Raw genomic sequence first — 115,343 nt, 5'->3', positions numbered from 1 at the left:
AGTCAGCAGGTCGTCTTTCGAATTGCACGTTAATAATAGCTAGTCTGCAGCCGCTGAATGAGCGGGAATATCAGACCCGGCGTGCTTGCTGAACAGCGTTGCCAATATAGTTGGCTGGCGTGAGCGCTTTGAGTTCCTGCTTGGCTTCTGCGGGAATTTCCAGGTCCTCGACAAATGCCTGCAGAGCCTGGGGCGTAATGCCTTTGCCGCGGGTCAGTTCTTTGAGCTTCTCGTACGCATCCGGCACAGCATAACGGCGCATGACAGTCTGAATAGGTTCGGCCAGCACTTCCCAGCAGTTATCCAGATCTTCAGAAATACGTTGAGCATTAAGCTCTAACTTGCTGATTCCTTTCAGGGTGGATTCATAAGCAATTACGCTATGCGCGAAACCAACACCCAGATTTCGCAAAACCGTGGAATCGGTCAGATCTCGCTGCCAGCGCGAGATCGGCAGCTTGCTCGACAGGTGTTGCATGATGGCATTGGCAATGCCCAGATTGCCTTCGGAGTTCTCGAAGTCGATCGGGTTGACCTTGTGCGGCATGGTCGACGATCCAATTTCGCCCGCTATGGTTTTCTGCTTGAAGTAGCCCAGCGAGATGTAGCCCCAGATATCCCGATCAAAATCGATCAGAATGGTGTTGAAGCGTGCGACCGCATCAAAGAGCTCAGCAATATAGTCATGTGGCTCAATCTGCGTGGTATAGGGATTGAAGCCCAGGCCAAGAATCTGCTCGATAAAGGTTTTGGCGTTGGCTTCCCAGTCGATCTCAGGATAGGCCGACAGGTGCGCGTTGTAATTACCCACTGCGCCGTTGATCTTGCCGAGCAAAGGCACAGCGCTGATCTGCGCGATCTGGCGCTCCAGGCGATACACCACGTTTGCCAGCTCTTTGCCCATGGTAGTCGGGGAGGCGGGCTGGCCATGGGTACGCGACAGTAACGGGACGTCGGCATGGGCTACGGCCAAAGCGCGCAGCTCGGCAACAACCCGATGCATCAACGGCAACATAACCTGGTCACGGCCCGCGCTGAGCATCAACGCATGCGAAAGGTTGTTGATGTCTTCGGAGGTACAGGCAAAGTGAATGAACTCATTGACCGACTGCAACTCCGGCAGTGCCGCGGCTTGCTCCTTGAGCAGGTACTCCACCGCCTTGACGTCATGATTGGTGGTGCGCTCGATTTCCTTTATGCGCTCGGCATGCTCGATCTGAAAGTCGTCGACCAGCTTGTCGAGCAGAGCATTGGCTTCGTCCGAGAAGGGGCCGATTTCCGGAATGTCCGGATGGGCGGCGAGACATTGTAGCCAGCGCACCTCTACCTGAACGCGGAAACGGATAAGTCCGTATTCGCTGAAAATACTGCGCAGGCTGGCGGTTTTGCTGCCGTAACGGCCATCAACGGGGGATACGGCGGTCAGGGAGGACAGTTGCATAAGCGGTCTCGTCGAAAGGTCGGGCGGAAAAGGGTGAAATCATACACCAGATTGGCGCGGTTTGGCCTGCGCGCCAGGCATGGCAATACTGATCAAGGTGGAAGCGAAAATCAGGCCGGCGCCCACAAAGGAGGAAATATCCGGCACTTCATCCCAGAGAAACCAGGCGAAAAGGCCGGAAAAAACAATGGCCAGATAGCTCAATGGCCCTATTTTACCCGGTGGCGCCAAGGTGTAAGCCTTGGACATGATCAATTGGCTGACGGTTGCTACCAGCCCAATGCTGATTAGCATGCCAAGCTGGGTGCCAGTGAGTGGCTGCGAGGCCCACAGCAGAGGGATCGACGAAAGCAGCGTAGAGAAAAAGGCGAAATAAAACACCATGCGGGTGGCCGGTTCGGTACTGCTCATCACGCGAATTGAAACAAAGGCACAGGCCGCCAACAGGCTAGCTGCTATGCCGACCAGGCCGATGGGGTCAAACAGTGCGCCACTGGGCTTGGCTACCAGGAGCACACCGGCAAAGCCGAGCAGCACCATAAACATCATTCGCGGTGTCAACGATTCGCGCAGCCACCACCAGGCCAACATTGGCGTGAATACAGGTGCGGCGTAGGTGAAAACCATGGCATCGGCCAACGGCAGGTGGGCGATGGCATAGAAGAAACAATACATCGCTCCCAAGCCATAGAACGTGCGCATGAAGTGCCGACCCAGACGCTGGGTACGGAACGGGGCGAAGCCCTTGACCAGTATCATCGGCAGGAAGAATACGACGCCGAGCAGATTGCGGAAGAACACCACGTTCTCGTTATTGACGCCCACTGATACTTCGCGAATCAGAATGCCCATCACCGCAAACAGCAACGCCGAGGTGGCCAGCAGCAGCGCGCCTTTGCGCGGCTGGTCCAGCCGGACCAGTTCAACCATTCAGGACCGACCGGGTCGCATCCAGCAATTTCTTCCTGGATACCAGCATTTGCCAGCGGTGCCCGCCCAGTTGCCGCCACAGGCGTGCCGAGCGGATCCCGGCTAACAGCAGCGCGCGAATCCGGTTGGCAGTGTCCGGCTGTTGCAGGTAGCGCATATCGCCGTGCACCTGGATGCGTAGGCGCAAGGTGCTCAGGGTGTCCTGGTAGATGCTGCCAAAGGAAGCGGTAACGTTGTCATGCAATATACCGAAATGCTCGACCTGTGAGCCGGCCAGCTCTAACCGTTGGCCCAGCACACTGAGCATGTCGTCACGCTTGGCCAGTTGCCGCTCCAGTACCAGGAGATTCATCGTGTAGCGCAGCGCGTCGCGCTGAAGGGCGGCGGTGTCCCGCTCCAGCATCGCCTGCAGCGCCTGCACGCCCTGGCGAATCTGGTAGGTGGAGCCGCCGTAGATTTGCAACACGTCATCCGGTGAGCGCTCAAGGATGCTGCCTAACAGGCAGGCAGCTGGTGCTTCGCTGATCTGGCCGCTGCGGGCCAGCTTGTCGACCAATATCGCCGCCTGGAAAACCGCGCCCAGCGCAATGACCTGTTCTTCTGCTTGAGTCACGCCGCATCCTCTTCAAAGGCTGGAGTGGCCGTTTCGATCACGCCACCACCGAGGCAGACGTCGCCTTGATAAAGCACTACCGACTGGCCCGGAGTGACCGCGCGCTGCGGCGTATCGAACCGAACCAGATAGCCGTTGGCACAAGGCTCAAGCGTGCAGGCCTGATCCGACTGCCGGTAACGCACCTTGGCTGTCAGCGGCAGCGGCTCTGTGACGGTGACAGGGTTGACCCAGTAAATTGACGAACAGGTGAGGGCGCTCGCGTACAACCACGGATGCTCATTGCCTTGGCCCACCACCAGCACATTGCGCGTGAGATCCTTGCGCAGCACGTACCAGGGGGTATCACTGGCATCTTTCATACCGCCGATTCCCAAGCCCTGACGCTGGCCGATGGTGTGGTACATCAGACCGTGATGGCGACCAATGACCTGGCCATCAGTCGTTTCCATATCACCTGGCTGGGCGGGCAGGTACTGCTTCAGAAAATCGCTGAAACGTCGTTCACCGATAAAACAGATCCCGGTGGAGTCTTTTTTCTTCGCTGTCGCCAATTGGTATTTCTCGGCAATTTGCCTTACTTCGGGTTTCTCCAGCTCTCCTACAGGAAACAGAGTGCGGGCAATCTGTTCAGCACCAACGGCGTGGAGGAAGTAGCTCTGATCTTTATTGGCATCTACACCACGCAGTAGCACGGTCTTGCCATCGCGCTCGGCTTTACGTACGTAGTGCCCAGTGGCGATCAAGTCAGCACCGAGCATAAAGGCATAGTCGAGGAAGGCTTTGAATTTGATTTCGCGATTGCAGAGGATATCCGGATTTGGCGTACGGCCAGCCTTGTACTCTTCGAGGAAGTGTTCGAAGACGTTATCCCAGTATTCGGCGGCGAAATTTGCGGTATGCAGCTTGATCCCCAGCCGGTCGCTGACCGCTTGAGCGTCCGCCAGATCGTCCATCGCTGTGCAGTATTCCGTGCCGTCGTCTTCATCCCAGTTTTTCATAAACAGGCCTTCGACCTGGTAACCCTGCTCCAGCAGCAGGGCGGCCGAAACGGACGAGTCGACTCCGCCAGACATGCCGACGATAACGCGAGTCTGCTCGGGAGCTTTGGTGTGCAAGGTTGTCATGTTAACGAATCAGATCCAGTGAATAATGTGGTTTGTTCAGGTAATCCTCGATGCAGTCGAGTACCAGGTAACTGCGCAGGTCGTCGCGGCGTAGGCGCAATTCATCGAGCGACAGCCACACTGCCCGCAGAATGCCTTCATCCAGTTTGCGCTCTGGATAGTGCTGCAGCACCTTTCCGGCAAAACAACTGCGTTGATAACTGACGCCATTATCGGCCTTGAACAGGTAGATGCCGACGACAGAGGTCAGTTCAACGCTATAGGCTGTTTCTTCCAATACCTCGCGCCGGGCGGCCTGGATAAGACTTTCGTCTTCTTCCACATGGCCGGCAGGCTGATTTAAAACTAGACGGCTGTCCCGGTATTCTTCGACCATCAGGAAGCGCCCCTCATGTTCGATAATGGTCGCGACTGTGACATGAGGCAGAAAACGCATGAATGGCTCCTGAGCAGGCTGCATAGGGTAGCCTAAACCGGATGCAGGGTGAACTCCATTGCGCTAATTGGCGCCAGCGGGACTGGATTTGGCGATAAAAACGGCTAGGATGCGATTAGGGAAATATGTAGTGTCCATGTAGTGATACTACAAAACTGGCCGTCCGCAGTTTTGTAACGCCGTTGATAAGCAGAATGGCTCGGAAGGACATAGGTATAAGAGCGGTGAATAGATGAAAACGCGTGACATTTTGTAGGAAAACTACAACAATAAGCGCACCAGCAACACCGTATTTCTGATGGCGAATTACCATTCGCCATCATTCATGACAACGACAACATAACGGAGTCAATAATGGGATACCAAAAGATTCAGGTGCCGGCTAGCGGCGACAAAATTACCGTAAATGCCGACCTGTCCCTCAATGTGCCAAACAACCCGATCATTCCCTATATCGAAGGTGATGGAATTGGCGTGGACATTTCGCCAGTTATGATCAAAGTGGTTGATGCAGCGGTTGAAAAAGCCTACAGCGGCGACCGCAAGATCTCCTGGATGGAAGTATTCGCCGGTGAAAAGGCGACTCAGGTTTACGATCAGGACACCTGGCTGCCGGAAGAAACCCTGCACGCGGTCAAAGAATACGTCGTGTCCATCAAGGGCCCGCTGACCACGCCAGTTGGGGGCGGCATTCGCTCCCTGAACGTGGCCCTGCGTCAGCAGTTGGACCTGTATGTCTGCCAGCGTCCGGTTCGCTGGTTCACTGGTGTGCCAAGCCCGGTCAAGAAGCCTGGCGATGTGGACATGGTGATTTTCCGTGAGAACTCGGAAGACATCTACGCCGGCGTTGAATTCAAGGCCGGCTCCGCTGAAGCGAAGAAGGTGATCAAGTTCCTGCAGGAAGAAATGGGCGTTACCAAGATCCGCTTTACCGATATGTGCGGTATTGGCGTGAAGCCGGTTTCCGAGGAAGGCACCAAGCGTCTGGTGCAGAAAGCGCTGCAGTATGCGGTGGATAACGATCGCGAGTCGGTCACCATCGTGCACAAAGGCAACATCATGAAGTTCACCGAAGGTGCCTTCAAAGAGTGGGGCTACGAAGTGGCCCGTGATGATTTCGCTGCCGAGCTGCTGGATGGCGGCCCTTGGATGCAATTCAAGAACCCCAAGACCGGCAAGAACATCGTCGTCAAGGACGTGATCGCTGACGCCATGTTGCAGCAGATCCTGTTGCGCCCAGCCGACTACGATGTCATCGCTACGCTGAACCTGAACGGCGACTACCTGTCAGACGCACTGGCTGCAGAAGTAGGCGGTATCGGTATCGCTCCTGGCGCCAACCTGTCCGACTCGATCGCCATGTTCGAAGCGACCCACGGCACTGCGCCCAAGTATGCTGGCCAGGACAAGGTGAACCCCGGTTCGCTGATTCTGTCAGCAGAAATGATGCTGCGTCACATGGGTTGGGTAGAAGCTGCGGATCTGATCATCAAGGGTACTGAAGGCGCTATCGCCAACAAGACCGTAACCTACGACTTTGAGCGCCTGATGGAAGGTGCAAGCCTGCGCAAGTGCTCCGAGTTTGGTGATGATCTGATTGCCAGCATGGGCTAAGCGTTTAGCCAGAACCAACAAGGCCGGCTAATGCCGGCCTTGTTGTTGGTGCCTTGGAAAGGTAGAAGCAAATTAGTGGTGGCTTTCCTCTATTTCGCCTACTTCAAGATTGGTTTTCGTAACGCCAGCTACTGCATCAACTGACTGGATATTTACCGCATGTAAGCCTTTAGGACCCTGAATGATGTCAAACTTGACCGGTTGGCCTGCTTTCAGCGTACGGTACCCATCCATCTGGATAGCCGAGTAATGTGCAAACAGGTCTTCATCGCGTCCTTCAGCTACAACGAAACCGTAGCCTTTGGCATTGTTAAACCATTTGACCTTGCCGTTTTGCATACTACATCCCTCTTAGTTTCCATTCCGGGGGTGTTCCGGTAGTTGTGAATGAGCTCGACACGCGCTGAAACAGATGACCGCAATGCAATGCTCGTTTACACTTTTTAACACTGATTCAACGTAAGTCAAGTTAGCCTCTGGCAAGCTGTGCTTCAGCGCACATTTTGTCAGCTCAATTCTCTGACACTCGACAGCAGCGATGTTTCCCATGTTTGCATTAAAGAATCTTCAACTAACCTTGAATCAACGACCTGACGAGCCGGAGCACGAAGATGATTCTGGCCTGGCCGTTGAGACCAGCAAGCCCGAGCTTAAGCCGCCGTCGCGCTACAAGGTGGTTATGATGAACGATGACTATACCCCGATGGATTTTGTGGTAGAGGTGCTGGAAAGCATTTTCTTTTTAAATCGGGAAGCTGCTACACAGATCATGTTAAAGGTCCATACTGAAGGAAGGGCGGTATGCGGTGTCTTTACCAGAGACATTGCGGAAACCAAGGCCGCACAAGCCAATGAATATGCCAGGGAATGCCAGCACCCGTTGATGTGTCAGATCGAACGGGAAGCGTAATCAAGCGACTCAAGTCGCACGACGAGGTGGCACCATGCTCAATAGAGATCTCGAGATCACCCTGAATCTGGCGTTCAAGGAAGCCCGCAACAAACGTCACGAATTCATGACCGTAGAACACCTGTTGCTGGCTCTGCTGGATAACCACGCAGCCATCGACGTATTGCGCGCCTGCGGCGCGGATATGGAGCGGTTGCGGCGTGAACTCACCGAATTCATCGATTCCACCACTCCCTTGATCCCAAAACAGGATCATGAGCGTGAAACACAACCGACCCTGGGCTTCCAGCGTGTATTGCAGCGTGCGGTATTCCACGTGCAGAGCTCGGGCAAGGGGGAGGTCAGTGGCGCCAACGTGCTAGTGGCGATCTTCAGCGAGCAGGAAAGCCAGGCGGTTTTCTTCCTCAAACAGCAGCAGATTGCCCGCATTGATATCGTTAATTTCATCTCCCATGGTATTTCCAAGGTCGGCGGAGATGCCGAGCAGGTGCAGCCTGATCAGGACGGAAGTGACGATGAGAGCGGTGAAACCGTTGGCAACGCCAATCCACTCGATGCCTACGCCAGCAATCTGAACGAACAGGCCCGCCTGGGTCGTATCGATCCGCTGGTTGGTCGTGCTCAGGAAGTTGAGCGCGTTGCGCAGATTCTGATGCGCCGACGCAAGAATAACCCGCTGCTGGTCGGTGAGGCTGGGGTGGGCAAGACCGCCATTGCCGAAGGGCTGGCCAAGCGAATCGTCGATGGCGAAGTGCCGGACATCCTTTCCGAGGCGGTGGTTTATTCACTGGATCTGGGCGCGCTGCTGGCGGGGACCAAATACCGCGGCGACTTCGAGAAGCGTTTCAAGGCGCTGCTCAAGGCCTTGCGCAAACGTCCGCATGCCATTCTGTTCATTGACGAGATTCATACCATTATCGGCGCCGGTGCGGCTTCCGGTGGGGTGATGGATGCCTCCAACCTGCTCAAGCCACTGCTGACTTCGGGTGAGATCCGCTGCATCGGCTCGACCACGTTTCAGGAGTTCCGCGGTATCTTCGAGAAAGACCGCGCGCTGGCCAGGCGCTTCCAGAAGGTCGATATTGTCGAACCCTCGGTGGAAGACACCATCCAGATCCTCAAGGGCCTGAAAAGCCGCTTCGAGGACCACCACGGCATCGGCTACACCGATGAAGCGCTCAAGGCCGCAGCCGAGCTCGCCTCGCGTTATATCAATGATCGGCATATGCCGGACAAGGCTATCGATGTGATCGATGAAGCCGGCGCCTACCAGCGGCTCAAGCCTATTGACGAGCGCGCGGCTATTATCGATGTGGCTGAGGTTGAAGCCATTGTCGCCAAGATCGCGCGCATTCCGCCCAAACACGTGTCCACCAGCGACAAGGAGCTGTTGAAGAACCTGGATCGTGATTTGCGTCTGGTGGTCTTTGGTCAGGATAACGCGATCAACGCGCTGTCCACGGCGATCAAGCTATCGCGGGCCGGGTTGAAGTCGGCAGACAAGCCGGTTGGCTCCTTCCTGTTTTCCGGACCTACCGGTGTAGGCAAGACCGAAGTCACCCGTCAGTTGGCGAAAAGCCTGGGTGTAGAGCTTCTGCGCTTTGACATGTCGGAGTACATGGAGCGGCACACCGTGTCGCGGCTTATCGGCGCACCTCCGGGTTATGTCGGTTTTGATCAGGGCGGTCTGCTGACCGAGGCTGTGACCAAGAACCCGCATTGTGTGCTGCTGCTCGACGAAATCGAGAAGGCGCACCCGGAAGTCTTCAACCTGCTGTTGCAGGTGATGGACCACGGCACCTTGACCGACAACAATGGCCGCAAGGCGGACTTCCGCAATGTCATCATCGTGCTCACCACTAACGCCGGTGCTGAATCCATGGCACGGTCCTCGATCGGCTTTACTCAGCAGGATCACAGCACAGATGCGATGGAAGTCATCAAGAAGACCTTTACGCCGGAGTTCCGCAATCGTCTGGACACCATCATCCAGTTTGGCCGTCTGAGTCACGAAAGCATCAAGTTCGTGGTCGACAAGTTCCTTACCGAACTGCAGGCTCAGCTTGAGGATAAGCACGTGCTGCTGGATGTGGATGAAGACGCGCGCGACTGGTTAGCCGCGCACGGTTACGATCCATTGATGGGCGCACGGCCTATGGCGCGCTTGATTCAGGAGAAACTCAAGCGTCCATTGGCTGAGCAAATCCTGTTTGGCGAGTTGGCCGAGCACGGCGGTACGGTGCATATCAGCCTGCGCGACGATGAGCTGGTACTTGACGTACTTGAGGAAGAAATGGCCTGAAGAGCGGTGGCTGCGTGGTGGGGCAGGGTTGCCCTGTCACGCAGCCAACCGCCGCTTCAGAGCTGGAACTGCGCCCAGATCGGCGCGTGGTCGGAAGGCTTCTCCATTCCCCGAATGTCATAGTCGATTCCGCTGTCTATGCAGTGATCAATAAGGCCCTTGCTGGCCATGACCAGGTCGATCCGCAAACCGCGCTTGGGGTTGTCTTCAAAGCCGCGGCTGCGATAATCGAACCAGCTGAAACGGTCGTCCACCTCGGGGTTCAGGTGCCGAAAGGTATCAATCAGCCCCCACCCCTTGAGCCTGCCCATCCACTCGCGTTCTTCCGGCAGAAAACTGCATTTGCCGGTGCGTAACCAGCGCTTGGCGTTATCCGCACCAATGCCGATATCCGCATCTTCCGGAGAGATGTTGACATCGCCCATCACCACCAGTCTCTGCTCTGGACGGTAATCGTCCTCAAGGTGGCGCTGAAGGTCGGCGTAGAAACGTGTTTTAGCCGGGAACTTGATCGGATGGTCGCGGCTCTCACCTTGAGGGAAGTAGCCATTGAAGACAATCAATGGCTCACCGTCTTTTACTGGAATAGCCGCACTTATCATGCGTTTCTGTGATTCGTCGTTGTCATTCGGCAAGCCCTTGCGCACCCACAGAGGCTCGGCGCGCGTCAGCAAGGCGACACCGTAGTGACCCTTCTGGCCGTGAAAATGTACGTGGTAGCCCAAGGCTTGCACATCGGCTAGCGGAAACATAGGATCGTCGACTTTGGTTTCCTGCAGGCCGATAACGTCTGGATCATGTTTTTCCACAATCTGTTGCAATTGATGAGGTCTTGCCCTCAAGCCGTTGATATTAAAAGAAACGATTTTCATATTTTGTCCTGTTGAGCGGTTGTATTCCGCAGGTGCGTCTGTAAGCAAATGTATTTTTTGCCGGACGGGCCGATGGGGCATGTTAGCATCCTCACTGCCAATTTAACCCTGGAAGGATCATATGGGCCGTTGTTTTACATTGATTTGCCTGCTTTTTTTCCCCGCGGCAGTCATGGCCCAACTACAAGTGATCGTGGAACCCAGTAACAACGGGGTTAGAGATAATATCCAGGCGTTCATCGGCCCGGTGGAGGCTGAGAACCGCCGTGAGATGTGGCGCCTCGCCCGTCACGCTACGGACCAGGCGACCAAGGCTGCACAGGCCCTGGGCTTCTATCACACACGTATTCGCCCCGATGTAACTGGGAGCCGTGATGCGCCAGTGCTGGTTTTGAACGTTAGCCTAGGCCAACCGGTTCTGCTCGACAAAGTGGATATCCGCGTTGAAGGGCAGGGGCGTGAAAGCTTTCAATTGCCGTCCAGTTCCATGCTCAGGCAGGGCGCGGTGCTCAACCACGGCCACTATGAAAGCTACAAGACGCTGATCAGCAATCAGGCTTTGCGCTATGGTTACTTTGGTGGCCGTTTCGAGCAGCAGGAATTGCTGGTTGATGTTGACAATTACCAAGCAAATATCACTCTGGTATATCAATCCGGCGACCGCTTCAGACTCGGTGAAGTAGTTTTTTCCGATACTCCCTTCAATGAAAACCTGCTGCAGCGCATGGTGCGTTTTCGCACCGGCGTGCCCTATGATGCCGACCTGCTGGCGGAGCTGAACCGGGACCTGCTGTCCAGCGGCTATTTTGAAACCGTTCAGGTCTCTGCCTCCGCCAATACAGCAGAGGATGGACTGATCCCGGTCAATGTTGAAATACGTGAGCGCGACCAGCACTCTCTGGGCTTTGGTGGTGGTTTCTCGACTGACGTCGGACCACGCGCCAAGGTTAACTGGACGCAGCACTGGATTAATCCGCAGGGTCATTCTCGCGGCGCCGATCTGGAGGTGTCTGCTCCCCGGCAGCAGATCAGCACCTGGTACCAGATCCCCCTGGACCCTCCGCAAAGCCATTCGCTGCGCTTCTTTACCGGCTTTCAGGACGAAGAGATCGATGATGTTGAAACGCGCAGCTTCACTGTGGGTGCGCAATTACTGCGAACGTTAGACAGCGGCTGGGAACGTGTGATTGGGCTGCGTCTGGAGCAGGAGCGCTTCTCGCTGGGCAATGAGTCGGGTCAAAGCACATTGCTGATTCCCAGCCTGTTGTTGCAGCGCACCGTCAGTGACAACAGCATCGACCCGTCCAAGGGCTATAGCCTGATGCTTGACCTGCAAGGCGCGAAAGAGGGCGTGCTCGCCGATTTTGATTTCGTCCGGGTCAACGCCAGCGCTAAAGGCCTGTATACGCTATTTGACAAGCATCGCCTGCTGTCGCGCGCCAATATTGGCGCCATTGGCAGTGAAAGCTTCGACAGCCTGCCGCCTTCGCTGCGCTTTTTTGCCGGCGGTGATCAGAGCGTTCGTGGTTACGACTTTCGCACGCTCGCACCCACTGATGAGTCCGGCGAGCGTATCGGCGGTCGGTATCTGGTAGCGACCAGCCTCGAATATCAATACGAGTTTATCGATAAATGGCGTGCCGCAGTCTTTGTCGATCACGGTAATGCCATGGATTCGCTAACGGATCCGCGGGAAACCAGTCTCGGTCTGGGCGTGCGCTGGGTGTCGCCGGTAGGCCCAATCCGCGTCGATGTGGCCCGATCCATCACCGAGCCTGACGAGGGCTTCCGGCTGCATTTCTCCATGGGGCCGGAGCTATGAGCGGGTCGACGACCAGATCGGTCCTCAAGTATCTGCTATTGGCGGTGTTGATACTGCTGATGTTGCCTGTGCTTCTCGGCCTGTTATTGGCCAGCGAATCAGTTAACCGCTGGCTCTTTCAGCAGGTGCAGGACCGCGAGCCGCGCCTGCAGCTGGATTTTATCCAGGGCCAGTTGTGGCGTGGCTGGCAATTTGAGCAGATTGTCTGGCGTGACACAGGTATTGAGGTCGTGATCGATCAGGTGCGATTCTCCTGGTCCCCCGAGTGCCTGTTGAAAACACGTTTGTGTCTGGATGATCTGGATGTGGAGAGTATCCGTGTCCAGACTGAGCCCAGCGAAGAGCCCACGCCCGAGCGCCAGGCGGTAACACTGCCAGATTTGAACCTGCCGTTCGATATCCAGCTTGATCGCGTGCGTATCGGCAGCCTGTGGCTGAATAGTGACGAGCCGCTACTGGCTGATATAAACCTGTCAGCCCGGAGTGCAGGCGACCAGCTGATTATTCGGCAGTTTAGCGGGCAGGGTCCTGATCTGGATTGGCAGCTTGATGGCGAGCTGCGCATGGCTGGCGACTGGCCGTTGCAGATCAATGCCGCAGTGAATTTGCCGCCCATGGATGAACGCGACTGGTCTGCAGATATCAGTCTGAATGGCAGCCTCGATGATCTGCAAGTGGAAGCGTTGAGCCAGGGCTACCTGGATGGAATACTTCAAGCCCAACTACGGCCTTTGCAACCGGCCTTGCCGCTCTCCCTGACCTGGGAAAGTGACGCTTTTCTGCCGTTGCAGACCCTACCCAAAACATTGACCCTGGAAGATCTGCGGCTGGCGGTTGATGGCGACCTGGACAGCGGTTTTGTGGTTCAGGGAGACGCCTATTTCCCCGGCTCTGAAGGACGTGTGGATCTCGTTCTGGACGCCCAGGCCGGGCTGACCGGCGTCAGCGATCTGGTGTTACAACTTAATGTTGCCGACGCTCCTGATCGACAGCTGCGTCTGGCTGCAGATGCCAGCTGGGAAGAGCAGTTGCTGGCTGACGCCACTCTGGATGTTCAACGATTTCCCTGGCAGTGGCTGTATCCACAGGACATAGGTGCTATCGAGCTCGAAGAACTGGCAATGACGGCCAGCCTTCGGGATATGAACGTCAGTAGTGATCTGACTGCGCGCCTCAGCGGTGTGGCAGAACAAACCGTCGAGCTGGCGATGACTGCCAGGGGTAACCAGGAATCGGTGCGGATTGCCCCCTTTGAGCTGCAGACCGAGGCGGGCAAGGCCACGGGTGAAGCGGTTATCGATATGGGCGCAGCGCTGGCATGGGATGTCAGCTTGCTGCTGGAGAAGTTGAACCCTGGCGTATTTGTTGCGCAGTTGCCTGGCGAGCTTAATGGTCCGATCAATAGCCAAGGCAGCATGGGTGAAAGTCTGCAGCTGTCTGCGGATTGGGCGCTGCAGGGCACTCTGCGATCCTATCCGCTGGCCATTTCGGGCAATGTGGACAAACAGGACGACGCCTGGCTGATAAGGGATCTGCTGCTACGCCAGGGCGAGAATCGTATTGCCGGGGGCGGTCAATGGGGCGAACAGATTGCGGCTGATCTGAATATTAATCTGCCGCGACTCAACACGCTCTGGCCGGGGCTGCAGGGAACAGTGCAAGGCAAGGTTGCCGCCACCGGTGCGGCTAGCGCACCGGACATTGCGCTCAACCTGAACGGCCGTGGCCTGGGCCTTGAGCAATTGACCCTCAGCGAGCTTGATCTGCAGGGCAGGGTGAGCGTAACCGATGCTATGCCGGGCGAATTGACGCTTAACACCAGGCGCATGCGCAGTGGAGAAACGCGTTTAGGCAATATGAACCTGACCCTGCGCGGCAACAAAGCCAACCACAACCTGAATCTGACCCTGGACCGCGGAATACTTGATGTACAAACGCAACTGACCGGTACCTTGAACGCAGAGCGCTGGCAGGGCCGGCTGACCGATGCCGAGCTGGCCTACGAAGAAATGATCTGGACGCTGGTGGATTCGGCTGTTTTCAATTATCGGCTTGCACCTGCCCAATTGCGCATGGCCGCGCATTGCTGGCGGCAGCAGGGCGCGCGTTTGTGTTTTGACGGTGAACAACACCTTTTGCCCGACCGACGCATCAATCTGGCATTGAATGATTTCGCACTGGACACGCTTCAGGGCGCCTTGCCCGAGGACTTCAGCTGGGACGGATTGCTCAACGCGCAAGTGGAGTTCAACCAGGCGGTAGGCGGCGAACCATTGGCCAGGGTCGACGTTTCCAGCGTCAACGGCGTGGTCAATGTGACCAACCCGGAGCAGACGCTGGCATTCCCCTATGAAAGCCTCCAGCTCAATACCTTACTGGAAGAAGGGCAGGCCAACACGCGCCTGCTGCTTGCCAGTGAGGGCCTGGGTACCCTCGACGCACAGGCGCGAATTGACGATCCTGCTGGTGAGCGCGCACTCACTGGGCAATATCGTATAGAAGGTTTGAAACTGGATTTCCTCAGGCCCTTCCTGACTCAGGTAGAAGAGCTGCACGGCGAGGTGAACGGCCGCGGTGATATCAGCGGTACGCTCGTGGAGCCATTGATTTCTGGCGAAATACGCCTGCGCGACGGACATGTCAGCGGGCCGGAATTGCCGGTGAGTTTTGAGCAACTGAATGTAGATGTTCTGGTCGCTGGGCAGCGCGCTGATATTGACGGCACCTGGCGCAGTGGTGAACAGGGGCAGGGCAGCCTGCAGGGTAACCTAACCTGGGCGCCGCAACTTGACCTGGATCTGACGTTGAAGGGCGACGCCTTGCCGGTGACAGTCGAGCCCTACGCGGATCTCAGCGTGAGCCCTGATCTGAATGTAACCCTGGCAGATAATCGACTGCAGGTACGTGGCCAGATAGCTGTGCCTGAAGGTGATATCACGGTGCGCGAATTGCCAGAGCAGGCGGTCAAGTTGTCACCTGATGTCGTTATCGTTGGCGAGGAAGTCGAAGAACAGGAAGCGCCGCTGGATATCCGAGCCCGCGTGCAACTGCTGATCGGCGATCAATTGCGTTTCTCCGGGTTCGGCCTCACCGGCCGGCTCAGTGGGCGTATCCAGGTCGAGGAGAATATGAATGCGACCGGTGATCTGAATATTCTCGATGGGCGTTTCCGCCGGTATGGCCAGCGTCTCAGCTTGCGACGCGCGCAGATCCTGTTCGCCGGACCCATTTCTCAACCCTTCCTTGACATAGAAGCGGTGCGCCGGGTGGACGATGTGGTCGCTGGCCTGCGCTTGACTGGGCGCGCGGAAGCACCGCAATCCGAGGTATTTTCCGAGCCCAGCATGGCGCAGGAACAGGCCCTGTCATACCTGATACTGGGCAGGCCGCTGGGTGGTGATGGTGGCGATGACAATATGCTCGGCCAGGCCGCACTGGCATTGGGAATGGCTGGCAGCGGTCCGGTTGCCGGCAATATTGCCAATAAACTGGGGATTGACGATTTTCAGCTTGAAACTGAAGGCAGTGGGGTAGGGACGCAGGTGGTCGCTGCCGGCTATATCACCGAAAAGCTGAGTTTGCGCTATGGTGTCGGGGTATTTGAGCCAGCCAACCAGTTGGGGCTGCGATATGATTTGACCCGGCGTTTATACCTGGAAGCCGTCAGCGGCTTTGCCAGTTCGCTGGATTTCTTCTACCGTATTGATTTCTGACCGCATCATGTTTTCCCGCGCACAGACTGCGCGTTACCTGCAATGATCTGAGGAGTTTCCATGTCCAGCGTTAATCTAGGCGGTAACCCGATTACAATCGGTGGCGAGTTTCCGCAGAAAGGCAACAAGGCGCCTGCTTTCAAGCTGGTAGCAAAGGATCTGTCCGACGCTACTCTGGCGACTTACAGCGGCAAGCGGAAGGTCCTGAATATCTTCCCCAGTATCGACACCCCCACCTGTGCGACGTCGGTACGCACGTTCAACAGCAAGGCCAGCGCTATGGATAACACCGTAGTTCTGTGCATCTCTGCTGATCTTCCTTTTGCCCAGGCGCGCTTCTGCGGCGCTGAAGGCCTGGACAACGTAATCAATCTGTCGACCATGCGCGGCAGCGAGTTCCTCAAGGATTACGGCGTAGCAATCGAAAGCGGCCCGCTGGCGGGCGTTACCGCACGTGCGGTAGTGGTGCTGGATGAAAATGACACTGTGCTGCACAGCGAATTGGTGGGCGAGATTCGTGATGAGCCCAACTATGATGCGGCTTTGGCGGTTCTGTCTTGACGGCTGTCGGTTGATTTGAAAAGGCGCCTGTTGGCGCCTTTTTTGGTTTCAATGTGTCAAGTGAACCGCGCGAAAGGGTTGTTGCACGGGATCCTATATCCGATAAAACTCAGCTGCGGTCTGGCTGTTTTGGGTTGACGCAAATAGTCGGTGGAGATCAGGAAGTCTGTCACTAATCTGCGTTCGAACTGGTCTATCTTGTCATTGGTATAAGCAATGCCCAGACCTGTGGTGTTGCGAATCCGGTGCAACCCGATCACGGCCATAAGCTTCTGCTCACCATAGTCGCGCGCCAAGGCATCAATGAAGGCCTGCTCCTGTTCCGCTGCCATGCTGTAGTCGCCGATCAGCTCGCGGAGGAGGGCGGGGATATAGGTGTAGCTGTCCTCAAAGATCATGGCTGCGCTGCCTGCCGCAGCAAGCGTGATTACACCTGCAGTCGCAGCGGTAAAACCAAGAAACTGGCGTCGATTCATTTGCCGCTCCTTAACCGTATAGGCGGTCGGCCGCACGTATGGATAGCGCCGCGGCGGTCAGGCTGGGGTTAGCCGGTGAGCAACTGGGATAGGTAGCTGTGCCCACGATGACCAGGTTGCGCATTCTGTGGTGGAGCATGTTTGCATCGATCACCGACCCGTCTTCGCCGTGACCCATTCTCAGGGTGCCTTGCACGTGGGACTCGGTCAGACGCCAGCCCCTGAACTGGATAGACTCGACGGGCAGGGGGCTTAGCAGCTTCTCCAACTGATCCAGGCCATGCTGTAGGCCGATCTTGCCGTACTCGGACTCGCCTTGATAATCGACAATGGCCTGGCCGTTTTCCGGGTCGATAGAGATACGGTTCTTTCGGTCAGGAAGATCTTCAGCGGTCAGCATCATCGGCAGAATCTGATTCCAGCGATCCTTGTCCATTCGCAAACCGTGCGGCCAGCGATTCTCAAAGTACACCAGACAGCCGGACCGCTCGCGGCGGAAATCACCGTCATACAGAGCGTAGTTCAACCCGGTAGTAATGGTGCTGCCGTCAAAGTTGCCCAGCCCGTCAAGGAACACCTCAACGTTAGCACCCAGCTGTTCGTGCAGGCCCATACCCGTGTCGCCGTCATTGATATCGGAGCGCAGCAATATGGCAGGGCTCTGAATGGCATTGGCGCCCAGCACAAATTGATCACCGCCGACGCGATACTCCTTGCCCTCTGACATCAGGGTCAGGCCAGTAATTGTCGAGCCCTGGTATTCAAACGTCTTGACCTCCGCATTCAGGCAAACATCTACTTTGGGGTGACTGAACAGTTCGGCGAATCCGTTCTGAGCGGTGAATTTGGCGTTGACTGGGCATAGATTGCAGGTGGCGTTTGCACAACATACGCTTCGTTGCCCGTTGGCGACCCTCGCACGGCCTGTAGGCATGATGAAATGCTGGTCAGGCATGGCCGCTTTCATCAGTACATCAATGGAAGAGCCTTTGTGCGGAGGTTGTGGAAACGGCTGACTGCGGGGAAGAACACGTGCCATGTCCGGATCGCCGGAGATGCACATAATGCTTTCGGCCTTGCAATAGTAGGGCTCCAGCTCTTCATAGCTGAGTGGCCAGTCGAAACCGACGCCGTATAAAGATTGAGTTTTGAAGTCGTTGGGGTGAAAACGTGGCGTCTGCGAGAACCAGCAATTAAGTCCGCCACCCATGGCAATGGTCGTGTTCCAGGGCTTTTTGCTGGCACCGAGGCTGGCGAAGGTAGTCTCAGGCGCAACCAGCGAGCTGGCCTTGTGTTCTATTTGCCAGGCCCAGGGATGAAAATCGCCCCATTCAATAATGAGCACGCGCCCGGAAACATGTTTAAGCGCTTCTTCGAGGAAAAAGCACGAACCAAATCCTGAGCCAATCACTATTAGCTCATATTGGCTGTCGCGCAGGCTCCCAGCCATTACACGATTAAACTTCATCAGATCCCTCTGGTGTAAATTTTTATAAATACTAGCCCCGTTCGCCATGCATTCATAGAGGCCAGAAACGAGAAAAGACGCCGGAGCGCCTTTTCGTATTCGGTTAAAACGAAGGGGTTAGCCTTTCGATTTAACCGCAACCTTTGCAACATGTTCGCCCTGAAAACGAGCAATAGCCAGCTCACGCTCATCAGGCTGACGCGAACCATCGCCACCGGCCAAAGTGGTTGCGCCATAGGGCGTGCCACCGCTGACCTGGGAGATGTCGAACAGCTCGGGCGTGCCGTAGCCGATAGGTACGATGGTCATGCCGTGGTGGGCCAGGGTTGTCCATGTGGAAGTGATAGTCATTTCCTGGCCGCCACCGGTGCCGGTTGATGCGAAAACACTGGCGACCTTGCCGAACAACGCGCCTTTCGCCCACAAGCCGCCAGTCTGATCGAGGAAATTGCGCATCTGGCCTGACATGTTGCCGAAGCGTGTAGGCACACCGAAGATAATGGCATCGTAATCAGTCAGTTCTGCGGGCGTAGCGACGGGTGCATCCTGATCAACCTTGCCGCCAGCGGCCTTGAACGCTTCTGCATTCATGGTTTCAGGTACGCGCTTGATGGAAACCTCGACACCGTCTACCTTCGCAGCGCCTTCGGCAACAGCCTTGGCCATGGTTTCGATGTGGCCATACATGGAGTGATAGAGGACAAGTACCTTAGCCATAGTTGGAGCTCCTTAACGTGAAGATGAAAAATCGGTTTAACCGAATTGGTAGTTCATAATGCATCAGATTTACCTAGCTAAAAAATCAAAATACCGCGCATATCAATCGTTTAATTCGATACGTGGGTGCTCCAGCTATTGGTAAGCCATATTGAAGGTTAGCAGCTCCCTGTTCGCTACCAATATTACTTCGTATAATCTATATTATGTTAAATTAAAGGTTATGTCATAGATATTCATAAGCTGCCTAAGCCACCGATTCGACGACCCCATTTCTGACCTCCACTCTCTCAAAGGGCGATATGCTTTATGTCCATGGCGAGTCATTGAATGAGGTGGCTGCCAATGATTTAATTGCTGCTGGCGACTGGTATCCGTCGCTGAGAGCTTCTGAAACTCTACCCCATGGATATCAATCAGGGTTCTCAGCATGCCTATGTCAGCATCAATGACCTAGAACATGACCCCCGACTTGCCAGTTAAGGAGGGTCATCGTGACCAAATCAGCCGATCAAGAACACGCGTCACCCTCCTCCTCGTTCCCTGCTTACGTATTCGTGGGTCCGGCTATGGCTTATGCGCTTGAAAAATATGCATCAAGAACTGCGAAAATGCGTTCAGCGATTACTGCAAGCGCCAACAACGACTATAATCAATAGTGCGTCAGAGCAAATCCAGCCTTTCGCTGCCAACCTGGCCTCAATCCAATACCGCGAAGGCACCGCGGACCTCCTCGTGCATCTTGATGCGGACGTGAACGTCTTGCAACCGAGGACAATTAGGCTCAGGGTGAGATCGAGGTGTATCGAGGCTTCGTCGCCATCTATAAATCACTTGGCGGTGGATGGAGTTATCCCCCCGGGCAAGTCGTATCCCGCTGAGCAGACCCCAACCGCCCATCTATCGGGGTTCATGCAATGCACACTTCAGAATTGGATGATGCAAAGGAAAAGAATGACGACCTAGTTCAGGGGCCGCTGTCAGCCGGCACTGTTGCGCCCGACTTCACTCTGTACGCAACCCCTGATCAACAGCTGTCGCTGCGCGAGTTAAAGGGAAATCCCGCGATACTTGCGTTTTATCCCGCTGACTGGACCTCGGTTTGTGGAGACCAACTGACCTTGTACAACCAGTTGCTACCCACATTCAGAGAGTACGGTGCGACGCTACTGGGTATCTCAGTTGACAGCGCCTGGTGTCATCAGGCATTTGCCAAAGATCGGAATTTTCACTTCAGCCTGCTGGCCGATTTCGAGCCCAAAGGGGCTGTGGCACGACAATATGGAGCGTACGAGCCCCACCTGGGAGTTTGTAAGCGGGCGCTGTTCGTGATTGACAAGGAGGGAGTGATCGCCTGGAGCTACATTTCGCCAATGGCAATCAACCCTGGGGCGGACGGCATTCTGGATGCGCTGGATGCTCTGGCGAATTCATCACAAAGCACGCCAACCTAAAATTAACAGGTGATCCCATGGCCACTCTCAAAGTCCCGGTAAGTGCCAGCGACCATCGCCAGGGAAGTGCGCATGCCAAGGTCACACTGGTGGAATTTGGCGACTATGAATGTCCCTATTGCGGCTTAGCGTATTGGGTCGTCAAAAAGCTACAACAGCATTTTCGCGATGATCTGCTATTCGTATTCCGTAACTTTCCACTGACCACTGCTCACCCACATGCGATGGCTGCAGCGGTCACCGCTGAGTATGCCGGGAGTCGAGGATTCTTCTGGGAGGCTCACGACGAATTGTATGAAAACCAGGATCGATTGGGTCCGCCGCTGTTTCGGGCCATCGCTTTAAAACACGGCCTCTCCGACGAAGAACTCTATCTTGCCATGCAAGACGGTACCTACGTACCCAAAATAAAATCCGATTTTAATGGCGGCGTACGCAGCGGCGTGAATGGCACCCCAGCGTTTTACATAGACGGGCTTCGCTATGACGGGGCTCCAGAGTTCACCGAGATGAGCCAGATGATTGAGCTTTCGTTAGTGCGTGGGTGAAATCGCTAGGCAGCGACACCTAATCAAAGAAGGCCAGGGTGCGAACTTCGATACTCTCGCGCGGCGGGGCTCCCGGCGGCGTATTGGGGTCTTTGAAGGCGGTATGGGGCGTGAAGCGGGCACGCCCGTCGTGACGTGAGTCATACCCTTTGATCAGCAAGACTTCGTCACGGCGCATGTCCGGAAAATAGTACCAGCGCTGTTGCGGATTGTAGGCCAGGTGGTAGATCTCACCGATACGATCCGGATAGACCAAGTCGGTGGCCAGAAGGTCATCGGAGTCGAGCGTCGAGGCGTCCAGCACGGCCAGCGGTGAGCGCTTGACGGGCCCGCTCATCGGGCGCCATAGGTTAATCTGGGCCACCGACACCAATGCGGCGGCCTGATCCTGGCCCAGCACGTCGCGAATACGCTCAGGCCCCGAGCGGTCGGTGTAGTCATTATGCACACGGCTGGCTGGGCCGCGAACATCCCGCCGCTCGGCGTCGCTGCGCCTGGTGTGGTCGAAGATGACGACCCGGCTCGCGCCCGTCAACTCTTTGATCAAGGCCTTGACCTCGTCATAGTAGACGCTTTCCACTGAGGTATCGTCGTAGAGATCGTCGACCACCGTATCCCGCCGATGGAGTTCAAACCCCTGCTTGTCCAGAGAAAAGCTGTCTGCCAACGGACGACCGTTGTGTATCGTGACCTCGCGCTTCTCCTGCTCAGCAAAGTAGTGCGGTTCACTGTTACCGGTCAGAGCCTCGGTATGCACATAGGGCTTCACATCGTGCTTGACCAGGTAGGTTAGTGTCGTGATGACGCTAGCGGGCGTATCAGTTGTGTGCTTCAAGTAGCCTCTCCCGGTCTGCTGACCGCTTCCGCCGTGGTGTCACCGTGGCGGAGCTGTAACTTGTATGTAGACACCTTCCCGCTCAATCCTATGCCTTCGAATGGACACTATCAAATGTTCCGAAGTGCATGGCACCCGACCGGTAGGAGAGGACCATTCTAACCTCGGCACCGACGACCAGTTAGACCATGACTGGCGTATCGCACTTCAGGTTTGCGCTGATCATGAGCATCCGATATCCCGGCCTGCCCTTTACAATCGTTTGCCTGCCATAACAGGTTCGGACCTTAGATCAAACTTCACGCACCTGGGCCTTGGGCGTCGTGATCGGCGCGCCGCGGGTTGCCAAACCCTCTCTTGATTTTACAGGTTGGCAGATATTGATCGTAAATTGGCAGCATATGCTAGTCGTTTACGCACTCAGAACAGGCAGTCTATGCTGAGTGCGTCACCTTGCCCTGATGAGAACAATAAAATGCCTGCAGAACACCTGGATGTGATTGTTATTGGTGCCGGCCTTTCCGGCATCGGCATGGCTTGCCATATGTCGCGAATGTGCCCTGAGTACAGTGTCGCGATTCTTGAACGGCGTCAGGCCATTGGTGGGACTTGGGATCTGTTCCGCTACCCGGGTGTGCGCTCGGACTCCGACATGTTCAGCTTCGGTTATCAATTCCGACCCTGGAACGATCTGCAGGTATTGGCTGACGGCGAATCCATTCGGCGGTATATCAGCGACACTGCCGCCGAATACAAGATCAACGAGAAGATCCGCTTCGGGCTGGATATCACCCAGGCCAATTGGTCCAGCACAGAGAAACTCTGGACGCTAACTGCGACACAGCTCAGTTCCGGTGAGACGCTGCAGTTCACCTGCCGATTTCTGATCAGCTGTACCGGTTACTACAACTATCACCAGGGCTATTTGCCGGAGTTCCCTGGCGCTGAACGCTTTGGAGGCCAATGTATTCACCCGCAAGCCTGGCCTGAAGACCTGGACTATCGGGGCAAGAAGGTGGTGATCATTGGTAGTGGTGCGACTGCCATTACGCTAGTACCTGCTATGGCCGCGACGGCTGCGCATGTGACCATGGTGCAACGATCGCCCTCCTACATTTTTTCCGTCCCGTCCCGTGACGCGATTGCCGGTTTCTTGAAAAAGGTGTTGCCCGATAGCTGGGTGTATCACTTCACCCGCCAACGCAACATCCGTATCCAGCGCTGGATGTACCGCGCGGCCAAGCGTTGGCCGAACGGAACACGGAATTTTTTGCTCAAACAGGTGCGTAAACAGCTGAACAACCCGGATGACATGCGTCACTTTATCCCGGAGTACATGCCCTGGGATCAACGCCTCTGTGCGGTCCCGGACGCTGATTTGTTCCAAGCTATCAATGCTGGCAAGGTGTCGGTGGAAACCGATCAAATAGAAACATTTACCGAGCATGGTTTGCTACTGCGCTCGGGAAAGGAAATAGAGGCAGACATCATCGTGACCGCTACCGGTCTGCAAGTGCAGGTGCTGGGTGGCATGCAGCTGACGCTGGATGGAAAGCCGTTCGCCATTCACGAGCAAATGACCTACAAAGCGGTAATGATGCAGAACCTGCCGAATATGGGCTGGATTATGGGCTACACCAATGCCTCCTGGACACTCAAGGCAGACATTGCAGCCCAGTATCTATGTCGTGTGCTCAAGCATATGGATCAGCATCATTATCAGGTAGTAGTACCCCTAGGCGGCGAGGAAAGTGCGCTGCCCTCCTCCATCATGGGCGCTCTGGAAGCCGGATATGTGCAACGCGCCAATGCGGTGCTACCGCGTCAAGGCAAAGGGCTGCCTTGGCGCGTGCTCAATGATTATTTGCAAGACTCGGAAATGCTGATGAAGGAGAGCCTGGACGACGGCATACTGGCATTCGATCCGCCTGAGGCTTCGGTCAAGCCCGTGTTGGCCAGGAAAGACGCCTCGGAAGCGGCCTGATCCCTCTCTCCGGTTACCCGACTGAAACCCAACCATAGGCACGCTCGGGTTTTTTTGGCACTATTCAGCCTCAACGCTAAACAAACACATCACACGTCGCCAGGGGAGTCCCTTACCGGACTGAGAATCGCCGCAATCATTTGCGGAGTAAACCCTGGAACCTGATCCGGATAATACCGGCGGAGGAAGCGCGACATGCTTTACCTGACACTGGCCGTGCTGGCGGCTGCTCTGTTGCTGTTCGCCTGGCTTGGGCTACGTGAACGCCAATCTGCTTCCGGTCTCGATGATTACTGCACGGCCCGCAACAGCCAAGGCGCGCAGGCGCTGGGACTGTCTTTTCTGGCTTCGGGCATGGGCGGCTGGATTCTGTTTGCGCCGCCGGAAATCGGTGCATTTGCCGGCCCGGTAGCTCTCGCCGGTTACGCTTTGGGCGCTGCCCTGCCCTTCATGGTATTTGCCTGGTGTGGGCCAGCGATCCGCCGCCATCTGCCAGAAGGCCGCAGTATCGGTGAGTTTGCTCAGGCCTGTTACGGGACCGCCGTACGCCGATGGGTGGCGCTGATTTCGCTGTTATATATGCTTTGTTTTCTGATTGCCGAGCTAACCGCGATTGGCGCTATTACATCCATGCTGTCTGATGTTAACGGCAACCTGGTCATCGTCGCCGTGGCGGTGACCACGCTCCTCTATACCGCATGGGGCGGCTTGCGAGCCAGTTTGGTAACGGATCGCTGGCAAGCATGGTTGCTGATACTGCTGTTGATCGCGGTAGGCTGGGTAGCGCTGCAACGGCTACCTGACGTGGCGAGCATTGGCCAATCAATGCCTTCCATTCCGCTGGGCAGTTCCTTGTCCATCACCTTGACTCTTATTATTGCGGTGACCGCCGCCAATCTGTTTCACCAGGGCTATTGGCAACGCATTTGGGCTGCGCGCGACGGCCAGGCCCTCGGGCGCGGGGCAATGTTGGGCGGTGTAATCACTATTGTGGTGGTGGCCGTGGTTGGCGCCCTGGGAATTGCTGCGGCGATGAGCGGCACTGAACTGGGAAGTCCACCTATACCCTTTTTCGCCCTGCTCGCTGACGCTCCCGCATGGTTAACCATTCCAGCACTGGTGCTGGCGATGACCCTGGTCGCGTCGTCGGTGGATACGCTGCAGAACGCGCTCGCGTCCCTGGCCGTGACTGAAAGCCGCGGGCTGTCCCTCGCTGCGGCACGCTGGATAACCTGTCTGTTGATGATTCCGGTGATCGCGGTCGCATTGCAAGGCATCTCGGTGCTGCGTCTGTTTCTCATTGCTGACCTGCTCTGCGCGACCGCTGTCGTACCGGTCTTGCTCGGTTTGTGGTCACGCATGAGCACCGGTGCTGCCATCGCTGGTTCGCTGGCAGGGATCCTTGGCGCAATTCTGCCAGGTTGGTGGGTGACGGGAAGTCTTGCTGGCGGTGTGATGGCAGCTTCATTTCCCGGCAGTATTCCGACCCTGGCGCCCTTTGCCGGCGCCTTGGCAGCCTCCACCTTGGTCTGCCTGTTGGTGGCTGCGGTCAAACCGCGGAATTATCTGCCGCGTCCCGTGTAATTCTGCTGCTCAGCCTGTGTGTTTCGCCAGGTTCGAGGATTCGCGCATCCGGCCCGGCATTTGCTGCTTCAATGCACAGCATGTGCTGGTAGTCGTCGCTGGCGAAGTGGCTCAGCCTGAGTGATTTTTCAATCCAAGGGTTCCATACCACCACGGAATCACTTCCCTCGCGCTGGACTGAGATTACCTGTTTATTGGCATCAATCAGGCGCACTTCACCAGAGTGGTTGAAATAGATGCGATCTGTTTCTGCGGTGAAGCGCACAGGCCCTTGCTGAATCTGCAGGTGCCCCGTCAGTTGGTCAAGATAGGTGCAACTCTCCAGGCCTTGGACCATTACCTGATCAATACCCGACACAGGCAAGTAGCTATGCAAGGCCTGGCTCAGCGCTTGAGGCTCTTCTCCCATATTGCGGGTAATCAGCGTCACCATCAGGTCGGAGCCCAGAACAAACTCGACGTCCAACTGCCACTTCTCACCCGGCAATGCCTGTGCAATCAAAGAGTTCGCCAGGCTCATGCGCACGCTCACCTGATCAGCATTGCTTGATACCGCAGTCAACTGCCACGGGCTGATGCGCGCTATACCATGTGCCGGCCCTGCCCTGGTGTTGCTGAACCAGGGCCAACACAGGGGAATTCCGCCACGTATCGTCTTGCCGGGGAGCTCTGGTTCATCGGAGCTTATCCACAACAAGGGCCCCTGTCCTGAGGGCTGACAGTGGGTGATATGCGCACCCTCCATGGCGATTCTGGCGCTGACCGCGGGGTGGTCAATCTGCAGAAAATCTCGGCCATGTTGATTTTGAATCAAGCGAATGCCTGCCGGTAACTGGACCGGCTGCTGCGCGGATGTCTGGGATTGCATGTTTATACGCCCCGCCTTCTATTCAACTGGAGAATGGGGAAACCTGATGCAAAGCCGGCTGACCCCATTTGCCATAGGATAGCAGGCCCTTGAGGCTGGAATTGCTTGACTGGAATTGCTTGAATAGGTTCTAGCGCTTTACATACTTTATTAGAGGGGAGTGATCAGAAGTTCAAGCCTGGAAAATCAAGTTTTCTACTATGAGGAGGTATGCACAAAGGTAACGTGGAGGCCACGCCGGCCTCCCGTCCGGATGTCACTATCAGTTAGAGCCGGTCTCTATACGGAAACCAACTTTGATGACCACCTGATAATGTGCAACCTTGCCATCAACGACGTGGCCACGCGTCTCGACAACTTCAAACCATTCAACGTTCTTGACGGTTTTGGCGCACTCGGCAATAGCATTGCTGATAGCATCTTCAATGCTTGTAGTAGAGGATCCTGCCAACTCGACTTTCTTGTACACATGTTGATCTGACATGTCTTTCTCCTTTTGTGAACGTTATCCGTAAGGCAAAGGATGGGGCGCTAAGTTCCGCATGTGCAGGACGTTGCAATATCCCGACACAAGCCTATAATCGTGAACGCAAATCACTATCATTATAATCTTTCACGGTAATCAGGAGTTCATCTACATGGTCGTTCACTTCCCTCTCAAGGCATTGACCCTTGCGCTATCCGCTGCTGTATTGCTGACTGCTTGTGACAACAACGAAGAGGCGCAAACCAAGGCACCTGCCGAGCAGTCGGCCGGTGAGGCAGTGGTCGACGCAGTAGAGAATGACAATGCAAACCAGGCAGGCGCTGACAATGGCGTAGACGGTACGGCAGTCGCCAAGCATTACGCGGATCTTGCGTATGCCACCTATCAGGACGCTACGAAAACGGCAGAGGCTCTGAATGAGGCGACCGATGCACTGATCAGTGAGCCTACCGAGGCTAACCTGACCGCAGCCAAGCAGGCTTGGCTGGATGCACGCGTTGCGTATCAGCAATCCGAGGTGTTTCGCTTCGGTAACGCAGTTGTCGACGACTGGGAAGGTCAACTCAACGCCTGGCCGCTGGACGAAGGCATGATCGATTACGTGGCTGCCGATGACTATCAGCACGAGATGGGTAACGAAGGTGCCAATGCCAACATTATTGCCAATACCAGCATCAATGTCGGTGGCGAAACGCTGGATGTGTCCGAGCTGACGCCAAAGCTGCTGGCCGACCTGAATGAAGCGGGTGGCTCCGAAGCCAACGTTGCAACCGGTTATCACGCTGTCGAATTTCTGCTCTGGGGCCAGGACATGAACGGCTACTCTGCCGGTAGCGGCGAGCGCCCAGTGACTGATTTCGCCAAGAACGATGATTGCACCAATGGCAACTGCGAGCGTCGTGCCGAGTATCTGGATGCGGCAACCGACTTGCTAGTGACCGACCTGCAATGGATGGCCGAGCAGTGGGCCGAGGATAAGTCTGATAATTATCGTGCTGAGCTGTTGGCCATGCCCAGTGAAGAAGTTCTGCAGAAGATGCTGTTCGGCATGGGTTCCCTGTCACTGGGTGAGTTGGCCGGCGAGCGCATGAAGGTAGCGCTGGAAGCCAACTCCTATGAAGACGAGCATGACTGCTTCAGTGACAATACCCATAACTCGCACTTCTATAACGCCAAGGGCATCCAGAATGTTTACCTGGGTGAGTATCAGCCCGCTGACGGCGCTGCCATTACCGGCCCTTCCCTTTCGGATCTGGTTGCCCAGAGCAATCCCGAGCTGGACCAGCAACTGCGCACTGAACTGGAGAGCACCATGGAAGCAGTTCAGGCGATGAAAGATGCGGCCGAAGCCGAGGAAAATCCAATGGCGTTCGATATGATGATCGCCCCGGATAACCAGGAAGGCCATGACATCATCAATGCAGCGATCAGCAGCTTGGTTGCACAAACTGGCTCTATCGAGAAAGTGGCGGGCGAGCTGGGTATCGCGTCGCTCGAGCCTGATGATGCTGGTCACGCATTCTAAGCGGTAACAACAGTACTGCCAGTCACCATGGTGGCTGGTGATCTGTACGCTGAGAGTCCGCCCGCGAGGTCGGGCTCTCATTTGTTTCAACAGTGAGATAAACAGGCATTCATGAAGCTATTGACTTGCCCCGCCGCCATTGGTTTGTTGTTGGCCGCCCAATTATTACTGACTGCCTGCGATTCGGCAGCCGAGTATCCGTTACAGACCACGCCCGATACCGGGGGCGAAGGTACGGTTGAACAATCGGACCACAATGCCTACTCCCTGCCCCAATCCAATCTGCCGATGACCAGCCGGCTGGACTTCAGCGTGGGCAACAGTTTTTTTCGCAACCCGTGGGTAATCGCACCGTCCAGCACAGATGCGCGCGACGGTCTTGGCCCCTTGCTTAACACCAACTCCTGCCAGGGTTGCCATATCAAGGATGGTCGCGGTCATCCACCTGCCGCTGGCGAGACTGCTGTGTCGCTGTTTCTGCGGCTATCAGTGCCTGCAGATTCGGAAGTGGATGCGCTGATCCTTGAACAGCATGGCTTTCTACCCGCTCCGGTGTATGGCAGCCAGCTTCAGACCTCTGCTGTCCCTGGCATGCAGCCCGAGGCAGATCTGGCCATCGAGTGGAGTGCTCTGGAAAAAAGCCTCGCGGATGGCACCAAGGTTACGCTGCGCAAGCCAACCTACCGAATCGAGAAACCTGCTTACGGACCTTTGCCTGCGAATCTTCTGGTGTCGCCCCGGGTAGCGCCGCCGATGATAGGTCTCGGCTTGCTTGAGGCCATCCCCGAAGCGGATATTCTTGCTGCCGCCGATCCTGACGATCGCAACGATGACGGCATCTCCGGACGTCCCAATCAAGTTTGGGATAGAGCCGAAGAAACGAGCGTGCTGGGCCGGTTTGGCTGGAAAGCGGCAGAACCGAATGTCATGCAGCAGAGCATGGGCGCATTTGCCGGTGATATGGGGCTGACGTCCACATTGGCTCCGATCACCGATTGCACTGAAGAGCAGGATTGCGGGCGCTTTGCACATGGTGGTGAGCCGGAGGTCAGCGACAAGGTGGCCAATTTCGTTGCTTTCTATTCCCGCAGTCTGGCGGTGCCAGCGCGGCGCAACATGGATGAGCCGCAGGTAACCCAGGGTGCACAGTTATTCAATCAGAGTGGTTGCGCCGGGTGCCACACGCCACGCCAGGTAACCGGTGTGGTTGCCGACCGACCGGACCTGAGCAATCAGACCATCTGGCCCTACACTGATCTGTTGCTGCACGACATGGGCGCTGAGCTGGCCGACGGCCGACCGGAATTCCTCGCCGGCGGCAACGAATGGCGCACTCCCCCATTATGGGGCATCGGACTGGCACAGCAGATTAATCCTCGGGCGGGTTTCCTGCACGATGGCCGAGCCGAAACGCTGGAACAGGCGATTCTCTGGCACGGTGGCGAAGCTGAGCAAGCTACCGAGCAGTATCGACAACTGTCCAGTGAGCAACGCGCGGCGTTGATTGTTTTCCTTGAGTCCCTGTAAGCGGAGCGTATTGATGTCTGTATTGAGTAACCGGCCCAGCCGGCTGTTGGCGAGTGCGTGTCTGCTTACGCTGCTGTATACCTCCTCGGCCTATGCCGAATCAGCGCGTGAGCAATGGCACGCACAGCTGTCCAGCGGCTACACAGCCCTGGCAGACGCCAGCAGCGACCTTCATCAGCAGGCAACCGAGCACTGCGCCACTCGTCAGGAAACAGCTGCCGCACCGCTGCGGGACGACTGGCTGCGCGCCTTCCTGGCTTGGCAGCGAGTACGTTTTATCGATTTTGGGCCGATCGAGCAAAACAGTATGGCCTGGCAGTTTCAGTTCTGGCCGGACAGCAAGAATCTGATCGCCCGTCAGGTAGATCGCTGGATGAAGGATCAGCGCCCGGTGTCTTCTCAAGCACTGGCTGGAGAAAGTGTCGCTCTGAAAGGCTTTCCCGCCATGGAATATCTGCTCTATGGCGAGCAATCAGACACCGTTTCGCCGCGAGGTTGCGAGCTGCTGGTAGCCATCAGTGCACAGGTCAGCGCCAATGCGACCCACCTTGTTGAACAATGGGCCGCGTTCAAGCCGCATTACCTTGAGAGCGACAGCTATCAGACCACCACCATCAGTGCGGCGATGCATTCGTTGGAAATCATGCGTGACGCCCGCCTTGGCGCCCCTATGGGCCTGCAAGGCAAGAAACGACGTAACCCCTATCTGGCAGACGCTTGGCGCAGTGAACAGTCACTGACGGCCATCCAGGCTACGCTGCAAGGGTTGCAATCCGAGTTTCTTCCGGGCTTTGCCACCGTGATGCGTGATGCCGGTAAAGAGCAACTGTTGACTCAGTTCGAGGAGACCTTGGCCGGCACCCTGGAGCGAATAGACAGCCTTCCGTCCGACGTGTCCGCATCGCTTAAAGATGAGCAGCTTTATCGGGGGCTGCAGCTACTGTTTGTCGATATCGATAGGCTCGCCAGCCTGCTCAATGGCCCTATTGCCAGTGAACTCGGGATTGTCAAAGGCTTCAACTCCAGCGATGGTGATTGATGAATAGACGACGTTTTGTTCAGCTGGGGCTGGCAGCTTTGGTTCTCAGCGGTCCCCTGGCAGGTTGTACCCGGTTGCACTCCGAGAGGGATCGCCCGCAGCGATTTCTGAGCGCGGCGGATGATGCCAACGGCCAGCACCTGATTACGCTGGCCGATCATCAGGGGCATGTGCTTGCCCGCGTTCCCGTAGCCGAACGTTGTCACGGCGGCTGTGTGCGGCCTGGCTCCGCTCAGGTGGCGGTATTTGCGCGGCGCCCTGGCCGTGAGCTGTACATACTCGATGGCCGCGATGGCGCCCTGCTGCATCAGCTGAGTTCCGGCGATAAGCACCATTTTTACGGGCACGGTGTTTTCAGTGAAGACGGTCAGTATCTCTACGCCACCGCCAACCATTTCAATGATGGCCAGGGCCAGGTGCGTGTCTATGACGCCCGCCAGCAGTATCAGTGGGTCGCGGACTTCCCGGTAGGCGGCATGGATCCGCACGAATTGAGATTGCACCCGGACGGCAATACGCTGGTTATCGCCATGGGCGGGATTCTTACCCATCCGGATTACGATCGCATCAAACTGAACCTCGACAGCATGCGCCCGGCATTGCTGCTGATGAATCGGCACACTGGCGAGATTGAGCAGCGGCATGAGCCTTCGCATCACCAGCTCAGTTGCCATCACCTGGATATCAGTTCAGAAGGCGTAGTCATCGCAGGCTATCAATTCGAGGGGCCAGAGTGGGAACGGCCGCCGCTGATTGCACGATTGGACACCCGCTCGGGCTTGTTCAGCGAGGTTGCTTTGCCGGCCGAGGCGTTGGCGGCAATGCACAATTATGTCGCCAGTGTGGCCGTCAGCACGCAGGGGCCCTTGGCAGCCATTACCGCACCGCGCGGAAACCGTGTGGTGTTGATCAACTACCTGAGTGGCGAGTATGTGGCTGATATCCATCTGCCCGACGCCGCAGGTGTATTGCCAGCACCCCAAGGTGGGTTTGTGGTGACTTCCGGCCTGGGTGGGGTCTATCTGCTGGATGAGCAAAGGCTCACAGCGACACTGCTAAACCCTGAAAAACTGCATTGGGACAATCATCTGACTGCGTTGTAAAGCTGGGTTCAGCGGCTGGCGACCATTTTCTCTATGCATTTCCTGGCGTCTTCCGGTAACTCGACGAAATGCATTCCGGTCCAGTGCTGGCCACCGGCGATGCTTTCGCGATGCCAGAGGCTTTCGGCATCTAGATAAAAATCGCTCATGCCGTTCAGCGTCATCGGCAGACTGATCTGCAACGCATAACGCTTGAATAAAACGATAGGTTGGTCGCTCAGCAGCATCAATCCTTCGGTATGCAGGTCGACGACCCGGCCCAGATGGCAGCCTTTGTCCAGATCATAAACCTCAAGACTCGCACTCAATGTATGTCGTTCCAGGCGCCGCTTTTCGTACATAGTTGGCTCATTAACCGAAGTATTCATCCTTCCTACCTTGCGAGATGTCAGCCCTGACAGTCTGCTTGAAATACATGCTGGCTAACAGCCATATATTGCCTGTTATTCGATAACTGGAACACAGTTTTGAACATGGGAATCAGTTGAAAATTTCAGCTTCGCAATACTATTTTAGTATTACATCATTCTGCAAAAGATATCTGCGTTCAGATGCTTGGCCGGGGATGGCTTGTGATCCGGGCGCAGGTTAATCTTGAGTCTTTGCCTTCAGGAGTTCCTGCATGAGATTGAAAAAGCTGGTCATCATCCTGGCCGCCACGCTAGGTAGCAGCTTGCTTGCTGGTCAGGTAATGGCGCATGAATACGATATTGCCGACCTGCATATTACCCATCCATGGTCGCGTGCCCTGCCCCCTGTGGCAAAAACGGGAGCAGCTTATCTCACTATCGTAAATCGCGGTGAGCAAGCTGACCGATTGCTCGAGGTCACTACACCGGTAGCCGGCCATGCCGAGCTGCATGAACATATTCACCAGGACGGCCTGATGAAAATGCAGCAGATCGAGACTATGGCGTTACCCGCCGGAAGCAGTGTCAGTTTCAAACCCGGCAGTTACCACATCATGCTGTTTGACCTGAAGCAGCCCCTGGTGGCAGGGGAACAGTTCCCTTTGACCCTGCACTTTGAACAGGCAGGAGAACTGGAAGTCGACATTTCTGTTCAGCAGGACGCTCCGGAAGACGCTCAAGCTGAATCTGGAAAGCCCCAACATCACTGACCGCGATCAGGCGGATCACGATCCAGCAAGTGGAACCGAGGAAGGCTTAGGTGCCAGCGGATAGCTGCCAGGCGGATCACCAGAACGGTTAACACAGCGATGGTGACATCCAGGTTAGCCGTGGTGTTGAGTTGATGCAGAGCGATATACACCACTGAACCGGCTATGCAGGCGGTAGCGTAAATTTCCTTGTGGAAAATCAGCGGAATCTCATTACAGATAACATCGCGCATCACACCACCCGCGACGCCGGTCATTACCCCCATGATAACGGCCGCGCTAACCGGCACGTCGTGCTGCAGTGCTACCTGGGTGCCGATGACGGTAAACACGGCTAGCCCGAAGGCATCAGCAATCAGCAGCCCTGTTTCGTGGATAGGCCGAGTGAACCGCACCCAGAGAATGGTGCCAATAGCCGCCAACACCGCCACCAAGATGTAGACGTCATTTCTGATCCAGCTGACGGGATGGTTATCCAGAATGGCATCGCGCAAGGTCCCACCGCCCAGCGAGGTGATAATGGCAATGACCAGCACCCCGAAAAGATCCATCGACTTACGCCCGGCTACCAGCGCGCCAGAAATGGCGAATACTGCCACGCCAAACAGGTCAAAGGCATAGAACCAGGTCATGCGGTCCGATCTCCGGGCTTGCGCGGTCTCAGTCTGACCGCGTTGGGGTGCGCATGGTAACAAACTCTTCTGCTGCGGTGGGATGAATCCCCAGCGTGGCGTCGAACATGGCCTTGGTAGCTCCGGCCTTGAGTGCAACGGCCATGCCCTGGACGATTTCGCCTGCATCAGGACCAATCATGTGCACGCCCAATACCCGGTCGCTGGCCTTGTCGACAATCATCTTCATCAGGCTTTCTTCGCCCCGGCCCGCTAGCGTATTGCGCATGGGGCGGAAACGACTTTCGTAAATATTCAGCGCGTGGCCGGCTTCGCGGGCTTGTTCTTCGGTGAGCCCCAGCGTGGCTATATTCGGGATACAGAACACTGCTGTAGGTATGTCGCGATAGTCCACAGGGATATAGTCGGCCGGTTGGAACAGCCGCCGAGCCAACGCCATACCTTCCGCCAGTGCGACAGGCGTTAACTGCAGGGTATCGGTGACGTCACCAATGGCATAAATACTCGGGTCCTGGGTTTCGTAATCGCTGTTGACGGCAATAAAGCCTTTGTCATCCAGGGTCACAGCAGTGTTTTCCAGGCCCAGACCCTTGAGATTGGGCTTGCGGCCAGTGGCGTAGAGCACCAGGTCGGTCTCCAGCGTGGTGCCGTCTTTCAGTGCAACCAGCAAACTGCCATCTGCCTGGCGTTCAATGTTCCTGACATCGGCATTGAAGCGCAGGTCTATGCCCTTCTGTTTGATGGTCGCCGCCATATGCTCACGAAGGCTGATGTCAAAGCCACGCAGAAAAAGCTCGCCGCGATAGAGCAAGCTGACTTCGCGCTGCATGCCGTGGAAAATACTGGCGAACTCAATCGCAATATAACCGCCGCCCACTACCAACGTGCGTTTGGGCAAGGTTTCCAGGTGGAACACCTCGTTGGAACTGATAACGTGCTCGCTACCAGGAAACTCGGGAATATGCGGCCAGCCGCCGGTCGCAATCAAAATATGTTCGGCGGTGATTTGTTTATCCCCCACCTGCAGGGTATGCGAATCGATAAAACGCGCACGGGCATCCATGATAGTAACGCCCGAGGCTTTGAGCATATTGCGATAGATGCCGTTGAGACGCGCGATCTCCTGGTTCTTGTTTTCCAGCAGCGCAGGCCAGTCGAAGTGGGCGTCAGGCAGTTCCCAGCCGTAGCCTTTGGCGTCCTCGAAGTCCTCGGAATAATGCGCTGAATAGGCAAAGAGTTTTTTCGGTACACAGCCTACATTAACGCATGTGCCGCCCAGATAAAGATCCTCCGCCACACCTACCCTGGCCCCGAAGCCTGCAGCCATCCGGCTCGCTCTTACCCCGCCGGAGCCGGCGCCAATGACGAAAAGATCAAAATCGTAGTGACTCATTTTTATGCCTTAACTATCTGTTAACAGTGACTATGTACCACCAACCTGAACAAATACCCATTCGTTCGATCGGGTACTCGATAACTCAGCATACTCTACGCCAATGCGTTTGGCAGATCGTCATCAATCCTCATCAATGATCTTCTCGCCCTGCTCCTTGCCCTCCGCTGATGCATGTTCGACTACTGCATTCAACTGGGCGCCGTAGAGCATGACCGAGGCGGAAATATAGAAGTACAGCAGGAGAATGATCACAGCACCAATACCGCCGTAGAACAGCTGAAAGTTTCCGAAGTTGCGAGCAAAGATACCGAAACCGATCGAGGCGGCAATCCAGACCATGACGGCAATCACCGATCCCGGGGTAATGAACCGGAATTCCTGTTCTACATCTGGTGTGAGGTAGTAGATCATGGCCACGACGAACATCAGAATAAACACCACTATTGGCCAGCGTAGCCAGCTCCAGAACAGTACCCACAGATCCTTCATGCCCACCTGGTTTGCCAGCCACTCGGCTGCCGTAGGGCCTATCACCATGAAGCCAGCAGCCACCATAAGCAATAGAGCCATACCCAAGGTAAAACCTATGGACAGCGGAAAAAGCTTCCACGCTGGACGGCTTTCCTGCACGCCGTAGGCATTGTTCATGGCATTCATCAGGGATCGCATACCCGTCGATGATACCCACAGGGCCATGACGATACTGATAGACAAGATACTGTTGTTGTCTTTTTGAAGTTGATCAATAACCGGATCAACCATTTCCATCACCATGCCCGGAAACGCGACCGCTGCCTGCTGACGCAACCAATTGAAGAATTCAGGGAGATTGAAGAAACTCAGCGTGGCGGTTAGAAACAACAGGAAGGGAAATAGCGATAGCAGCGCGCGAAAAGCCAACGCAGCAGCGTAAGTCGACATGTCGTTATTGTCGAATTCGCGAAAGCTCCGTTTTATCAGCGTCCACTTGCTGACGCCGCGCAGATCCAGATATGACATAGTCCACCTTTGGCTAACCTACCTAGTCGGACGACACTGTAACCTGGGAGTTCACGTCTGACTTCAGACAGGCCTCATCTATCATTGCAAAAGATGACAACAGGAAAGTAGGCTGAAACGGCTTGATAGGTGGATGGTGTTGCAGAGGACGTAATACCCGATGGTGCCCGGAGCCGGAATCGAACCGGCACGGGGTTACCCCCGAGGGATTTTAAGTCCCTTGCGTCTACCAGTTTCGCCATCCGGGCTAACGAGTACGGTATTACTAACGACATAGTGCGAATTAATGGAGGCCGAGGTCGGAATCGAACCGGCGTTCACGGATTTGCAATCCGCTGCATAACCACTCTGCCACCCGGCCTCATAATTAACAGTCACGTTGTGGGTGAATCAAACGCAACCTTGATCGATACAAAGGTCTTGATTTTAGTCTTATCTTATTGATAAGACTGATATTTTTCAAAGCCAGTGCACTCGATGGGCTGCATTATGTATCAATTTGGAGGGCTTGGCAAGCGCACTCTGAATACTTGGCTCGCTCGCGTTCCCCGATCAGTTGGCCGCGCAGACCGCCTGATACAAAGGGGCATCGCGCTCGACCCGACGCAGTGCAGGGACACGCAGTGAACCATCTTCGGCCATCGGGACCAGTTCCTGCGTAGAGCAGTTGAGCAGATGGGTCTGATGGGAGACCAGGTCTACGTACTCTTTATCGAACTTATACAGTATGAATTGGCTGATGCTCTGCCCTTCCCGCTCGACCTGAGAAATGTTGCCCGTGTCCAGCACGGTGAAACCTACGGTCATCGGGAACATGAAAGTCCAGGGGCGCCAGAACACACCTTCCTGCTCGATCTCGACCACCTGTGAAGCTTCGGGCAGCTGGGTTTGCTTATGCTCGAACCAGTTGTACTCGTAGTAGATCTGGTAACTCAACATGCCTGCCCCTGCAAAGATCGGAATGATCCATTTAGGTAGCCTCTTTCCCGACAAACTACGTAGCGTCGCAGCGATTCCCGCCGCGCCCAAACCTGCTACAGCCAATGCTAGCAAATGCCAGATCATGAATTCTTTTCCCGGAAATAAGGCGGGCTTCCATAAGGAAGCCCGCTTAGGTTCAGCCAGCTGCACAGCTCAGCTGCGCAGGTCTGGCCTGGATACTACTCAGTGATCTACGGCAGTGCCAGCGCCTTTTGGATAGCGAACGCTTTCCACCAGATCCTGAATTTCCTGCGAAGGCTCTTCAGTTGCATAGGCAACCCCGAAGGCGACTGCGAAGTTGATCAGTGCACCAACCGCGCCGAACGACAATGGCGAGATGCCAAACAACCAGTTTTCCGGGATGTTCGCCAGGCTTGCAGTGCCTGGGATGAAGAACCAGCCCAGATAGGTAAAGATGTAGATACAGGTAGCAAACAGACCAGCCAGCATGCCCAATACCGCGCCTTTGCTGTTGATACGCTTGGAGAAGATACCCATCATCAGTACTGGGAAGATCGTTGCTGCGGCAATACCAAATGCCAGTGCAACCACCTGCGCCGCGAATCCAGGAGGGTTAATCCCCAGCCAGGTCGCAATCACGATGGCCACCGCCATGGAAATACGTGCTGCAAGCATTTCTCCCTTGTCGGTGATGTCGGGTTTGATCATCTTCTTGATAAGGTCGTGACTGATTGCCGAGGAGATCGCCAGCAACAGACCCGCCGCTGTAGATAGCGCAGCTGCAATACCACCTGCCGCAATCAAGCCGACAACCCAGCCTGGCAAGTTGGCAATCTCAGGGTTCGCCAATACCAGAATGTCGTTGTTTACGACCAGTTCATTGCCAGCCCAGCCACGCGCTTCAGCTGTTTCGGCAAATGCGGGTACTTCGTTGTACATCTGGATCCTGCCGTCATTATTCTTGTCCTCAAAGGTGACAAGTCCGGTTTCTTCCCAGGTTTGGATCCATTGTGGCCGTTCTGCATACTCGAGCGACTCAGCAGCTGGACCGTCCGGATAAATGGTATCGATCAGGTTCAGTCGGCCCATGGAAGCTACCGCAGGCGCTGTGGTGTACAGCAGGGCAATGAAGACCAGTGCCCAACCAGCAGTCCAGCGAGCATCTGCAACCTTGGGTACAGTGAAGAAGCGAATGATGACGTGTGGCAGACCGGCAGTACCGATCATCAGCGACACAGTGAACAGGAACATGTTCAGCTTGTTGGGGACAGCAGCAGTGTAATCCTGGAAGCCCAGCTCACGAACCACTTCATCCAGTTTCTGCAACATGGGCAAGCCGGACTCAAGGTGCGTGCCGAACAGACCGGTTTGCGGCAGAACATGACCGGTGATTTGCAAGGAGATGAAGATCGCCGGAATGGTATAGGCAATGATCAGCACGACATACTGCGCTACCTGAGTGTAGGTAATGCCTTTCATGCCGCCCAATACCGCATACACAAATACGACTGCTGACGCGATGATCAAACCGGTGGTAGCGTCCACTTCAAGGAAACGTGCAAATGCGACGCCCGCCCCTGTCATCTGGCCGATAACGTAGGTAGTGGAGATCACCAACAGACAGATAATCGCCACGGCACGCGCAGCGTTGCTGTTGAAACGATCACCAACGAAATCCGGCACCGTGTATTTGCCAAATTTGCGCAGGTAAGGCGCCAGCAACATCGCCAGCAATACAAAACCGCCGGTCCAGCCCATCAGGAAGGAGGAGTTGACATACCCGACCGAAATAAGACCCGCCATCGAGATGAAGGAGGCAGCGGACATCCAGTCAGCTGCTGTTGCCATGCCGTTGGTGATGGGATGGACACCCCCGCCTGCGACATAGAACTCCTTGGTGGAGCCGGCACGGGCCCAGATCGCGATAAAGATATAGACCGCGAAGGACCCGCCCACGAACAATAGATTAATAACAAATTGGCTCATATCCGTTACTCCTCCAGACCGTGTTCTTTGTCCAGACGATTCATTCTCCAGGCATAGAAGAAGATCAGGACAACAAACACCAGGATTGAGCCCTGCTGGGCGAACCAGAAACCGAGATCAGCGCCGCCTACTGAAATGCCAGATAGCATAGGCCGCAATATGATGCCGAAACCGAAGGAAACTAAAGCCCATATAATCAGGCTGCAAAAGATCAGGCGTAGGTTCGCCGACCAATATGCAGCTCCTTTCTCTTTGTCATCCATCGTTTTACTCTCCACTTTATTGTTATTACCGCGTTGGGAAATTCCACTAGCTCGGAAGGATTCCGTGACATCGATTTTGCAAAATTCGGCCTGACAATAAATCCCCGACATTAGTCTTAGGCCTTATGGCGCGCACCAGAGCGGGTCTCAAGCGGATTTGAAAGGTTTGAGTCGAAGCTGAGCAACTGGGTGCCGGGGAAGATGCGGGTGGTTTTCTGCAGGCAATAAAAAGCCGAAAGAGATGATCGTTCGGCTTTTTTAAATTCAACAACGAAAAAAGCCACCCGGAGGTGGCTTTGATCTGAATCTGGAGCGGGAAACGAGACTCGAACTCGCGAGGCTACGCGCCCCGGACTATGCGCCCCACCCCGACCTCGGCAAGGTCGTGCTTCGCTAGTCACAACGAAAAAAGCCACCCGAAGGTGGCTTTGATCTAAATCTGGAGCGGGAAACGAGACTCGAACTCGCGACCCCGACCTTGGCAAGGTCGTGCTCTACCAACTGAGCTATTCCCGCTTTGGAACGGCGCCCATTCTATCCTCCTGCGCGGGCCTGTCAAGTCATTGATTCAGAAAAAGTTATTTGTCGCTTTTTTGCACAGCATGCATGCTCATATACGGCCAGGCAGCGCGCAGATAGACGAACATTGACCACAGCGTCAGCACCGCCGAGATCATCAGCAGCACATAGCCAAGTACCACCCAATTGTTTATTAGCGGCGGATTGGCCAGTAGTACGATGAGTGCGACCATCTGCGCGGCGGTCTTGTATTTGCCCAGTTGGGATACCGCCACATGTGCACGCTTGCCTAATTCGGCCATCCATTCACGCAGTGACGAGATAACGATCTCGCGGCCGATGATCACCATCGCCGGAGCCGTGACCCAGAAATTGGCGTGGCTCTGAACCAGCAACACCAATGCCACAGCCACCATCAATTTATCCGCCACGGGATCGAGAAAGGCACCAAAGGGCGTGCTCTGCTCCCATTTTCGTGCCAGATAGCCATCCAGCCAATCGGTGATACTTGCCACAGTAAAGACGATCGCCGCAGCCAGATAGCTCCAGTGAAAGGGCAAATAATAGAACAGGATGAAGATCGGGATCAGTCCGACCCGCAGCAACGTCAGAATATTCGGTATGTTCATGAGTGATTAGCGGCCTTTGTCTAATGGCGCATTCTAGTCGCTATGCAGCGCAGCATAAATCTGTTCCGCAAGTTTTTTACTGATTCCCGGCACTTTGCCCATCTCGGCGGCACTCGCGCGCTTCAGCTCCTGCAGTCCGCCGAAGTGCTTTAATAGTTCACGCCGGCGTTTGGGTCCCACGCCTTCGATCCCTTCCAGGGGAGACGTATTGCGCGCTTTGCCCCGCCGGGCGCGGTGACCTGTGATGGCAAAACGGTGTGCTTCATCACGAATATGTTGAATCAGATGCAGCGCTGGCGAATGCGCCGGTAACACCAGCTCATTGTGCGGATCGTTCAGGTACAGCGTTTCCATGCCCGCCTTGCGAGTGACACCTTTGGCGACGCCTAACAGCGTCAAGCCATGTATCGCCAGATCCTGCAGCACCTCAAGCGCCATTGACATCTGACCCTTACCGCCATCGACCAACAGAATGTCCGGCATCTTGCCCTCGCCGTCCTTGATCCGGCTGAAACGCCGGGTCAGAGCCTGGCGCATGGCGGCGTAATCGTCACCTGCAGTAACCCCTTCAATATTGAATCGGCGGTAATCGCTCTTCAGTGGCCCTTCCGGGCCAAACACCACGCAGGAGGCGCCGGTCGCCTCGCCGCTGGAATGACTGATGTCGTAACACTCCAGACGCGTTGGTTGCTCGTCCAGCTTTAACGCCTCTTGCAGCGCTTCGAAACGGATCTGGACGTTTTGCCGATTGGCCAGCATCCCAGCCAGGGCCAGATCGGCGTTATTCACCGCCAGGCTTTGCCAGCGGCTACGCGTGCCCCTGACGCGGTGGCTGATAGTCAGGTTATGTCCGCGCGCCTGGGCTAATGCTTCGGCAATCACCGGCATGTCTTCATGCTCGGCATTGACGATAATTTCACCCGGCAGCTCACGTTCGGCGCCGCCCAGATAGTACTGGGGCAGGAAGGCCGCCAGGACCTCCCCCGGGGACTGCTCTATAGGTACACGCGGGAAATGATTCTTGCTGCCCAGCACCCTGCCCTGGCGCACCATCACCACATGCACACAAGCACCTCCGGGGGAAACCGCGGCAGCAACGATATCCACATTGCCCTGTTCGGTATCCATGCTCTGCTGGTCCTGCACCCGGCGCAGCAGCGCCATCTGATCGCGCAGTTCGGCAGCACGCTCGAAATCCAGCTGCTCCGAGGCCTGTTCCATAGCCTTGACCAGTTCATCCGCCAGAGCGTTGCTGCGGCCTTCGAGAAACATGACTGAGTGACGTACGTCCTCGGCATATTCCTGTTCATCAACCAAGCCCACACAGGGCGCCTTGCAGCGATTGATTTGATGCTGCAGGCAGGGCCGGGTGCGGTTGCGGTAGAAACTGTCCTCACATTGGCGCACCTTGAATGCCTTTTGCAGCAGGCTGAGGCTTTCGCGGATGGCTCCGGCACTGGGGTAAGGGCCGAAATAGCGCCCCTTGAGCTTCTTTGTGCCGCGATGCAGGCCCAGCCGCGGAAAGCTGTCCAGGCTGGATAGATACACATAGGGGTAGGATTTGTCGTCACGCAACAGAATATTGTAAGGCGGCCTGGACGCTTTGATCAGGCTCTGTTCCAGCAGCAGCGCCTCGGTTTCGTTCGAGGTGATGGTGGTGTCAATCTGCTGTATGCGCGCTACCAACGCTGCGGTCTTGGGGCTTAGTCCGGTCTTGCGAAAGTAACTGGCCAGGCGCTTCTTCAGGTGTTTGGCCTTGCCGACGTACAGCAGCTCACCCTGAGCATCGAACATGCGATACACGCCAGGCTTGTTGCTGGCCGTGGACAGGAAGGCATTGGGGTCGAACATCGGAGGCGTCATGCTTAGCGAGGAATGGCGTCGACCATACCGTGGCGCACGGCCAACAGCGTCAGTTCAACGTCACTGGTGATGTTCAGCTTCTCGAACAAGCGGTAGCGGTAAGTATTGACGGTCTTCGGGCTCAGACACAGCTTGTCGGCAATATTCTGCACTTTTTCACAACTGACAATCATATAGGCGATCTGCATTTCGCGTTCGGAGAGATTGTCGAAAGGCGAGTCACTGGCCGGCGCGAAGGCCTTGAGCGCAAGCTGCTGGGCAATATCCGGGCTGATATACCGTTGCCCCGCCGCCACCTGGCGAATGGCTGTCACCATTTCATCCAGCGCCGCGCCCTTGGTCACATAGCCAGCCGCACCGGCTTGCATCAAGCGTGTTGGAAACGGCTCCTCATCACACACCGTCACCGCAATGATGCGCAGATGTTTGTCGTGCAGGAGGAGTTTACGCGTCGCTTCGAGACCACCGATGCCGGGCATGCGCACATCCATCAGGACCACATCGGGCTTTAGTGTGCGTGCTTGCGTTACGGCTGATTCTCCGGAGTCTGCTTCGCCTACTACGCTGATGCCTTGCACATCACTGAGCATTCGGCTGATGCCCATGCGCACCAGATCATGGTCATCTACTACCAGTACCTTGATCAAATCCGACCCCTTGTGCATTGAACGAGCGGCATTTCAAGAACTGCCCAACGTCCGACTCAGGCAGTTTGGCCGGCACAAGCTCAGCCCTGATTCACTAGGCGGTACCATAGCAAATCGCCGCCTCCAGGGGAACGGCTGATCTAGCGATCAGCGCTGCCAAGCTGCGCTGCCAGCTCATCCAGGCAGGCAGGATCATCAATGGTGGATGGCACGCTGAAAGATTCGCCAGCCGCCATCTGCCGCATGATCCGCCGCAGTATTTTTCCGGAGCGGGTCTTGGGCAAGCGCTTGACGATCAGCGCACCTTTGAAGCAGGCCAACGCGCCTATATCCCGCCGAACCATTGCCACCAGTTCCGCGCTCAGCGTTTCGGGGTCTATCGCCACCTCATTTTTCAGCACCACCAGGCCCAGCGGCAGCTCGCCCTTGAGTTCATCAGGTATGCCGATCACCGCACATTCAGCCACCGCGCTGTGAGCGCCGAGCACTTCTTCCATTTCTCCGGTCGATAATCGATGGCCGGCGACATTGATGATGTCGTCAGTGCGGCCCATTACAAACAAGTAGCCGTCAGTGTCCAGGTAGCCGGCGTCGCCAGATTGGTAATAGCCGGGAAACGTATTGAGATAACCTTCGCGAAAGCGTGCCGGATTGCCCCAGATGCCGGTAAGACAGCCCGGGGGCAGCGGCATCTTCAGGGCAATGTTGCCTTGAGCACCCGCGGCTACCGGCAACCCTTCATCGTCGAGTATCGCCACCTCAAAGCCTGGCATGGGATAGGTCGCCGAGCCCATTTTTGCAGCTTGGAGTCCATACCCCGCCGGGTTGGCAGCGATGGCCCAGCCGGTCTCGGTCTGCCACCAGTGATCGATAATCGGCCTCTGGAAGTGTTCCTCAAGCCATGCCCATGTAGGCGGGTCCAGGCGCTCCCCAGCCAGATACAGCCGCTCCAGCTTGGACAAATCGGCAGCATGGGCGAGCGCCGCTTGCGGGTCTTCCTTTCGAATCGCGCGGAACGCCGTTGGCGCGGCGAACAGCGCCTTGACGCCGTATTCGGCGCACACGCGCCAGAACGCACCTGCGTCCGGGGTGCGAACAGGCTTGCCTTCGTAGAGCACCGTTGTGCAGCCTGCCAGTAGCGGCCCATAGACAATATAGGAGTGCCCTACCACCCAACCAACGTCCGAGGCAGCCCAGAACACATCGCCGGGTTGCATGTCATACACCACTTGCATGCTGTAGCGCATGGCTATGGCGTGGCCGCCATGATCGCGCACCACGCCCTTGGGCTTGCCGGTGGTGCCAGAGGTGTAAAGTATGTAAAGCGGGTCGCCGGCCAGCACCGGTACCGCGTCAGCTGGCTCGGCATTGGCCAGGGCTTGCTGCCATTCCAGATCGCGATCACTGTAGAGTTCTGCACGGCACTGGGGTCGTTGATAGACCACACAATGCCGGACGGGATGGGCTGCTTCGTTGATAGCAGCATCGACCAGCGGTTTGTAGGGAATAATGCGGTCAACTTCGACCCCACAGGATGCGGTCAGAATAACGTCCGCCTGGGCATCATCGATGCGCACCGCCAACTCATGAGCTGCAAAACCGCCAAACACCACGCAGTGCACCGCGCCCAGCCGAGCGCAGGCGAGCATCGCGACTACGGCTTCAGGAATCATCGGCATATAGATGATTACCCGGTCGCCTTTGTTCACACCCAAGGCACGCAGCATACCCGCGCACTGAGCCACCCGGCCGGCCAGCTCGCGGTAGCTGATACGCGCTTTGCCATGGGTCACCGGTGAGTCGTAAATCAGTGCGGTTTGCTCGCCCCTGCCTGCCTCCACATGGGCGTCAACTGCCAGCCAGGCAGTATTCAACCGTCCGTCAGCAAACCATTGATAATTACCTTCGGCGTCCTGCTGCAAAATGGCAGTCGGCGGCGTGTGCCAGGCGAGGTCTGCGGCTTGCTCAGCCCAGAATGTTTCGGGCTCGCGTCGCGCCTGGATATAGGCTTGGGCATAGGTTGGCGGGTGCAAATGGGTGGATGGCATGAACGGTAATCCTCTTATTATGCCGCCAGACTAAACCACATCGTTTATAAGGGAACTAGACTTACGTAGGATGGGTGCTGGGCGGCGGTCTGCCATACTCGCCACACATACAAAAAGGTCATGCTCATGAGTAAGGAAGACCCCTTCGCCGCCACCGGCAAAACCGCGGTTATGCAGAATGTGCATGGCACCATGACCTTTTTGCTTAATTACCCGCCCTTCAACCTGATGGATACGCATCACCTGGCGTTTATGGTGGAGCATTGCCAGTTGTGTTTCTTTGCCAGTGGCGAATCCATCATCCGCCCGCAGGAAGGTCCGGTAAAACATTTTTATATCGTCAAACAGGGGTTGGTCAGGGGCGAACGGATGCTCGCTGGCCAGGAGACACCGGAAACCACCTTCGAGATTAGCCAGGGTGAGTGCTTTCCACTCGCGGCATTGATTGGCGAGCGAGCCACGCGGACCGAACATCTGGCCGGCAAGGATACGTTTTGTCTAGCATTACCCCGCGCTGACTTTGCCAGGCTGTTTGCCATGTCTGCACCCTTTCGCGACTTTGCCCTGCGTGGTGTGAGTAGTCTGCTGGATCAGGTCAATCAGCAAGCCCAGATGCAGGCGGCGGAGAATCTCGGCTCCCAGTATTCGCTGGATACCCGCCTTGGCGATCTGGCCGTGCGCAGCCCGGTCAGCTGCGCCGCGGAATTACCTGTACGCGTTGCCGTCAGGCACATGCACGAGGCCAATGTCGGCAGTATTGTCATCGTTGATTCAGATAACAAACCGCAAGGCATCTTTACCCTGCGCGATCTGCGCAAAGTCGTGGCGCTGGGCGAGGTCGACATGGATGAGCCTATCCATCGGGTGATGTCCTCTCCCCCCTTCCACCTGACTTCCAGCGCCTCCGCCTTCGATGCAGCGATTGCCATGACTGGTCGGCATATAGCGCACATCTGCGTGGTTGACCAGGATAGGTTGGTCGGCGTGGTATCCGAGCGAGATCTGTTTTCCTTGCAGCGCGTTGATCTGGTCCATCTGGCCAGGACCATTCGTCAGGCCGCCCGGGTCAGCACCCTGGCGGCGTTGCGCACCGATATTCGCCAATTGGTCGAAAGCATGATGGCCCACGGCGCATCCTCAACCCAGATCACGCACATCATTACCCTGCTCAACGACCACACCGTCTGCCGGGTCATAGAACTGTGCATTGAAGAACACGGCGATCCAGGCTTTCCGTTCACCTGGCTATGTTTTGGCAGTGAGGGGCGCCGCGAGCAAACGCTGCACACCGACCAGGACAACGGCATTCTATTCGAGGCTGACGACGCTGCAGAAGCGGCGCGAATGCGCGGCCTGCTGCTGCCTTTGGCGCAGAAAATCACCCTCGGGCTGGCCGAGTGTGGTTTTACCTTGTGCAAGGGCAACATCATGGCCAGCAACCCCGAGCTGTGTCTGTCGAGGCATGAATGGGACAGGCGGTTCGACCAGTTTATTAGCTCAGCGACGCCAAAAAACCTGATGGCCTCCTCGATTTTCTTCGACTACCGCGTCGTCTGGGGCGAGGCGGACGGCGCTCGAAAACTGTTCGCCGGGGTGCTGGACAAAGTCAGCAACAACGCGCTGTTCCAGCATATGCTCGCTCACAACGCGCTAGAACAGCGGCCACCCATTGGGCGCTTCCGCGACTTTGTGGTGGCGCGCAGCGGCGCTGAGAAGGATACGCTGGACTTGAAAAAGCAGGGCTTGATGCCCTTTGTCGACGGTGCGCGCTTGCTTGCCCTGGCCCATGGCATTGCCGAGTGCAATACGCTGGAGCGCTTTCGTCAGCTGAGCACCATTGAGGTCATCGACGCCAAGGATGCTGCCGCATACGAAGAGGCCTATCACTTCATCCAATTGATCCGCATGCAACAGCATCAACTACAAGACAGGCAAGGTCTGCCGTTCAGCAACCGGATTGATCCGGACATCCTCAACCATCTGGATCGTCGCATTCTCCGCGAATCATTCCGCCAGGCAAAAAGGCTGCAAGCGAGCCTGGCTCTGAGGTACCAATTATGAGCCCGCTGAGTTGGCTACATCGTCGCACGGCGAGTATCAGTGAGCTCCAGCGCGACCGACGTGATCACCTGCCTGCGCCGCAACCGCTGGACCAGACACCACTGCACGAGACCAAGCTGGTTGTGGTGGATGTTGAAACCAGCGGCCTGAATACCCAGCGTGACAAGGTCCTGTCTATAGGCGCGGTGGTGATCGAGCGCGGCGCGATCGATATGGGCACCCAGTACGAGAGCACCCTTTACCGGGCCAACCACAAAGTGACCGAAGCCATTCTCATACACGGTATACCGCCCAGCGAGGTGGCTCTGGGCATGGCGCCACAAGACGCGTTGCTGGATTTTATGGAGTTTGCTGGCGAGTGTGTTTTCCTCGCCTTCCACGCTGGCTTTGATCAGCGCATGCTGAGCAAGAGCCTGCGCCACGATCTAGGTTACCGCCTGCAGCACAAATTCCTCGATGTAGCCGAGATCGCACCGATGCTCTGTCCAGATGCGATTGTCGGCCGTGGCGGACTGGATGATTGGCAGACCTACTTCGAACTCAATAATACCGAGCGTCACAATGCCGCCGCCGATGCGATGGCTACCGCCGAGATCATGTTGATCCTTTTGAGCAAGGCTCGCGCTCAAGGCATTAACCAATTGGACGAATTGAATACTCGGCTCGGGCACTGGCGGAAGCTCAAACGCGCACGTCTTGGCGGAGTATGAGTTTTCTCCTTGATTCCGCCTGATGCGTCGGCGCTAATTTTCTTTAAGCCATTTTTATTGAACCCCAGGAATTGATTTCAGTCGGAATCGTCGGTAGCCTCCGCGACCCTGACAACCCTGGAGTTTTGCATGATCAAGAAAGTCGTTTATAAAACTGCACTTGCACTGGCGGTAACCACCGTTTCTACCCACCTGATGGCCAATGGCGTTGCAATCAACGAGCAAAGTGCCAGCGGCATGGGCACCGGTTTCGCCGGGCGCTCCTCCTCCGCGCAAGATGCCAGTACCGTATTCGGCAACCCCGCCGGGATGTCCAAGCTCGACCGCGCGCAAATCAGCGGGGGTTTTGCTGTCATCAGTGCCAACACCGACATCAGCAATGCGCAAGGCAGTACAAGCGGCACTAACGACGGCGATATGGTTCCGGTCGCAGCGGTGCCCTTCGGCTACTACGTCAGGCCCTTGAATGACGACTGGCATTTTGGTCTGGGCGTCTATGTGCCCTTTGGTGTAATCAGCGATTACGAAGACAGCTTCCAGGGCCGCTACCACGGTCTGGAAAGCGAAGTGCAGGTAGTAACGCTGCAACCTACGCTCAGCTATCGTGTTAACGACCGTGTTTCAATCGGTTTCGGCCCCACCATCAATCGCATCGAAGGAACCTTGACCAGTGCCGTTCCCGTCGGCCCGAGCGATGCCAACGTGGATATTCAGGGTGACGATATCGGCTACGGTTTCAACGCTGGCGTGCTGGTGGATCTGTCCGAGCGCGTGGCACTGGGTGTCACTTACCACTCCAGTGTCGATTACACGCTGGAAGGAAGAACCCGCGTGTCCGGCTTCCCGGCACAGTTGCCGGTCAACGGCAGTTATGACGCCACTCTGGATGTGACCACGCCCGAGTCAGTCGACGTGTCCTTGACCTACGCTCACGATGAGCGCTGGACACTTTATGCGGGTACTACCTGGACACGCTGGAGCCAGTTTGACCAGCTGATCATCGAAAATGAGAACTCCCCAGCGCTGTTTGGAACAGTAGAAGAAGAGCTCAACTGGTCGGATACCTGGGCATTTGCGTTCGGCGCGGCCTATCAAATCACGCCGGAAGTGGTTCTGCGCACCGGCCTGGCGTTCGACCGCTCCCCCACGACGGATGCTGATCGCACCGTTCGTATTCCAGTAGGTAACCGCAAGGTTCTGTCTCTGGGTGCCGGCTGGGAAGCGACCGACAACGTCACCGTGGATGTGGCTTATGCCTATCTACATGAAGACCAGGCGAGCGTCAGCTATTCGGACTATAGCGCTGACTACCGCAATAGCGCACATGGCTTGTCTACTCAGGTCACCTATAGTTACTGACCTTTAGCGCAAGAAAAAAACGCCTCGATTGCTCGGGGCGTTTTGTTCTGCTTTGCGCAAACAGGCTTGATAATCCGCAGCAATTGCTGCGGCGCCAGGCTATGCGGAATCAGCTTGTGGTCGTTTCAAGAAGCAATGAGGTCGAATACCTCGTTCCACATTTTTCGGCTTTGTTGCTTAAGCGCATGAGAGCGTCTCATCAATGTCGATGACAATTCGGCGGACAAGGCAGCATCGGTCAGATAGTCCAAAGCCTGTTCCAGCTGCTCATCGGTCAGGTTTATATCCAGAACGCCTTGATCGAAACCATAGTCGGCAAACAGCATTTGATATTTGTGACTCCAGCCAGTCGCCAGCGACGGAACGCCCTGCGACAAAGCACTCACTAGACCATGAAAACGGCTGCCCACCGTGCCTCTGCACGCGCCCAAAATCCCCTTGATTGCCAGCGGGTCGCTTTCCCTGAGGATAGGCACGCCCCCCACCGCCTGGGATACCTGCTCGGCCAATCGCAGATCATCTGCACCCTCGTGCACCAGAAGGAAGGGCTTGGCATCCCGTTTGAGCAAAATCCGAGTGACCCGTTCCAGAAAGGGAATGTAGCCCTTGGCTACAGCGTCGCTGGTTTTGTCCATCATGCGGAAATTAGGCACGATGCAGACCTGATGGGTTGTGCGGTCGAAATAATCTGGACACCGGCCCTTGATCAGGTTGGTAAAGTCCGGGCACTGCTTTATATGCTCGGCCTTACCGACGATATCGGTTAGATACTCGTAAGAAATTCTTTCGCGAGCATAAATGAGGTCAGCGTTTCCCACGAAGCGTTTAACCGCCTCCTTGCTCTTGCCATCACGGAACGGACCGAATGCTTGCGGCAACATAATCACTTTTGCCCCCCGGCTTTTCCAGCGCGCCGAAGACCTTGCCAGCTCCTCAGACAGTTCCGGCCCCCATTGATCCGTATAAGCAAAGCCCGCGGCATCCAGCACCACGTCTATATCCTTGTCGAGCACGACGCCATACATCTCGCGCAATCTGCCCGGCAGCAGTGCTGCCAGGTCACCAAAAGGGATACCCTTGCGCCATAACCAGGCTTTTTGATAAAGGCCCAGCTTGGCTCTTTGTTGATAAGGATAAGGACTCATATCCCGCCCCGGCTCCATAACCGTCCGAGCCTCGGGATACTGCGCCTGCACTTGCTCCAAAACAGCCCTGAGCATCAGTTCAGCTCCCTTGTTCACAAATCCCGCTTTGCGCACTTCTACATACATAAAGGTTTTCCTAGGGTCTTGATCAAACTGGAAAAATTAAAAAGACGGGCGACTTCAAGAGTGCGCCATCGTCAAGAAATGAGCGTTCTTTTGAGGTATGGGGCATTGCTGCCGCCTCAGACAGAGGTAGCCGCGAAGTTGCCGTAAACGCGTGCCTCCTCCAGGGAGATCTTTTGTGAATACGGCACTAGTGATTCGTGGGCGGCATATCCCAGGGAAATGAACATGACGATGCGCTCATCTGGATCCAACCCCAACAGCTTGGTAGCTGCCCGCTCCCGCTCGGGTATATCCGGCCAGTTAATCGAGCATGAAGAAACCCCCAAGGTCTCCAGCGCGAAGATGAAAGACATGGCTGCCAGGGCCCCGTCTATATAGATAACGTGCCTATCACGCGCATGCGGGTAGGCTCGCATGCGGCCTACGATGGCTACCATCGCCGGGAAGTTGTGATTAAAGCCCGCTACGCCCATGGGCAGTTCCGACACCTGAGCAATATCCTGAGGATCATCGAAAACAATAAATCTGAATGGCTGGCGATTACATGCGCTTGGGGACTGCACGGCCAGCTCCACCGCCTGGTCGATAATTTGCCGAGGGACTGCCCTGCCGTCATACCAACGTACAGAGCGTCTCTTCATGCATAGCTGAGTGAAGGAGGCGTAGCTAACCGGTGCAACAGCATCACCCGCAGCGAAAGGCACGCGGCCTTCCCCTTCGTGGCGAAGGTCATCCGCTATATCGTGAGGCGACTTGAACGCAAGGAAACGCTCCCGCGCTCTATTAATGACGGGATGGGTAGCCGACATCTCAAAGTACGCTGCCAATACATCATGTGCCCAGCAGATCTCGTAGGAGTCGACCGAGCCGCCCAATGAGCGGGAGTAGGCATCAACCGTCTGTTCAATGTAGTCCAGCGCGAATACGTCGCGCCGCGGCTGCATGATCAGGCCTTTCTCGATGCGGTGAACCGCTCGTCTGAGAAAGAAATTACTACTTTCTACGCCGCTGCGATTTCGTACATGCCGCAGTTGCCCTTCCACTACTGCTTGAGCTTCGTGGTCGAAAGCATCCGAAAAAAAGGCGTAATGGACGCGTCGCAAAAAAGCCGAACGAACCAGAGCTTTTATCCAAGCGATTGAGGCGTTATCGCGCAACCGCTTCAAACTTTCAATGCCACTTTGCGGCAATAGTTTTTTCAGCGGATACTTCAAAATACTCATAAGCGTTAGTTGACCTAAGTTGATTTACTTGTTTCTTGCAAATGCCTTGTTCGGAACGCAAGACACAGCCACCCCTAATCCAGATTTATCCAACACTGGAAAATGAAGCTGGCATTAGGAAGTTTTAATTATTTGAAATGCTTGATTTTGACAGGCTGCGCTGGAAGAGAGTTCCATTGGCAGTGACGGGAAACTGGCAAAACATGAAGTGACGCACATTTTGCCGGCATTATGACTAATAGCTGGACAGTCGCTAATTGAAACTAATTTAATGTCATACTGGTTTCATATTAAACGTCCCACGCTCAGTACAGATGAGTACTGGTAGAGCCAGAACCCACTATTTTGATATCACTTGTTATTATTTGTAAAAACTTCAGATAATGCATCAGGATTATTTTTGAAGGCCTTACTGAAGGCGTCGCGATGTTGTGCCATAAACAAGCTGACCTCTTCAGCGGTCTTTTCATCCAACGAGGGTACTGCCCTCTGCAAAACTTCACCCAATGTCTCAGCCAGTTCAAGCATTTTGTCGTGGCGATCGGCTTCGGCTTTGTCCATGAACAATTGCTCCGGGTCTCTGCTACTGCGGTAAACAACTTCAACGGCCATAGTGGTACCTTCAGGCTGAATGGAGGTCCCGACACCTGTTGAGTGGCGGAATTCGGCATTGTACTGGATATCAATACAGTATTGGAAGGCCCGGTTAGCAAGATGGCGGCGCTGGGGGCTCAGACAGTGCAGCGCTTCGCGCGCTGGCAATCCGTTCAGGGATGGGTCATAGAAACGAAAAAAGCCCCAGCTTTCGCTGAGGCTTTTTTGTTTATTTGGCGGAGGGACAGTCCGCCATTATCAGTATCCAAATAGACAGCATGAGACAGATATAGACTTAGAATAATCTAGCTATATCATATAGTTAAAGCACCTTTTTGACGTGTGCGAACATGTCGACAGATTAGTCGCACCTTCTGAAGAGTTTAAATAGCAGCAATCCGTTACCAACCCTGCGCCCCAGCAGAACGTGTCTCAACCATTGGCCGGCAGCTGCCGAATATTTGCAGTAAATACATTATCACCCCCCTCCCGAGTCAGCACTATAGCGTGTAGCTCTATAGTATTCGAAAACGAGCATTTAACGCGGATCTATAAAGAAGATTTCCATTAGAGGGCTTTCATTGTTTTTATGGAATGAAAAGGGCCTGCTAGCAGGCCCTTCCTCTCTTGCTGGTCAATCCATCAGATCAACGATTGGCTACCGGAGTGGGTTTCGGTATTTTAAATGTCCAGAGCATACCGCCCTGGTTGAAGTCCTTGACGATCTCGGCAACTTGGCCGCCCCACAAGGGTACCGCCCCGCCCCAGCCAGACAGCACAGATACGTACTGTTCGCCATCCATATCCCAGGTAACCGGATTACCAATCACGCCTGAACCAGTGTTGAACTCCCACAGCTTCTCGCCATTCCTGGCATTGAAGGCCATCAGGTAACCTTCCGGGTTGCCGGTAAAGACCAGGTTGCCTTTGGTGCTCAGTACACCGCCCCAGAGTGGCGCCGGATTTTTCACGCGCCAGACTTCCTTGCCGGTTTTGGGGTCCATGGCCCTGAGTACGCCAATGTAGTCGTCGTGGATGGGTTTGATGGTGAAGCCTGCGCCCAGGTAGGCCGCGCCTTTCTTGTACGCCGTGCTTTCGTTCCAGATATCCATACCCCATTCGTTGGAAGGCACGTAGAACAGGCCGGTATCCTGACTGTAAGCCATGGGCTGCCAGTTCTTGCCTCCCAGGAAGGCAGGCGCGGCGTAAACCGTTTTCCCCTGGTCCCCGGATTCGGTTGGCGCGCCCGGGCGGTGATCCTCGCTGTATATAGGCCGGCCGTTCGTGTCCAGCCCCTTGGCCCAGGTGATGGTGTCTACAAACGGGAAGCCACGGATGAACTTGCCGTTGGTGCGGTCCAGTACATAGAAAAAGCCGTTGCGGTCAGCGGTCGCGGCGGCTTTGATTTCCTTATTACCTTCCTTATAGTTGAAGGACACCAACTCGTTTACACCGTCGTAGTCCCAGCCATCGTTCGGGGTGGTCTGGAAGTGCCATGTGATCGTGCCGTCATCGGGGTTGAGTGCCAGGCGTGACGAGCTGTAGAGGTTGTCGCCCTTGCGCATGTGCGAGTTCCAGGGCGCGGGGTTGCCGGTACCGAACAGCAGCAGGTTGGTCTCCGGGTCGTAAAAGCCACCCAGCCAAGGTGCGCCACCACCGGTTTTCCACAGGTCACCTGGCCAGGTCTTATTGGCTTCGCCACCGGAAATACCCGCTTCGATGGCTTTACCGTCCTTGTAGGTATAGCCCATGTGGCCTTCAATAGTCGGGCGTGTCCAGAGCAGTTCGCCGTTGGTTGGGTCGTAGGCTTCAATCTTGCCAACCACACCAAACTCACCGCCGGAGACGCCGGTAATCAACTTACCATTAACGATCAAGGGTGCGGCAGTAATGGCATATCCGGCCTTGTAGTCGGCCACTGTCTTGCGCCAGACCACTTTCCCGGTGTCTTTGTGCAGAGCCACGAGCTTTGCATCGAGGGTGCCGAAAATCACCAGATCATCGATCAGCGCCACACCGCGATTGATTACGTCACAACAGGGCATGATGCCGTCCGGCAGGCGCGCATCGTATTGCCAGAGCTTCTTGCCAGTGCGAGCGTCGACCGCAAAAACCCGTGAGTAGGAACCGGTGATATACATCACGCCATCCTTGATCATCGGCTGTGCTTGCTGGCCACGCTGTTTTTCACCACCTAGCGAGAACGCCCATGCGGGCTGCAACTGATCGACGTTGGTGTCGTTGACCATGGTCAATGGGCTGTAGCGCTGGCCCTGGGTTCCCATGCCGTAGGAGACGATGGAGTCGGTGGTGGTCGCGTCATTGTTGATGTCGTCATAGGTGACGCCGGCGACAGCCAAACCGGAAAAACTCATGGCGGCTACCAGCGCGGTCAGGACGAAGGGTGAGCGGTGTGTCATTGCTGCTACCTCAGAGATGTATTGTTGTGTTGGTCGAGTCAGCGAAGAACCGGGAAATTTTCCCGCCTCAGGCATTGATTCTTCGCCGCTGAGACCAGAGCAACAATCCAACCCAGGGGTTATTTAGCTCATCACTTGGTAGCAATACCCTGATGCCGGGCAAAAAAAATCCGGTTTGCACAGTAGGCATCGTGCAAACCGGCAAACATGAAACGGTATCAGATGTCGGTGTAGTAGCTCGGCAGCATGTAACGCAAACCATAGTCTGCATAGAGTGCGGCCATGCGCCCGTCCAGCACCATTGCTTCGGCTATATCACCCAGCGCGTAGGCCAGTTGCCGGTTGGAGTCGTGCACGGCCATGCCCAGATCCCAGACCTGTTTGCCCATATTAGGGTAGGCGTTTTCGGTCAGTTGCATACCGGCATCGGCATGCTCGGCTAGCAGCCAGTCAATCTCGGCCTGGGTACCCATGACGGCATGCACTTCACCGGTCTCCATCGCGGCAAAGGCCTGGCCAAGGTTGCGATAGTGGCGAGTCATCTTGCTCAACTGGCCGTTCATGACGCTGGCCAAGTAGAACGCGGGAATGGAGTCTTCCTCAACGCCGACCGGGTGGTATTGAAAGATCGCAATGCTGGGCACCGCGTCTATCTGTCGCGGGTCATAGGCGGCTTGCCAGCGCTCCTGCTGGTAAGCGCCGAACATGTGAATCAATTCGTGCGCGGGCAGCCCCAAATCGTCACGCATGTTGCTGTACGCTTTATCGTTGGGCGCACGCAACATGACATCGGCGATCTGGCCTGGGCGCAAATAGTGGCCTTTCCACAGGTGATTGCGCAGGTCGCCGTCGAAGTTTTCATCAGGCGTCATCCATTGCAGCCTCAGCTCCACACCCAGCTCTGCCGCCAGCGCTTTGGCCAGCTCGACGTCGACGCCTCTGGGCTGGCCATCCTGCATGAAGCTGTAGGGGGGATAGTCTTCGTAGACCGCCACCTTAAGGTACCCCGACTCGATGATTTCATCATGGTCGCGGATATGGGTAATGTTGAACGCCTGCACCGGCATCGCCAGCAACAAGCAGCAGCACAACCCGATAACGCGCAGGCTGAGCATGCTTTATTGCTCGACTGCGACAGTTTCCAGCCAGGTACGGATGGCCCACAATGCCTCCTGGCTGAGGACGTCGCCCATGCGTGGCATATACACCCGCCCATCTCGCACCGCGCCATTGACGACTCGTTCCTTATACCATTCATCACCGAATTCGCCGACCTCCAGCTCGCGCAAGTCTGGTGTCATACCGCCCGAAATGGCCTCCAGCCCATGACAAGCGGCGCAGTTCTGGTTGTAGGCAGAGGCGCCGATTTTCACCGCCAGATCATGCTGTGGATGATCGCGATAGGGGTTGGTCTCGAGCCATTCGTCACCCAACTTTTCCAGGTCCTTGGTATCCACCGACTGGGGCGTGACATTGCCGTGGGCCAACGCCTGGCCTGTCGCCAGCAATAGTCCCAAAGCGCTTATCTTCAGTGCCTGCTTGAAATACCTCATAGGGCTCACCTCTTGGCCGTGTCCAGCACGGATCATTATTTGAATATCCGAGATCCATGGTAGGAAGGCGCAGACCTAACCCCAATGCTGCTTTGGTGGCCGCAATTTAGTTCCTTGGTCGTAGGTATTTCAGCCGACCTGCGCCCGCACCTCCGCATTGGCGGTTCAGAACAAGTTCTATGCAGTGAAATGACCGAAAGCAGTGATTTCCTCCGCCCAAGGTAGCGCTCCTGTTGAGGGCGTCCCAAACGCTAGCGGGCAGGGCATATTTCCCGCAAAGACCGGGGCATTTTCCGTATCACGTGCATCAGCGACTGACCAATATGGCGACGTGGACCAGCATTGCTGCCCTCTTCCAACAACAAGGAAACACTGCCATGAGAACAAGAACGCTTCCTGCTCCAAACCCCCTCGCCCAGGCGGTCAAGTGCCTGGCGATGGCCGCCAGTATTGCCCTGGCCGCGCCCCATGCTACGGCCAAGCCGGTTACCTGGGACGATATCGCAAACGATCACACCTCCACGCATAACGTCTTGCAATACGGCATGGGCACCAACGCCCAGCGCTGGAGCCCGCTGAACCAGGTCAATAGCGACAACATCTACAAGCTGACGCCAGCATGGTCCTATTCGTTTGGCGATGAAAAGCAGCGCGGACAGGAGTCCCAAGCGATCATTCATGACGGCGTGATCTATGTGACCGGCTCCTACTCGCGGATATTTGCCCTAGACGCTAAGACCGGCGCACGCCTGTGGAGTTATGCTCACCGTCTGCCCGATGACATCCGGCCCTGCTGCGACGTCGTTAACCGCGGCGCCGCGATCTATGGCGACAATGTGTTCTTTGGCACCCTGGATGCGGGCGTGGTCGCGCTGAACAAGGACACTGGCAAGGTAGTGTGGCGTGAAAAATTCGGTGACCACCAGGCCGGTTACACCATGACGGGCGCCCCGACCATCGTTAAAGATCAAAAATCCGGCAAGGTCATGCTTATCCATGGTTCCTCCGGCGACGAATTCGGCGTAGTGGGCAAGCTCTTCGCCCGCGATCCGGAGACTGGCAAGGAAATCTGGATGCGGCCGTTCGTTGAAGGGCATATGGGGCGCCTGAATGGCAAGGACAGCACGCCCACCGGTGACGTCAAGGCGCCTTCCTGGCCGGATGATCCGAATTCACCTACCGGCAAGGTCGAGGCCTGGAGCCAGGGCGGCGGAGCTCCCTGGCAGAGCGCCAGCTTTGATGTTGAGACCAACACCATCATCATTGGCGCTGGGAACCCGGCGCCCTGGAACGGCTGGGCGCGCACCGGCAAGGACGGCAAACCTGCCGACTACGACAGCCTGTATACCTCGGGCCAGGTGGGCGTTGATGCCACCACGGGCGAGGTCAAGTGGTTCTACCAGCACACGCCCAACGATGCCTGGGATTTCTCCGGCAACAACGAACTGGTGCTGTTCGATTACAAGGACAAGGCCGGCAAGACACTCAAAGCCACTGCTCACGCTGATCGTAACGGCTTCTTTTATGTCGTGGATCGCAACAACGGCAAACTGGCTAACGCCTTCCCCTTCGTCGACAACATTACCTGGGCAAGTCATATTGATTTGAAGACCGGCCGCCCAGTGGAAAACAAGGGGCAGCGCCCGGCTCGGCTGGAACCCGGCCAGGAACGTAGCGAAGCCGTCGAAGTCTCACCGCCCTTCCTTGGCGGCAAGAACTGGAACCCCATGGCCTACAGCCAGGATACCGGCCTGTTCTATGTGCCGGCCAACCACTGGAAAGAGGACTACTGGACCGAAGAGGTCAGTTACAACAAGGGCTCGGCCTACCTGGGCATGGGCTTTCGGATCAAGCGCATGTTTGATGACCATGTCGGCATCCTGCGCGCCATGAACCCCACTACCGGTAAGGTCGAGTGGGAGCACAAGGAGCCTTTGCCGCTCTGGGCCGGCGTGCTGGCGACCGCAGGCAACCTGGTGTTCACCGGAACGGGTGACGGTTACTTCAAGGCCTTTGACGCCAAAACCGGCAAGGAAGTCTGGAAGTTCCAGACCGGCACCGGAATCATTTCGCCCCCGATCACCTGGGAAATGGACGGCGAGCAGTATATCGGTGTCACCACCGGTTACGGCGGCGCGGTTCCACTCTGGGGCGGCGAGATGGCCGAGCTGACCAAGCCTGTTGCTCAGGGCGGCTCGTTCTGGGTGTTCAAACTACCTAGCTGGGATACCAGCAGCGCCAAGCGTTGAACCATTAACGTCTTTATCCCTTAAGGCGCGCCCGGCAGGACCGGGCGTTGCCATCGGAGCTGAACAATGAAATCCTTTCTTACCAGAAGCTTACTGCTTGTCGGCATCAGCGCCGGGCTGCCGCTGGCGGCACAAACCGCTGATCTCGCCGAGCAGGACATCGTTACCCTCAATGGCTGCGCACTGATGCCCGGCACACAATGTGCGGGCGTTGATCTGCGCAACGCCGATCTGCGTAATATGGATCTGCGCAAGGCCGACTTCACCGGTGCCGATCTACGTGGTGCCGACCTTCGCCACGCGCAGCTCGATCAGGCCAGGCTGGACAGCGCCAAACTGGACGGCGCCAATCTCAACCGCGCGAGCCTGCAGCAAACTGCGATGCGCGGTGTCAGCGCCATCGGTAGCAGTTTTGTCGGTTCTCAGGCCTGGAATCTGACCGCCCAGGGAGGACAATTCAAGGATGCGGATTTTACCGGGGCCAACCTGGAATTCGCCCGTTTCAGTGGTGCTAGCATGCATGGCACCATTTTGCGGGCTGCCAACCTGGAAATGGCCTGGTTACCCAAGGCAGACCTGAAAGGCGCAAACCTGCGCGATGCCAACCTGCAGGAGTCGAAAATGAACCACGCCAACCTGGAGTCTGCCGACATGAGTGGCGCCCGGCTGCACTACGGCACCTTTCTCAACATGCACATGCGCAACTGCACTGCCTGCCCGGTTGACTGGGAAAAGTGACGAACGCTGGCGCGCTCAAGCCACCTGCACCCGAATGACTCCGGTATCGATGGCCAGGTGTACCAGTTCCGTGAGAGAGCTGACATTCAGTTTCTGCTTGAGCACCGTCAGATTGTTCGACACCGTCTTGCTGCTAATGCACAGCTGGCTGGCGATGCGCCGGGGTGGCGTGCCCTTGGCGAGCATGACAAATATCTCAAACTCGCGCTGAGTCATGCATTTCAGCCTCGGATCGAGCGTGCCATCGGTACCGGCACAGGCCAGCTGGGTAGCGAGGTCCTGTTCGATATAGCGCTGTCCGCCCAGGCAGCGCCGTACCGCCTCAAGTAATACATCCGGAGCTGCACCTTTTGTAATGTACCCGAGCGCACCCGTTGCCAGCGCCTGACGTACCAACGGCAGCTCATCGTGCATGCTGAAAAACAGAATGCGCATGGAGGGCCAGCGCAGCAGCAACCGCCGGGCGGTTTCGACACCGCTGATGCCCGGCAGCCCGATGTCCAGCACCACCAGATCAGGCACCTGTTGCTGCGCAGCACTGATGGCTTCTTCGCCGCTGGTAGCCTCGCGGATATGGGCCTGGGTAAACGTCATTTCCAGCAGGCCGGTATAACCTTGCCGAACGATGGCGTGGTCATCGACCAGCAGAATATTCATGCGGCAAGCACCTTCAGCGGAATGGCCAGGGACACCAACACACCCATGCCCGGGCTGGAGGTCACTTGCAGCGCGCTCTGCAAGCAGCGAGCGCGCTCCTGCATGGAGCGCATGCCCACTCCACAGGATTGATCAGGGTTTCTCAAGCCGTGGCCATCATCCTGCACACTGACTTGAAGTACTTCGTCCTCATGCACCAGCCGCACCCAGACGGAACTGGCTTTTGCATGCCGGGCGACATTGGTCAAGGCTTCCTGCAACAGCCGATACAAATGGGTGCGCTGTTCGGTTCCGAGGCGGGGCAACGACTCATCAAGCTCGAGTACACACTGGATACCCTGTTGTTCCTGCCATTGCCCTGCTAGTTGCCGCACAGCCTGCTCGAGCCCGAGTCGATCCAGCACCACCGGATGCAGATCCCGCACCAGTGCACGGAAGCCTCGCTGCAAGCCACTGCATGCCTGCAAAAGGTGCTCGGCATGCTGGCGCACCAGATCGGGCCTGCTAGCCGCCTCACCCAACATGTAGGCTTGGGCACGGATACCGGTAAGGTATTGGCCCAGATCGTCGTGCAGCGCATGCGCGAGGTGCATGCGCTCTTTCTCCTGCAGCGTCATCAGCGCACGGGTCAATTGCTGATTCTTCGCATCTGCCCGCTGCAACGCCACCGCCATGAGGTTGAAGCGGTCAGCCAACTGATTCAGCTCGGCTTGGCTGCTCGGCGCTAGGCGTGCCTGTAAATCGCCTACTCCGATCAGTTGCAATGCGTCAAGCAGCTGCCGATAGGCCTTAAGGCCGCGGTGTAATGAGAGATGGATAGCCAGCAATGACAACACCAGGGCCGTGCTGAATACGCCCAATAGAAGCAGTACCGACTCCCATACCTCCTCAAGTTCATCCACCGGATCCGGACTGATCAGCCATTGCTGGCCATCGGCAAAGCTCAAAGATACAGGTGCAAAGGACTGGTCTATCGCGGGCTGCATCCAGCCCAGCAGCCATGCCGGTACGGCGCTGGTGCGGTGTTCCGGCACGCCGGTTGTGGCCAGGTCGCCAACCCGTGAGATACGCACATGGCGCACCTCATCCAGCATCTTCGCAGATGGCGAGAGCGGCCTCTGAGCCATGCTTTCGAGCAGGCTCAGGGCCATGGCCCGTCCGCCTTGCAGCTCCCGTATAACATCTTTTTCCGCCTGTTTGAGCATAACGCCCATGGTCACTAGCAATACCAGAATGAAGGCCATGCACACCCACATAGTCAGGCGTGTCGCAGTCGAAATGGAGCGCATTGGCGTATTCCTTAATTGGTTCAAAACATCACAAACCATCCTAAGGCTTCAATAAAACCTCGAAATACTACCTTGGTACCGGCTGATTGGTACTTTCTTCATATTTACCCGCCCCCCTGCCCACTCCCATGCTGGACCCAGCACAAAAGGAGTCCACATGCGCCCGATGATTCTGCATTCCCTGTTCTATTTTCTGGCTCTACTCAGCGCCAGTGTTGTGGCCACCAGTAGTCAAGCCGACACACTGACGGTCGAGATGGCGTATGTGAGCTGGACTCCGGATCCAGGCCCGATCATGTCCAACGTCATACCTGAACCATCTGATGCCGGGCTGCAAGGTGCGCAACTGGCGGTAGTAGATAACAACAGTACCGGGCGCTTTCTCAAGCACGATTATCAACTACTGATAGCGTCTGAATCCGAGTTACCAGCCACCCTGGATGCTGCCAGAGGGCTGCACGCTCAAGGCGTGCGACTGTTCGTCACCAATTTGCCCAGCCAGGCGCTGGCCGAACTGGCCAAGGAGTTCGGCACCGATAGCCTGCTGATCAACGCCGGCAGTTACGACGACGCACTGCGCACTGACCAATGCCTGGCGAACGTGCTGCATACGCTACCCAGCCGCGCGATGCTGACCGATGCGCTGGCGCAGTTCCTGAAAGTGCGCAAGCTGACACGCTGGCTGCTGATCAGCGGCCCCACGGCTGATGACATTGCCTACGCGGCAGCATTGAAGCGCTCGGCCAAGCGATTCGGCCACAAGGTAGTCGCGGAGAAGGTCTGGAGCTTCGATACCGATCTGCGGCGGACCGCGCAGGCAGAGGTGCCTCTTTTTACGCAAACCGTCGAGTATGACGTCGTGGTAGTGGCCGATGAACGCGGTGATTTTGGCGAATACATTCCCTACAACACATGGTACCCAAGGCCAGTAGCCGGCACCCAGGGGCTCACGCCGCTGGGCTGGCACAAGGTGGTCGAAACTTATGGCGCAGCCCAGCTCCAAAAACGCTTTGAACAGCAGGCCGGTCGCTGGATGAACAGCCTGGACTTCGCTGCCTGGCTGGGTATCCGTACCTTCGGCGCGGCCGTCACCACCCTGAACAGCGCCGATGCGGCGGCCATCACTGCTCTCAGCCTGTCTGACAAACTCCCACTGGACGGTTTCAAAGGCCGCAAACTGAGCTATCGCACCTGGAACGGCCAGCTACGCCAGCCTATTCCACTGGTGCAACCTCGCGCGTTGGTCAGCAACTCGCCGCAGGAAGGGTTTCTGCATCCGCAAACCGATCTCGACACTCTGGGGTTTGACCAGCCCGAGAGCCAATGCCGGCTGCTTTGATATGGGCCCGCTTACCGAACATCCGAAAAAGAAAAAAACAGGAGTGCCCATGTACAAGAAAAACAGCGCCACCTACGCTCTGCTCAGCCACCGCCCGTCAACCAGAAGATTCAGAATTGCACTACTCGCAGGCGCGCTGCTAACCAGCGCCTTCAGTTTGACCGCCCTGGCCGAAACCGCCTACGTGACCAACGAAAAGGACAATACCGTTTCAGTCATAGATATGAACAGCATGCAGGTGGTGGAGACCATCGATGTGGGCCTGCGTCCGCGCGGCATTCTGCTCTCCAGCGACAACAAGCTGCTGTATATCTGCGCCAGTGATTCTGATCGCGTGCAGATCATCGATCTGGCCACCCGCAAGATCATCAAGGAGCTACCTTCGGGCGCTGACCCCGAACAGTTCGCGCTGCACAACAACGACCGCTGGCTGTATATCTCTAATGAGGATGACGCGCTGGTTACTGTGGTCGATGTTGAAACCAGTGAAGTGCTCGCGCAGATTGATGTGGGTGTCGAGCCTGAGGGAATGGGCGTCAGCCCGGACGGCAAATGGGCGGTCAATACCAGTGAAACCAGTAACATGCTGCATTGGATCGATACCAACACCAATACGCTGGTAGACAACACCCTGGTGGATCAGCGGCCCCGACACGTGGAGTTCAGCAAGGACAGTCGTCTGCTGTGGGCGTCGGCCGAGATCGGCGGTACGGTAAAAATAGTCGATGTGGCCAGCAAGGATGTCACCCACACCATCAACTTTGCGATCAAGGGTATTCATCCGGATCGTATTCAACCGGTAGGCGTAAAGCTCAGTGATGACGGTCGCTACGCCTTTGTTGCCCTCGGCCCGGCTAATCATGTGGCTGTAGTGGACGCCAAAACCTACGAAGTACTTGAGTACATTCTGGTGGGCCGTCGCGTCTGGCACATGGCATTCAACACCGACCAAAGCAGACTCTTGACCACTAACGGTGTGAGTGGCGATGTCTCGGTGATTGACGTGGACTCACTCAAGGCTGTCAATACCGTCAAGGTCGGCCGTTACCCCTGGGGCGTGGTGGTCACACCTTGAGCACCTTGCAGGTCGAGCAGGTGAGCTTCAGTTATGGCGACAAGCTAGCTCTGCAACAGGTCAGCTTTGACATGCAATCAGGCCGGCTGAATGCACTGCTGGGCCCCAATGGGGCCGGCAAGAGCACGCTGATGGCCTTGTTCAGCCGGCTTTACCGGTTGCAACAGGGCGATATCCGGATTGGCGGGGTGTCGCTGCGTCAGCAGCCCCGCCAGGCACTGCGGCGCCTTGGCGTCGTGTTCCAGCAAAGCACGCTGGATATGGATCTGAGCGTACATCAGAACCTGGCGTACCACGCCGCATTGCATGGTCTGAGCAGCCGCGCAGCAGCGCCACGCATCGAGCAGGAACTGGCGCGCCAATCCTTACTGGAGCACCAGCACCAGCGCGTGCGGCAGCTCAATGGCGGGCACCGCAGGCGGGTGGAAATCGCCAGGGCGCTATTGCATCAGCCAGACATTCTGCTGCTGGACGAGGCCAGTGCCGGCCTCGATCCAGCCAGCCGTCTGGCACTCAACCAGCATGTTCGGACTCTGTGCCGCGAGTGCCAGTTGACGGTGGTCTGGGCCACCCACTTGATGGACGAGATTGCCATGGACGACCCTGTGGTGGTGCTGCATCGTGGGCGGATTCTCGCAGCGGACAGCTCGGCAAGCATTGTTGCACGCACCGGCCAGCCCAGCCTGAGCGAAGCCTTCCGTCAGATGACGCAAGATGAGGGAGTAGCCGCATGACCCCGGCTGCCTACCTGGCCTGCCTGAACGGTGTACTCAGGCGTGAATGGTTGCGTTTCTATCAGCAGCGCTCGCGCTTTCTCAGCGCCCTGGTACGGCCGTTACTCTGGTTGCTGGTATTCGCAGCGGGTTTTCGTGCGGCTCTGGGAGTCTCGATCATAGCGCCCTACGCCACCTATATCACCTACGAGACATATATCCTGCCTGGGTTGTGCTGCATGATTGTACTGTTCAATGGCATGCAGGGCTCGCTATCAATGGTCTATGACCGCGAGATGGGCAGCATGCGGGTATTGCTTATGAGCCCCCTGCCCCGACCCTTCTTGCTGGTCAGCAAGCTGATCGCCAGCGCATTGATTTCCCTGATTCAGGTTTACGCATTCCTGGCGATTGCCTGGATGTTCGATATTCAGCCCCCGCTCTGGGGGATGCTGGCCGCCGCCCCTGCACTGTTGCTGGCAGCGCTGCTGCTCAGCGCACTGGGTTTGTTACTGTCCAATGGCATACGCCAGCTGGAGAACTTCGCCGGCGTGATGAACTTCGTCATCTTTCCGATGTTCTTTCTCTCCTCGGCGTTATACCCGCTGTGGAAGATGCGCGAGTCCAGCGAATGGCTATACTGGATATGCAGTTTGAATCCCTTTACCCACGCGGTCGAACTGGTGCGCTTCGCGCTCTATCTGCAGTTTAATGGTCAGGCTCTGCTGGTGTGTCTGAGTCTGCTGATAGTAGTCACCAGCTCGGCGGTCATCACCTTCAACCCGCAGCACGCCGCCGTACGTCGTGCGCCCGGCAGTTAATGCAGGCCGAGCACGGATTTACTACTTTAGTACCGCTTTACTGTGCCAATGTATCATTTGAATTGTGGGCTACTCGGGATGTAATGCTTCAGTAGTGATACACATAGCAACAGCGTGCATCCTGCAGCAAACCCTATAAATACAACAACAGGTTGAAACTGGCCATGTACAAGATACTGATAGCCGACGATCATCCGTTATTTCGTGAAGCCATCTGCAACGTTATCAGCACAGGCTTTGCCGGCGCAGAATTGATTGAAACCAACGATCTCGATAGCGCCCTGTTGATCGCCCAGGAACAGGACGATCTAGACCTGATTCTGCTCGACCTGAACATGCCTGGCATGCATGGTCTGAACGGCCTGATCACCCTGCGAAACGAATCCCCCTCCATCCCTGTAGTGATTGTCTCCGCCGAGGAGGACAAGCAGGTGGTGCTGCAAGCCATCACCTATGGTGCAGTCGGCTTTATTACCAAATCTTCACCGCGGGCGGAAATGACCAAGGCCATTGAACAGATCATGGCCGGCAATGTTTACCTGCCCTCGGACATCATTCGCTCCAACCGCGTGATTACCCGCCGCCACCCGGAGGAACACCCAGTGTCGCCTGAGCTGCTGTATGCTTTGACCCGCAAACAACTGCTGGTACTGGAGCGCATGGCCAAGGGTGAGTCGAACAAGCAGATTGCCTACCATCTGGAGATCGCAGAAACCACAGTCAAAGCCCACGTCTCGGCGATCCTGCGCAAGCTCAATGTGCATAACCGGGTGCAGGCAATCCTCTCGGCGAGCGATGTGGACTTCAGTTCCTACCTAAGACGCTGAATTACCCTCTACTGGTCGCGTTGCGTGGCCAGTAGATGGCTGATGGCGGCCTTGAGCTTCAGCGGCTTGACCGGCTTGTGCATCAGAACGTGACCCAACTGGCGTACTTGCAGTTTGAGTTCGTTACTGTAATTGGCGGTGATCAGCAGAACCGGTAACGTCAGCCCACGCCGTGCGTTGATGGTTGCCACCACCTCTACGCCGTTGACGTCGTTATCCAGATGATAATCGGCTATCAACAGATCGGCTGCGGCATGAAAGTTATCCACCTGACTGGCCAGATCCTCCTCCGACAACGCGGTGATCACCTGGCAACCCCAACCTTCCAGCAGAGTACGCATGGCCGCGCAAATCGAGGCGTCGTTGTCCAGCACCCATACCCGAGCGCCCTGCAAACGATGATCCAGGCTCGCCGGTAACGCCACGGCTTGTTCAGGTTGTGCCTGCAAGCGACCGTAAGGTACATCCACCGAGAATACCGAGCCCAGCCCTTCCCAGGAGCGCACGCGAATACGGTGGCCGAGCATACGGGCAATCTTGTCCACAATCGCCAGACCTAGCCCCAGGCCGCGGTCCCGGTTGTTGCCATTGGGATTAACCCGCTTGAACTCCTGGAACACCTCAACCAGCTTGTCGCTGGGAATTCCCATGCCGGTGTCCCACACTTCAACGCGCAAGCCGTGTGCCTGACGGCGACATCCCAGCAACAGACGGCCAGACGGGGTATAGCGAATCGCATTGCTGAGGAAGTTACGGAGAATACGTGCCAGTAACTGAGCATCGCTGCGCACCACTGCATCACAGCCGACAAAATGCATGTTCAGACCTTCCACGGCAGCAATCTGTCGATACTCATTGGCCAAATTGTCTAACAACTCGGATAGTTTGAAGGCAGCGATGTCTGGTTTGATGACACCCGCATCCAACTTGGAAATGTCGACCAGCGTGCCCAGCAGATTCTCCACGTCTTCCAGCGAGTGGCTAACCTGGCGAATGAGCGGCGCACTGGCGGCCGGCACCTGGTGTTCGAGCAGCGCTCCGGTAAACAACCGGGCGGCGTTCAACGGCTGCAGCAGGTCGTGGCTGACCGCCGCGAGGAACTTGGTTTTCGACATGTTCGCCTGTTCCGCCTCACGCTTGGCTTCACGCAGGCGGGCTTCCGCCTGAGCTCGCTCGCTGATCTCTTGCCACAATTGCGAGTTCAACTCGGTCAGTTCTTGGGTACGATCAAGTACCCGCTGCTCCAGATGTTGATAGGCTTCATGCAGGGCTTCTGCGGTACGGCGCCGATCGGTGATATCCCGAATCAACACAAATATACCGATCACCCGGCCCTGCGCATCTCGGTTGGGCACGTAGGAGCGCAATAAGTAACGCTCCTGCTCCTGGGCGTTGTATTCAGCAAATTCGAATGTCACGCTTTCGCCCTGGAAAGCGCGCTCTATGTAGGGTTCAAGGCGGGCAAATTGTTCCGGACTGTGCACGCGCCGCAGGCTTCTGCTATGGATCTCGCCGCGCTGCCAGCCATACCATTCTTCATATACCTTGTTGGTGAACTGGTAGGTCAGATCCTCACCTACATAGGCGATAAGCGCCGGCACATGATCCGTAATCAGCCTGACCCAGCGCTCACTCTCTAGCAACGCCTTGGCGTACAGATCACGCTCGGTAATATCGGTGTAGGTATTGACGTAGCCCCCGGTGGGCATCGGGTGGGTCCGGACTTCGAGTACCCGGCCGTTGCTCAGTCGTTGTTCCCAAGTCAGCGGTGCAGCGCCGATGCTGCCTTGACTGCCGGGGGCTAGCAACCCCAGTTCGCTGTCCTGCATTACTTCGGCAAACGGGCGGTGTGCCTCGATCGGCGCAAGACCGGACAACTCCAGAAACCGTCCATTCCAGACCTCCAGCGCTCCCTCTGCATTGACCACTGCGACGCCTTGGGACAGGCTATCAACGGTACGCTGCAACAGTCGTGTCTTTTGCGCCAGGGCTTTTTCTCGCCGCGCGGTTTCCGATTGTTTGAGATCAGTGATATCGGTATACATGATCACCAGGCCGCCCTCGCTGGTCAGGCGTTCACTGACCTGGACCCAATGCTCACCGCGCAGTTGGTAAAGCACATGACCGTCGGCTGCCGCGTCCACTTCAGTGACCAGCCCGGTGCTGACCGCCAGACGCTTGATCTCGGCCAACGAGGTGCCGGCTGCGACCTCTGCTTGGGTACCTTTCCAGAAGGCGGCAAAGCGGCTATTGAACAGCACGATGCGCTCATGTCTATCAAACAGTACGAAGGCGTCGGAGACGCTTTCGATGGCATCGGTCAGGTGATGGTGCGCGCGCTCGGCGTGCGCCCGTGCATCGATCAGCAAGCGGTTGCTGCCCTGTAGTTCGGCCATGGTTTCGTTCAGTGCGTGAGTGCGCTCACGTACCTGCTCGGCCAGCTCTACTGAATGCTGAAAAGCCGCATAGCTTTCAGTACGTTGACTGGAGCTCGACTCCACCCGCTCGATCAGGGCGGCATTGATCCGCCGCAACTTATTGTTCTCAGCACGCAGCGCCCTGAGTTCTGCGCCATCGGGTGTGACCGGCGGTGTTCTATTCAGGAATCGCAAAAGCAACTCCGGTAAACGTCTGGTTGATATGCATGCCGTTGTATTGCTCGCCATAGGTATTGAAGCCAATCACGTTGTTAGCGGCGAGGAAGGTCGACAACATACCGTCCTCCCCCCGCAACTCAGCTTCCATACGCCGCAGAAAACAATCGCAACCGATAATAAGTACCGGATTGCCCAGGCGCTGACGAATCTGTTCCAACTGCAGACGCAGGCCAGGCAACAAGGGTCCCGGCTTCATCGCGGTGAGCACTATGCCGGTGTCTACCGCGCAGTAGAAGGTGAGGCTGTGATCGGCATTGACCCGCTGAATCGAGCGCACGTAGAACTGATCGCGAATGCGCACAGCCAGTGCGTTCAGGGCAAAGGTCGAGTGCTTCAGCTCCTCGACCGGCACGCCAACCAGCCGCGCATACTCTTCAGCAGCCGGCTCGGCATTGAGTTCCAGCACGGTGCGGCTTTCGCTGTCTGCAGCAGTGACCACCAGTTTGTCTTCTCGGGGCTCCATGTGATGGGTGGTGAACACTTCGAAATCCAGCCAGGTATTGATCATCACCAGCACCGCAGCGCCCGTATGAAAACCGCCCTGATAATAGACGTGGGTGTGGCTCAGATGATTGTCATCACCGGCAGAACCGCCAAAATGAGGGATACTTCCCAGCGCCGTACTCAGCGTGGATAGCACCACCTCTTCACGGCTGGACAGACCATCCAGTAACGTCAGGGCAAAGGTCCGATCCTTGACCGGCGCCAGATCCACCTGGCGACAGTGATTGAGCATCTGCTCGACCGCGGCCTGGGCGTCTACCAGGGTGAAATTGTCCAGCTCTCGAATCAAGGTGCAATCCACGGCAAAAACGTCGGCATCAAAACCGATGGCACTGATACAGCCACGTCCATATCCGGCTGCGGTAATCTCTCCAGCACTGGTACAACCAATCACGGTTACGGCTCCGAACGCCTGTTCCAGGGCAACAGCCAGGGTCGCCAGCGGATACTCTGCCGAGCAGAAGAACAGTACACAGCCCAGGCTGGGATGGCGTAACTGCACGGCCAGTTCCGCGGCGGCTTGCCCGGGGTCTTGCGCGCTGGTCATGGCGGTGAGAAAGCACTGTTCCGCGGTGCGTTGCATACGTCGACTCCGTAACAGGGCATTGTGCCCCACCATTGATTCTAGAAAGGCGCGCAGCGTATCAATATGCTACTTGAGTACTGGCTGAATGGGTCTTAAGGCGCAAGGAGCCGTATCGCAAGCGAGATGGGGCGAAGAAACACGACAACCGAAGCCTAGCTTCGGTTGTCTGTGCGGCGCGATAGCTTCTACCAGCTGAGAACGACGCCTAGAGCGACCGTGTCGGTTTCTTCGATGGTCAGGTTGTTAGTGCGGTCTTCAATCTCGAACTGGTTATACTCGGCCACGAGCGTCAGGTTGTCATTGATGCTGTGGAATACACCCAGACCTCGGGTTTCATAATCAGCCTCGAACCCCAGGCCGTTACCATCGTCCTCGGTCTTGCCAAAAGACAGTGCCACGCGCGTTTTACCGGCAAACTTGTACGATCCCTGCAACAGGTACCCGGTGCTATCGATCTCGCGCAGAACCGGCTCGCCAGCATTATTGGTGAAAAACGGGTTGACCCCTTCGGCATCGAAACCCGAAGCCGTGAGTGACAGATTGCCCATCTTCGCCTGCAAGCCGTAACCCAGCCCCTGGGAGGTAACTGACTCAACCGAGGAGTCCGTATTTTCCGACTTCTGGCGCATGCCGTTGACCCAGCTGAAAAGATCCACGCCGCCCAATTGGGTTTGGTAGGTAATTTCAGACTCGAAACGCGGGGTGTCCTGATAGTTCTTGCCCACTAGCGTGTCGTCCGTCGTGTCTACCGGGTCCATGATGCCCACTGCAACCCGGAAACCACTCATCACCGGGGAACGGTAAGTAATCTGCGCGGTAGGGAATGGATAAGGGTAGCCGGTACCGATATTGCCGAAGGATACCCCGCCGCCATCTACCAAGCCCAGCGTGTCACTGACCTGACCGTAACCGGAGAGAAATTCGTCGACAAAGATATTCGATCGCGAGAACAGGCCGAAATCCTTACCGACAAGCACCTCGCCCCACTCGCCGGCGACCGTGCCGTAGAACTGCCGTACATCAATCCCGGTGCTGGTGGCATTGGTTTCGCTGTCATTGATAGTGACCCAGAATGATGAACGGGCGCCGAGGGTTAGACCGTCCATCTCCTTGCCCATATTGAAACCGATGTAATTGGGAAGAAAACCCATTTTGACCCGCGACTGATCGCGATCAAGAGTGTCGTCAATGTTGTCGGTATCAGTCTGGACGTAGAAGGCATTGACGTAACCATCAGCCGAGAAGGTGGTGCCTTCCTGGTCATACAGAGTAATGGCGGCATTGGCTGGGGCGCTGAGGATGGCTGCAGTCAGGGCAGTTAACAGAGGGTAGGCCGATTTCTTGTTGTTCATATGCTCTCCGATGTAATTGATGGCTGACGGAATAAAAGCGTCTGGCCAATTATCGGAAAGCCCTGCGTTCAGCCCCATTCTGCCTAGGACTTGAAAACATTGCGCTTTGGTTGTGGCTACAAAGCCCTGCCCTCCTGATGCTTTGGCAGGACTGAGTCATGCGCTACCTTGGGATGAGTTTCGCTGATCAGGCGCAGGCGCACTGGCTGCCCCCAGAGTTGCGCTTGGACCTCCTGCCACTGCGCCGGCTGCAACTGGCGCAGTGCCTCGCCGTCTGCTGGTGCATACGCCCCGACCCGGCCCAGCAATACCTGCCAATATCGTTCGAATGCACCTTCGGCCGCGGCCTCGCGGGCTTGAAGAGCATCAGCCAGGCGCTCGGCTTGTGCGCTGATGGCCGTGAAGGGTAATGCGCCAATGAGCTTTTGCTGCTGCAGCAGAAAGAGCTCCATGGCCGCAGCTATCTGCGCGTGTTCATGGCTGGGTGATTGCACCAGCAGCAACAATCCTGGCAACCCGGCCACCTCGTGGTAACGGGCAACCACCCAGTATCCCAACTGCTGACGCGTGCGCAAACTGTCGAAAAACGCACTGGCCAGAAGTTGGTGCAGCAAACGCCAACCTGCCCGCTCAAGCGCAGTGGCGGCGCGCGCCTGGCAATACAGCAGTTGGCCGCGGTCGGCGTGCTGCACCGTAACTACGCACTGGCCGACGCCCTTGGGTAGCATCCTGGCTGGCTGCTCTCCCCAGTCAAACTGACGTGTAACGCCGGGGAAGGCGCTGGCCAGCAAACCTCCATCGATCTGGGTATCAGGCCAGTCCGCGGGTTTCAGCCAGAACAGCTGGGCCCGCTCGTGTAAACACCTCCAGAGCGACAAACCACTGGCAGGTGGATCATCGTAAATCCGGGGTTGCTGACCAGGATCGGCAGCCAGCAGGGCATCCAGCTCTGCAAGGCAACGGTAGGCCGGCAACCGTTCTGCCTGTTCGGCCTGCCACGCACGCAGTCGGTACCCAGCTAGCTCGATCAGTCCTGGCTCAGGCGCCCGGGCGATGGTGCTCAGCACATTTCGCGTGATAGCCAGTATACCGTTGGAAGCATGGCCAAGCGGACCGGATAACGTCAGGCTCAATAGATCCGTGGCTTGCTGCCATTCCATGATTACACCAGCCAACTCGGCACAGCGGGCCAGGGATTCAATCTGCAGAGCCCAGCAAGCCTGCAGCCACACACGTTGCGGTTCGCTGCTCTGGCCTGAGCGCCAACACCAGGTCAAGCGCGTCTTCACCAGCTGTAGCGCCGATGCCTCAGTGCTACCGTGGCTAGGCAAATCAAGCAATCTAAGGCCAGGCAAAGCCTCTAGTGCCATCGGCGCAATACTGAGTGGCAAGGGAAGCCCGAAATGCAGCCCGTCGATCGTGGACAACGGTGCTCCCCGTGCAGGAGGGCGCCAGCTCAAGGCGTCGTATTGAAACCCGGTGTGAGTCCACGGCGTATAACCAGGCCAATCTGCGCGCCCATACGCTTGCACCAGCAACAGGTTGGCGGGCTGCACTTGGCTTAGCAATGCGCGCCAATGGTGCTCGATAAGCGGTTGTCGATTGGCCGCCGGCTCAAGCACGAGTTCAACCGGCAAACGCATCAAGCGTTGGGCCAGAACTTTAAGCCACTCTACCGGTTCACCCTGTGGCCCAAGGGCAAAGGACTGATCAAGCAGACTCTTTCGTGCATCTGTGGGCCAGTGTTGTGTGATTGTCTTGGCCAGTCCGTTCAGCCAGACCTGCCAGGCATCAAGCAGTTGTGGATAATCGTTCGGCTTGAGCAAGGGCTGCAACTCGATGCAAAGCAGCCCCTGATCACCGGGCATGGCCTCCAAGTGTACTGTCAACTGCGAGATCAGGTGTCGGTCGCGCAGCCAGCCCAATGCACCGGCAGGCGTCGGACTGGCAATCCACTCACACAGCCATTGCCCGGCACTGTCGTGGTTGAGCCAGGGCATCTCTGCCAGCGGATACATCAGCTGCCAACGCGGCATGCCCGACTGCGCTTGCCGTTGCAACCGGCCGGGTAGGAGATCGGCGCCGAGCACCGGCGCGCGGGTGCGCCTGTTGCGCTCCCCCGGAGCCTGCCGCTCGGCAAAGCTGGCTGCCAGCGCCAGCAAATCAGCCAGCGGTTGATTTGCATGCAGTACCAACACCATATTCGCCGCGCGGTAGTACTGCCGGTGAAACTGCAGCAGCAGCGACGCCAGCATGCTGTCAGTGCCATTCAGGCTCGTGGCATTGCCGGCGCTGAAGCGGCTCAGCGGATGGGCGCTATTAGTTACCTGACCCAGTGCCGCCTGAGCGTGCAGCGCGTCGTCTGCCAGCCGAGTATGAAACTCCGCATGGATGACCTGCCGCTCGGCACCCACCTGCGTAGCCTCTATCAGAGGCGCGGCCAGCATGTCGGCCAACTGACCGATACAGGAAAGGAGCCCCGCCGAGGCGACGCTGAAGAAGAAGCGAGTCTCTTCGCCAGCGGTGCTGGCATTGAAGCGACCACCCCAGCGGCTGACCAGCGCTGGAAAAGAACCTGGCTCAGGGTAGTATTCCGAGCCCATGAACAACATATGTTCCAGCAAATGCGCCAAACCGGCGTGGCTATCCGGCTCGTCATGGCTACCAGCATCTACCTGAGCGACACAGGTCGCCTGGCTGGCCGACGGGTCACTGACCAATAGACAGCGTAAGCCGTTGGCATGATGGTAAAGCCGATAATCACGACCATCGTCGGGAGTGGAAGCCAGTGGGATGGAATGCACGGGGAACTCGTAGACAGTCTATGGGCTACCAGATTAACGCTGCAGGACAAGCCTGTATCCGCCCACACCACTAAAGTAGCAAGTGAGCTGCACCAAAGCAGTAGGCCGCGCCTCAACCCCGGAGCATCTGCCCGAGCATGGCGCGCAGTTTGCTGGCTTTCAGCGGCTTGTTTAGTACCGGAATTCCCAGCTCACGCAAGGTCTGCTGGCAGTGTTCGCTGCGATCGGCGGTGATCATGATCGCCGGTACTCCTTGCCGCCACCGCTCGCGCAGTTGGCTGACCGCTTCGCAGCCGTTACGGCCGCCATCGAGGTGATAGTCCACCAGAATCACGTCAGGAACCACCCCGTCCAACTGCATCAGCGCCGAATCCGCATCGACCGCCACGCAAACATCAGCTCCCCACTGCGTCAGCAGATCGCGCATGCTGGCAAGAATGATCTGTTCATTATCGATGACCAGCAAGCGCCGCCCCTGTAGCGGCTCGGCAAGTCGCTCCAGAATGCCGGTGGAAGGGAACGCTGCCGCGGGCAGATGTTTAGCCATGGGCACGCTGACGGAAAACATCGAGCCGCGTCCGACCCTGGAGTGCACGGCCACATGTACGCTCAGCAAAGCCGCGATGCGCTCGACAATCGCCAGGCCCAGCCCCACACCCTTGCGCTGGCCCTGCTTGTTTGTCTGAGGTGCGTCAGCCGCTGCTGCAAGCTGATTGAACTCCTTGAAAATGGCGCCAAACTGGGCAGCCGGTATACCCCGCCCGGTGTCCCACACCTGAATATCCAGCACCTCGCCACGGCGGCGAGCACCAATCAGCACCGCGCCCTGATCGGTATAGCGGATGGCGTTGCTCAAAAGGTTACGCAGGATACGACTGAGCAGCCTGTAATCGGTATTCACTGCCCAGGGCCCTAGGTGCATGCGCAACTCGATCCCGCTGGCCTCGGCCAGCCCCCGGAACTCGGCTACCAGCGGTTCAATCAGTTCCGCGAGGTTATAATCGCCCAGTTCCGGCTTGACCGTGCTCTGATCCAGCCGGGCAATATCCAGAAGATCGGTGAGCATGTCTTCAGCGCTTTCTAGCGCGCTGTGGGACCGGTCGACCAATTGTGCCTCGGGCATCGGCAATGTCCGCTCGCGCAGAGTCGACATCAACAGTCGCGCGGCGTTCATGGGTTGCAACAGATCATGACTGGCCGCGGCCAGATAGCGATCTTTGCTGCGGTTGGCCTGCTCGGCGGCATCGCGGGCGTCACGCAGAGCCCGCTGCACCTTCTCGCGCTCGATGATCTCGTGCCGAAGATTATCGTTCAACGCCTCCAATTCCTGGGTGCGTGCCTGGACGCGCCGCTCCAGATCGTCATTCAGACGCTGCATGGCGGCCTGTGCATTCTTGCGCTCGGTCACATCGGCGACAAAGGCTTCGACCACGGGCCCTTCAACGTCAGGTCTGAGCAGCATGTTGATGCGCACTTGCAGATATTGACCGTCAGCGCGCATCAGCTGGGTTTCGTAGCCTGCCAGCTCATCCTGGCTCATCAGCGTGCGGCGGATGGCTTGAAACTCCTTCTCACCGCCTACAAGGATTCCCGCCCAACTGCCCTCATGGGTGCTGAGTAGGGCCTGTGCATCGGTGTACGCCAGCATGCGCGCCAAGGCTCGATTAACCGATACGAAGCCCTGGCCAAGGCCGGCCTGAAAGATGCCGTGCAGAGCATTCTCGAACAACCATTTATAGCGATTGCGCTCAGCTTCAAGCTCTTCCAGACGCGCCAGCAGCTCCGGATAATAGCTCTTTCGAGAGGACTGCGAGCCAAGCCCGAGCAACCCGGTAAGAACCTCCCGCCGAGGGTCAGAGGGCTTCTGCATACACCACCTCAACGTCTTTGAGGCTGGATTCACGAGGATTGGTAAGAATGCAGGGGTCGTGCATGGCATGCACCGACAGCATCGGCAGGTCTGAGGTGCTGACACCATGCATGGCCAGCGTCTGCTCGAATCCCACGGCCTTTTTCAAGTCAATCAGATGCTGAACCAATCGTTGCCGGATTTGTGGCGTGGTCAGACCACGGGTATCAATGCCCAGCGTTTGTGCAACAACCTTGAAGCGATCTGGGGCCGACGCGTAATTGAAGGCCACAACATGTTCCACCAGGATCGCATTGCACAGCCCGTGCGGCAGATCAAGAAAGCCACCCAGGCTGTGCGACATGGCATGCACTGCGCCGAGAATGGCGTTAGAAAACGCCAGGCCGGCCTGCAAGCTGCCAAGCATGATCTGCTCGCGCAAGGCTATGTCCTGCGGATTCTGAATCATCTGCACCAGGTTGCCATTGATCAGGCGCATGGCCTCCAGCGCGTGAGCATCCGTCATCGGGCCGCTGCCGGTCGAGACGAATGCTTCGATGGCATGCACCAGCGCATCAACCCCGGTACAGGCCGACAGAAAAGGGTCCATGGTGGAGGTGGTTTCCGGATCGATCAGCGACACATCGGGCACTACAGCCTTGCTGATAATCGAAAACTTCACCTTCTCCTGTTGGTTGGAAATTATCACGAACTGGGACACGTCGGCCGAGGTGCCCGCCGTGGTGGGTACCATTATCAAAGGCGGAATCGGCGCCCGAATGGTGTCCACTCCTTCAAAGGTGAGGATGTGCCGGTCATGTGCAACCACGATACCGATCGCCTTGGCACAGTCCATGGGACTGCCGCCGCCCACCGCGACAATCACGTTGCACCCTGCAGCACGGTAGACCTCTGCACCGTGCATGACCTCCTCGACACGCGGATTGGCCGACACCTGGGTGAAGAGCACATAATCGATATCCTGGTCTGCCAGGCTTTGTTCCACATCAGCCAGCCACCCGGCGGCCTGCACACCAGAATCGGAGACCAGCAGTACCCTCTTCGCGCCAAAGGTAGAAGCGTAGTTGGCAACGGTTTTACGCGCACCGGCTCCGAAGATGATCTCCGGGGTAACAAACTTGCGTAGCTGGCTTATATCGTAGGACATGGCGTTTCTATCAGATTGTTATTGTCAGCCAAGAGTACCTGATTACCCGCCGGACCATAAGCGGGTATTGTCTGAGCCAGTCCCCTCTTCCCGCCGGGTGAGATCCCTCGTGCAGCTCATGTCACGCATTAAGACCTAAGTAGCGCTCAGGTTGCTCGTAAGTCGAATGGCTGCGGCCAATGGCGCCGTCCAACATGAACAGAATCCTAATTCGGCGCGGGGTCAGCCATGTCAGCCCGGTCTTTTTTCTCCAACTGTTTACGCGCCGGGTTCCTGCTTTGGTTGCTGTTCAGTCAGGCAGCGCCAGCTGCGATAAATGACAGCCAGATCCAGGCACTGTTTCCCAAAGCCACCCGTATCGAACCCAAACAGGACAACCCGCCGGTCTACAGCGCCTATCAGCTCGACGAGTTGCTCGGCTATGCCTTTGAGTCCAATGACTACTCCAGCCTGCAGGGCTTTTCCGGCAAGCCGATTCGACTGTTGATCGGCATGGACCCGCAGGGTGTCCTGAGCGGCGTCACGGTCGTTGAGCACCATGAGCCGGTGTTCCTTCACGGTCTCGGCGAGCAAGCGCTGTTTGACTTCGTTGAACAGTACCGCCAGCAGGACATCAGCACGCCAATTGTGGTCGGCGGACGCCAGGCAGAGACGGTCGATGGTACGTCCATTACCCAGTTTGATGGTGTGAGCAAGGCCACTGTCTCGGTGGTCATTCTCAACGAAACGGTGTTGGTATCGGCCTTGAGCGTTGCCCGTGAGCTTCTCGAGGGGTTCTCCAGCAGCCCATTGGCCACGCCGAAAGCCGATCTGTTCGAGCCGCTGGATTGGGATCAACTGCTGGACCGACAGTACCTGCAACGCTGGCAAATTTCTCAGGCCGAGGTGGAGCAAGCGCTTGGTCAGCGCCTGGCATACTTCCCCGGTCTGCACGGCGACAATGCCGAACAGCCATTCAGCGAGGTGTATTTTGCCTACCTGAACACGCCTAACAGTGGTCTAAATCTGCTTGGCCAGGTGGAATTCGACAAACTCAATCAAGAGTTGAAGGCGAACGAGCAGGCCTTGCTGGTGATCTCCGAGGGCCTATACCGGCATGTGCCCGATGACTTCACTCCTGCCAGCGCGCCCAGCCGCCTGGTGTTGGTGCAGAACGACAAGGCGATTGAATTGCATGACATGAACTACAACAATGGTGCCGTGCTGGAGCTGCTCAATACGCCGCTGGGCAATGGTGTAGCACACATATTCCGTATCAAGCCCCACGCCGGGTTCAACCCTGCCGAACCGGCACAGCTGCAACTGAACGTCAGCCTGAAGCGCAACCCGCTGGTCGAGGACAACGCCATCTTTACCCAAGCGCTGACGTTAGACCCGGCGCTGTTCGATATTCAGCCGCCCCAGGCAGTGGCGAAGCAAGTCCCCATCTGGTTACGCATGTGGCAGGAGCGCAGTTGGCAGGTGGGCATCACCTTACTAGCACTGGTGCTACTGAGTGGGGTTTTCGTTTTTCAGCAGCGCATCAGCCGTCACAGCCGCGCCTTCCATGTATTTCGCGGCGGCTTTCTGATCTTCACTCTGGTGTTTCTCGGTTTGTATGCCCAGGGGCAGCTGTCGGTGGTAAATATTTTCACTCTGCTGCTGTCGCTAGGCGGTGATTTTGACCTCAGCGTATTCTTGATGGACCCGGTGATCTTCATTCTCTGGAGCTTTACCTTTGTTAGCCTGTTTATCTGGGGACGGGGGCTTTTCTGTGGCTGGCTATGTCCTTTCGGGGCGTTGCAGGACATGCTCGCCTGGCTGGCCAAACGGCTGCGCATCTGGCAATGGAAGATCGCCGACCCACTGCACCGCAAGCTTCAATGGATCAAATACGCCGTTCTGGTCGGCCTTGTGGGCAGTGCATTCTTTTCATTGACCCTGGCAGAGCGTCTCGCCGAAATCGAGCCGTTCAAAACCTCCATTACCCTGTTCTTTGTGCGTACCTGGCCCTTTGTGCTTTACGCACTGATCCTGCTGGGTCTGGGTCTTTTCGTGCACAAGTTCTACTGTCGCTACGTTTGTCCTTTGGGCGCAGGCCTGGCAATGCTTGGCAAGTACCATCTGTTTTCCTGGCTCAAACGCATTGATGCCTGCGGCCAACCCTGCCAGCACTGCAAGAATCATTGTGAGATCGGTGCCATCAACCGTGACGGCAGCATCGACTACGGTGAGTGCGTCCAGTGCCTGGAATGCATCGTCATTCTGAACAATCAAGACCAATGCGTTGCTGCAATCAGCGCTGAAAAACAGGCGAGCAAAGCCAGAAAACGCGTAGCAAACAACCAGATCATCGCGACTGACAGCCCGTGGCAAAACGCTGCCGCAGCGCCCAAAACCTGAAGCTCACCAGCACTCGTCAAGGACATACTCATGACCATGCACCCTGCCTGCACTCCCGTAACGGAGCAGACCACCGAGAAAGCGAGCCGTGGCTCGATTCTGTCGCGCCTGCGGACCCTGCTGGTGGTAATTTGTGCCACAGTGCTGCCGCTGCTTCCCGGCGGGGCTACCCACGCAGACGAACAGTTGCGTATCGCCCGGGAAATGATCCAAGTGCTGGATGCCTACGCGGTCTACAAAATGGGTCAGTTCGATGAGGCATTTGAGCGGTATCGGGTGCTGGCCGAGGCTGGAAACCGTCAAGGCATGCTCAATATAGGCAACATGTACTCGGCGGGTCTCAGCGTGGGGAAAAACCCAACCGAGGCACTCTTGTGGTACCAACGCGCCGCAGACGCAGGTGATCCTATCGGTCAGTTCGAAGTTGCCCGAGCCTATGAGCACGGCCTGGGCACTCAGGCAGATCCGCAACAGGCTGACTACTGGTATCAACTGGCTGCCGAAAATGACAATAGTGATGCTCAGTGGGTACTCGGAAAGCGGCTCTATGATCGCGCCAGCCGGCTGGACGGGCTTAGCTGGATACGCACCGCCGCGCGGACGGGTGACCACCCCAGTGCGCGGCTGTTTCTCGCCGAGCTGAATGGAAGCCAGGTCACCGCTGTGCCGGACCAGCAGCAGCGCGACGTAATCACCGATCACTTGCAGCAGATAGATAAGGCCGCTCGCGCAAAAAATGCGTTGGGCGTCATTGCTCAAATCGATGCAGAGGCACGTATTCGGGTGCGGCTACCCAATCAGGAAGCCTGGACCACTCTCAGCAAGGACGAACTTCAGGCACTCTGGCAGGCTACGTTCGATCAAGTCGATAAGTATCGGCAGATACGCAGCACACCCGATTTTTTGCTGGCGGAGGACCGTATACTGGTGTTCTCACAGATTACTGAAACCCTGACGAGCGACAGCACAACACGCACCTTGCTATTGGACGAGCGGGCGACCTATCGCATTGACGGGAGCCAGGCCCAGGTCGAGTCATTGTGGCTGAACATCAGTGAAACCCCTCAATGGTGACCTCCAAGGTTAGCCTCGGGTTTCGTGTGCGTCAGGCGTGTTGCATCCAGCATTGGTAGAAAGCCAATTCTTCCTCAAGGACACTCGCCAGGGTGCCCGGCGCGCGGAAACCGTGACGTTCTTCTGCGAAGGTTAAACATTTTACCGGCACGCCCTGCTCTTTCAGCGCCTTGACCATGCGTTCGGTCTGCTCGGGTAGCACCACCCCGTCCTGCAATCCCTGGAAAAAGATAACGGGCGTGCTGATCTCGGCGGCTTGCTCCAGCGGCGAACGCTGAACATAACGCTCTGGCACATCCGCAGGGTCACCGATCAACCAGTCGATATAATCGGCTTCAAACTTGTGAGTGTTGATACGCAACCGCAACGGATCGCTCACGCCATACAGGCTCGCCGCCGCCCGAAAGCGGTCACCCGCTGCGACAAGGCTACACAGCGTGGTGTAGCCACCCGCACTCGAGCCCCGAATAAAGATATTCCCAGCATCCACACGGCCTGCGTCGACCAAGTGATCAACAGCCGCCAGCACGTCCTCAACATCGACCACACCCCACTGCCCCCTTAGCCGATGCCGGTAAGCCCGACCAAAGCCGACGCTGCCACGATAATTCAGATCTGCAACGGCGAAACCGCGCTGGGTCCAGTACTGTATTCGGTTATCCAGTACCGCATAGGTGGCAGACGTCGGACCGCCATGGGTAAAAATAAGCAATGGCGGTGGAGCTGGCGACGCCTGATTGCGGTTGCTCGACGGGTAGAAATACCCATGTGCGGTCTCACCGCGGCCACTTCGATAAAGTAATCTCTGCGGTTGCGATACTTCCTCTGCCGGCAGGGTTGCCGGTACTGCTCGTATGATCTGCAGTGCATGGGTAAGCAGATCAATGTGCAGTATTGCTGCACTGCACAGGGCCGACCCGGCCACGCAATATAACCAGCGGCCGTTACTCGCCAACGAGCGGAAGCGCTGGTAACCATGGGCTAGCCGCTGCTCTTCGCCGCCAATGGTATGCCGCAGGGCCAGATGCCCATAGCCCCCCTCCATCCAACTGAGGGCCAGACTGTCATCGGGTAGTGCGAGAATATGGCGTGGATTCAGTTGCCAGGGCGCTGGCGCGTGATCGGCTGGCTGGCTGGGCACGGACTCCAAGCCGCCATCATCCCGCACGCGCCAGGGCAACCAGTACCCACTGCGGTCAGTCAGGCACAACAAGTCCCCCGAAGAATCGAATTGCGGCTGCTGAAATGCTTCGGGCTGACTTGCCTGGGACTGCACAGACGAAATCGATTTTTTACTGACAACCTGCCCGCGCTCATTGAGCACAGCCGACATGAGACGGGTTTGCGTCCAGGGCAAATGCGGACGATCCCACTCGATCCAGGCCAGGTGCAAGCAATCCGGACTGAGGCAGGGGCTGTTGTAGAAATCAGCACCTTCAGTGATCACTTCACGCTCACCGGTGTAACTGATCGCCACCAGCCGATGCTCAACTGCTCTTGCCGTGTGGCACTCCTCCAGCGCAATCAGACGTGCGCGCATGGCATCATTCAGCAGTGCGCCGTAGCGGCAATCGCCGCGCTGAGTCAGCGCTCGGCAGCCTAGATCCTGCAGTCCCTGCACATAGATCTGCTGATCGTCTTCGTTGACAAAGCACAGGAAGCCAGAGGCAAGACACAATGCACCACCGCCGTATTCGTAGACGCGACTGCGGGCGCTATAACCCAGCGGGGTTAGGCAGCGCTGGCCGGCTTCTGTCCACTCATGAATCAGGCTACGACCGTCCTCAGGATGAAATTCAATCCACAGCAGACGCTGCTCGTCGCAGACCAGATCAGCATAATCACTGGCTGCTGCGACCGCCTGCGCAGCACTCATGGAGCTGGTCCAGAATCCGGGCTGTTCAGCTTTTGCAGATGATTCGCGAGTTGCGTTCATTCCGAAACGTCAATGCCTCTATCGGGGGCTGAGGTAGGTCTGCCTCGGCACGGGCGGCCAGAATCTTGTCGTGGTGTGGCGATTTGCTACATACCGGGTCAGCCTGGGTCGCGTCTCCGGTAAGCATATACGCCTGGCACCTGCAGCCGCCAAAATCCTTTTCCTTTTCATCACAGGAGCGGCAGGGTTCGCTCATCCACTCGTAACCGCGAAAACGGTTGAAGCCAAATGAGTCGTACCAGATGTGCGACAGGCTATGTGCGGTGACGTTCGGGAAGGTCACTGGCAATTGCCGCGCGCTGTGGCAAGGTAACGCTGTGCCATCAGGAGTAATACTAAGAAAGATATTGCCCCAGCCATTCATACACCCTTTGGGACGCTCTTCGTAGTAGTCGGGGGTCACCAGAATCAGTTTGCACGGATGATTTTCGGCAGCGAGCTTGAGGCGGTAGCGCTGCGTTACGGCTTCAGCATGGTCCAGTTGCGCCTTGGTTGGCAGCAGGCCAGCCCGGTTCAGGTGTGCCCATCCGTAGTACTGACAGGTAGCCAGCTCGACAAAGTCAGCTTCCAGCGCCAGGCAGAGTTCGATGATCTTTTCTATCTCATCAATATTGTGCCGGTGCGTGACAAAGTTCAACACCATCGGGTATCCCGCCGCTTTTACGGCACGGGCCATTGCCAGCTTCTGGTCGAATGCCTTGCGCGAACCCGCGAGCATGTTGTTTATCTCTGCGTCGGACGCCTGGAAGCTGATCTGGATATGATCGAGCCCCGCTTGCTTGAACGCATTGACCTTTTGCTCGGTTAGCCCCATGCCCGATGTAATCAGATTGGTATAGAACCCCAGCTCGCGCGCCGCTTCGATTAACTCCACCAGATCGTCACGTACCAAGGGTTCGCCGCCTGAAAATCCCAGCTGCGCCGCCCCCAGCGCTCGTGCCTGAGTGAATACATCGATCCACTGTGCGGTAGTCAGTTCATCCTTGTGATTGGCGAACTCCAGCGGGTTGGAACAGTAGGGGCATTGCAATGGACAGCGATAGGTCAGCTCGGCCAGAAGCCACAATGGTGGGCCTTGGTTCGCAACCAGAGTGCTGTCAGCGGATGTTGATCCAGTGTTGAGCATTGGCCACCTCGATAAAGGCGAGGATGTCTTCATCCAGCCCGGGTACATTTGGAAACCGACCAGCCAGGCTGTCGATGATGTCGTCAATTGGTCGCTCGCCATCGATCAGCAGCAATACCTGGGCAGCACTTTCATTCAGCTTGACCATACCCTCGGGATACAGCAGAACGTGACTATTCTGGATCGGCTCCCACTGCAACCGGAACCCGGGACGCAGTATCGGCACTTGATGCCTCTGAAAGTCGATCACAGATCTACCCCCCGATGCCAGACGGCCTGGGCGGTAACGGTGTGGTAAGGCGCGCGGTCCAATTCGTAGGCCATACTCATGGCATCCAGCATGCTCCAGAGGATATCGAGCTTGAACTGCAGGATATTGAGCATGCGCTGCTGGGCATCATAGGTCTGGTAGTGGCTGAGAGTAATGCGCAAACCATGCTCTACATCACGCCGTGCCTCACTCATTCGCTTGCGGAAATACTCGTAGCCGCGACTATCGATCCACGGATAGTGTGCTGGCCAGCTATCGAGGCGTGATTGGTGAATCTGCGGGGCAAACAGCTCGGTCAACGAGGAACTGGCGGCTTCCTGCCAGCTCGCCCGACGGGCAAAATTGACATAGGCATCCACAGCGAAGCGCACGCCCGGCAATACCTTTTCCTGCGACAGCAGCACCTCGCGGTCCAGCCCTACCGCCTCGCCCAGCCGCAACCAGGCTTCGATACCGCCCTCCCCTTGCCTCTCACCATCATGATCGATAATCCGCTGTATCCATTCGCGGCGGGTGGCCGGGTCGTTGCAGTTGGCCATGATCGCCGCGTCCTTCAGCGGAATCTTGATCTGGTAGTAGAAGCGATTGGCGACCCAGCCCTGGATCTGCTCGCGACTGGCCGTGCCGCTGTACATGGCAACATGGTAGGGATGATGAATATGATAGTAAGCTCCCTTGGCCCGCAGGGCCTGCTCGAAAGCATCAGCATTCATTGGTTCGGGCTGCAAGACAGACTCCTCAAAGCGTAATGTGCATGCCGTCAAAGGCGACTTCAATCCCGTGCCGGGCAAGTTCGGCCCGTTCGGTCGAATCCTCATCCAGGATGGGGTTGGTATTGTTGATGTGGATCAGGATCTTGCGTACCGCAGCTTGCCCATCCAGTAACGCGATCATCCCGTCCGTGCCGCTCTGCTGCAGATGCCCCATCTCGCTACCGAGCTTGTCGCCTACCCCGGCGTAGGCCATCTCGTCATCGCGCCACAAGGTGCCATCCACCAGCAGGCAGTGGGCGTCAGCCATCACTGATTTGACTTGGGCATCCGGCTGCCCCAAACCCGGCGCGTAAAACAGCACCCCGCCTGTATTCAGATCGCGCACCAGCAGTCCGATGTTGTCGCCTGGGTGTGGATTGTTGCGATGCGGGGAATAGGGTGGCGCTGCGCTGCGTAGGGCGATGGCGGTAAAGCGCAGAGCGGGACAAACCGGAATGGTAAATTCTGCTGCAAGCGGAATTGGGTTCCAGCGCAGTCCGCCATTCCAATGTTCAAGCATCTTGAATAACGGAAATCCGCTGCTGAGGTCTTCGTACACCATATCGGTACACCAAACTTGGTGCGGACACCCTTCGCGCAGAGTCAACAGGCCGGTGACATGGTCAATCTGACTGTCCATGAGCACAATGGCACCAATGGCGGTGTCGCGCACGGAACGTGCAGGCTGCAGCGTCGGGGTATTCTCTAGCTGCGCGCGTATGTCCGGCGAGGCATTGCAGAGTATCCAGTTGACGCCGTCATCGGACAGTGCGATGGAAGACTGGGTGCGCGGCTTGGCGTTCAAGGTGCCCTTGCGCACTCCGTCGCAGTTGCTGCAGTTGCAGTTCCATTGCGGAAAACCGCCGCCAGCTGCCGAACCGAGTATCTGAATATGCATTGTTTTTCCTGGTGTTCAACGGATCGGCTGAATCAAGGAAACACCCCGGCAAGCCGGGGTGCCGACTGCTCAACGGCTGGCAAAGTACATGGTGACTTCAAAGCCGATACGCAGATCGGTAAAGCTCGGTTTAGTCCACATAGGTCGATCCTCTTGTTTTACGAATAGGTCTTGCCGGTAAAAGCCGACAACCTCAGTTAACCACCCGACTGCCAACCCAAGAATGGTACTTTGGAACTAGTTTCGGCCCGATTTGGTATGGCTCGAGGCGGCCCGGTCAAAGCTTTTTGGCCTGTCGATCAGGCATAAAAAAGCACGGCCGAAGCCGCGCAATGATCCAGAGCATCAATCCTCAGCCCTGTCCGGGGTAACCGGACAGAATGCATCCGCCCGGGGAGGAGCGGTCCCGGGCAGCCGCAGCCGGAGCCTAGAAAAAACCCAGCGGATTCGCGTCATAGCTGACCAGCAGATTCTTGGTCTGCTGATAGCTGTCGAGCATCATCTTGTGATTCTCACGCCCTACACCTGACTGTTTGTAGCCACCGAAGGCCGCGTGGGCGGGATACAGGTGGTAGCAGTTGGTCCATACTCGACCTGCCTGAATGGCGCGGCCCATCCGATACGCACGATTAGTATCCCGTGTCCAGAGCCCTGCACCGAGACCAAATTCGCTGTCGTTGGCAATCGCCAGAGCTTCGGCTTCGTCCTTGAAGGTCGTGACGCTGACTACAGGCCCAAATATCTCTTCCTGGAAAATGCGCATCTTGTTGTGACCCTTGAGAAGGGTCGGCTGGATGTAATAACCGTTATTGATGCTGTCGTGGAGTTTTTCAGCACTGCCGCCGATCAGGAATTCGGCACCTTCCTGGCGGGCGATCTCCATGTAGGAGAGGATCTTGTCGAACTGCTGCTCGGATGCCTGAGCACCGACCATGGTCTCCGTGTCGAGGGGATTGCCACGCTTGATGCTCTGAGTGCGCTTGATCGCCAGGGCAATGAAGTCTTCGTACATGGATTCCTGGATTAGCGCCCGTGACGGACAGGTGCAGACTTCGCCCTGATTGAAGAACGCCAGGACCAGACCTTCGACCGCCTTGCTGATAAAGGTCTCTTCGGCCTGCATGATGTCGGCAAAGAATATGTTCGGAGACTTGCCACCGAGCTCGACAGTACAAGGAATTATATTTTCGGCAGCAGCGTGCATGATGTGCCTGCCAACCGGTGTGGAGCCGGTGAAGGCAATCTTTGCGATGCGCTTGCTGGTGGCCAGTGCTTCGCCAGCTTCACGGCCGTAACCGTTGACCACGTTGAGAACGCCCGGTGGCAACAGGTCACCGATGATTTCCATCAGGACCAGGATGCCCAGCGGCGTCTGCTCTGCCGGTTTGAGAACGACGCAGTTACCCGCCGCCAGCGCCGGCGCGAGCTTCCAGGCCGCCATCAGCAGCGGGAAGTTCCATGGAATGATCTGGCCGACCACGCCCAGGGGTTCATGGAAATGATAGGCGGTGGTGTGTTCGTCGATTTCTGCCAGGGTCCCTTCCTGGGCACGAATACAGCCAGCGAAATAACGGAAATGGTCGGCGGCGAGCGGGATATCCGCATTCAGGGTTTCACGCACGGCCTTGCCGTTATCCCAGCTTTCGGTAACGGCCAGCTTTTCAAGATTCTGTTCGATGCGGTCGGCAATCTGCAGCAGGATGTTGCCGCGGGCCTGAACCGACGTCTTGCCCCAGGCAGCCTTGGCAGCGTGGGCAGCATCCAGCGCCTTGTCGATATCCTCGGCGGTAGAGCGGGGAATCTCACAGATGGCCCCACCCGTTACCGGCGACAGGTTGGTGAAATACTGCCCCTTGACCGGCGCGACGAATTCACCATTGATGAAGTTACCGTAACGCTCCTTGAAAGACACGACAGAGCCCTGAGCTCCGGGATTTGCATAAATCATGATTGTTATCCTCTGCACGTTGCCTGACCCCTCGCGAGCCAAGTCTTGTAACGATACTAATTACAACAGAGGCACCCCGGGTATGCCTCCTTGGCAGGGTGGGGTTCGTTATTTAGTAGTATTGGTACCGATATCTCTTCGGTAGCTGACAATTGCTGGCACTTAGCTGTTTCGTCCATCGCGCACTAGATCTGCACAATCGGAAACCATGGTATTCGCTATTTTTAGTTCTGATGCTATGAATAGAATCTCGCAGAATGGGAGCGTATCACCTGTCGAGATCTGAACCTGCCGAAAAAAGGCAGAAATTCACAGCATCCCTGACTAAATCGCGAAATACCGCATTTACCCAACGCTCGCCATCCCAATTCGCTGTGAAAATTACTCCGTCTTCAGGCGATCGTGTCTGACGAGCGAGCTGGGCTCGTTAAGCAGCAGCATGTAATGGCCTCCCGGGCCACCTTCACCGAATTGCTCTGCATCAACGCAGAGTCTATCCAACTGCTGCAGCGCTCAAAGAGGGCTGCAGCGTGGCCCCGTCGTGGGCCCGAATTCCTCCCTTACCCCCTCGATATTGATCCGAGGGAACTCCTGAATCGAGGGTGAGCTGGACGCCGAAAGTCGCAGCATCCCAACGGCCTGAATGGCCAAGTTAACTACCTCCGCAGCGTGTGATTGGACAACGCAGCGGATTTTTTTAAATTGCGCGCACGTTTAAGAGATGCAACCAATGAAAAAGATAAAAAACACTAAAATCAGTAGCTTGCACAAAAGTTCCGAACCACTACCGGACAAAACTCGGACAAAACTGCCCCGGCCGGACTTCCACTGGGTTTTCAGCTCAGCATGCCGGAATCGTTTAGCCAAATTACAGCCAGCCAGATCAGGCACCCAGATCTGCTGCATCGGCGCAATGATAAAGCGCAAGCCTTTGCCCCCCGGTTTCGATTCAGATACCGGTTCACGGCGCAGCAGATTTCAACCGTGCTCACAGCTGCACACGACGTGTCCACCCGCAAGAGGGACTTCTCTCTATGTTTAATCTAACTCCGGTTAGGGGCAGCAGGGACACGTGCGTGGCGTAGCCTTTATCCCAACCGGAGAGGCCGCCACGCAGCGCTGTATCAATTACACATACAGGTAAACGGATATGAAAAAACCTCAGAAACCTTGCAATAAACGCAATTATGGCTACGGTCGGCAGCTCCGGTACGCCATGTGCCGAGCGCTGACTCTTTTTTACGGCGACCAGGACCACTTCGGGACCCGTAGGACTCACCAATATCGAGTGCGGATATTTGCTCGATACTGCATGAGGCAGGGCGTAGTCGAAGCTCGGCTGATTAGCCAATCGACACTCGACTCATATGGGGAATACCTGAAAAGTCGATTGCAGGGTGAGTACGTTTGGCGAGACGGCACTACCGACAAGCCGATTTCTGCGCCGTACGCGCACAATTTGATCTCAACCGCGAACACGGCGCTGTATGCGATGCGTGGGAACGCGAAGATAGAAATTTCAGCACTTCAGGCGTTGGCTACCTCTCGGAGATATGTCAGAGAGGTACCAGCGCGAGCCGATCAACACGCGGTCACTCAGGCGGTCGCGAAAATGGTGAGTAAAGGGGATCGTCGAGGTGCGGCAGTGGCTCTTCTTGCAAGGAATTGGGGGATGCGCGCTCAGGAGGCGACCCTTCAGGATCTGCAGCGAATGCGCCATGAGATTCTCACGACAGGCCGCGCCTGGATTCTGCAGGGGTGCAAAGGGGGCAGACAAAGTACCGATCGTTGGGTTTCATCAACACCTGCGCGGCTTGAGGCAATCGAGTTCGCATTGCAAACTCTCCCCATCGGGTCTCGATGCCTGCTAGATAAAACTGAAACAGTAAAGGTTTTTTACCAGCGCGAGCTGAACCGGTGCCGTCGCGTCCTGCGTTCGTTTGGGGTGGTCAGCTATCGTGAGCTCCGCGCCGCGTTTGCAGCAGACGTCTATCAGTCGATCACCGGCGTATTACCCATGAGTGGTGTTCATGTACCTCGAGACCTGGACAAAAAAGCTAGAGCGGAAGTGGCTCGAGTTTTGGGCCATGGGAGGATACAGGTTTCCAGCGGCTACGTGGGTGGGTATTAATGAACATCAGTTTAATTACCCAGAGGTTGCGCTTTGATCCTAAGTCTTCGCAAGTGACGACCAAGAAAGTCATCGGGCGCCTGAAAACGATATGTAGGATTATCAGCGAAAAATTTCCAGAGATTCACCGGCTAGACCAAATCAGGCTAAAGCATCTGCAGCACGTCAGAAACGAAGGTTTGGCTCAGTATAGCCCCGCCACTGTCGTGGACTATGAACGCACCCTAATCATTTTAGTGGAAGCGTTAGGTAAGACGAAGGACTGGCTACCTCCTTTGAAATTGAAGAGGGACCCGAGTAAAGGTGGCCGTCCATCTTCGACCAAGGTAATCCGTTCCCGATCACGGCATCGCAGAGGTATTCTCTGAATCGCAGAACCAAAAAAGCCCCAATAACCGATGTTGGTTTGTTGGGGCTTATGTTGGCAAAGAACCAATATCGCGCGTAAGTCATTGATTCTAAACGTTGTGTGGCGGAGGGACAGGGATTATTCGGCGCTTCGCGCCTCACCCCTTCGGGGCCGCAGTCGCTGCGTTCCTGCGTTCCTACGCAAGCGTTGCTTGCTCCGGTCGAACATGGGTTCTCACCGAGAACCCATCTGATAAACAAAAAAGCCCCAGCTTTCGCTGAGGCTTTTTGGTTATTTGGCGGAGGGACAGGGATTCGAACCCTGGGTAGGCTATTAACCTACGCCGGTTTTCAAGACCGGTGCATTCAACCGCTCTGCCATCCCTCCACGGCCGGCAATACTACCGGAAAGTTCTGGCTAGTCAATGGGTAACGTTGCAAATTGACATGATTCCGCTGACGTAAAACCTTGATTTGACGCATTGAACAGGTATTATCGAGCGCATAGTGAAGGATCATCCTATTTGCCATTCTTGGAGCGCCATAGATGAACATGCAAAATCGCGAGACCACGCTGCAACATGCAGGCGTGAATGAAGCTGAAGTCAGCAAGCTATTCCGCAACACCTATAGCCTGCTGGCCCTGACGCTGGCGTTCAGCGCCGTTGTTGCGTTCATTTCCATGAGCTTGAACCTGCCTCACCCTGGTCTGATCATCACCCTGGTCGGGTTTTACGGCTTGCTGTTTGCTACGTCCAAAATGCGTAATTCCGGTTGGGGTCTGGTTTTGACCTTCGCTTTCACCGGTTTTCTTGGCTATACCACCGGCCCTATCCTGAACGCCTATCTGTCCTTGCCTAACGGTGGATCGCTGGTAGCCATGGCGCTGGGTATGACGGCGATGGTGTTCTTCGGTCTGTCTGCTTACGCGATTCTGACCCGTAAGGACTTCAGCTTTCTTTCGGGCTTCATCATGGCCGGCTTTGTAGTGCTGCTGTGTGCTGTGGTCGCCAGCTTCTTCCTTGAGATCAGCGGTCTGTCTCTGGCGATTTCCGCAGGTTTCGTGCTGTTCTCGTCTGCGATCATCCTGTATCAGACCGGTGCGATCATCCACGGTGGTGAAGATAACTACATCATGGCAACGATCACGCTGTTCGTTTCCATCTACAACATCTTCCTCAGCCTGCTGCAGATTCTGGGCATCATGGGCGAAGATTGATAGCCGAAGTGGCTGTAAAACGGGCCCGCTAATTGCGGGCCTTTTTCATGCGAGCACCCTTGATGAAATTTGCCATCACTCTTCTAGCAGGCCCTCAGGATCCAGCAGCGCGTAGCGCTTTGGAATTTGCCCGCGCGGTGATTGAGTCGGGGCATCAGATTACTCGGTTGTTTTTCTATCGCGACGCGGTACAGATCGCCTCCCACCTCGGTGTTCAGCCCCAGGATGAGCAGGACATTAGCTTGCAATGGCGCGAATTCATTGCCGCCGAGCAACTTGATGCGGTGGTGTGCATAGCTGCGGCTCTGCGGCGCGGCGTGCTTAATGAGCCCGAAGCCGCTCGCTGGAAGAAGCCAGTGGCTAATACGGGCGCACCTTATGATCTGTCCGGACTCGGGCAATGGGTCGACGCCCTACAGACGGCCGATCGAGCCATCACCTTTGGTACCTGAGATGAAAAGTCTGCTGGTTATCAGTCGTCACCCCCCTGCCCGCCTGGCCGCGCGTGAAGCATTGGATATGGTGCTCGCCGCCGCCGCCTTTGGTGTGCCTACCGCTCTGCTATTCATGGAGGACGGCGTACTGCAGTTGCTCAAGGGGCAGGATGCCTCTGCGGTCGGGCAGAAATCGCTGGCAGCCAATTTGCAGGCTCTGGATCTCTACGGTGTCGAAGAAGTGCTGGTGTGCCAGCACTCGCTGACCGAACGCGGCATTCAAAGCAAGCAGTGTGCGCTTGATTGCCGCACTGTGGATAGCGTGCAGATCGCCCATCTGCTAGCCCATTATGATCAGGTAGTGTCTTTGTGAATTGCTGCATTGGAACGCCACGTCAAGAACAACGTCCTGGAGCCCGATAGAAACATATGCTGCATATTCTCAGGCATTCACCCCACTCAGATGGCCGTTTTGCCAGTTGCCTCCGTGTACTGGCTGGCGAAGATGGCGTGCTGCTGACCGAAGAGGCGGTTTACGCATTGCTGCGAGACTCGGCAACGGCCGCACAACTCTGCCTGGTGCCCGCTGCGGTGCAGTTCTATGTATTGGAGGTGGACGTGTTGGCTCGCGGCCTGCCATTGGATGACCTGCCCGCCCGGGTAAAGGTGATCGATTACCAGGGCATGGTTGCCATTTGCGCAAAATTTCCCAAGGTAGTCAGCTGGTGAGCACGATGATTCAGCTTGGAGAGCAGCGCATACCGCTGGATGACGAAGGCTTTCTCATTGATCGGGATGACTGGTCCGAGCCCCTCGCTGCCCTCCTGGCGCAACGCGAGGGTATCGCTTTTGGCCCGGAGCACCTTGAAGTCATACTGTTGCTTCGCCAGTTTTACCTGCAGTACCAGCTATCTCCGGCAATGCGCCCCTTGGTCAAATATCTGGCCCAACAGCTCGGGGCCGACAAAGGTAATAGCCTTTACCTGCTGCGTCTGTTTCCCGGTAGCCCGGCTAAACTGGCGAGCAAAATTGCTGGCCTGCCGAAGCCGGACAATTGCTTGTAGTACTAGGCCTGCACTGCTTCGACCGTAGTCAGAATAACCAGTTGATCACCTGGCTTGAGCTTCAGCGGAATATTACGTGGTGGGTTGAGCTGCAAGCGACGCCCATCATCGTCGGGATCATGCCGGTAAACCCCCAAAGCGGTTTCGCCGTTCAACGCGGCAACGGCTTCCAGGTCAGCAAAGTTATTCACACTGTGCATAGGGTAATCGGCTTGTGACCGGTAGAGAATTTCTGGGCCGCCGGCAGTAAACAGATCTTCGATAACCAGGCTCAGCTCCCGGCGCTGGGCGATCTGTGCCATCAGGTGGCTGAGAATCATCGGGCTGATGATGCACTCGCCGCGATTACGCACCACTAGCGCTTCGTTGGATGGGTCGCTTAGTTCGAGTAACAATTGTGGCCGCTTGCTTGCACCCTTGAGCAACTCATCTACCACCATATAACCGACCATAGCCCGCGCATCCGCCTCTTCACCGGACGCCAGCAGATCACTGGAGATCAGCAGTATGCTGTCCCAACCACGCTCCAGCACCGGCTTCAGCAAGCCCTCAAGCATGAAGTCACCCTGCAGATGCTCGCATGTGACCTGTGCGGTTCTCTCGCTGTAGCGGGCAATCGCCGCGCGCTGCAGCGCCGTATCCAGGGTAGACAGCACCTGAACCTGAAACCGTTGTGGGCTGTAGGAGGCAAGTTCGTCGATGAGTGCCGGGAGGCGATTGTTCCAACCGAGAATCAGGACTTTCAGGTCCCGTCCCGCTGTAGCGTTACGCGGCGGAAAAGTCCCCGCAGGCCGCTCCAAAAGCCGGAGTCTTTCAATGGATTTCTGTACCGGGTCAGCATCTGCATATTGGCGCGCAAGCATGACCAGCTTGTCTCCAGGGCCAACGATCTCGCTGGAAGGTGCGTTAAGCATGGAACGCCATTGCTCGCCCTGCGGGCGCATGATGCCGCACACGATCGCCGCAGGACAGGTGGCAGCGACCTCGGCCAGGCTCGCGCCCTGGCAGCCATCGCTGGAGCGCACATAGAACTCGTTGCCGTCGTGAACCGACATCACTTCGGCAAAAAATTCCGGCAGTCCCGGATGAATAATCGATTGCGCCATCAGCCGGCTGACGATGGCATCACTGGCCAGAATCTCCATCGGTCCTTTGTAGGCGCGGCGCATGATCTTCACCTTGCGTACATCTTCTATTTCCGCGACCACGTAAGGCGGGGGTTGGCGGGTCAGATGCGCATGCGCTTGCAGGGTAAGCAGTGCCTTGATGGTTTCCATATCACCAGTAACCAGATCCATGCCGCCTTGCGAGCGGCCCGGGATCATCACCACTGTCGCTTGCATGCAGGCAACGCGATGCAAAGCCTCAGGCTGAAGAGCGGTGCCTGAGCGCAAAATAATGTGCTTGCCGTGCCTACCAATACCCGGCTCATCGCGCATTTCCTGCATGCGCTTGGTGTTGACCTCGTCGGCAAGAATCACCAGACGTACCCGTTTGGTTTCTCTGGCCAGCAGTAAGCGCTGGATACCGCCGGCAGTATCCAGAATCTCGCGAATCAACGGAATGGTTCGGTTGGTCCAGCCGAGGATGACCACGTGATTGCGGATGGTGACCGGCGTCAGGCCCTGTTCCAGGGTCGCCATGCTGCTGATCAGCCAGCGCGTCATGATGGCCACCAACGTACCCATGAACACCACATAACCCATGATCGTCAGTGCAGTGGAAACGATACGGCGCCAAGTGCCCTGATCGTCACCCAGATAACCTGGGTCGGTCAGGCGCAAAAAGGCCCACCAGACTGAATCTGCCAAGGGCATATCCGCTGCGGCGGATGGCCAGGCCAACCAGCCCCCAACCAACGAAATCAGCCCGATAAATATGGCCACCACCATCAACTGATAATGCGCACCTTTGACCAGTTGTCGCTCAATAATGTAGCGCAGTCGACCCACCAGGGTAAAAGGCAGCATGGAAGTTCTCTCTTAGGATCAGATGCTTACAAGCCTACCGAAAGCCTGTTAGATTGGCCATCTGATCACGCTTGGCAACGCACCGCTACGGACTTCGATGGACAACCTGCAAAATATAATCGGCTTGGTTATTGCTGTTCTTTACTGGCTGCTCACTGCAGCAGTCACCATTCGCGTCGTCATCTTCCGCCGGCCGGTCAGCGGCACGTTAGCCTGGCTATTGGTGATCTACATACTGCCTCTGGTGGGCGCCATCCTTTATCTGTTGCTCGGTGAGCTGAGCATGGGCCGCAAACGCGCCGCGCGCGCCCAGGCGATGATCGAACCTTATCTGGACAACCTCAACAGCCGCTTCTGTAATGACGATATCCCGCTGCCCGGCGGCCATCTTGCCTACGCAGTGCATCAGATTCTTGCTGCGCGCATGGGCCTGGGTACGCTTGGCTATTCGAACATGCAGGTGCTGGCTTCGCCGGACACCATTTTCAGCAGCCTGATCAGCGATATCCAGAGTGCAACTGAAAGCATCCGCATCGAAACCTACATCTGGCATCTCGGCGGCAGAGCAGATGAAGTGGCTCGCCAACTGATTGAAGCCAGTCAGCGTGGGGTCAAAGTCAGCCTGCTTATCGACCACGCCGGCAGCCGCCAGTTTTTCCGCTCCAAATGGCGTAACAAGATGATCAAAGCCGGGATCGAAGTGGTACCTGCCATGCCGGTCAAGTTATTGCGTGCTCTGGTTCAGCGCATTGACCTGCGCATGCACCGCAAGGTGCTGATCATCGATGATCGGATCGCCTATACCGGCTCGATGAACATGGCCGACCCGCTATTGTTCAAACGGAAATCAAAATCAGCTCCCTGGATTGACGTTATGCTGCGGCTGGACGGCCAGGCGGCAACTGGATTGGCGAAGGTCTTTGCCTGGGATTGGGAAGTAGAAACCGGGCAGCGAAATCTGCCGGATTACTACCCCGCCCCTGACGCCTGCAATAGTTGGCTATCGATCATCCCCTCCGGCCCAGGTGTGGGTGAAGACATGATCGGTCAGGCGGTCCTGTCGAGCATCTACCGAGCAAACCGCAGCATCGTTATCAGTACGCCCTACTTTGTGCCCTCAGAGGCCATTTTCGACGCACTCTGCCAGGCCGCTCGGCGCGGTGTGGCGGTCACAGTCTTATTGCCCAAGCGCGTTGACTCACTGATGGTGCACTGGGCCAGCCGGTCATATTTCGAGCTACTGCTGGAAGCCGGGGCCGATATCAAACAGTTCGATGGCGGACTGCTGCATACCAAAGCCATGTTGATGGACGACGAGTTGGCGTTGGTCGGCAGCCTCAATCTGGATATTCGCAGCCTGCAGCTCAATTTCGAGCTGACAGTCGCACTGTTCGGTAAAGAGAGCTGTGCCGGGATCAAGTCATTGCTGGAATCCTACGCGGCCGCCAGCCAGTCGGTCGAGCGAACGGAGTGGCAGCAACGCGGCAGACCTGCTCGCATGCTGGAACGCTCGATGTTCTTTATGAGTCCGCTGCTCTGAAATGAAAATAATTCTCAACCGCACCTTGCCGTCAGCAAAACGCGGTGCTAGCCTCTAGTTGAGATTGATTCTTGTTTATTTCAGTGAGGCCCGCTCATGCGCGTATATATGCTGCCCATTACTATCACTGCCACCCTGATGTCGGCCCACATGGCGATCGCGGACCGTGCCCAGCAAGCACCGGCCCGTCCTGCTATGCAGGCTCAGGCCGATGCCCCTGCCAGCGGCAAAGAGCAGAAACCGCCGCCTCGCTGAAGGCGTTATAACTGATCCTCGATGGGCAACCAATCAAGCATCCAGGACATGAAACGGCGGGTTCGTCCTGCCTCAGGCTCTGAGGTCCAGGTCTGATCCTTGGTGTGCCATTCAAGTCTGTCGCCCTGACCCAGGCGCAGCTCGAACGCGTAATCATCCTCCGTCCAGCGCTGGAACAGTTCAGCCAGCTTCTCGGACAACTCCTTCTGATACACCATCACCCCAGCTTCCGTATTCAGCTCAATGGAGCGCGGATCAATATTGATAGAGCCGATAAAAAGCTTGTAGCGATCAAACACAAAGCTCTTGGCGTGCAAGCTCGCCACCGATTCACTGATAAAAGTATTGGGGCGCGACTGCTTGGCTGCCATGGGCTGCAATTCCCACAATTTGACGCCGCCCTTGAGCAAAGGCACTCGGTAGGGCGCGTAACTGCTATGCACTGCCAGAACATCCGTGGTCGCCAATGAGTTGGTCAGTACCGACACATCAGCTCCCTGCGCTACTACGCCGGTCAGCGCCTCAACGCCCCGTTGACCGGGAATGAAATAAGCGGACTTCATCAGGACTTCGGAATGCACGTCCAGCAGGTGATTTCCCAGAATACGGGCCAGATAGGGATCTTCGCTGTTCGGGGAGTGAGCATCAGCCTTGGACGGCGGATCCGCCAGCCAGTCGGAGTGGCCCCAGTACAGCTTCAGGCGCCCTTCAATCAGCGACTTGCTGAACGAGGAGCCCTCCATTGCTTGAATGTAGGGTTTCTGTGCCTGGCGCTCGCGATGTGAAGCCAAGCCCTTGCGCATACGGTTCAAAGTACCCTGCTTGGCATTCTCGTAGACCACGCTGGCAGGAATCGACAGCGGGCTATTCCAGAAAGCGTCAAAGCTCTCTGAGGCCTCCTGACTGATCGGACCGATCCCCAGCAGATCTATATCCTGAAAATCCCGCTCGCTGAGCGTGTAATACTCATCGCCGATGTTACGGCCACCGGTGATCATCGCCAGATTATCGGCGACCATCAGTTTGTTATGCATACGATTGTTGATGCGGCCAAATTCAACGATTTTACTCGGCAACTTGAACCACTTGTTGCGCATACTCACCGGATTGAACAACCGCAGTTCAATGTTGGTATGCCGGTCGAGCGTCGCCACGGCCTTGTCGGACATGCTGTTGCCGATGTCATCCAGTAGTATGCGCACGCGTACGCCCCGGTCTGCCGCCGCGAGTATCCGCTCCGCGATCAACCCGCCAGTGACGTCACCGCTGTAGATGTAATACTGCAGATCAAGGGTGGTCTCGGTCATGTCGATCAGTTGCAGGCGCGCAGACAACGCGTCCACGCCGCGATCCAGCATGTAGAACCCGGATTTTTTCAGATCATCTACCGGTTGTTGACGCATATAGGTGCTCAGCAACCCATGGGCCGGCACATCTATCGCATAACTCGGGGAGACATCGTGTTCGGGCAGTGGGGTTGCGCAAGCGGTCAAACCAATCAACAGTGCAGAAATACTACCAACCAGAAGGTATTTTTTTAGGCGCATGGCGCTCTCGTTATCGTCCGAAAGTGGCTGGCAGTCATACTACCAGCCACTTACCCAAACCACTATTCAGTGACGACTAACTGATACTCGGTGCGTTGCCCCCCGCGGGTGTGAATCACAACGTAGCCCTGTTGCGACGGCGTGAAGCCTTGGGTTAACGCGGCGCTGAACAGGGCTCGCCAGGTACTTTCCCCATCAGCCCGCTCCGGATCATAGTCAACACTCAAGACACGTTGTAGCGGTTTTTGTTCTAGAACGTAGTTGGCAACATTGGCAGCACCTACCGCGGTAACCGGGAAACTGACCAGCATCGGCAGACTGTTTTCGGTAATGGCGCCCAGGTCGGCAAAAGCTAAAGTCAGAGGGCCGACGATCTTCATTTTTCCGCGGCGCACTGCAGACATACCCACCTGCCGGGCGATGCCGCCCATATCTTCGCGCAAACGTTCCGGCGTCAACTGCATGTTGCGCCCGAACAGGTGCATGGGCTGACGTTCGATCAGCCGTATGCGGTAGTCCACCCCGGTGTCACGCAGGATCAGCGTATCGCCCGCACGTATGTCGACCACGGCCTGTTGTGACGGCGGCGGTGGTGTATACACGTTGGCGCAAAGCGGCGCTTTCAAACGAGCGCGCTCGGCATCAGCCAGTTGCTGATTGGCATCAAGTGCCGCGCACACCTGCTGATGGTATCCATCCCAGGCCTGCGCGGCAGCGCCGGCACTGACCAGCAAATCGATCAGCGCCGCATCGGCGTTACTTGCGGCAATCAGCAACGCTGTGCGTCTGCCCTGCTCTGCTTCCTGACGATCAGGCCCGCCGACTCCGGCGAACTCAACTCGCCGGGTATACGCATGCACATTGGCGCCCGCTTCGATCAAACGGCGGGCACCCGGCAACAGGTTCAACTCGGCAGCCGTCATCAATGGGGTCTTGCCCCACTGGTTCGCTGCATTCGGATCGAAGCCCTGCTGCAACAGCAGTTCCAGACTGTCGGGATTGTCTACCGCCACCATCAGTGCCGGGCTCTGGTCCGGTCCTACGCCCCGCTCCTCGCCGAAGGTGTCGGTTTCATAGGCAATGAAGTCGCGAATCACATTGGCGGGTGCATTATTCAGTACCACGCTGTACAGGGTGGCGAAGTTCCGCCCCTGTTCAAGTGCCCCGGCCGCAGGTGCCATGGCGTACCGTGGTTGATAGGGCTCTTGCGGCGTCAGGGGCAAACCCGGCACGGTCGCAGGTGCAGCAAGGTTTTCCATGCTTCGGGCCAGGGTTTCATGGAACAACAGATTTGCCGCAGCCTCACTCTCGGCAGCATTCAGACCTTGCGCAACAAACATCTGCACCAATTCCTGATGCGCTGGGCGCAACATGGGCATGACTTTGCGATACAGGGTCTTGGCGCCCAGATTACGCTCGGACCAGTTGAAAAACGCATCCAGGGCCTGGTCGTTGCGGTGATAGATTGCGGCTTCACGCTGGTAGCGAGTCAATGCATCAGCGCCAAGCAGGGGTAAGTTCAAGAGTGTCCACTGGCGTTCCTTCCAGCTCTGAAAATTGTCGCGCCGTTCATGCTGCGCATAGCCGGGCAATGGGTCGCCGGCCACCCTGTTCAGTTCCTTTTCCAATGCGGCATAGGCTGGCATGCCGGCCAGGGTATTGGTGCGCGGAGGGGTCAAGTAAGTCTGGAATAGGCACAGTGGCACCACTCCCTGCCCCGAGATTTGATAAACCCCGCTAAATGCCGACTCGCCACGGGCTGCAGGTGAATAGAAACCCCAGGTTTCATTGGCCAACAACAGGGTCCTGCCATCACGCTGAAACACGTCAATGGAGCCGTAGTCTCCGGTCTGAGATGATGAGGCATAGGCTCGGCCACCGTAGTTGGGTTGTTCGGCGACCCAGCGCGGCAAGGTATGGTCGTCCATCACCGGCTGACCATTGATCAGCACGCCGCGGGCACGGGTCTGATAACCGGCGTAGGGGCCGGCGTTATGCAAATCCACGCGAATTTCCCGCCCGTCCACCACCGCTGTGGTGTTCTCGCTATTACTGCCTGCGAGCAGCGTTACCCCAGGTAGCCGAGATGGGTCTGGCAGCCCATGGCGCTGGAGATCCTGATTCAACTGCTCGGTGAGCGCTGAGCACAACGCGGGTTCACGGCTATCGGCCAAGCGGTACTCGACATAGCTGGCATAGGCGTGGGCACCCTGACGATTATCGGCGGCCATCGCCGGGGCAGACCAACTGCTCAGCTGTTGCCGGCGCTGGCGATACATCTGCTCCAGGCACATGATGGCGGCTGGGTCCGCTTCCACTTTGGTACCGCTTTGCGCACTCAAACCGCAATGTGCGGCTCTGCTGAGCATCCATTGACGCTGGTTGGCCTCCAATAACAACCCGCCAGCAGTGTCCAGCTGGTTCGCCACGCGCTGGTACTGGCCTGTCAGCTGTTTATCCAGGGACGAAAGCTCGTCACTGGCACATATCTGCCGGTGTACCGCTGGCAGCGCACCGCCGCATTCAAAGCTGGCACGCGTTTCAGCGCGCGCCTCAGCCAGTCTTGGTGTGGTGTCGTGATAGGCAACCGGGCCGGAAACCGGTGCAGCACAACCGGCAACCAGTAACGCCAGCGCGGCTGGCACGGCCTGTTTAGCGCGAGAAGGAAGACGCATCAGATGCTCCTGATTAATTGTCATTATTTGATGAAAATCGCCGTGCCATAAATGGTGTACTGAGCTGTTCCCCCGCCGGGAGGTGGCGGGAAAGGACCGGCCTGGCGGATCGCTCGATCGGCGGCCGCGTCCAGCAGCTCATCACCGCAGCGATTGATCTGGTAAGAAAGCATCCGCCCGTTGGCATCCACAGTAATTTCATAGGGGATATAGCACTGACGCTTGAAATCGTTCGGATCACCCTTGTAGCCCGGCGGCGGCTTGTACACTGCTCCCTCTGGCCGCTTTAACTGCGCTATAACCCGGTTTTTTACCGTGTCGGCGTATCCAGGCGGAGCCGTTCGGCCGCGCGTGGGCGCATCCGCAGGTGGCGCAGGTGGTGCGGCGAATTGGGTATTAGCGCCGAAGGCATGCACTGGCGGGCCCGCAGGTTTCGCTGCGGGTTTTGCCACCACAGGTTCCGGCCGACGCGGTGGCTCGGGTTCTGCCACAGGGGATGGTTCGAGCTCGGGCTCAGGTTCCGGTTCTGGTTCAGGCTCAGGTTCGGGCTCCGGCTCTGGTTCTGGCTCGGGCGGTGGGGGAATACTGACCATATCCACCGCAACCACGACGGCTTCTTCAGGCATCGGTTGAGCCAGGCGACCACTCAACAGCCAAGCAAGCAGCGCAGCGTGAAATACAACCGAAAGCAGGATAACCAGCAGCCTCGCAGACCACTTGAGGCCTGTTGTCGGGGCGCTCATCAGGGCTCCAACTCTTCCGAGGCAACCAGGCTAATGCGCGTGTAACCGGCCTTCTGCAACGTGTTCATGACCCGCATCAAGGTGCCGTAGTCCACCGCCTGGTCACCGCGCAGGAATAATCGGGTTTCAAGGTCACCCGAGGTGATACCCAGTATCTGTGCTTGCAATTGGTTGAGGGCTATTTCCTGCTCCTGAACAAACAGCAAGCCGTCGGCCTGCACGCTTACATACACTGGATCCGTTGGCGGAGGGCTTGGCGTTGCCGCATTACTAGGTAGATCCACCGGCACATCTACTGTTGCCAGTGGCGCTGCCACCATGAAGATGATCAACAACACCAGCATCACGTCGACGAACGGAGTGATGTTCATTTCCGCGTTCTGCTGATAGTTATGTCGCTTGACCATGGGGCCTGAATTGAACTGGATGCCCATGGCTATTTCACCTCATCAAGCTTGCGCGACACGTCGGCAATCATCTCCGCCGAAAAGTTGTCCAGCCCACCGACGAAGCCGTTAATGTCCCGCGCGAACTTGTTGAAAATCATCACCGCCGGGATGGCGGCAAACAAGCCCAACGCGGTTGCCAACAACGCTTCAGCGATGCCCGGTGCGACGATGGCCAGACTGGCCGACTTCATCGTGGCGATGCTGGCAAAGCTGTTGAGAATGCCCCACACGGTACCGAACAGACCGATAAAAGGTGCGGTTGCACCAATAGTTGCCAGCACACCCATCATGCTGCCCAGGCGTGCCAGGTCTCGCTCCTGCACAATACTGGCAGTCAGCGACATGCGTTGTAGAAGTCGATTTATCTGATCTGCATCGGCGCTACGGTTACGTCCGAAGTGCGTCACTTCAGCCTGCGCCACCTGCCACATCCGGCCCATCGCGCTGTGCTCAGCCTGCTCATGCAGTAGCGTCAGATCGTTGTTGCGAAACCCCGCCAGAAAACGCTGATTGGCACGCCGCGCTTTGGCAAATACCACCAGCTTTTCAAATAGCACCGCCCAGGTTAAAAGCGAACACAGGACCAGGAAGATCATCACCGCTTTGACCACTACGTCCGCCTGCGTGAACATCTCGCGCACACCGAAGCGCTCGGCTGCCGGTGAAGTCGCCACCGCCCTGTCTGCCGCAGCTTCCCCGGTCACGCTGTCTGCAGCAGTGGCTGGCTGCTCATCCGCCTGGGCCAGAACTACACTGGTGCTCAGTCCTGTTACCCCGATCAACAGCAGCAACATCAGCATGCGCAACCGCGATTGCCAGCGTGATGATTGAAAGCCTAACGTTCGCATATCCATAAAAACCCCGATTATTGGTTGTTGTTGGGAGTGTGAGTGATGGCCTCTTCGCTGCCATCCAGCGAATCGATCGCCAGAATGGCATGCAGGGCAGCCACATAACCGGAGAAAGCCTTGCGCCCAAGCGTACTCAGGCACACGCGTGTGCGCGGCTTTTTGCCAGCGAAATCCTTTTTGATAGTGACGTAATGAGCGGCTTCCAGCGTGGCCAGGTGTGCTCCCAGGTTGCCGTCGGTGGTATCCAAAATGGCGCGCAATGCAACGAACTCCAGCCACTGATTCGGCGCCAGGGTATTCAGCGCCGCCATGATCTTCAGACGCACTGGTTGGTGGATGATTTCATTGGGAGTTTGCATGTCAACGCGGTCTCAGCCAGAGGCCAAAGAGCACGAAACTTCCGCCATAGGCGAAGGCCATCCACCACCAGAAGTAGGCGACGAAAAAGGCATAGCCGATCAGGCAGAGAGTGGCGACCAGTACCCCAATCAGGAAATACCGCGGCCGCAGGTGAACGCCACGGAAAACATAGAGTGTGCAGACCAGCAATGGCCCGACCAGCGTCCCTTGCTGCGCCGCCACCGGCCACATGATGATATTGATCAGAATATGGAACAGCAGAATGGTGCCGATCACCACCAGGTAGCGCCAGACGATGCCGGGCAATAAAGGCGCAGCATACGCTGCCAACACGGCCCCTCCAGCGAGGCCAAGCACAATCAGCGGAATCCAGATATACAGTAGAAGATGCGGGAAAAGAGCAGTGAGAATAAAACCGACAACATGCAGCCCGCCCCACAGAATCAACTGATTGGATTCTGCCTGATAATCCTGAAAGCCTGCAGCGCGGGCATTGATAGCCGCTATGTCGCGCAAAGCCTGAGCAGCTTCTTCTGCGGAAGGGGGCATTGGTCTTCTCTTGTTATTATTAAATGCAATTACTTATAAGCAAAGTACTCTATGCAACAGAGTGAACAAAGACAATAGGCTCGCGTGTTTTTTCTGCGGGCAAGACATGCCGCACGAGTCAGGCAGATAAGCCACCAACCCCGCGGATGCTTTTCAGCCAATAATCCCGTACTCGCCACCGCGCTCCAGTGCTCTCTTGTAGGCAGGCCGATCATGCACGCGCTCAAGAAAGCCGATCAAATGTGGCCATTGTCTATCCAGTCCACCGCGCGCAGCAGCGGCCTCCAGCGGAAAACTCATCTGCACATCGGCAGCGCTGAATTCAGCCCCGGCAAACCAGCCAGTGGCAGCCAGCTCATTGTTCATGTAATTCAGATGTTGAATGATCTGCGGTTCAACAAATTTGCCTTTGACCTGCCGAGCGATGCCCCTGGCAAAGGGTTTGGCAAAAAACGGCATGGGCGCCGTTTCAACCCGGTTGAACACCAGCTTGAGTAGAAGCGGCAGCATCGCGGAGCCCTCGGCATAATGCAGCCAGTAGGTGTAGCGCAGACGTTCGGGTGTGCCGCGTGCGGGTGCAAGATGCCCTTGGCCGTAAGTCTCGACCAGGTACTCGATAATCGCGCCAGACTCTGCGACGGTCAGATCACCATCAGTAATAACGGGTGACTTTCCCAACGGATGCACCGCCTTGAGTTCCGGCGGTGCCAGCATAGTCTCTGGGTCACGCTCATAGCGCCGTACTTCATATTCCAGACCCAGCTCTTCAAGCAGCCAAAGGATGCGCTGTGAGCGTGAATTATTCAGGTGGTGGACAACAATCATGGTATTCCCAGCCTCTTTACAGAAAGAAGATCGCCACTATGCCATATAGCAATGCCATAGTCGGCACCGGAGGCCGCCAGTTGGCGGGCCCGGTGCCGTTTGGCGCTGTTAGCCGCGCGTAGCTCGCCACATGGCCTTTTCAGTGCGTTGATAGAGATCTACCAACTCCGGCTTGCCCAGCACTGATACCAATTCGGCTTGAGGCATCCACTGGTTGACCTTGAGTAGACGCCCCTCCTGCAGTACGCCGCCCTTGATGACCGAAATAGCGACTATTTGGCCCTTGGACAAAAACTGCTGTTCCGCGTAGACCCAATAGTGATCGCACCAGATGATCGTCGTCTGAATCTCGAAACGTTGAAATAGCCACAAAGGCCCTTTCACACTTAAAGACAGACATTTGCCGAATGGTGCATAACGGCTGGTGAGAATCTGCCGGAAGATGCCCCAGTCCATCAGCATCGATACCCAGCCAAGATCGCCAAACGCGAAAAATCGCTCGATATTGACCTTTTTTATATCCACGTCCACCGGCCACACCCTTAATTTCAGCCTGCTGACATGGGACATGGGCTGTTTGGATCTGAACAGGCTCGTCAGCATTAACAGCAACAAACGGAATCGCAATTTCATAGCATTCACCTCTCATTATGTTCAAAGACATTTCTCCGGCACCCCGAATACCGGGGGCCGTGAGACACTATGTATTTGTCGTTGAGAGCGAATGCGTATGAGTGATCCTGTAGAGCAACCCAAACGAGTTATTCCCGGTTGGATAAAGGTCGGTTTTCTGGTTTTGTTGATTGCCGGCATGGCATTGGTGGTGTGGCAGCAATTGCCGCGTTCGGGTATCTCCACGGATTTGTCGGTAGTCGGCGGCGAGCGCCCGGTGCTGGTCCTGACCCGTGACGTTAATCTGCTCAATGGTGCCGAGGTGTTGGAGATAATGCGCCAGGTGGAGCCGCAATACCGGGACACAATCCTGTTCAGGATTGCTCATCAGGGTCAGCCGGTCGGACGAGCGTTCGCCCGTCAGCATGGGACACGGGACGGCGACCTGACGCTGCTCGATCAGGATGGCGAAGTAATCGGCAGGATGGTACAGCCACGCAATGCCGAGGAGCTCGCGCAACTGCTGCCGGAACCGCCACCGCGCTGAGGGCTGACCTGCAGTGAAGTGCATGCTGACCATTGGCAACTATCGACCAATAGCTAATCCCCTCCCACCCCCGTCTTGATGTATACGTTTGGCCATTCCAAAAAACCCGATAACAATAAATAAGGACTGGCCAAGTGAACATCACAAGGAAATATTGTCTGTTCGGCATGCTGTTTTGCGGTCTGTTGAACATCCAGCCGGTGGGCGCCGCAGACCCGATTCTGCTGGGACTCAACGCGCCGCGCTCGGGTGAATATGAGCAAGAAGGTCTGATGCAGGTGCGCGGCGCGCTGATGGCGGTGGATGAGATCAATCAGGCTGGCGGCGTGCTGCGGCGCCCCTTGGCGATACTTGAGCGCGACACCGCATCCAAACCCGCTCAAGCGGTAAGCAACGTTAATGAACTGGCTGCCGAAGGCGCCCAGATGCTGTTTGGTGGCGCCTCCAGCGCCGTAGCGGTGGCGGCCGGGAAGCGCGCACGCGACCTCGGACTGCTGTATTTCGGTACCCTTACCTATTCCAACGACACCACCGGCAAAGACGCTCATCGCTACATGTTTCGCGAGAGCTATAACGCCTGGATGGCGTCGCGGGTGCTGGGGCAGCAGTTGAATGAACAGATGCCAGATACCCGCTATTTCTACGTCACGGCAGACTACACCTGGGGCCACACGACCGAGCAATCGATGCGCCACTTTACTGGTACTGATGACGTCAGCGAGCATGGCCGCACATTGATCCCTTTCCCCGGATCCATGCAGAAAGATCTGCGTGTGGCCATGCAGGCGGCGCTCGACGCCAAGCCGGAGGTGCTGGTATTGGTGCTGTTCGGTGATCAGATGGTTAAGGGTATGCGCATGGCCCACCAAATGGGTCTGACCAAAACTACCCAGATCGTTGTCCCTAACCTCACCTTGAGTATGGTCGAGCAGGCTGGTCCGGCATTGATGGAAGGTGTGCTGGGCGCATCCGCCTGGACCTGGAATGTGCCCTACGTATACAACCATGCGCGCGGGCAGGCTTTCGTGGAGCGGTTTGTCGAGCTTTACCAGACCTATCCCTCTACCTCAGCCGCCTCGGCGTACAGCATCGTCTACCAATGGGCCGACGCGGTCGCGCGGACCGGGAGTCTGGATACCGAAAGGCTGATCATTGCGCTGGAGGGGCATGAATACCAATTGCTCAAAGACGCACAGAGCTGGCGCGCCTTTGATCACCAGAACGTGCAGACCGTATACGCAGTGAGAATAAAGCCGCGCTCCCAGGTCATGCTCGACCCGCTCCGGCAGGACTACTTCGAGCTATTGGCGGCGATGCCCGGCGAACAGGCAGCGATGAGCAGAGAGCAATGGATTGCCGAACGGCGAGCCCATAACCAACCCGAGCAGTTACGCTAAAATCAGAGCACCGGCTCTACCGCTGCCAGACGCAAGCCGCGCTCCCAGCTGAGGATGCGGTTGCGGCCCTGCTGCTTGGCCGCATACAGCGCCTGATCAGCGCGGTCAGCAAGGTCGTAGAGATTTTCCCGCTCATCCAGGGTGGCTTCAGCCAGACCGATGGAGACAGTCGCTCGGAAATCACCGCGGCTGCTCTGGATAGCCACCTTTTCCCACTCGGAGCGAATGCGCTCGGCCAGTGTCCTCGCCTGCTCCTGGCTGGTATCGGGAAGCAGCACAACGAACTCCTCCCCGCCAAACCGGCAGATCAGGTCCGGCACCCGGGTATGGTCTACCAGATGCTGGGCGAATTTAACCAATACGCCGTCACCGGCCTTGTGACCGTGATCGTCGTTGATCGCTTTGAAGTGATCCAGATCCATCAGCAACAAAGATACAGGCCGCCCGTTGCGCTGGCCTGCCACCAACATTCTGATCGCCGACTCTTCAAACGCGCGACGGTTGAACAGTCCGGTTAACGGATCTATTGCCGCCTGCAGCCGCAGGGCATCCTGGAGGCTGCGCGTGGTCAGTACTATGCACAGCAAGGTGAAGCCGTAAACAAAGGCTATCCCCTCCATATAGTTCAGCGACTCGATCTCGGCCGCGGCTTGAAAGCTGCCGGCACCGGTATAGGCGTTATCCAGCAGGTACAGGAAAAAGCGCCTCAGGTAGATCAACCCATGTACCGACCACAACAGCGTCCAGAGCCAGAATAATGAACGTTGAAAGCCCGCCAGCAGCCGTAACTCCCGTATCGTCAGAATACTGAGCCCGACCACAATGGCGCTGTGCAGCATAGTGCTGTAGCGAAACGAATCGCGCAGCAGGAAGAACGCCAGACCCTGGACTAACAGGATGGCCAGCATGACTTTGGTGAAACCCCAGAACTCATTGCCGCCACGGTAGAGACGGCTACCCCACCAGAGCACAAAATAAGCTTGGGTGATAACAGCTGCACTGATCCACAGAGGCAGTGGCGGGCTGGCCACCTGCAGTACCAGACCGGCGACAAACACGGCCAAACCCAACGTCCAATAGCGGATCGCTCTGACCTGACGATTAAGTGCCGCCGCCACCGCCAACCCTGCCACCGACAAGGCCGTGGTGAAAGCTAGCACCAGCATCAGGGTTTTTACGTCCAGCATTCCTTTTCACTCAACTCCGGATTTTCCATGTGCTCAGGATAGAGTATAGCGGAATTACTGGCCAGCCGGCTTGACCCTGAACCACAGGGCATAGAGCGCTGGAAGGAACAAAAGCGTGATCAATGTCCCAACCAGCGTACCGCCGATCAATACGTAAGCCATGGGCCCCCAGAAGGCGTCATGAGCGAGCGGCACGAAGGCCAGAGCCGCGGCAAGAGCGGTTAACAATACCGGGCGCGTGCGCTGGACCGTGGCTTCTACCAAGGCATTGAACTTATCCATGCCACTGGCCAGGTTATCGTCGATCTGCATGGTTAGAATCAGCGTATTGCGCATCAGGATGCCCGCCAGCCCGGTCAGTCCGAGCAGGGCTACAAAGCCGAACGGCTGATTTCCGATAATCAACGCCAACGTCGCGCCAATGACACCCAAAGGCGCGGTCGCCAGCACCATGAAAGTGCCCGAGAAGCTGCGCATCTGCAGCATGATGATGATCATCATCAAGCCGATCATGATGGGCTGTACCTTCTTGATCGAAGCCTGGCCTTTGGCGGACTGTTCAACGGAGCCACCGACCTCCAGATGGTAGCCTGCCGGCAGCTGCTCCCGCAGCTCGTCCAACTGCTCCCACAGCGCCCAGGTCACATCCGGTGGTTGCGCGCCGCGCACATCGCCCTGAACGGTAATAAAGGGCTCGCGGTTGTAGCGTTTAAGTACCGGGTCCTCGCTGACCATCTCGATCAGGCCAGCCTGCTGCAGTGTGATATTGCGCCCGTCAGCGGTACGCAGGGGTAGATCAGCAAAGTCCTTGATGCCCTCTGGCACGCCGCGCATGACCAGTTGCACGCTACGTATATCCTCGCGCAATACGGTGGCGGGCATGCCGCCCCATTGAAACTGCAATTGCCGAGAGAGTTCGCGGGGTGTCAAACCAATCGAGCGCAGGCGTTCGTTATCCAGCTTCAGGCGTGCGACAGGCACCCGCTCCGACCAGTCCAGATTGGCATTGAACACCGCCGGGTGCTCGGCCATGATCTGCCGCACCTGGTCTGCCAAGCCTCTGAGCACATCGATATCTGGACCCATGACCCGGAAGCTGACCGGCCAGACCACCGGCGGACCAAACACCAGTTGATGCACCCGCACACGCGCTTCTGGGAACTCGCCAGCAGCTACCCGTTCGCGCATGATACGGATCAGTTGATCGCGTCCTGCATCGTCACGGGCAATCGCCACCAGCTTGGCAAACCCGGGGTTGGGTTGCTCGGGATTCAGCGAAAGGAAAAACCGCGGCGCGCCGGCGCCGACATAGGTGGACAATGACACCACCTCCTCATTTCCCTTGAGAGCCGCTTCCAGGCGGCGAGCCACGGCATCAGTCGCGCTGATGCTACTGCCTTCAGGCATGAACACCTCGATCAGCACTTCAGGCCGGTCCGAGGAGGGGAAAAACTGTTTCTGCACCACAGCGCCCATGCCCACGATCGCCAGGACGAACAGGCCCACCGTCGCCAGCACCACGCTCTTGCGATAGCGCACGCAGCTTGCGATAAGCCGGCGGAAGCGCTGATAACCGCGCGTATTGTAAGTCTGTGCATGGTCGGTGTGCGGCGTTTTCACTTCTTTCAGCAGCGCCACACCGAGCCAGGGGGTAAACACCACAGCCACGAACCAGGAGGCCAGCAGCGCGAAGGCCAGGACCCAGAAAATATTGCCGGTATATTCCCCGACGCCGGATTTGGCAAAGCCGATGGGGACAAAACCGATCACCGTCACCAGGGTGCCGGAGAGCATCGGCGCCGCCGTCACTGTCCAGGCGTGCGCGGCAGCTCTGACCTTGTCCCAGCCCTCCTCCATCTTGACCAGCATCATCTCGATGGCAATGATCGCATCGTCTACCAACAGACCCAGGGCAATGATCAGCGCCCCCAGGGTGATGCGATCCAGGTTCATCCCGCGCATCAGCATCAACAAAAAGGTAATGCCCAGCGTCAGCGGTACTGCGATGCCGACGATCAGTCCAGGTCGTAGCCCAAGACTGACGAAGCTCACCAGCATGACCACCAACACCGCGATCAGAAACTTGATCTGGAACAGCTCAACGGCGCGGGTGATGGCTTCGCGCTGGTTGGTGACCTGGCGCAGCTCCATTCCCAGCGGCATCGAGTCGGCCAGTTGATGATAGGTGTCAGACAGATGCTCACCCACATCCAGGCCATTCTCACCCTTGCGCAGGACCACGCCGAGCAGTAGCGCATCCTCACCGAAGGCCCGAACCATATAGCTTGGCGGATCCTCGTAACCGCGCAACACTTCAGCCACATCGCCCAAGCGGATCAAGCGGTCGCCGACGCGCAAGGGCACGTCACGGATGGCATCCAGGTCAGCGAGATCGGCATCGATGCGCCAATACAAGCGGCTGCCCTGGGTTTCGATCAGGCCGGCGGGCAACAGCCGGTTGTAGGCTTCCAGCGCATCGGCGATCTGTTCCAGCGACAAGCCCAACTGTGCCATGCGATAGGCGTCCAGATCGACGAATACCCGCTCTGACTGCTCGCCGATAATTCTGACCTTTTGCACGCCCTCGACGCGGTTGAAACTATTGCGCAGGGCTTCGGCTTCGCGCACCAGTTGGCGCTGCGGCATACCCGGCGCAGTCAGCGAGTACAGGGAAAAATACACATCAGAAAAGTCATCATTGACGAACGGGCCCTGAACGCCCGGCGGCAGCCGTGGCGCTTCGTCCTGCATGCGTTTGCGCACTTCATAGAACAGCTGCGGCAACTCCTGCGAAGGCGTGAAATCCTCGAAGGTCACCTGCATGGTCACCAGGCCAGGACGGGCGGTGGTTTCTATCTTGTCGAAATAGGCGACTTCCATGATGCGCTTTTCTAGCGGGTCAGCGACCTGTTGCTGCATCTGTTCGGCACTGGCGCCAGGCCAGTTGACCGATACGACCATGGCCCGTACGGAGAACTGCGGATCCTCGGCCCGGCCCAGCGCAAAGAACGAGTAAATCCCCGCCAGCGCCACAATCAACAGAAAAAACAGGGTGACCGATTTCTCCCTGACCGCGTGCGCCGAGAGATTGAAGCGCAACGGGTCGTGGCTCATGGCAGAACCTCAACCGCCTGCCCGGCCTCCAGCAGGTGGGCCCCGAGCGCGATAATCTGGGTCCCGGCTGGCATTTCACTGTGGATATACGCCTGCTCAGTGTCCATGCGCACCAGTTTCACCGGGTGGAACTGTACCTGGCCGTTATCCACCACCCATACCCCCATACCCTGCCCCGGATCGATCAAAGCGCCGACCGGAATCCTTTGCAACGCTTGTCCATTCAACTCCTGAACCAGCTCAAGGGTGACGCTGCTGCCCAGTGACCAGGCTTCGGGGTCGTCTTCGATCGCGAAGCGGGCCCGCCAGCTGCGGGTCAAGGGATCTGCAGAGCCGGATATCTCGCGCAAGCTTGCATCAGCCTGAACATCCCCAGCGTACAACTGCACCCTTGCCGTCTGCGGCAACTCATCCCGGCGGCGCTCGGGTACGTAGACTTCAACATCGCGTGGACCGTCATACGCCAACGTGGCCACCGGCGTACCCGCGGACACCACCTGCCCTACTTCGCCGCTGACCGTCAGGAGTATGCCGCTGGCGGGCGCCTTGAGTTCCACATAGCCACTCGCGCTGCGCGCCTGGGCAAGCTGGGCCTGTGCTGCCTTGACGCTTTCGCTGGCGGCACTGGCTGCGGCGCGGGCATCTTCATAGGTTTGCTCGGGAATCAGGTCGCGGGCGCGCAGCGTATCCAGGCGCTTGCGATTGGCTTCGGCGTTGTTGGCCTGCACTCGCGCGGACTCCACGTCCGCCTGAGCGGCGGAAAGCTGCTGACGGATGTCCGCCGGGTCCAGGCGCAACAATACGTCTCCCGCCTCTACGTGCTCACCGGTATGCACCAGACGTTCGTTTATCTGGCCTGCCAGACGAAACCCCAATTCGGCTTCGTTGCGTGGCTGTACCGTGCCGCTGAGCGTCCAGGTATGTTGCTCTGCCGATTCAATAACGGCCGTTCGCACCTTCAGCGCCGAACTCTCGACGGATTTTGCGTTCTCAGGCTCAGCTCCGCAGCCAGCCAGGATAAATAACGCCAAGGACGCAAGGGATAAAACCCGCATGGCCTGTTAACCTTTATGAAAGGGTGTATTCGAATATCTCGTGCCCGCATATTTACAGAACGCGTCCGTTCAGTAAATACTCGGCGGGCAAAATATCTGCGTGGTGAATACACTCAGATCAATCAAATGCCGCATGCAGGTAGCCAACACAGGTAACCAAGATGGACGAAAGACCGCTGGCCGCTGCCGGCCCCGGTAGACCCGTTGACCCCGAGAAGCTCGATCGCATTCTGGATGCAGTGCTCGACAGCTTCGCCGAGGGCGATATGCACTTCACCATTGAAGGGGTTGCTCGGCGGGCTGACGTGTCCAAAGGCACTATTTACCGCCACTTCGACAATGCCGAAGCCCTGCTGCAAGCGGTCTTGACGCGCCTGCATCGGAACATGCTGGGTAACTTGCCGGAAATAGAGGAATGTGCCGGCGGCCTGCGCGAGCAGTTGATCATTCTCGGCACGCAACTGCTGGACTTTCTCACCAGTGAACAGGGTGTGCGCATCATGCGCACCGTGATCGCGCATGGCGCGCGGCAGGCCGAGCACGGGCAGTGGATCTATCGCGATGGCCCGCAGGCCTTTGTCATTCGTGCAGCGACCTGCCTGAGTGCCGCGCATGAACGCGGCCGTATAGAACTGAAAGATCCGCTACTCACTGCCGAACAGCTGATTGGCATGTGGAAAGGTAGCCTGGTGAGTGGTTTGTGGATGAATGGTCGGCCACTGCCCGACGCCGCTGAAAAGCGTTATCGAGTGGAATCGGCAGTGGATCTGCTGCTGCGCGGGCTCAACTGGTCGGGTTAAAAGCCCGCCTCAGCCAGCTTGCCAGCGATCAGCTCCAGCGTTTCAACGCCTTGCACGTCGGTTTCCAGCCAGGGTAAGCGCGGGCGCGGCAAATGCCCCAGTTCCTGATCGATACGCTCCAGCCAGCTAGCCTCCTGTTCTCGCCGCCGGCGCAAGAACTCCCCATCGGCCTCCTCCGGTATAACCCGGTTTACCAGGGTCGCAACCACCGGTATGCCGACTGATTTGAGGGTCGCGACCGCGCGTACGGTTTCCAGAATCGGTAACCGTTCCGGCGTCAAAACGAACAGAAAGCCACTGACCTTAGGGTCCTCAAGATGCCGGCGCGCCTGCATGAACAGCCGCCGACGTTTAAGCAGGGTCTGAGCAATATCCTTGGTGCGCTCGTCCAGATCACTCAAGGTATTCTCGGCCGGGTCGTCAAAGGGCGTAGCGACGTCGCGGCCGCTCTTCGGAGTCAGGTGCTTGAGAACCTTGGCCAGTTCTTCGGATTTGCGATTGTGCGTCAGCAGACCATCAGTCCAGGCGGCCATGGCTTCCGGCAAGGTCAACAGTCGCAGCGTATGCCCGGTGGGCGCGGTATCAAAGATGATCTGGTCATAGGGGCTGTCAGGGTCGTTGATCAGCCGTGCAATACGCTCCAGCAACGCCGCCTCCTGAGTGCCGGGCGACTGCCGCGTCAACTGCATTTGCCGCTGCAGCTCCTTCATCATTTCCGGCGCTGCAAACCTGCGCATCTGCTCGGTAACACGCTTGAGATGGGCCTCCACCTCGATGTCCGGATCAATCTCCATCGCGTCCAGGTTAGGTAAAAGACGTCTTGGCGTATCATCCAGCTCACGGGCAAACACATCACCCAGACTGTGCGCCGGATCGGTGGACACCACCAGGCAACGCTGTCCCCTGCTGGCAGCCAGTACAGCCAGCGCCGCCGAAACCGTGGTTTTGCCCACGCCACCTTTTCCGCCTACCCAGATCAGGCGGCGTTGCAACAGATCAAACATGATTGGCCTTGAGATTCAGCAGCAGCGGCAATGGTCGAGCGGCGAACGCTCCATGCCCATGCGCAGGTGCCATTGGTGGAAGCGCTCCAGCAACAACGGCTGGAGCTCGAGAGTGTAATAGGCGGCCGGATTCGGCAGCCCCATCATTTCAGCGAAAACCAACAGCATGAACAGGTCATCCTCGTCACGCCGCGCGCGAGCGATAGCGCCACGGTAACGGGCGCTGTAGGCCTCTTCGAGAAAGAAGCGAGCCTGGCTAAGCCAGGCTCCTTTTCCTGACGGGGGGTTACCCTGCGTCATGCTTTAGTCCTCCGCAGCCACCTGCGCGCGGTGCCGCTTGAGCGCAGCGGCACACTCCATGGCTACCAGTATAGCGGCTACCAGCACTACCAGATCCAGCCCCAGGAGGAACCAGTTCTGCTGCTCGTAGAAAGTGCGCAGTTGGAAAATCAACGCGGTTACCGTCATCACCAACAGGAAGCACAGTGGCGCCAGTGTGTACCACATGGGCCGGCGCAAGTGCACGAGCATCACAGTGATCACCAGCAGCGTCAGGCCCGCGAGTAACTGGTTGGTAGTACCAAACAATGGCCAGATGATCATGCCGCCCGAGCCATCAGCGCCACCGGCGCCAAACGCCAGCAGCAGGCAGGTACCAACCGCAAGCAGGGTGGCCGGCAGCGGCTTTTTCATCCATTCCTGATTATAGATCTCGCCCCACTCCTGGAATATGTAGCGCTGCAGACGCAGGCCGGTATCCATGGTGGTGCCGGCGAACAACGCCGCCATGACCGTCAACAGGGTCGCTGCAGTTACCTGAGGCAGGCCCAGACCGTTATGGATGATATACGCACCACCTTCAACGAAGGCAGTTACGCCGCCCTGACCGAACGCGCTGTACATGGCCTGCCAATCCGCCAGGCTGGCAAAACCGGCGGTAGCCACCAGAATGGCTGCCAGGGCCAGACCACCCTCACCGATTGCGCCGAAGAAGCCGACAAAGCGAATATCGGTTTCACGGTTCAACTGCTTGGAGGTGGTACCAGACGCAACCAGACCGTGGAAGCCGGAAATGGCGCCGCAGGCAATGGTAACGAACAGCAAGGGCACAAGGGACGGCGTACCTGCCGGCACATCGACGTTAAACATCGGCGCGATCATTGTCGGATTCAGGACCACAATGGCGCCATACAGGATCAGCAAGCCAATAAAGAGCTGCAGGCCGTTGATGTAGTCACGCGGCTGCAACAGCATCCATACCGGCAGTACCGAGGCGATCGCGGCATAGAGGAACAGCAACAGAATCCAGGCGGCATTGCCTGAAACACCAGGCATGACTTCTGCTGGCATCTGAATCGGCATCGAGGGACCCATGAAGATCAGCGCATACAGCGCGATCACGCCCAGGATCGACACCACCGGCAAGGTCATGATGCGACGATAGATCAGTTGACCAATGAT

At 56.9% G+C, this 115,343-nt stretch carries 99 protein-coding genes, 4 tRNA genes, 1 pseudogene and 1 riboswitch (1 of these 105 running past the window's edge); of the genes and pseudogenes, 39 read left to right on the top strand and 65 right to left on the bottom strand.

Annotation, left to right across the window (positions count from 1 at the left end; translation table 11 throughout):
• Positions 1-70: 70 nt before the first annotated feature.
• The 5 genes from purB to EAO82_RS12890 are packed head-to-tail and all read right to left on the bottom strand — an operon-like array spanning position 71 to position 4,547.
• Positions 71-1,441, bottom strand: coding sequence for an adenylosuccinate lyase (gene purB / locus EAO82_RS12910; RefSeq protein WP_096345042.1), 1,371 nt, complete (start codon positions 1,439-1,441; stop codon positions 71-73).
• Between the two features lie 39 nt (positions 1,442-1,480).
• Positions 1,481-2,371: a DMT family transporter gene (locus EAO82_RS12905; RefSeq protein ID WP_096345043.1), complete on the bottom strand. Its 891-nt coding sequence runs from the start codon at positions 2,369-2,371 to the stop codon at positions 1,481-1,483.
• Positions 2,364-2,984 (bottom strand): high frequency lysogenization protein HflD, encoded by a 621-nt coding sequence (gene hflD, locus EAO82_RS12900; RefSeq protein WP_096345044.1) that lies wholly within the window; start codon positions 2,982-2,984, stop codon positions 2,364-2,366. The genes EAO82_RS12905 and hflD overlap by 8 nt, the downstream gene beginning before the upstream one ends.
• The gene (mnmA, locus tag EAO82_RS12895) at positions 2,981-4,111 is read right to left on the bottom strand and encodes a tRNA 2-thiouridine(34) synthase MnmA (protein ID WP_096345045.1); all 1,131 of its coding nucleotides are present in this window, start codon (positions 4,109-4,111) and stop codon (positions 2,981-2,983) included. The genes hflD and mnmA overlap by 4 nt, the downstream gene beginning before the upstream one ends.
• 1 nt (position 4,112) lies before the next feature.
• On the bottom strand, positions 4,113-4,547 hold the full coding sequence (locus EAO82_RS12890; protein WP_096345046.1) for an NUDIX hydrolase: 435 nt from the start codon (positions 4,545-4,547) through the stop codon (positions 4,113-4,115).
• 354 nt (positions 4,548-4,901) lie between these two features.
• Here EAO82_RS12890 and icd point away from each other — a divergent pair, with 354 nt between their 5' ends.
• Positions 4,902-6,161, top strand: coding sequence for an NADP-dependent isocitrate dehydrogenase (gene icd / locus EAO82_RS12885; protein ID WP_096345047.1), 1,260 nt, complete (start codon positions 4,902-4,904; stop codon positions 6,159-6,161).
• Between the two features lie 72 nt (positions 6,162-6,233).
• On the opposite strand, the gene cspD is transcribed toward icd, so the two are convergent.
• Complete coding sequence (gene cspD, locus EAO82_RS12880; protein WP_096345048.1) at positions 6,234-6,500, bottom strand: cold shock domain-containing protein CspD; 267 nt, start codon at positions 6,498-6,500, stop codon at positions 6,234-6,236.
• A gap of 208 nt (positions 6,501-6,708) precedes the next feature.
• Here cspD and clpS point away from each other — a divergent pair, with 208 nt between their 5' ends.
• Together clpS and clpA are read left to right on the top strand one after the other, a co-directional pair.
• The gene (clpS, locus tag EAO82_RS12875) at positions 6,709-7,071 is read left to right on the top strand and encodes an ATP-dependent Clp protease adapter ClpS (protein ID WP_096345049.1); all 363 of its coding nucleotides are present in this window, start codon (positions 6,709-6,711) and stop codon (positions 7,069-7,071) included.
• Positions 7,072-7,105: 34 nt separating this feature from the next.
• A complete protein-coding gene (gene clpA, locus EAO82_RS12870; RefSeq protein WP_096345050.1) occupies positions 7,106-9,373 on the top strand; it encodes an ATP-dependent Clp protease ATP-binding subunit ClpA in 2,268 nt (755 codons plus the stop codon).
• Positions 9,374-9,429: 56 nt separating this feature from the next.
• On the opposite strand, the gene xthA is transcribed toward clpA, so the two are convergent.
• Positions 9,430-10,245, bottom strand: coding sequence for an exodeoxyribonuclease III (gene xthA / locus EAO82_RS12865; RefSeq protein ID WP_096345051.1), 816 nt, complete (start codon positions 10,243-10,245; stop codon positions 9,430-9,432).
• A 121-nt stretch (positions 10,246-10,366) separates the two neighbouring features.
• On the opposite strand from xthA, the gene EAO82_RS12860 reads away from it, so the two are divergent.
• Genes EAO82_RS12860 through tpx form a run of 3 tightly spaced genes read left to right on the top strand, consistent with a single transcriptional unit; the run spans position 10,367 to position 16,341 of the window.
• Positions 10,367-12,067 (top strand): autotransporter assembly complex protein TamA, encoded by a 1,701-nt coding sequence (locus EAO82_RS12860; RefSeq protein ID WP_096345052.1) that lies wholly within the window; start codon positions 10,367-10,369, stop codon positions 12,065-12,067.
• Positions 12,064-15,780, top strand: coding sequence for a translocation/assembly module TamB domain-containing protein (locus EAO82_RS12855; RefSeq protein ID WP_096345053.1), 3,717 nt, complete (start codon positions 12,064-12,066; stop codon positions 15,778-15,780). The genes EAO82_RS12860 and EAO82_RS12855 overlap by 4 nt, the downstream gene beginning before the upstream one ends.
• Positions 15,781-15,840: 60 nt before the next feature.
• Positions 15,841-16,341, top strand: coding sequence for a thiol peroxidase (gene tpx, locus EAO82_RS12850; protein ID WP_096345054.1), 501 nt, complete (start codon positions 15,841-15,843; stop codon positions 16,339-16,341).
• 56 nt (positions 16,342-16,397) lie between these two features.
• On the opposite strand, the gene EAO82_RS12845 is transcribed toward tpx, so the two are convergent.
• The 3 genes from EAO82_RS12845 to wrbA form a co-directional block, all read right to left on the bottom strand.
• A complete protein-coding gene (locus EAO82_RS12845; RefSeq protein WP_096345055.1) occupies positions 16,398-16,817 on the bottom strand; it encodes a twin-arginine translocation signal domain-containing protein in 420 nt (139 codons plus the stop codon).
• A 10-nt stretch (positions 16,818-16,827) separates the two neighbouring features.
• On the bottom strand, positions 16,828-18,285 hold the full coding sequence (locus EAO82_RS12840; protein WP_096345056.1) for a GMC oxidoreductase: 1,458 nt from the start codon (positions 18,283-18,285) through the stop codon (positions 16,828-16,830).
• Between the two features lie 117 nt (positions 18,286-18,402).
• Positions 18,403-19,002, bottom strand: coding sequence for an NAD(P)H:quinone oxidoreductase (gene wrbA / locus EAO82_RS12835; RefSeq protein WP_096345057.1), 600 nt, complete (start codon positions 19,000-19,002; stop codon positions 18,403-18,405).
• Positions 19,003-19,496: 494 nt separating this feature from the next.
• Here wrbA and EAO82_RS12830 point away from each other — a divergent pair, with 494 nt between their 5' ends.
• From EAO82_RS12830 to EAO82_RS12820, 4 genes and pseudogenes are all read left to right on the top strand, one after another.
• On the top strand, positions 19,497-19,661 hold the full coding sequence (locus EAO82_RS12830; protein WP_153274293.1) for a hypothetical protein: 165 nt from the start codon (positions 19,497-19,499) through the stop codon (positions 19,659-19,661).
• Positions 19,610-19,883, top strand: a pseudogene (locus EAO82_RS21010) (TolC family protein); the annotation flags it as partial. The gene EAO82_RS12830 and the pseudogene EAO82_RS21010, both read left to right, overlap by 52 nt.
• A 36-nt stretch (positions 19,884-19,919) precedes the next feature.
• A complete protein-coding gene (locus tag EAO82_RS12825) occupies positions 19,920-20,456 on the top strand; it encodes a redoxin domain-containing protein (RefSeq protein WP_096345058.1) in 537 nt (178 codons plus the stop codon).
• 17 nt (positions 20,457-20,473) lie between these two features.
• A complete protein-coding gene (locus EAO82_RS12820; RefSeq protein WP_096345059.1) occupies positions 20,474-21,004 on the top strand; it encodes a DsbA family protein in 531 nt (176 codons plus the stop codon).
• Positions 21,005-21,023: 19 nt separating this feature from the next.
• Here the strand turns inward: EAO82_RS12820 and EAO82_RS12815 are convergent, their stop codons facing one another.
• Positions 21,024-21,839 (bottom strand): CmcJ/NvfI family oxidoreductase, encoded by an 816-nt coding sequence (locus EAO82_RS12815; protein ID WP_096345060.1) that lies wholly within the window; start codon positions 21,837-21,839, stop codon positions 21,024-21,026.
• A gap of 475 nt (positions 21,840-22,314) precedes the next feature.
• Between EAO82_RS12815 and EAO82_RS12810 the strand changes: the two genes are divergently transcribed.
• Both EAO82_RS12810 and EAO82_RS12805 read left to right on the top strand, forming a co-directional pair.
• Entirely contained in the window at positions 22,315-23,823 is a 1,509-nt protein-coding gene (locus EAO82_RS12810; protein WP_096345061.1) for a flavin-containing monooxygenase, read from the top strand.
• A gap of 91 nt (positions 23,824-23,914) precedes the next feature.
• Positions 23,915-24,029: riboswitch (TPP riboswitch) on the top strand.
• The gene (locus EAO82_RS12805) at positions 24,019-25,407 is read left to right on the top strand and encodes a sodium:solute symporter (protein WP_096345062.1); all 1,389 of its coding nucleotides are present in this window, start codon (positions 24,019-24,021) and stop codon (positions 25,405-25,407) included. It overlaps the preceding riboswitch by 11 nt.
• On the opposite strand, the gene EAO82_RS12800 is transcribed toward EAO82_RS12805, so the two are convergent.
• Positions 25,373-26,275, bottom strand: a complete 903-nt coding sequence (locus EAO82_RS12800) for a D-hexose-6-phosphate mutarotase (RefSeq protein WP_096345063.1) — start codon at positions 26,273-26,275, stop codon at positions 25,373-25,375. The genes EAO82_RS12805 and EAO82_RS12800 overlap by 35 nt on opposite strands.
• Positions 26,276-26,537: 262 nt before the next feature.
• A complete protein-coding gene (locus EAO82_RS12795) occupies positions 26,538-26,759 on the bottom strand; it encodes a dodecin (protein WP_096347649.1) in 222 nt (73 codons plus the stop codon).
• Positions 26,760-26,913: 154 nt separating this feature from the next.
• On the opposite strand from EAO82_RS12795, the gene EAO82_RS12790 reads away from it, so the two are divergent.
• The 4 genes from EAO82_RS12790 (at position 26,914) to EAO82_RS12775 (ending at position 31,956) form a co-directional block, all read left to right on the top strand.
• Positions 26,914-28,287 carry an imelysin family protein gene (locus EAO82_RS12790; protein WP_096347650.1) on the top strand — a complete coding sequence of 458 codons (1,374 nt, stop codon included), beginning with the start codon at positions 26,914-26,916 and terminating at the stop codon, positions 28,285-28,287.
• Between the two features lie 111 nt (positions 28,288-28,398).
• Positions 28,399-29,814: a di-heme oxidoredictase family protein gene (locus EAO82_RS12785; protein WP_096347651.1), complete on the top strand. Its 1,416-nt coding sequence runs from the start codon at positions 28,399-28,401 to the stop codon at positions 29,812-29,814.
• Between the two features lie 13 nt (positions 29,815-29,827).
• Complete coding sequence (locus EAO82_RS12780) at positions 29,828-30,853, top strand: imelysin family protein (protein ID WP_096347652.1); 1,026 nt, start codon at positions 29,828-29,830, stop codon at positions 30,851-30,853.
• Complete coding sequence (locus tag EAO82_RS12775; protein WP_096347653.1) at positions 30,853-31,956, top strand: DUF1513 domain-containing protein; 1,104 nt, start codon at positions 30,853-30,855, stop codon at positions 31,954-31,956. Before EAO82_RS12780 ends, EAO82_RS12775 begins: the two co-directional genes overlap by 1 nt.
• 8 nt (positions 31,957-31,964) lie before the next feature.
• Here the strand turns inward: EAO82_RS12775 and EAO82_RS12770 are convergent, their stop codons facing one another.
• Positions 31,965-32,324, bottom strand: coding sequence for a PilZ domain-containing protein (locus EAO82_RS12770; RefSeq protein ID WP_143520364.1), 360 nt, complete (start codon positions 32,322-32,324; stop codon positions 31,965-31,967).
• 254 nt (positions 32,325-32,578) lie between these two features.
• On the opposite strand from EAO82_RS12770, the gene EAO82_RS12765 reads away from it, so the two are divergent.
• Positions 32,579-33,076 carry a copper chaperone PCu(A)C gene (locus EAO82_RS12765; protein WP_096347655.1) on the top strand — a complete coding sequence of 166 codons (498 nt, stop codon included), beginning with the start codon at positions 32,579-32,581 and terminating at the stop codon, positions 33,074-33,076.
• Here the strand turns inward: EAO82_RS12765 and EAO82_RS12760 are convergent.
• The 13 genes from EAO82_RS12760 to EAO82_RS12700 all read right to left on the bottom strand — a co-directional run bounded on the left by EAO82_RS12760 (position 33,070) and on the right by EAO82_RS12700 (position 45,000).
• A complete protein-coding gene (locus EAO82_RS12760; RefSeq protein WP_096347656.1) occupies positions 33,070-33,708 on the bottom strand; it encodes a trimeric intracellular cation channel family protein in 639 nt (212 codons plus the stop codon). The genes EAO82_RS12765 and EAO82_RS12760 overlap by 7 nt on opposite strands.
• Before the next feature lie 28 nt (positions 33,709-33,736).
• Positions 33,737-35,101: a glutathione-disulfide reductase gene (gorA, locus tag EAO82_RS12755; RefSeq protein WP_096347657.1), complete on the bottom strand. Its 1,365-nt coding sequence runs from the start codon at positions 35,099-35,101 to the stop codon at positions 33,737-33,739.
• 123 nt (positions 35,102-35,224) lie between these two features.
• Positions 35,225-36,103, bottom strand: a complete 879-nt coding sequence (locus tag EAO82_RS12750; RefSeq protein ID WP_096347658.1) for a YihY/virulence factor BrkB family protein — start codon at positions 36,101-36,103, stop codon at positions 35,225-35,227.
• 161 nt (positions 36,104-36,264) lie between these two features.
• A tRNA-Leu gene (locus tag EAO82_RS12745) sits at positions 36,265-36,351 on the bottom strand.
• Between the two features lie 39 nt (positions 36,352-36,390).
• Positions 36,391-36,464 (bottom strand) — tRNA-Cys (locus tag EAO82_RS12740).
• Between the two features lie 191 nt (positions 36,465-36,655).
• Positions 36,656-37,042, bottom strand: a complete 387-nt coding sequence (locus EAO82_RS12735) for a hypothetical protein (protein WP_231703205.1) — start codon at positions 37,040-37,042, stop codon at positions 36,656-36,658.
• Between the two features lie 225 nt (positions 37,043-37,267).
• Positions 37,268-39,031 carry a sodium:solute symporter family protein gene (locus tag EAO82_RS12730; protein ID WP_096347660.1) on the bottom strand — a complete coding sequence of 588 codons (1,764 nt, stop codon included), beginning with the start codon at positions 39,029-39,031 and terminating at the stop codon, positions 37,268-37,270.
• A gap of 5 nt (positions 39,032-39,036) precedes the next feature.
• Positions 39,037-39,294 (bottom strand): DUF4212 domain-containing protein, encoded by a 258-nt coding sequence (locus EAO82_RS12725; protein WP_096347661.1) that lies wholly within the window; start codon positions 39,292-39,294, stop codon positions 39,037-39,039.
• Between the two features lie 440 nt (positions 39,295-39,734).
• Positions 39,735-39,810: transfer RNA gene (locus EAO82_RS12720), tRNA-Gly, on the bottom strand.
• A 62-nt stretch (positions 39,811-39,872) separates the two neighbouring features.
• On the bottom strand, positions 39,873-40,442 hold the full coding sequence (gene pgsA, locus EAO82_RS12715) for a CDP-diacylglycerol--glycerol-3-phosphate 3-phosphatidyltransferase (RefSeq protein ID WP_096347662.1): 570 nt from the start codon (positions 40,440-40,442) through the stop codon (positions 39,873-39,875).
• 33 nt (positions 40,443-40,475) lie between these two features.
• The gene (gene uvrC / locus EAO82_RS12710; protein ID WP_231703204.1) at positions 40,476-42,293 is read right to left on the bottom strand and encodes an excinuclease ABC subunit UvrC; all 1,818 of its coding nucleotides are present in this window, start codon (positions 42,291-42,293) and stop codon (positions 40,476-40,478) included.
• A gap of 14 nt (positions 42,294-42,307) precedes the next feature.
• Positions 42,308-42,952: a UvrY/SirA/GacA family response regulator transcription factor gene (uvrY, locus tag EAO82_RS12705; protein ID WP_096347729.1), complete on the bottom strand. Its 645-nt coding sequence runs from the start codon at positions 42,950-42,952 to the stop codon at positions 42,308-42,310.
• A 140-nt stretch (positions 42,953-43,092) separates the two neighbouring features.
• Positions 43,093-45,000: a propionyl-CoA synthetase gene (locus EAO82_RS12700; RefSeq protein WP_096347664.1), complete on the bottom strand. Its 1,908-nt coding sequence runs from the start codon at positions 44,998-45,000 to the stop codon at positions 43,093-43,095.
• A gap of 126 nt (positions 45,001-45,126) precedes the next feature.
• Between EAO82_RS12700 and EAO82_RS12695 the strand changes: the two genes are divergently transcribed.
• From EAO82_RS12695 to EAO82_RS12685, 3 genes are all read left to right on the top strand, one after another.
• A complete protein-coding gene (locus EAO82_RS12695) occupies positions 45,127-47,061 on the top strand; it encodes a putative nucleotidyltransferase substrate binding domain-containing protein (protein WP_096347665.1) in 1,935 nt (644 codons plus the stop codon).
• Entirely contained in the window at positions 47,058-47,771 is a 714-nt protein-coding gene (locus EAO82_RS12690; RefSeq protein WP_096347666.1) for a PolC-type DNA polymerase III, read from the top strand. Before EAO82_RS12695 ends, EAO82_RS12690 begins: the two co-directional genes overlap by 4 nt.
• A 132-nt stretch (positions 47,772-47,903) precedes the next feature.
• Entirely contained in the window at positions 47,904-49,130 is a 1,227-nt protein-coding gene (locus tag EAO82_RS12685; protein ID WP_096347730.1) for an OmpP1/FadL family transporter, read from the top strand.
• A 125-nt stretch (positions 49,131-49,255) separates the two neighbouring features.
• Here EAO82_RS12685 and EAO82_RS12680 read toward each other — a convergent pair whose 3' ends face one another.
• The 6 genes from EAO82_RS12680 to pedF all read right to left on the bottom strand — a co-directional run bounded on the left by EAO82_RS12680 (position 49,256) and on the right by pedF (position 56,191).
• Positions 49,256-50,401, bottom strand: a complete 1,146-nt coding sequence (locus tag EAO82_RS12680; RefSeq protein ID WP_096347667.1) for a polysaccharide pyruvyl transferase family protein — start codon at positions 50,399-50,401, stop codon at positions 49,256-49,258.
• Positions 50,402-50,517: 116 nt separating this feature from the next.
• Positions 50,518-51,624 carry a nitroreductase family protein gene (locus EAO82_RS12675; protein ID WP_096347668.1) on the bottom strand — a complete coding sequence of 369 codons (1,107 nt, stop codon included), beginning with the start codon at positions 51,622-51,624 and terminating at the stop codon, positions 50,518-50,520.
• Positions 51,625-51,975: 351 nt separating this feature from the next.
• Positions 51,976-52,236, bottom strand: coding sequence for a YebG family protein (locus EAO82_RS12670; protein ID WP_096347669.1), 261 nt, complete (start codon positions 52,234-52,236; stop codon positions 51,976-51,978).
• A gap of 629 nt (positions 52,237-52,865) precedes the next feature.
• Positions 52,866-54,638 carry a PQQ-dependent methanol/ethanol family dehydrogenase gene (locus tag EAO82_RS12665; RefSeq protein WP_096347671.1) on the bottom strand — a complete coding sequence of 591 codons (1,773 nt, stop codon included), beginning with the start codon at positions 54,636-54,638 and terminating at the stop codon, positions 52,866-52,868.
• 218 nt (positions 54,639-54,856) lie between these two features.
• Positions 54,857-55,753 (bottom strand): substrate-binding periplasmic protein, encoded by an 897-nt coding sequence (locus EAO82_RS12660; protein ID WP_096347672.1) that lies wholly within the window; start codon positions 55,751-55,753, stop codon positions 54,857-54,859.
• Between the two features lie 3 nt (positions 55,754-55,756).
• On the bottom strand, positions 55,757-56,191 hold the full coding sequence (gene pedF, locus EAO82_RS12655) for a cytochrome c-550 PedF (RefSeq protein WP_096347673.1): 435 nt from the start codon (positions 56,189-56,191) through the stop codon (positions 55,757-55,759).
• Positions 56,192-56,568: 377 nt separating this feature from the next.
• On the opposite strand from pedF, the gene exaA reads away from it, so the two are divergent.
• Positions 56,569-58,440: a quinoprotein ethanol dehydrogenase gene (gene exaA / locus EAO82_RS12650; protein WP_096347674.1), complete on the top strand. Its 1,872-nt coding sequence runs from the start codon at positions 56,569-56,571 to the stop codon at positions 58,438-58,440.
• A gap of 66 nt (positions 58,441-58,506) precedes the next feature.
• Positions 58,507-59,178 carry a pentapeptide repeat-containing protein gene (locus tag EAO82_RS12645; RefSeq protein ID WP_096347675.1) on the top strand — a complete coding sequence of 224 codons (672 nt, stop codon included), beginning with the start codon at positions 58,507-58,509 and terminating at the stop codon, positions 59,176-59,178.
• A gap of 15 nt (positions 59,179-59,193) precedes the next feature.
• Here EAO82_RS12645 and EAO82_RS12640 read toward each other — a convergent pair whose 3' ends face one another.
• Both EAO82_RS12640 and EAO82_RS12635 read right to left on the bottom strand, forming a co-directional pair.
• On the bottom strand, positions 59,194-59,835 hold the full coding sequence (locus tag EAO82_RS12640; protein WP_096347676.1) for a response regulator transcription factor: 642 nt from the start codon (positions 59,833-59,835) through the stop codon (positions 59,194-59,196).
• Positions 59,832-61,124 (bottom strand): histidine kinase, encoded by a 1,293-nt coding sequence (locus tag EAO82_RS12635; RefSeq protein ID WP_174958868.1) that lies wholly within the window; start codon positions 61,122-61,124, stop codon positions 59,832-59,834. The genes EAO82_RS12640 and EAO82_RS12635 overlap by 4 nt, the downstream gene beginning before the upstream one ends.
• Before the next feature lie 157 nt (positions 61,125-61,281).
• Here EAO82_RS12635 and EAO82_RS12630 point away from each other — a divergent pair, with 157 nt between their 5' ends.
• From EAO82_RS12630 to EAO82_RS12610, 5 genes are all read left to right on the top strand, one after another.
• A complete protein-coding gene (locus EAO82_RS12630) occupies positions 61,282-62,463 on the top strand; it encodes an ABC transporter substrate-binding protein (RefSeq protein ID WP_096347678.1) in 1,182 nt (393 codons plus the stop codon).
• Between the two features lie 49 nt (positions 62,464-62,512).
• The gene (locus EAO82_RS12625) at positions 62,513-63,538 is read left to right on the top strand and encodes a YVTN family beta-propeller repeat protein (protein WP_096347679.1); all 1,026 of its coding nucleotides are present in this window, start codon (positions 62,513-62,515) and stop codon (positions 63,536-63,538) included.
• The gene (locus tag EAO82_RS12620) at positions 63,535-64,272 is read left to right on the top strand and encodes an ABC transporter ATP-binding protein (RefSeq protein ID WP_096347680.1); all 738 of its coding nucleotides are present in this window, start codon (positions 63,535-63,537) and stop codon (positions 64,270-64,272) included. The genes EAO82_RS12625 and EAO82_RS12620 overlap by 4 nt, the downstream gene beginning before the upstream one ends.
• Entirely contained in the window at positions 64,269-65,072 is an 804-nt protein-coding gene (locus EAO82_RS12615) for an ABC transporter permease (RefSeq protein ID WP_096347681.1), read from the top strand. The genes EAO82_RS12620 and EAO82_RS12615 overlap by 4 nt, the downstream gene beginning before the upstream one ends.
• A gap of 164 nt (positions 65,073-65,236) precedes the next feature.
• Positions 65,237-65,899, top strand: a complete 663-nt coding sequence (locus EAO82_RS12610; protein ID WP_096347682.1) for a response regulator — start codon at positions 65,237-65,239, stop codon at positions 65,897-65,899.
• 8 nt (positions 65,900-65,907) lie between these two features.
• Here EAO82_RS12610 and EAO82_RS12605 read toward each other — a convergent pair whose 3' ends face one another.
• From EAO82_RS12605 to ercA, 6 genes are all read right to left on the bottom strand, one after another.
• On the bottom strand, positions 65,908-68,565 hold the full coding sequence (locus tag EAO82_RS12605; protein WP_096347683.1) for a NahK/ErcS family hybrid sensor histidine kinase/response regulator: 2,658 nt from the start codon (positions 68,563-68,565) through the stop codon (positions 65,908-65,910).
• Entirely contained in the window at positions 68,495-69,643 is a 1,149-nt protein-coding gene (gene nosP, locus EAO82_RS12600; RefSeq protein WP_096347684.1) for a nitric oxide-sensing protein NosP, read from the bottom strand. Before nosP ends, EAO82_RS12605 begins: the two co-directional genes overlap by 71 nt.
• A 188-nt stretch (positions 69,644-69,831) precedes the next feature.
• Positions 69,832-70,998: a porin gene (locus tag EAO82_RS12595; RefSeq protein ID WP_096347685.1), complete on the bottom strand. Its 1,167-nt coding sequence runs from the start codon at positions 70,996-70,998 to the stop codon at positions 69,832-69,834.
• A gap of 116 nt (positions 70,999-71,114) precedes the next feature.
• Positions 71,115-73,802 carry an insulinase family protein gene (locus EAO82_RS12590; protein ID WP_096347686.1) on the bottom strand — a complete coding sequence of 896 codons (2,688 nt, stop codon included), beginning with the start codon at positions 73,800-73,802 and terminating at the stop codon, positions 71,115-71,117.
• A gap of 112 nt (positions 73,803-73,914) precedes the next feature.
• Positions 73,915-75,672 carry a NahK/ErcS family hybrid sensor histidine kinase/response regulator gene (locus EAO82_RS12585; protein WP_096347687.1) on the bottom strand — a complete coding sequence of 586 codons (1,758 nt, stop codon included), beginning with the start codon at positions 75,670-75,672 and terminating at the stop codon, positions 73,915-73,917.
• Entirely contained in the window at positions 75,656-76,819 is a 1,164-nt protein-coding gene (gene ercA / locus EAO82_RS12580; RefSeq protein WP_096347688.1) for an alcohol dehydrogenase-like regulatory protein ErcA, read from the bottom strand. Before ercA ends, EAO82_RS12585 begins: the two co-directional genes overlap by 17 nt.
• Before the next feature lie 228 nt (positions 76,820-77,047).
• On the opposite strand from ercA, the gene EAO82_RS12575 reads away from it, so the two are divergent.
• Together EAO82_RS12575 and EAO82_RS12570 are read left to right on the top strand one after the other, a co-directional pair.
• Positions 77,048-79,201, top strand: coding sequence for a NosR/NirI family protein (locus EAO82_RS12575; protein WP_096347689.1), 2,154 nt, complete (start codon positions 77,048-77,050; stop codon positions 79,199-79,201).
• 30 nt (positions 79,202-79,231) lie between these two features.
• Positions 79,232-80,275, top strand: a complete 1,044-nt coding sequence (locus EAO82_RS12570) for a tetratricopeptide repeat protein (protein ID WP_218838660.1) — start codon at positions 79,232-79,234, stop codon at positions 80,273-80,275.
• A 31-nt stretch (positions 80,276-80,306) separates the two neighbouring features.
• Here EAO82_RS12570 and EAO82_RS12565 read toward each other — a convergent pair whose 3' ends face one another.
• The 7 genes from EAO82_RS12565 to EAO82_RS12535 form a co-directional block, all read right to left on the bottom strand.
• Positions 80,307-82,211, bottom strand: a complete 1,905-nt coding sequence (locus tag EAO82_RS12565; RefSeq protein WP_096347690.1) for an alpha/beta hydrolase family protein — start codon at positions 82,209-82,211, stop codon at positions 80,307-80,309.
• Entirely contained in the window at positions 82,177-83,337 is a 1,161-nt protein-coding gene (gene pqqE, locus EAO82_RS12560) for a pyrroloquinoline quinone biosynthesis protein PqqE (protein WP_096347691.1), read from the bottom strand. Before pqqE ends, EAO82_RS12565 begins: the two co-directional genes overlap by 35 nt.
• Positions 83,309-83,587, bottom strand: a complete 279-nt coding sequence (gene pqqD / locus EAO82_RS12555; protein ID WP_096347692.1) for a pyrroloquinoline quinone biosynthesis peptide chaperone PqqD — start codon at positions 83,585-83,587, stop codon at positions 83,309-83,311. Before pqqD ends, pqqE begins: the two co-directional genes overlap by 29 nt.
• Positions 83,584-84,321: a pyrroloquinoline-quinone synthase PqqC gene (gene pqqC / locus EAO82_RS12550; protein ID WP_096347693.1), complete on the bottom strand. Its 738-nt coding sequence runs from the start codon at positions 84,319-84,321 to the stop codon at positions 83,584-83,586. The genes pqqD and pqqC overlap by 4 nt, the downstream gene beginning before the upstream one ends.
• Before the next feature lie 25 nt (positions 84,322-84,346).
• Entirely contained in the window at positions 84,347-85,258 is a 912-nt protein-coding gene (pqqB, locus tag EAO82_RS12545; protein ID WP_096347694.1) for a pyrroloquinoline quinone biosynthesis protein PqqB, read from the bottom strand.
• A 69-nt stretch (positions 85,259-85,327) separates the two neighbouring features.
• Positions 85,328-85,399: a pyrroloquinoline quinone precursor peptide PqqA gene (gene pqqA / locus EAO82_RS12540; protein ID WP_096347732.1), complete on the bottom strand. Its 72-nt coding sequence runs from the start codon at positions 85,397-85,399 to the stop codon at positions 85,328-85,330.
• A 286-nt stretch (positions 85,400-85,685) separates the two neighbouring features.
• A complete protein-coding gene (locus EAO82_RS12535) occupies positions 85,686-87,206 on the bottom strand; it encodes an aldehyde dehydrogenase family protein (protein WP_096347695.1) in 1,521 nt (506 codons plus the stop codon).
• Between the two features lie 1,150 nt (positions 87,207-88,356).
• On the opposite strand from EAO82_RS12535, the gene EAO82_RS12530 reads away from it, so the two are divergent.
• The gene (locus tag EAO82_RS12530) at positions 88,357-89,337 is read left to right on the top strand and encodes an integrase domain-containing protein (RefSeq protein ID WP_096347697.1); all 981 of its coding nucleotides are present in this window, start codon (positions 88,357-88,359) and stop codon (positions 89,335-89,337) included.
• Between the two features lie 645 nt (positions 89,338-89,982).
• On the opposite strand, the gene EAO82_RS12525 is transcribed toward EAO82_RS12530, so the two are convergent.
• Positions 89,983-90,073, bottom strand: a tRNA-Ser gene (locus EAO82_RS12525).
• Positions 90,074-90,238: 165 nt separating this feature from the next.
• Between EAO82_RS12525 and EAO82_RS12520 the strand changes: the two genes are divergently transcribed.
• From EAO82_RS12520 to EAO82_RS12500, 5 genes are all read left to right on the top strand, one after another.
• Positions 90,239-90,904: a Bax inhibitor-1/YccA family protein gene (locus EAO82_RS12520; RefSeq protein WP_096347733.1), complete on the top strand. Its 666-nt coding sequence runs from the start codon at positions 90,239-90,241 to the stop codon at positions 90,902-90,904.
• Positions 90,905-90,966: 62 nt separating this feature from the next.
• Positions 90,967-91,356, top strand: coding sequence for a sulfurtransferase complex subunit TusD (tusD, locus tag EAO82_RS12515; protein ID WP_096347699.1), 390 nt, complete (start codon positions 90,967-90,969; stop codon positions 91,354-91,356).
• Between the two features lies 1 nt (position 91,357).
• Entirely contained in the window at positions 91,358-91,711 is a 354-nt protein-coding gene (gene tusC, locus EAO82_RS12510; protein ID WP_096347700.1) for a sulfurtransferase complex subunit TusC, read from the top strand.
• 56 nt (positions 91,712-91,767) lie between these two features.
• Positions 91,768-92,067, top strand: a complete 300-nt coding sequence (gene tusB / locus EAO82_RS12505) for a sulfurtransferase complex subunit TusB (protein WP_096347701.1) — start codon at positions 91,768-91,770, stop codon at positions 92,065-92,067.
• A gap of 5 nt (positions 92,068-92,072) precedes the next feature.
• Positions 92,073-92,402 (top strand): TusE/DsrC/DsvC family sulfur relay protein, encoded by a 330-nt coding sequence (locus EAO82_RS12500; protein ID WP_096347702.1) that lies wholly within the window; start codon positions 92,073-92,075, stop codon positions 92,400-92,402.
• A 2-nt stretch (positions 92,403-92,404) separates the two neighbouring features.
• Here EAO82_RS12500 and EAO82_RS12495 read toward each other — a convergent pair whose 3' ends face one another.
• Positions 92,405-94,372, bottom strand: coding sequence for a CASTOR/POLLUX-related putative ion channel (locus EAO82_RS12495; protein WP_096347703.1), 1,968 nt, complete (start codon positions 94,370-94,372; stop codon positions 92,405-92,407).
• 97 nt (positions 94,373-94,469) lie between these two features.
• On the opposite strand from EAO82_RS12495, the gene cls reads away from it, so the two are divergent.
• Complete coding sequence (cls, locus tag EAO82_RS12490) at positions 94,470-95,912, top strand: cardiolipin synthase (RefSeq protein ID WP_096347704.1); 1,443 nt, start codon at positions 94,470-94,472, stop codon at positions 95,910-95,912.
• A gap of 260 nt (positions 95,913-96,172) precedes the next feature.
• Here cls and EAO82_RS12485 read toward each other — a convergent pair whose 3' ends face one another.
• The 9 genes from EAO82_RS12485 to EAO82_RS12445 form a co-directional block, all read right to left on the bottom strand.
• A complete protein-coding gene (locus EAO82_RS12485; RefSeq protein WP_096347705.1) occupies positions 96,173-97,714 on the bottom strand; it encodes a phospholipase D family protein in 1,542 nt (513 codons plus the stop codon).
• 62 nt (positions 97,715-97,776) lie between these two features.
• The gene (locus EAO82_RS12480) at positions 97,777-100,389 is read right to left on the bottom strand and encodes an ankyrin repeat domain-containing protein (protein WP_174958865.1); all 2,613 of its coding nucleotides are present in this window, start codon (positions 100,387-100,389) and stop codon (positions 97,777-97,779) included.
• 23 nt (positions 100,390-100,412) lie between these two features.
• Entirely contained in the window at positions 100,413-101,132 is a 720-nt protein-coding gene (locus tag EAO82_RS12475) for a TonB family protein (protein WP_143520365.1), read from the bottom strand.
• Positions 101,132-101,566 (bottom strand): TonB system transport protein ExbD, encoded by a 435-nt coding sequence (gene exbD / locus EAO82_RS12470; RefSeq protein WP_410402948.1) that lies wholly within the window; start codon positions 101,564-101,566, stop codon positions 101,132-101,134. The genes EAO82_RS12475 and exbD overlap by 1 nt, the downstream gene beginning before the upstream one ends.
• 2 nt (positions 101,567-101,568) lie before the next feature.
• A complete protein-coding gene (locus EAO82_RS12465) occupies positions 101,569-102,435 on the bottom strand; it encodes a MotA/TolQ/ExbB proton channel family protein (RefSeq protein ID WP_096347708.1) in 867 nt (288 codons plus the stop codon).
• Positions 102,436-102,446: 11 nt separating this feature from the next.
• Complete coding sequence (locus EAO82_RS12460; protein WP_096347709.1) at positions 102,447-102,791, bottom strand: winged helix-turn-helix domain-containing protein; 345 nt, start codon at positions 102,789-102,791, stop codon at positions 102,447-102,449.
• A 1-nt stretch (position 102,792) separates the two neighbouring features.
• Positions 102,793-103,341 carry a hypothetical protein gene (locus EAO82_RS12455; RefSeq protein ID WP_096347710.1) on the bottom strand — a complete coding sequence of 183 codons (549 nt, stop codon included), beginning with the start codon at positions 103,339-103,341 and terminating at the stop codon, positions 102,793-102,795.
• Between the two features lie 153 nt (positions 103,342-103,494).
• On the bottom strand, positions 103,495-104,166 hold the full coding sequence (locus EAO82_RS12450) for a glutathione S-transferase (RefSeq protein WP_096347711.1): 672 nt from the start codon (positions 104,164-104,166) through the stop codon (positions 103,495-103,497).
• A gap of 108 nt (positions 104,167-104,274) precedes the next feature.
• The gene (locus tag EAO82_RS12445; protein WP_096347712.1) at positions 104,275-104,799 is read right to left on the bottom strand and encodes a thioesterase family protein; all 525 of its coding nucleotides are present in this window, start codon (positions 104,797-104,799) and stop codon (positions 104,275-104,277) included.
• Between the two features lie 97 nt (positions 104,800-104,896).
• On the opposite strand from EAO82_RS12445, the gene EAO82_RS12440 reads away from it, so the two are divergent.
• Entirely contained in the window at positions 104,897-105,325 is a 429-nt protein-coding gene (locus tag EAO82_RS12440; protein ID WP_143520366.1) for a hypothetical protein, read from the top strand.
• A 167-nt stretch (positions 105,326-105,492) separates the two neighbouring features.
• Entirely contained in the window at positions 105,493-106,722 is a 1,230-nt protein-coding gene (locus tag EAO82_RS12435) for an ABC transporter substrate-binding protein (RefSeq protein ID WP_096347714.1), read from the top strand.
• A 2-nt stretch (positions 106,723-106,724) separates the two neighbouring features.
• Here EAO82_RS12435 and EAO82_RS12430 read toward each other — a convergent pair whose 3' ends face one another.
• From EAO82_RS12430 to EAO82_RS12420, 3 genes are read right to left on the bottom strand one after another with little or no spacing between them, the layout of a single operon-like run.
• Entirely contained in the window at positions 106,725-107,909 is a 1,185-nt protein-coding gene (locus tag EAO82_RS12430) for a GGDEF domain-containing protein (RefSeq protein ID WP_096347715.1), read from the bottom strand.
• Positions 107,910-107,963: 54 nt separating this feature from the next.
• On the bottom strand, positions 107,964-111,023 hold the full coding sequence (locus EAO82_RS12425; protein ID WP_096347716.1) for an efflux RND transporter permease subunit: 3,060 nt from the start codon (positions 111,021-111,023) through the stop codon (positions 107,964-107,966).
• A complete protein-coding gene (locus EAO82_RS12420; RefSeq protein ID WP_096347717.1) occupies positions 111,020-112,078 on the bottom strand; it encodes an efflux RND transporter periplasmic adaptor subunit in 1,059 nt (352 codons plus the stop codon). Before EAO82_RS12420 ends, EAO82_RS12425 begins: the two co-directional genes overlap by 4 nt.
• 161 nt (positions 112,079-112,239) lie before the next feature.
• Between EAO82_RS12420 and EAO82_RS12415 the strand changes: the two genes are divergently transcribed.
• Positions 112,240-112,878, top strand: a complete 639-nt coding sequence (locus EAO82_RS12415) for a TetR/AcrR family transcriptional regulator (RefSeq protein WP_096347718.1) — start codon at positions 112,240-112,242, stop codon at positions 112,876-112,878.
• On the opposite strand, the gene EAO82_RS12410 is transcribed toward EAO82_RS12415, so the two are convergent.
• The 3 genes in view from EAO82_RS12410 to EAO82_RS12400 are tightly spaced (at most 15 nt apart) and all read right to left on the bottom strand, a layout consistent with a single transcriptional unit that may run on beyond the window.
• A complete protein-coding gene (locus EAO82_RS12410; protein WP_096347719.1) occupies positions 112,875-113,882 on the bottom strand; it encodes an ArsA family ATPase in 1,008 nt (335 codons plus the stop codon). The genes EAO82_RS12415 and EAO82_RS12410 overlap by 4 nt on opposite strands.
• Before the next feature lie 15 nt (positions 113,883-113,897).
• Entirely contained in the window at positions 113,898-114,182 is a 285-nt protein-coding gene (locus EAO82_RS12405; protein ID WP_096347720.1) for a cory-CC-star protein, read from the bottom strand.
• 3 nt (positions 114,183-114,185) lie between these two features.
• Positions 114,186-115,343, bottom strand: the 3' portion of a protein-coding gene (locus EAO82_RS12400) for a carbon starvation protein A (protein ID WP_096347721.1). It continues 519 nt past the right edge of the window; the window shows 1,158 of its 1,677 coding nt (coding positions 520-1,677); the start codon falls outside the window, past its right edge; the stop codon is at positions 114,186-114,188.

The organism is Halopseudomonas pelagia, from assembly GCF_009497895.1.
GTDB classification, from domain to species: domain Bacteria; phylum Pseudomonadota; class Gammaproteobacteria; order Pseudomonadales; family Pseudomonadaceae; genus Halopseudomonas; species Halopseudomonas pelagia_A.
The sequence above is the reverse complement of the archived record's forward strand: the minus strand, read 5'-3'. Positions and strand labels throughout refer to the sequence as shown.

Coding starts and splice junctions, on each gene's coding strand:
- purB (WP_096345042.1), bottom strand. CDS start 1,441: ATGCAACTGTCCTCCCTGACCGCCGTATCCCCCGTTGATGGCCGTTAC.
- EAO82_RS12905 (WP_096345043.1), bottom strand. CDS start 2,371: ATGGTTGAACTGGTCCGGCTGGACCAGCCGCGCAAAGGCGCGCTGCTG.
- mnmA (WP_096345045.1), bottom strand. CDS start 4,111: ATGACAACCTTGCACACCAAAGCTCCCGAGCAGACTCGCGTTATCGTC.
- EAO82_RS12890 (WP_096345046.1), bottom strand. CDS start 4,547: ATGCGTTTTCTGCCTCATGTCACAGTCGCGACCATTATCGAACATGAG.
- icd (WP_096345047.1), top strand. CDS start 4,902: ATGGGATACCAAAAGATTCAGGTGCCGGCTAGCGGCGACAAAATTACC.
- cspD (WP_096345048.1), bottom strand. CDS start 6,500: ATGCAAAACGGCAAGGTCAAATGGTTTAACAATGCCAAAGGCTACGGT.
- clpS (WP_096345049.1), top strand. CDS start 6,709: ATGTTTGCATTAAAGAATCTTCAACTAACCTTGAATCAACGACCTGAC.
- clpA (WP_096345050.1), top strand. CDS start 7,106: ATGCTCAATAGAGATCTCGAGATCACCCTGAATCTGGCGTTCAAGGAA.
- xthA (WP_096345051.1), bottom strand. CDS start 10,245: ATGAAAATCGTTTCTTTTAATATCAACGGCTTGAGGGCAAGACCTCAT.
- EAO82_RS12860 (WP_096345052.1), top strand. CDS start 10,367: ATGGGCCGTTGTTTTACATTGATTTGCCTGCTTTTTTTCCCCGCGGCA.
- EAO82_RS12855 (WP_096345053.1), top strand. CDS start 12,064: ATGAGCGGGTCGACGACCAGATCGGTCCTCAAGTATCTGCTATTGGCG.
- tpx (WP_096345054.1), top strand. CDS start 15,841: ATGTCCAGCGTTAATCTAGGCGGTAACCCGATTACAATCGGTGGCGAG.
- EAO82_RS12845 (WP_096345055.1), bottom strand. CDS start 16,817: ATGAATCGACGCCAGTTTCTTGGTTTTACCGCTGCGACTGCAGGTGTA.
- EAO82_RS12840 (WP_096345056.1), bottom strand. CDS start 18,285: ATGAAGTTTAATCGTGTAATGGCTGGGAGCCTGCGCGACAGCCAATAT.
- wrbA (WP_096345057.1), bottom strand. CDS start 19,002: ATGGCTAAGGTACTTGTCCTCTATCACTCCATGTATGGCCACATCGAA.
- EAO82_RS12825 (WP_096345058.1), top strand. CDS start 19,920: ATGCACACTTCAGAATTGGATGATGCAAAGGAAAAGAATGACGACCTA.
- EAO82_RS12820 (WP_096345059.1), top strand. CDS start 20,474: ATGGCCACTCTCAAAGTCCCGGTAAGTGCCAGCGACCATCGCCAGGGA.
- EAO82_RS12810 (WP_096345061.1), top strand. CDS start 22,315: ATGCCTGCAGAACACCTGGATGTGATTGTTATTGGTGCCGGCCTTTCC.
- EAO82_RS12805 (WP_096345062.1), top strand. CDS start 24,019: ATGCTTTACCTGACACTGGCCGTGCTGGCGGCTGCTCTGTTGCTGTTC.
- EAO82_RS12800 (WP_096345063.1), bottom strand. CDS start 26,275: ATGCAATCCCAGACATCCGCGCAGCAGCCGGTCCAGTTACCGGCAGGC.
- EAO82_RS12795 (WP_096347649.1), bottom strand. CDS start 26,759: ATGTCAGATCAACATGTGTACAAGAAAGTCGAGTTGGCAGGATCCTCT.
- EAO82_RS12790 (WP_096347650.1), top strand. CDS start 26,914: ATGGTCGTTCACTTCCCTCTCAAGGCATTGACCCTTGCGCTATCCGCT.
- EAO82_RS12785 (WP_096347651.1), top strand. CDS start 28,399: ATGAAGCTATTGACTTGCCCCGCCGCCATTGGTTTGTTGTTGGCCGCC.
- EAO82_RS12780 (WP_096347652.1), top strand. CDS start 29,828: ATGTCTGTATTGAGTAACCGGCCCAGCCGGCTGTTGGCGAGTGCGTGT.
- EAO82_RS12775 (WP_096347653.1), top strand. CDS start 30,853: ATGAATAGACGACGTTTTGTTCAGCTGGGGCTGGCAGCTTTGGTTCTC.
- EAO82_RS12770 (WP_143520364.1), bottom strand. CDS start 32,324: ATGAATACTTCGGTTAATGAGCCAACTATGTACGAAAAGCGGCGCCTG.
- EAO82_RS12765 (WP_096347655.1), top strand. CDS start 32,579: ATGAGATTGAAAAAGCTGGTCATCATCCTGGCCGCCACGCTAGGTAGC.
- EAO82_RS12760 (WP_096347656.1), bottom strand. CDS start 33,708: ATGACCTGGTTCTATGCCTTTGACCTGTTTGGCGTGGCAGTATTCGCC.
- gorA (WP_096347657.1), bottom strand. CDS start 35,101: ATGAGTCACTACGATTTTGATCTTTTCGTCATTGGCGCCGGCTCCGGC.
- EAO82_RS12750 (WP_096347658.1), bottom strand. CDS start 36,103: ATGTCATATCTGGATCTGCGCGGCGTCAGCAAGTGGACGCTGATAAAA.
- EAO82_RS12735 (WP_231703205.1), bottom strand. CDS start 37,042: ATGTTGAGTTACCAGATCTACTACGAGTACAACTGGTTCGAGCATAAG.
- EAO82_RS12730 (WP_096347660.1), bottom strand. CDS start 39,031: ATGAGCCAATTTGTTATTAATCTATTGTTCGTGGGCGGGTCCTTCGCG.
- EAO82_RS12725 (WP_096347661.1), bottom strand. CDS start 39,294: ATGGATGACAAAGAGAAAGGAGCTGCATATTGGTCGGCGAACCTACGC.
- pgsA (WP_096347662.1), bottom strand. CDS start 40,442: ATGAACATACCGAATATTCTGACGTTGCTGCGGGTCGGACTGATCCCG.
- uvrC (WP_231703204.1), bottom strand. CDS start 42,293: ATGTTCGACCCCAATGCCTTCCTGTCCACGGCCAGCAACAAGCCTGGC.
- EAO82_RS12700 (WP_096347664.1), bottom strand. CDS start 45,000: ATGCCATCCACCCATTTGCACCCGCCAACCTATGCCCAAGCCTATATC.
- EAO82_RS12695 (WP_096347665.1), top strand. CDS start 45,127: ATGAGTAAGGAAGACCCCTTCGCCGCCACCGGCAAAACCGCGGTTATG.
- EAO82_RS12690 (WP_096347666.1), top strand. CDS start 47,058: ATGAGCCCGCTGAGTTGGCTACATCGTCGCACGGCGAGTATCAGTGAG.
- EAO82_RS12680 (WP_096347667.1), bottom strand. CDS start 50,401: ATGTATGTAGAAGTGCGCAAAGCGGGATTTGTGAACAAGGGAGCTGAA.
- EAO82_RS12675 (WP_096347668.1), bottom strand. CDS start 51,624: ATGAGTATTTTGAAGTATCCGCTGAAAAAACTATTGCCGCAAAGTGGC.
- EAO82_RS12670 (WP_096347669.1), bottom strand. CDS start 52,236: ATGGCCGTTGAAGTTGTTTACCGCAGTAGCAGAGACCCGGAGCAATTG.
- EAO82_RS12665 (WP_096347671.1), bottom strand. CDS start 54,638: ATGACACACCGCTCACCCTTCGTCCTGACCGCGCTGGTAGCCGCCATG.
- EAO82_RS12660 (WP_096347672.1), bottom strand. CDS start 55,753: ATGCTCAGCCTGCGCGTTATCGGGTTGTGCTGCTGCTTGTTGCTGGCG.
- pedF (WP_096347673.1), bottom strand. CDS start 56,191: ATGAGGTATTTCAAGCAGGCACTGAAGATAAGCGCTTTGGGACTATTG.
- exaA (WP_096347674.1), top strand. CDS start 56,569: ATGAGAACAAGAACGCTTCCTGCTCCAAACCCCCTCGCCCAGGCGGTC.
- EAO82_RS12645 (WP_096347675.1), top strand. CDS start 58,507: ATGAAATCCTTTCTTACCAGAAGCTTACTGCTTGTCGGCATCAGCGCC.
- EAO82_RS12640 (WP_096347676.1), bottom strand. CDS start 59,835: ATGAATATTCTGCTGGTCGATGACCACGCCATCGTTCGGCAAGGTTAT.
- EAO82_RS12635 (WP_174958868.1), bottom strand. CDS start 61,124: ATGCGCTCCATTTCGACTGCGACACGCCTGACTATGTGGGTGTGCATG.
- EAO82_RS12630 (WP_096347678.1), top strand. CDS start 61,282: ATGCGCCCGATGATTCTGCATTCCCTGTTCTATTTTCTGGCTCTACTC.
- EAO82_RS12625 (WP_096347679.1), top strand. CDS start 62,513: ATGTACAAGAAAAACAGCGCCACCTACGCTCTGCTCAGCCACCGCCCG.
- EAO82_RS12615 (WP_096347681.1), top strand. CDS start 64,269: ATGACCCCGGCTGCCTACCTGGCCTGCCTGAACGGTGTACTCAGGCGT.
- EAO82_RS12610 (WP_096347682.1), top strand. CDS start 65,237: ATGTACAAGATACTGATAGCCGACGATCATCCGTTATTTCGTGAAGCC.
- EAO82_RS12605 (WP_096347683.1), bottom strand. CDS start 68,565: ATGGCGAGCAATACAACGGCATGCATATCAACCAGACGTTTACCGGAG.
- nosP (WP_096347684.1), bottom strand. CDS start 69,643: ATGCAACGCACCGCGGAACAGTGCTTTCTCACCGCCATGACCAGCGCG.
- EAO82_RS12595 (WP_096347685.1), bottom strand. CDS start 70,998: ATGAACAACAAGAAATCGGCCTACCCTCTGTTAACTGCCCTGACTGCA.
- EAO82_RS12585 (WP_096347687.1), bottom strand. CDS start 75,672: ATGCAGAAGCCCTCTGACCCTCGGCGGGAGGTTCTTACCGGGTTGCTC.
- ercA (WP_096347688.1), bottom strand. CDS start 76,819: ATGTCCTACGATATAAGCCAGCTACGCAAGTTTGTTACCCCGGAGATC.
- EAO82_RS12575 (WP_096347689.1), top strand. CDS start 77,048: ATGTCAGCCCGGTCTTTTTTCTCCAACTGTTTACGCGCCGGGTTCCTG.
- EAO82_RS12570 (WP_218838660.1), top strand. CDS start 79,232: ATGACCATGCACCCTGCCTGCACTCCCGTAACGGAGCAGACCACCGAG.
- EAO82_RS12565 (WP_096347690.1), bottom strand. CDS start 82,211: ATGAACGCAACTCGCGAATCATCTGCAAAAGCTGAACAGCCCGGATTC.
- pqqE (WP_096347691.1), bottom strand. CDS start 83,337: ATGCTCAACACTGGATCAACATCCGCTGACAGCACTCTGGTTGCGAAC.
- pqqC (WP_096347693.1), bottom strand. CDS start 84,321: ATGAATGCTGATGCTTTCGAGCAGGCCCTGCGGGCCAAGGGAGCTTAC.
- pqqB (WP_096347694.1), bottom strand. CDS start 85,258: ATGCATATTCAGATACTCGGTTCGGCAGCTGGCGGCGGTTTTCCGCAA.
- EAO82_RS12535 (WP_096347695.1), bottom strand. CDS start 87,206: ATGATTTATGCAAATCCCGGAGCTCAGGGCTCTGTCGTGTCTTTCAAG.
- EAO82_RS12530 (WP_096347697.1), top strand. CDS start 88,357: ATGAAAAAACCTCAGAAACCTTGCAATAAACGCAATTATGGCTACGGT.
- EAO82_RS12520 (WP_096347733.1), top strand. CDS start 90,239: ATGCAAAATCGCGAGACCACGCTGCAACATGCAGGCGTGAATGAAGCT.
- tusD (WP_096347699.1), top strand. CDS start 90,967: ATGAAATTTGCCATCACTCTTCTAGCAGGCCCTCAGGATCCAGCAGCG.
- tusC (WP_096347700.1), top strand. CDS start 91,358: ATGAAAAGTCTGCTGGTTATCAGTCGTCACCCCCCTGCCCGCCTGGCC.
- tusB (WP_096347701.1), top strand. CDS start 91,768: ATGCTGCATATTCTCAGGCATTCACCCCACTCAGATGGCCGTTTTGCC.
- EAO82_RS12500 (WP_096347702.1), top strand. CDS start 92,073: ATGATTCAGCTTGGAGAGCAGCGCATACCGCTGGATGACGAAGGCTTT.
- EAO82_RS12495 (WP_096347703.1), bottom strand. CDS start 94,372: ATGCTGCCTTTTACCCTGGTGGGTCGACTGCGCTACATTATTGAGCGA.
- cls (WP_096347704.1), top strand. CDS start 94,470: ATGGACAACCTGCAAAATATAATCGGCTTGGTTATTGCTGTTCTTTAC.
- EAO82_RS12485 (WP_096347705.1), bottom strand. CDS start 97,714: ATGCGCCTAAAAAAATACCTTCTGGTTGGTAGTATTTCTGCACTGTTG.
- EAO82_RS12480 (WP_174958865.1), bottom strand. CDS start 100,389: ATGCGTCTTCCTTCTCGCGCTAAACAGGCCGTGCCAGCCGCGCTGGCG.
- EAO82_RS12475 (WP_143520365.1), bottom strand. CDS start 101,132: ATGAGCGCCCCGACAACAGGCCTCAAGTGGTCTGCGAGGCTGCTGGTT.
- exbD (WP_410402948.1), bottom strand. CDS start 101,566: ATGGGCATCCAGTTCAATTCAGGCCCCATGGTCAAGCGACATAACTAT.
- EAO82_RS12465 (WP_096347708.1), bottom strand. CDS start 102,435: ATGGATATGCGAACGTTAGGCTTTCAATCATCACGCTGGCAATCGCGG.
- EAO82_RS12460 (WP_096347709.1), bottom strand. CDS start 102,791: ATGCAAACTCCCAATGAAATCATCCACCAACCAGTGCGTCTGAAGATC.
- EAO82_RS12455 (WP_096347710.1), bottom strand. CDS start 103,341: ATGCCCCCTTCCGCAGAAGAAGCTGCTCAGGCTTTGCGCGACATAGCG.
- EAO82_RS12450 (WP_096347711.1), bottom strand. CDS start 104,166: ATGATTGTTGTCCACCACCTGAATAATTCACGCTCACAGCGCATCCTT.
- EAO82_RS12445 (WP_096347712.1), bottom strand. CDS start 104,799: ATGAAATTGCGATTCCGTTTGTTGCTGTTAATGCTGACGAGCCTGTTC.
- EAO82_RS12440 (WP_143520366.1), top strand. CDS start 104,897: ATGAGTGATCCTGTAGAGCAACCCAAACGAGTTATTCCCGGTTGGATA.
- EAO82_RS12435 (WP_096347714.1), top strand. CDS start 105,493: ATGCTGTTTTGCGGTCTGTTGAACATCCAGCCGGTGGGCGCCGCAGAC.
- EAO82_RS12430 (WP_096347715.1), bottom strand. CDS start 107,909: ATGCTGGACGTAAAAACCCTGATGCTGGTGCTAGCTTTCACCACGGCC.
- EAO82_RS12425 (WP_096347716.1), bottom strand. CDS start 111,023: ATGAGCCACGACCCGTTGCGCTTCAATCTCTCGGCGCACGCGGTCAGG.
- EAO82_RS12420 (WP_096347717.1), bottom strand. CDS start 112,078: ATGCGGGTTTTATCCCTTGCGTCCTTGGCGTTATTTATCCTGGCTGGC.
- EAO82_RS12415 (WP_096347718.1), top strand. CDS start 112,240: ATGGACGAAAGACCGCTGGCCGCTGCCGGCCCCGGTAGACCCGTTGAC.
- EAO82_RS12410 (WP_096347719.1), bottom strand. CDS start 113,882: ATGTTTGATCTGTTGCAACGCCGCCTGATCTGGGTAGGCGGAAAAGGT.
- EAO82_RS12405 (WP_096347720.1), bottom strand. CDS start 114,182: ATGACGCAGGGTAACCCCCCGTCAGGAAAAGGAGCCTGGCTTAGCCAG.